Annotated in this window: 86 protein-coding genes, 3 tRNA genes, 3 rRNA genes, 1 other RNA gene and 1 riboswitch (2 of these 94 cut by a window edge); of the genes, 66 read left to right on the forward strand and 27 right to left on the reverse strand. The window is 44.2% G+C overall.

Annotation, left to right across the window (positions count from 1 at the left end; translation table 11 throughout):
• From LU276_RS00240 to LU276_RS00260, 5 genes are all read left to right on the forward strand, one after another.
• A protein-coding gene (locus LU276_RS00240; protein ID WP_284673719.1) for a LysR family transcriptional regulator crosses the window boundary here: on the forward strand, positions 1–673 show its 3' portion. Its footprint begins 239 nt before the window's first position; only the last 673 of its 912 coding nucleotides appear in the window; its start codon lies beyond the left edge, outside the window; its stop codon occupies positions 671–673.
• 178 nt (positions 674–851) lie between these two features.
• The gene (locus tag LU276_RS00245; RefSeq protein WP_284673720.1) at positions 852–2,048 is read left to right on the forward strand and encodes an amino acid aminotransferase; all 1,197 of its coding nucleotides are present in this window, start codon (positions 852–854) and stop codon (positions 2,046–2,048) included.
• A 251-nt stretch (positions 2,049–2,299) separates the two neighbouring features.
• The gene (locus LU276_RS00250) at positions 2,300–5,188 is read left to right on the forward strand and encodes a transferrin-binding protein-like solute binding protein (RefSeq protein ID WP_284673721.1); all 2,889 of its coding nucleotides are present in this window, start codon (positions 2,300–2,302) and stop codon (positions 5,186–5,188) included.
• Between the two features lie 38 nt (positions 5,189–5,226).
• The gene (locus LU276_RS00255; RefSeq protein WP_284673722.1) at positions 5,227–8,046 is read left to right on the forward strand and encodes a lactoferrin/transferrin family TonB-dependent receptor; all 2,820 of its coding nucleotides are present in this window, start codon (positions 5,227–5,229) and stop codon (positions 8,044–8,046) included.
• Between the two features lie 347 nt (positions 8,047–8,393).
• Positions 8,394–9,821 carry a surface lipoprotein assembly modifier gene (locus tag LU276_RS00260; RefSeq protein ID WP_284673723.1) on the forward strand — a complete coding sequence of 476 codons (1,428 nt, stop codon included), beginning with the start codon at positions 8,394–8,396 and terminating at the stop codon, positions 9,819–9,821.
• An 84-nt stretch (positions 9,822–9,905) separates the two neighbouring features.
• On the opposite strand, the gene LU276_RS00265 is transcribed toward LU276_RS00260, so the two are convergent.
• Complete coding sequence (locus LU276_RS00265) at positions 9,906–11,405, reverse strand: leucyl aminopeptidase (RefSeq protein WP_284674533.1); 1,500 nt, start codon at positions 11,403–11,405, stop codon at positions 9,906–9,908.
• A gap of 278 nt (positions 11,406–11,683) precedes the next feature.
• Here LU276_RS00265 and LU276_RS00270 point away from each other — a divergent pair, with 278 nt between their 5' ends.
• Entirely contained in the window at positions 11,684–12,898 is a 1,215-nt protein-coding gene (locus tag LU276_RS00270) for an LPS export ABC transporter permease LptF (RefSeq protein WP_284673724.1), read from the forward strand.
• Positions 12,895–13,983, forward strand: coding sequence for an LPS export ABC transporter permease LptG (lptG, locus tag LU276_RS00275; RefSeq protein ID WP_284673725.1), 1,089 nt, complete (start codon positions 12,895–12,897; stop codon positions 13,981–13,983). The genes LU276_RS00270 and lptG overlap by 4 nt, the downstream gene beginning before the upstream one ends.
• Positions 13,984–14,154: 171 nt before the next feature.
• On the opposite strand, the gene ompR is transcribed toward lptG, so the two are convergent.
• Positions 14,155–14,889, reverse strand: a complete 735-nt coding sequence (gene ompR, locus LU276_RS00280) for an osmolarity response regulator transcription factor OmpR (RefSeq protein WP_284673726.1) — start codon at positions 14,887–14,889, stop codon at positions 14,155–14,157.
• 294 nt (positions 14,890–15,183) lie between these two features.
• Between ompR and LU276_RS00285 the strand changes: the two genes are divergently transcribed.
• Positions 15,184–17,550, forward strand: a complete 2,367-nt coding sequence (locus tag LU276_RS00285) for a helix-hairpin-helix domain-containing protein (protein ID WP_284673727.1) — start codon at positions 15,184–15,186, stop codon at positions 17,548–17,550.
• A 121-nt stretch (positions 17,551–17,671) separates the two neighbouring features.
• Here LU276_RS00285 and gltA read toward each other — a convergent pair whose 3' ends face one another.
• Positions 17,672–18,949, reverse strand: a complete 1,278-nt coding sequence (gene gltA, locus LU276_RS00290; RefSeq protein ID WP_284673728.1) for a citrate synthase — start codon at positions 18,947–18,949, stop codon at positions 17,672–17,674.
• A 1,008-nt stretch (positions 18,950–19,957) separates the two neighbouring features.
• On the opposite strand from gltA, the gene sdhC reads away from it, so the two are divergent.
• The 7 genes from sdhC (at position 19,958) to lpdA (ending at position 29,445) form a co-directional block, all read left to right on the forward strand.
• On the forward strand, positions 19,958–20,347 hold the full coding sequence (sdhC, locus tag LU276_RS00295) for a succinate dehydrogenase, cytochrome b556 subunit (protein ID WP_284673729.1): 390 nt from the start codon (positions 19,958–19,960) through the stop codon (positions 20,345–20,347).
• Complete coding sequence (sdhD, locus tag LU276_RS00300) at positions 20,347–20,703, forward strand: succinate dehydrogenase, hydrophobic membrane anchor protein (RefSeq protein WP_284673730.1); 357 nt, start codon at positions 20,347–20,349, stop codon at positions 20,701–20,703. Before sdhC ends, sdhD begins: the two co-directional genes overlap by 1 nt.
• Positions 20,704–20,749: 46 nt before the next feature.
• Positions 20,750–22,600, forward strand: a complete 1,851-nt coding sequence (gene sdhA, locus LU276_RS00305) for a succinate dehydrogenase flavoprotein subunit (protein ID WP_284673731.1) — start codon at positions 20,750–20,752, stop codon at positions 22,598–22,600.
• Positions 22,601–22,702: 102 nt separating this feature from the next.
• Entirely contained in the window at positions 22,703–23,413 is a 711-nt protein-coding gene (locus LU276_RS00310; RefSeq protein WP_284673732.1) for a succinate dehydrogenase iron-sulfur subunit, read from the forward strand.
• 400 nt (positions 23,414–23,813) lie between these two features.
• Positions 23,814–26,648 (forward strand): 2-oxoglutarate dehydrogenase E1 component, encoded by a 2,835-nt coding sequence (locus LU276_RS00315; RefSeq protein ID WP_284673733.1) that lies wholly within the window; start codon positions 23,814–23,816, stop codon positions 26,646–26,648.
• 73 nt (positions 26,649–26,721) lie between these two features.
• Positions 26,722–27,939, forward strand: coding sequence for a 2-oxoglutarate dehydrogenase complex dihydrolipoyllysine-residue succinyltransferase (odhB, locus tag LU276_RS00320; protein WP_284673734.1), 1,218 nt, complete (start codon positions 26,722–26,724; stop codon positions 27,937–27,939).
• A gap of 60 nt (positions 27,940–27,999) precedes the next feature.
• Complete coding sequence (lpdA, locus tag LU276_RS00325) at positions 28,000–29,445, forward strand: dihydrolipoyl dehydrogenase (RefSeq protein WP_284673735.1); 1,446 nt, start codon at positions 28,000–28,002, stop codon at positions 29,443–29,445.
• Between the two features lie 279 nt (positions 29,446–29,724).
• Here lpdA and LU276_RS00330 read toward each other — a convergent pair whose 3' ends face one another.
• A complete protein-coding gene (locus LU276_RS00330) occupies positions 29,725–31,011 on the reverse strand; it encodes a YadA-like family protein (RefSeq protein ID WP_284673736.1) in 1,287 nt (428 codons plus the stop codon).
• 406 nt (positions 31,012–31,417) lie between these two features.
• Here LU276_RS00330 and LU276_RS00335 point away from each other — a divergent pair, with 406 nt between their 5' ends.
• From LU276_RS00335 to LU276_RS00345, 3 genes are all read left to right on the forward strand, one after another.
• Complete coding sequence (locus LU276_RS00335) at positions 31,418–32,284, forward strand: UTP--glucose-1-phosphate uridylyltransferase (protein WP_284673737.1); 867 nt, start codon at positions 31,418–31,420, stop codon at positions 32,282–32,284.
• Positions 32,285–32,559: 275 nt separating this feature from the next.
• Positions 32,560–34,188 (forward strand): glucose-6-phosphate isomerase, encoded by a 1,629-nt coding sequence (pgi, locus tag LU276_RS00340; protein WP_284673738.1) that lies wholly within the window; start codon positions 32,560–32,562, stop codon positions 34,186–34,188.
• Positions 34,185–35,405 carry a UDP-glucose 6-dehydrogenase gene (locus tag LU276_RS00345; RefSeq protein ID WP_284673739.1) on the forward strand — a complete coding sequence of 407 codons (1,221 nt, stop codon included), beginning with the start codon at positions 34,185–34,187 and terminating at the stop codon, positions 35,403–35,405. Before pgi ends, LU276_RS00345 begins: the two co-directional genes overlap by 4 nt.
• Before the next feature lie 129 nt (positions 35,406–35,534).
• Here LU276_RS00345 and LU276_RS00350 read toward each other — a convergent pair whose 3' ends face one another.
• Both LU276_RS00350 and LU276_RS00355 read right to left on the reverse strand, forming a co-directional pair.
• Positions 35,535–36,545 (reverse strand): M48 family metallopeptidase, encoded by a 1,011-nt coding sequence (locus tag LU276_RS00350; RefSeq protein WP_284673740.1) that lies wholly within the window; start codon positions 36,543–36,545, stop codon positions 35,535–35,537.
• 2 nt (positions 36,546–36,547) lie between these two features.
• Positions 36,548–37,636, reverse strand: coding sequence for a YjgN family protein (locus LU276_RS00355; RefSeq protein WP_284673741.1), 1,089 nt, complete (start codon positions 37,634–37,636; stop codon positions 36,548–36,550).
• A 318-nt stretch (positions 37,637–37,954) separates the two neighbouring features.
• Here LU276_RS00355 and rdgB point away from each other — a divergent pair, with 318 nt between their 5' ends.
• The 10 genes from rdgB (at position 37,955) to LU276_RS00405 (ending at position 49,227) form a co-directional block, all read left to right on the forward strand.
• Positions 37,955–38,566: an RdgB/HAM1 family non-canonical purine NTP pyrophosphatase gene (rdgB, locus tag LU276_RS00360; RefSeq protein WP_284673742.1), complete on the forward strand. Its 612-nt coding sequence runs from the start codon at positions 37,955–37,957 to the stop codon at positions 38,564–38,566.
• 279 nt (positions 38,567–38,845) lie between these two features.
• Complete coding sequence (tig, locus tag LU276_RS00365) at positions 38,846–40,180, forward strand: trigger factor (RefSeq protein WP_284673743.1); 1,335 nt, start codon at positions 38,846–38,848, stop codon at positions 40,178–40,180.
• A gap of 140 nt (positions 40,181–40,320) precedes the next feature.
• Entirely contained in the window at positions 40,321–40,968 is a 648-nt protein-coding gene (gene clpP / locus LU276_RS00370; RefSeq protein ID WP_432481842.1) for an ATP-dependent Clp endopeptidase proteolytic subunit ClpP, read from the forward strand.
• Between the two features lie 9 nt (positions 40,969–40,977).
• The gene (gene clpX, locus LU276_RS00375) at positions 40,978–42,234 is read left to right on the forward strand and encodes an ATP-dependent protease ATP-binding subunit ClpX (RefSeq protein ID WP_284673745.1); all 1,257 of its coding nucleotides are present in this window, start codon (positions 40,978–40,980) and stop codon (positions 42,232–42,234) included.
• A gap of 82 nt (positions 42,235–42,316) precedes the next feature.
• Positions 42,317–42,931 carry an IS607 family transposase gene (locus tag LU276_RS00380; RefSeq protein ID WP_284673746.1) on the forward strand — a complete coding sequence of 205 codons (615 nt, stop codon included), beginning with the start codon at positions 42,317–42,319 and terminating at the stop codon, positions 42,929–42,931.
• Positions 42,928–44,100 carry an RNA-guided endonuclease InsQ/TnpB family protein gene (locus LU276_RS00385; RefSeq protein WP_284673747.1) on the forward strand — a complete coding sequence of 391 codons (1,173 nt, stop codon included), beginning with the start codon at positions 42,928–42,930 and terminating at the stop codon, positions 44,098–44,100. Before LU276_RS00380 ends, LU276_RS00385 begins: the two co-directional genes overlap by 4 nt.
• Before the next feature lie 169 nt (positions 44,101–44,269).
• Complete coding sequence (locus LU276_RS00390) at positions 44,270–44,929, forward strand: hypothetical protein (RefSeq protein WP_284673748.1); 660 nt, start codon at positions 44,270–44,272, stop codon at positions 44,927–44,929.
• A gap of 160 nt (positions 44,930–45,089) precedes the next feature.
• Positions 45,090–47,246 carry a fatty acid oxidation complex subunit alpha FadB gene (gene fadB / locus LU276_RS00395; protein WP_284673749.1) on the forward strand — a complete coding sequence of 719 codons (2,157 nt, stop codon included), beginning with the start codon at positions 45,090–45,092 and terminating at the stop codon, positions 47,244–47,246.
• A gap of 31 nt (positions 47,247–47,277) precedes the next feature.
• A complete protein-coding gene (fadA, locus tag LU276_RS00400) occupies positions 47,278–48,450 on the forward strand; it encodes an acetyl-CoA C-acyltransferase FadA (protein WP_284673750.1) in 1,173 nt (390 codons plus the stop codon).
• Positions 48,451–48,714: 264 nt separating this feature from the next.
• On the forward strand, positions 48,715–49,227 hold the full coding sequence (locus LU276_RS00405; RefSeq protein WP_284673751.1) for a hypothetical protein: 513 nt from the start codon (positions 48,715–48,717) through the stop codon (positions 49,225–49,227).
• Between the two features lie 255 nt (positions 49,228–49,482).
• On the opposite strand, the gene panF is transcribed toward LU276_RS00405, so the two are convergent.
• Positions 49,483–50,907, reverse strand: coding sequence for a sodium/pantothenate symporter (panF, locus tag LU276_RS00410; protein ID WP_284673752.1), 1,425 nt, complete (start codon positions 50,905–50,907; stop codon positions 49,483–49,485).
• Complete coding sequence (locus LU276_RS00415; protein WP_284673753.1) at positions 50,904–51,188, reverse strand: YhdT family protein; 285 nt, start codon at positions 51,186–51,188, stop codon at positions 50,904–50,906. The genes panF and LU276_RS00415 overlap by 4 nt, the downstream gene beginning before the upstream one ends.
• A 158-nt stretch (positions 51,189–51,346) precedes the next feature.
• Between LU276_RS00415 and LU276_RS00420 the strand changes: the two genes are divergently transcribed.
• Positions 51,347–52,066 (forward strand): nitroreductase family protein, encoded by a 720-nt coding sequence (locus tag LU276_RS00420; protein WP_284673754.1) that lies wholly within the window; start codon positions 51,347–51,349, stop codon positions 52,064–52,066.
• Between the two features lie 129 nt (positions 52,067–52,195).
• Here LU276_RS00420 and ykgO read toward each other — a convergent pair whose 3' ends face one another.
• The 7 genes from ykgO to hisIE all read right to left on the reverse strand — a co-directional run bounded on the left by ykgO (position 52,196) and on the right by hisIE (position 57,482).
• Complete coding sequence (gene ykgO / locus LU276_RS00425) at positions 52,196–52,336, reverse strand: type B 50S ribosomal protein L36 (protein ID WP_284673755.1); 141 nt, start codon at positions 52,334–52,336, stop codon at positions 52,196–52,198.
• Positions 52,337–52,444: 108 nt separating this feature from the next.
• Positions 52,445–53,425 (reverse strand): tRNA dihydrouridine synthase, encoded by a 981-nt coding sequence (locus tag LU276_RS00430; protein WP_284673756.1) that lies wholly within the window; start codon positions 53,423–53,425, stop codon positions 52,445–52,447.
• 14 nt (positions 53,426–53,439) lie between these two features.
• Entirely contained in the window at positions 53,440–54,927 is a 1,488-nt protein-coding gene (locus LU276_RS00435) for a UvrD-helicase domain-containing protein (RefSeq protein WP_284673757.1), read from the reverse strand.
• Between the two features lie 89 nt (positions 54,928–55,016).
• Complete coding sequence (tatC, locus tag LU276_RS00440) at positions 55,017–55,760, reverse strand: twin-arginine translocase subunit TatC (protein WP_284674534.1); 744 nt, start codon at positions 55,758–55,760, stop codon at positions 55,017–55,019.
• A 59-nt stretch (positions 55,761–55,819) separates the two neighbouring features.
• Complete coding sequence (gene tatB, locus LU276_RS00445) at positions 55,820–56,338, reverse strand: Sec-independent protein translocase protein TatB (protein WP_284673758.1); 519 nt, start codon at positions 56,336–56,338, stop codon at positions 55,820–55,822.
• Between the two features lie 17 nt (positions 56,339–56,355).
• Complete coding sequence (tatA, locus tag LU276_RS00450) at positions 56,356–56,580, reverse strand: Sec-independent protein translocase subunit TatA (protein WP_284673759.1); 225 nt, start codon at positions 56,578–56,580, stop codon at positions 56,356–56,358.
• 89 nt (positions 56,581–56,669) lie between these two features.
• The gene (gene hisIE / locus LU276_RS00455) at positions 56,670–57,482 is read right to left on the reverse strand and encodes a bifunctional phosphoribosyl-AMP cyclohydrolase/phosphoribosyl-ATP diphosphatase HisIE (RefSeq protein ID WP_373628504.1); all 813 of its coding nucleotides are present in this window, start codon (positions 57,480–57,482) and stop codon (positions 56,670–56,672) included.
• A 220-nt stretch (positions 57,483–57,702) separates the two neighbouring features.
• Between hisIE and rpmI the strand changes: the two genes are divergently transcribed.
• Together rpmI and rplT are read left to right on the forward strand one after the other, a co-directional pair.
• Entirely contained in the window at positions 57,703–57,900 is a 198-nt protein-coding gene (gene rpmI, locus LU276_RS00460) for a 50S ribosomal protein L35 (protein ID WP_029102391.1), read from the forward strand.
• Between the two features lie 14 nt (positions 57,901–57,914).
• Positions 57,915–58,271 (forward strand): 50S ribosomal protein L20, encoded by a 357-nt coding sequence (gene rplT / locus LU276_RS00465; protein ID WP_029102390.1) that lies wholly within the window; start codon positions 57,915–57,917, stop codon positions 58,269–58,271.
• Positions 58,272–58,450: 179 nt separating this feature from the next.
• Here rplT and LU276_RS00470 read toward each other — a convergent pair whose 3' ends face one another.
• Entirely contained in the window at positions 58,451–59,470 is a 1,020-nt protein-coding gene (locus LU276_RS00470) for a porin (RefSeq protein WP_284673761.1), read from the reverse strand.
• A gap of 337 nt (positions 59,471–59,807) precedes the next feature.
• Here LU276_RS00470 and pheS point away from each other — a divergent pair, with 337 nt between their 5' ends.
• The 7 genes from pheS to LU276_RS00505 all read left to right on the forward strand — a co-directional run bounded on the left by pheS (position 59,808) and on the right by LU276_RS00505 (position 68,461).
• Positions 59,808–60,836, forward strand: a complete 1,029-nt coding sequence (gene pheS, locus LU276_RS00475; RefSeq protein ID WP_284673762.1) for a phenylalanine--tRNA ligase subunit alpha — start codon at positions 59,808–59,810, stop codon at positions 60,834–60,836.
• A 91-nt stretch (positions 60,837–60,927) separates the two neighbouring features.
• Entirely contained in the window at positions 60,928–63,327 is a 2,400-nt protein-coding gene (gene pheT / locus LU276_RS00480; protein ID WP_284673763.1) for a phenylalanine--tRNA ligase subunit beta, read from the forward strand.
• A gap of 44 nt (positions 63,328–63,371) precedes the next feature.
• On the forward strand, positions 63,372–63,671 hold the full coding sequence (locus LU276_RS00485) for an integration host factor subunit alpha (RefSeq protein WP_284673764.1): 300 nt from the start codon (positions 63,372–63,374) through the stop codon (positions 63,669–63,671).
• Positions 63,672–63,885: 214 nt separating this feature from the next.
• A complete protein-coding gene (locus tag LU276_RS00490) occupies positions 63,886–64,149 on the forward strand; it encodes a type B 50S ribosomal protein L31 (RefSeq protein ID WP_284673765.1) in 264 nt (87 codons plus the stop codon).
• A 237-nt stretch (positions 64,150–64,386) separates the two neighbouring features.
• Positions 64,387–65,274, forward strand: a complete 888-nt coding sequence (locus LU276_RS00495) for a cell division protein ZipA C-terminal FtsZ-binding domain-containing protein (RefSeq protein ID WP_284673766.1) — start codon at positions 64,387–64,389, stop codon at positions 65,272–65,274.
• 111 nt (positions 65,275–65,385) lie between these two features.
• Positions 65,386–67,461: an NAD-dependent DNA ligase LigA gene (gene ligA, locus LU276_RS00500; RefSeq protein ID WP_418001267.1), complete on the forward strand. Its 2,076-nt coding sequence runs from the start codon at positions 65,386–65,388 to the stop codon at positions 67,459–67,461.
• Positions 67,462–67,552: 91 nt separating this feature from the next.
• Positions 67,553–68,461: a DMT family transporter gene (locus LU276_RS00505; protein WP_284673767.1), complete on the forward strand. Its 909-nt coding sequence runs from the start codon at positions 67,553–67,555 to the stop codon at positions 68,459–68,461.
• Positions 68,462–68,516: 55 nt separating this feature from the next.
• Here the strand turns inward: LU276_RS00505 and LU276_RS00510 are convergent, their stop codons facing one another.
• Positions 68,517–69,050, reverse strand: coding sequence for a hypothetical protein (locus LU276_RS00510; RefSeq protein WP_284673768.1), 534 nt, complete (start codon positions 69,048–69,050; stop codon positions 68,517–68,519).
• A 35-nt stretch (positions 69,051–69,085) separates the two neighbouring features.
• Complete coding sequence (locus tag LU276_RS00515) at positions 69,086–69,553, reverse strand: Lrp/AsnC family transcriptional regulator (RefSeq protein WP_284673769.1); 468 nt, start codon at positions 69,551–69,553, stop codon at positions 69,086–69,088.
• 172 nt (positions 69,554–69,725) lie between these two features.
• Between LU276_RS00515 and rarD the strand changes: the two genes are divergently transcribed.
• Positions 69,726–70,670, forward strand: coding sequence for an EamA family transporter RarD (gene rarD, locus LU276_RS00520; protein WP_284673770.1), 945 nt, complete (start codon positions 69,726–69,728; stop codon positions 70,668–70,670).
• 89 nt (positions 70,671–70,759) lie between these two features.
• Here rarD and smpB read toward each other — a convergent pair whose 3' ends face one another.
• Positions 70,760–71,227, reverse strand: a complete 468-nt coding sequence (gene smpB, locus LU276_RS00525; RefSeq protein WP_284673771.1) for an SsrA-binding protein SmpB — start codon at positions 71,225–71,227, stop codon at positions 70,760–70,762.
• A 221-nt stretch (positions 71,228–71,448) separates the two neighbouring features.
• Between smpB and nfsA the strand changes: the two genes are divergently transcribed.
• The 21 genes from nfsA to typA all read left to right on the forward strand — a co-directional run bounded on the left by nfsA (position 71,449) and on the right by typA (position 92,360).
• Entirely contained in the window at positions 71,449–72,231 is a 783-nt protein-coding gene (nfsA, locus tag LU276_RS00530; protein WP_284673772.1) for an oxygen-insensitive NADPH nitroreductase, read from the forward strand.
• A gap of 93 nt (positions 72,232–72,324) precedes the next feature.
• A riboswitch (TPP riboswitch) is annotated at positions 72,325–72,417 on the forward strand.
• Between the two features lie 33 nt (positions 72,418–72,450).
• A complete protein-coding gene (locus LU276_RS00535) occupies positions 72,451–73,158 on the forward strand; it encodes an ABC transporter ATP-binding protein (protein WP_284673773.1) in 708 nt (235 codons plus the stop codon).
• A gap of 8 nt (positions 73,159–73,166) precedes the next feature.
• Positions 73,167–73,910: an ABC transporter permease gene (locus LU276_RS00540; protein ID WP_284673774.1), complete on the forward strand. Its 744-nt coding sequence runs from the start codon at positions 73,167–73,169 to the stop codon at positions 73,908–73,910.
• Between the two features lie 42 nt (positions 73,911–73,952).
• Positions 73,953–74,936, forward strand: coding sequence for an ABC transporter substrate-binding protein (locus LU276_RS00545; protein WP_284673775.1), 984 nt, complete (start codon positions 73,953–73,955; stop codon positions 74,934–74,936).
• A gap of 143 nt (positions 74,937–75,079) precedes the next feature.
• Positions 75,080–75,577: a pantetheine-phosphate adenylyltransferase gene (gene coaD, locus LU276_RS00550; RefSeq protein WP_284673776.1), complete on the forward strand. Its 498-nt coding sequence runs from the start codon at positions 75,080–75,082 to the stop codon at positions 75,575–75,577.
• A gap of 9 nt (positions 75,578–75,586) precedes the next feature.
• A complete protein-coding gene (locus LU276_RS00555) occupies positions 75,587–75,841 on the forward strand; it encodes a YfhL family 4Fe-4S dicluster ferredoxin (protein WP_284673777.1) in 255 nt (84 codons plus the stop codon).
• A gap of 19 nt (positions 75,842–75,860) precedes the next feature.
• Positions 75,861–76,204: RNase P RNA component class A (rnpB, locus tag LU276_RS00560), an RNA gene on the forward strand.
• A gap of 94 nt (positions 76,205–76,298) precedes the next feature.
• Positions 76,299–76,375: transfer RNA gene (locus LU276_RS00565), tRNA-Met, on the forward strand.
• 382 nt (positions 76,376–76,757) lie between these two features.
• Positions 76,758–78,289: ribosomal RNA gene (locus LU276_RS00570) — 16S ribosomal RNA — on the forward strand.
• A gap of 61 nt (positions 78,290–78,350) precedes the next feature.
• A tRNA-Ile gene (locus LU276_RS00575) sits at positions 78,351–78,427 on the forward strand.
• A 4-nt stretch (positions 78,428–78,431) separates the two neighbouring features.
• Positions 78,432–78,507: transfer RNA gene (locus LU276_RS00580), tRNA-Ala, on the forward strand.
• Positions 78,508–78,774: 267 nt separating this feature from the next.
• Positions 78,775–81,632: ribosomal RNA gene (locus LU276_RS00585) — 23S ribosomal RNA — on the forward strand.
• A 131-nt stretch (positions 81,633–81,763) separates the two neighbouring features.
• Positions 81,764–81,877 (forward strand): 5S ribosomal RNA (gene rrf / locus LU276_RS00590).
• Together the 16S, 23S and 5S rRNA genes with 3 tRNA genes alongside form the textbook arrangement of a ribosomal RNA operon.
• Before the next feature lie 159 nt (positions 81,878–82,036).
• Positions 82,037–83,836: a translation elongation factor 4 gene (lepA, locus tag LU276_RS00595; protein WP_284673778.1), complete on the forward strand. Its 1,800-nt coding sequence runs from the start codon at positions 82,037–82,039 to the stop codon at positions 83,834–83,836.
• Between the two features lie 45 nt (positions 83,837–83,881).
• Positions 83,882–84,982, forward strand: coding sequence for a signal peptidase I (gene lepB, locus LU276_RS00600; protein WP_284673779.1), 1,101 nt, complete (start codon positions 83,882–83,884; stop codon positions 84,980–84,982).
• A 24-nt stretch (positions 84,983–85,006) separates the two neighbouring features.
• Complete coding sequence (rnc, locus tag LU276_RS00605; protein WP_418001268.1) at positions 85,007–85,777, forward strand: ribonuclease III; 771 nt, start codon at positions 85,007–85,009, stop codon at positions 85,775–85,777.
• 136 nt (positions 85,778–85,913) lie between these two features.
• Entirely contained in the window at positions 85,914–86,909 is a 996-nt protein-coding gene (gene era / locus LU276_RS00610) for a GTPase Era (protein WP_284673780.1), read from the forward strand.
• Between the two features lie 205 nt (positions 86,910–87,114).
• Positions 87,115–87,876: a DNA repair protein RecO gene (gene recO, locus LU276_RS00615; protein WP_284673781.1), complete on the forward strand. Its 762-nt coding sequence runs from the start codon at positions 87,115–87,117 to the stop codon at positions 87,874–87,876.
• A gap of 61 nt (positions 87,877–87,937) precedes the next feature.
• Positions 87,938–88,693, forward strand: coding sequence for a pyridoxine 5'-phosphate synthase (locus tag LU276_RS00620; protein WP_284673782.1), 756 nt, complete (start codon positions 87,938–87,940; stop codon positions 88,691–88,693).
• Positions 88,694–88,985: 292 nt separating this feature from the next.
• Positions 88,986–90,299: an OmpA family protein gene (locus LU276_RS00625; RefSeq protein ID WP_284673783.1), complete on the forward strand. Its 1,314-nt coding sequence runs from the start codon at positions 88,986–88,988 to the stop codon at positions 90,297–90,299.
• Between the two features lie 216 nt (positions 90,300–90,515).
• Positions 90,516–92,360, forward strand: coding sequence for a translational GTPase TypA (gene typA / locus LU276_RS00630; RefSeq protein WP_284673784.1), 1,845 nt, complete (start codon positions 90,516–90,518; stop codon positions 92,358–92,360).
• A gap of 193 nt (positions 92,361–92,553) precedes the next feature.
• On the opposite strand, the gene mutM is transcribed toward typA, so the two are convergent.
• Positions 92,554–93,468: a bifunctional DNA-formamidopyrimidine glycosylase/DNA-(apurinic or apyrimidinic site) lyase gene (mutM, locus tag LU276_RS00635; protein WP_284673785.1), complete on the reverse strand. Its 915-nt coding sequence runs from the start codon at positions 93,466–93,468 to the stop codon at positions 92,554–92,556.
• 11 nt (positions 93,469–93,479) lie between these two features.
• Positions 93,480–95,849, reverse strand: a complete 2,370-nt coding sequence (locus tag LU276_RS00640; protein WP_284673786.1) for a RelA/SpoT family protein — start codon at positions 95,847–95,849, stop codon at positions 93,480–93,482.
• 511 nt (positions 95,850–96,360) lie between these two features.
• On the opposite strand from LU276_RS00640, the gene LU276_RS00645 reads away from it, so the two are divergent.
• Positions 96,361–98,163 (forward strand): DEAD/DEAH box helicase, encoded by a 1,803-nt coding sequence (locus LU276_RS00645; protein ID WP_284673787.1) that lies wholly within the window; start codon positions 96,361–96,363, stop codon positions 98,161–98,163.
• Positions 98,164–98,218: 55 nt separating this feature from the next.
• On the opposite strand, the gene rlmD is transcribed toward LU276_RS00645, so the two are convergent.
• The 4 genes from rlmD to LU276_RS00665 all read right to left on the reverse strand — a co-directional run bounded on the left by rlmD (position 98,219) and on the right by LU276_RS00665 (position 102,880).
• A complete protein-coding gene (rlmD, locus tag LU276_RS00650) occupies positions 98,219–99,652 on the reverse strand; it encodes a 23S rRNA (uracil(1939)-C(5))-methyltransferase RlmD (protein ID WP_284673788.1) in 1,434 nt (477 codons plus the stop codon).
• Between the two features lie 141 nt (positions 99,653–99,793).
• A complete protein-coding gene (locus LU276_RS00655) occupies positions 99,794–101,296 on the reverse strand; it encodes a tripartite tricarboxylate transporter permease (RefSeq protein ID WP_284674537.1) in 1,503 nt (500 codons plus the stop codon).
• 3 nt (positions 101,297–101,299) lie between these two features.
• A complete protein-coding gene (locus tag LU276_RS00660; protein WP_284673789.1) occupies positions 101,300–101,752 on the reverse strand; it encodes a tripartite tricarboxylate transporter TctB family protein in 453 nt (150 codons plus the stop codon).
• Between the two features lie 78 nt (positions 101,753–101,830).
• Positions 101,831–102,880: a Bug family tripartite tricarboxylate transporter substrate binding protein gene (locus tag LU276_RS00665; protein WP_284673790.1), complete on the reverse strand. Its 1,050-nt coding sequence runs from the start codon at positions 102,878–102,880 to the stop codon at positions 101,831–101,833.
• Between the two features lie 332 nt (positions 102,881–103,212).
• Here LU276_RS00665 and LU276_RS00670 point away from each other — a divergent pair, with 332 nt between their 5' ends.
• Positions 103,213–103,944 carry a sulfite exporter TauE/SafE family protein gene (locus tag LU276_RS00670; protein WP_284673791.1) on the forward strand — a complete coding sequence of 244 codons (732 nt, stop codon included), beginning with the start codon at positions 103,213–103,215 and terminating at the stop codon, positions 103,942–103,944.
• Between the two features lie 79 nt (positions 103,945–104,023).
• Here LU276_RS00670 and LU276_RS00675 read toward each other — a convergent pair whose 3' ends face one another.
• The gene (locus tag LU276_RS00675) at positions 104,024–104,803 is read right to left on the reverse strand and encodes a 3'-5' exonuclease (RefSeq protein WP_418001269.1); all 780 of its coding nucleotides are present in this window, start codon (positions 104,801–104,803) and stop codon (positions 104,024–104,026) included.
• A gap of 34 nt (positions 104,804–104,837) precedes the next feature.
• A complete protein-coding gene (gene cysM, locus LU276_RS00680; protein ID WP_284673792.1) occupies positions 104,838–105,746 on the reverse strand; it encodes a cysteine synthase CysM in 909 nt (302 codons plus the stop codon).
• A 149-nt stretch (positions 105,747–105,895) separates the two neighbouring features.
• Between cysM and LU276_RS00685 the strand changes: the two genes are divergently transcribed.
• The 4 genes from LU276_RS00685 to LU276_RS00700 all read left to right on the forward strand — a co-directional run.
• Complete coding sequence (locus LU276_RS00685) at positions 105,896–108,892, forward strand: ATP-binding protein (protein ID WP_284673793.1); 2,997 nt, start codon at positions 105,896–105,898, stop codon at positions 108,890–108,892.
• Between the two features lie 278 nt (positions 108,893–109,170).
• Positions 109,171–113,115 carry a phosphoribosylformylglycinamidine synthase gene (gene purL / locus LU276_RS00690; protein WP_284673794.1) on the forward strand — a complete coding sequence of 1,315 codons (3,945 nt, stop codon included), beginning with the start codon at positions 109,171–109,173 and terminating at the stop codon, positions 113,113–113,115.
• A gap of 213 nt (positions 113,116–113,328) precedes the next feature.
• Positions 113,329–114,585 carry a sodium/glutamate symporter gene (gene gltS / locus LU276_RS00695; protein ID WP_284673795.1) on the forward strand — a complete coding sequence of 419 codons (1,257 nt, stop codon included), beginning with the start codon at positions 113,329–113,331 and terminating at the stop codon, positions 114,583–114,585.
• A 139-nt stretch (positions 114,586–114,724) separates the two neighbouring features.
• Positions 114,725–115,343, forward strand: the 5' portion of a protein-coding gene (locus tag LU276_RS00700) for a hypothetical protein (RefSeq protein WP_284673796.1). 389 nt of this gene lie beyond the right edge of the window; only the first 619 of its 1,008 coding nucleotides appear in the window; the start codon lies at positions 114,725–114,727; the stop codon falls past the right edge of the window.

Raw genomic sequence — 115,343 nt, forward strand, 5'->3', positions numbered from 1 at the left:
AAATGAAAAAGTCTCCAATCTTAAATCCTTGCATCAAGGTCATGTGCGTTTGGCGGTCTCGCAGCAGCTTTCAGCATCTACGATGCCCAAGTTCATCGCTAAGTTTTGTGAGTTGCATCCACACATTCAAGTAACTTTGACGGATTGTTCGGTTGATGATGTGGTTGACCACATTGAGAATTTGGAAGCGGATTTGGGTGTTGCTCCTGAGCGAGCCTATTCTAACGACTTGCAGACGGATACATTATTTCGCTCACCATTTTATTTGGTACTGCCCAAGTCGCACCCTTTTGCCAATAAAGACAGCGTTCGTTGGACGGATTTGCTCAATGAACGACTAATTACCCTAAACGGACCTTTTATCAAGTCGCTACAAAATGAGCTACCTGCCCCGATTTCTAGCCGTATTTTTAATCCTGACTTTGAGGTGAATTTCTTGTCCACGGCACTAGGCATGACCAGAATGGGCTTAGGTGTTACCTTGTGTCTTTTATATGCTGCCGAATGGGTGGAACAAAACGGTCTGGTCATGCGACCCATTGCCGAACCTGTGGTAGAGAGAAATTTTTTGTTGTACACGCACAAAAACCGTTCGCTATCCCCTGCTGCGATGGCGTTTAAGGCATTTTTGATTGAAAATGCTCATGAGTTTTTGGTCAGCCACCCTAAGTAGCAAGGCTAGATGATTAAATGATGGCAGATGCGTATTGATTATACCAATTTAACTGCACAAAGTGCGTATTTTCAGTTATACTGTATCTGCTGTTATTGCTTGATGGTTTTAATGACAATTTTTTATTATTTTTTGTTTGATAACTTTGCCAATCGGCTTTTAACTCAAGGAAATTGATATGTTTAATCATGTTGAGCGTTATGCAGGCGACCCAATTTTGGGTTTGATGGATAAATTTGCACAAGACTCTCGTACCGACATTAAGGTAAATTTGGGTGTTGGCGTGTACTATACAGAAGATGGCAAGCTACCTGTGCTTGAGTGTGTCAAGACAGCCGAAGCACAAATCGCCAATCCACCACGCCCACGAGGTTATCTGCCGATGGATGGTCTGACAGGTTATAAAAAAGCCTGTCAAGAACTACTGTTTGGTAAAGACAGTCAGGCGGTAGCAGAAGGTCGAGTGGCGACGATTGCTACGCTGGGCGGTTCTGGTGCATTGAAAGTAGGTGCAGACTTTATACATCAATGGTTTCCGACTGCTAAGTGCTATGTGTCAAATCCAACTTGGGGCAATCACATCAGCATCTTTGAGGGGGCTGGCATTGAGGTGGATAAATATCCTTACTATGATGCTGCCACCATTGGTGTCAAATTTGATAAGATGTGTGAGTTCTTTAAGGGCTTAAATGAAAATGATGTGGTGCTACTGCATCCGTGTTGCCACAATCCAACAGGCGTGGATTTATCAAATGAGCAATGGGACATTGTGCTTGACATCGTCAAAGACAAGAAACTCATCGCCTTTATGGATATTGCTTATCAAGGCTTTGGCGATGACATGAATGGTGATGTGTACGCCATTCGCCGTGCTGTTGAGTTGGGCTTGCCGATTTTTGTGTCAAATTCATTCTCAAAAAACCTATCTCTTTATGGTGAGCGTGTCGGTGGCTTGTCGGTGGTTGCACCATCAGCCGAAGAAGCACAACGAGTGCTAGGTCAATTAAAATTCACCGTACGCCGTATCTACTCAAGCCCACCATCACACGGTAACGCAGTGGTTGATATCGTCATGAATGATGATACTTTGTTTGCCCAGTGGGTGAGTGAAGTTTATGAAATGCGTGATCGCATTCGTGAGATGCGTCAAAAATTACAAGATACTTTGACCGCCAAATTACCTGAGCGAGATTTTAGCTACTTTACCAAACAGCGTGGTATGTTTAGCTTTACAGGGCTGACGGCTGAACAGGTGGTGCGTCTGCGTGAAGAATTTGCCGTATATATGGTAGAAAACGGTCGTATGTGCATCGCAGGCTTGAACAATAAGAATGTTGAGTATGTCGCCAATGCAATGGCAGAAGTACTAAAATAAATAAGCGATAACTTAACCTAATCAAAAAAACCGCTCAAATTAGAGCGGTTTTTTTGATGGTTGTGCAGGAATGATGTTTGTTTTTAATTGTTATTGATAATTGTTATTGTTTTTTTATTTATTATCAAATATAATGATATTTGAGAAAGTTAATGTCAATCTTGTATTTTTTATTACATAGGATAACAAAATGATAAGGTTGTCGTAAGTATTGACTGAATTCTGGTTTATTTTATTGCTTGGAGCTTGATATGTCTGACCCAACTTATACGCTAAAATTTACCCCATTACCTTTGGTGCTTGCCATCAGTACAGCCTTATTAACTGCCTGTGGCGGTGGCAGTTTTGGTAATCCTAATCATATTGAATCGGGCGTTAACCCACTGGTCGCACCTAAGTCTGACAAAACCCCAGATGCGTCAGACAAGAAAGAAGTTGAGAAATTATCGCCTGAAAAGACACTGATTCAACCCACAGTGGGCAGTGTCGCAGCCATTCCAAAACGAAATGTGTACTCTGATGCCGAAAAGGGAGAAGAAGAGCGAAAAGCCATTGGTGTCGCTGACATCAGCGGTGCAGATGCTGACACCATCAAAGCACTCAAAGAGAAGCTGGCTAAGCAGTACCCTAATAAAAAAATCTATGAGAATACTAAGACTAATGAAAATTATAAGTTTGTCAAGGCTGGTTGGTTATTCTCTGAATTTTATGCCACAGATCTTAATGCAGAAACAACAGACAAGCCAAACACCAGATACCACATCGGTGATGGCTATGTCTATTATTATGGCGAACAGCCAACCATGGGCGTTGCCAAAGGCAAGGCGAAATATACAGGACATTGGGATTTTTCAACCGATGCCAAAAGAGTGCGACTTACAAAGACAGATAGTGGTGATGGCAAAAAGGCAGAATTTATTGGCGGTGGTTCTGCATATGGCATGGATGGAAAGTTTGGCGACCATCTTGGTGCCACCAGTTTTGCTGAGACCTATCCTTCAGAATATGCACCGAGAGAGGGTCATCATAAAGCAGAATTTGAGGCAGATTTTGATAACAAAAAACTTACAGGCAAGCTAAGCACTCAAAAGAAAGATGCCACCAATAAGGATGCAAAGCCGTACTATGTGGACAGATACACCATCGATGCCACCATCAAAGGCAACCGCTTTACTGGTAGTGCGACTGTACCACAAGGTCAAAAGGACGATAATCTTACCTTGTTTAATAAAGATGCGACCAATCGCTTAGAAGGTGGCTTCTATGGGGATAAGGCTCAAGAACTGGCAGGTAAATTCTTAACCGATGATAATTCGGTGTTTGGGGTATTTGCTGCCAAGCAAACAGGCGATGCTGAGGAGCTTGCCAAGCACTATGATTCACTGTATGTGGATATTACCAAAGACGAAAAATTCAACCCAAGAAAGGTAAGTAGTATCAATGACTTGCTTGTCTTGGGTGATATCAGTCAGCTTGTGGTTAATTCGCAGGTCATTGATTTATTACCACAACAAGGTGGTAAGAAAGTCTCACAAAAAACGGTTGCACTGCCCACAGGTCAAAAAGCGGTCATCACTAATTTTGGCACATTAGATGGCGTGCTAAATGTCGGGCATATCGCCAAGACAGGAATAAGTAACCAAAAAACACTGTCTCAGGTCATCGAAGAGAACAAAGCACAGACAGAAGAAAGAAAAAAAGCACTGGAAGAGAAAATCGCCGCTGCTAAACAAAAAGCCAAAGAGCAGTTTATGGATAAAGTAGAGAGCTTAAAAGATGAATTGCGTAATATTTTGAGTGAATATATTTTGGCGGAAGAAGAGGGGCAAGAGAAAGAAGCTTTGAGCAAAACCATCTTGAAGCAGGTGTTGTCAGGTTATGGCAAGCAAGATGGGTCGCAAGAAGAGCAACAAATTATGAAGTTGTTGGGCGAGCTGGTTGAAAATAGCGATTTTGATGAAGAAGATGGTTCAGGTGATGAAGCATTTGATAAAAGTCAAGCAGTGATTGATAAAATTATTTCCATATTCGAGAAGGGTGAAAAACACAATCCGAATGATGAGAAAAACTGGCAACACCTGATTAAAGCAGATAAAGAAGTCCTAGCTTTGGCAGAGACCGACAAAAAGAATGCAGATGATTATAGTCCTGGTGCGATTCGACTCGCACAAGACCAGTTGCGTGCTAAGATTCACCAAGATCAACAGGAGTTGAGCGACATATTGAGTGAGCATCATGCATTTGCTTTGTTAGAGGATGGTCTAGCTGATGCTTCGGAAGCACAAGACATACCTGCTCGCATCAAAGCTAAGATTCTAACTTATTATAGTAATACTCACCATACTAGCATTGAAGAGAAAATTAAGACTTTTATAGATGCTATTGATAAAAAAGTCAAAGTAGCAAAAGAAGAGTTGGCAAAGGTAAGTGGGGTTGAAACTCAGAAACAGCAAATCTTGAAAAAACTCGAGCATGATATTGAGGATCCACAAAAAGCACTGGTTGGGCTGATTGCGTCAGGTGATAAGGCTGATGTTGATAATAAGGATAATCTGATGGTTTATCTGCTCAAGATGCCACAGGTAAGAGACATGACCATTGATGATTCGCTAAATGGTTTTTATGTTCTAGGTGAGCAGACAGTAGCCAGTGAGATTCCGAAGACAGGGCAGGCTCAGTATCAAGGTGCATGGTATGGCAGAATCCATAATAATCGCAGTTGGAGCGTTACACCAGCTGAGAGTAAGGCGAAGTTTGATGTGAACTTTAATGACAAAACATTAACAGGAAGTCTGACGGAGAAGAGTTCTAGCGATCCAACCTTCACCATTAACGCTAAGATTGAGGGCAATACCTTCTCTGGTACAGCAATCGCCAATGAAAAAGGTATTTATGTAGATAAATATCTTGATATTGCAGGGGGCGTGATTAAACAAAATCCAGTGCTGAGTGATAATTTACAAGGCAGTTTTTATGGTAAAGATGCTAAGCATTTAGCAGGTGGTTTTTCTTTTGATGGCGTATTAACCAAATATGATGGTACGAACACTTCTGAAGATGCAACAGATACTTTAGAAACTGTGATTGGTGGCGGTGTGTTCTATGGCACCCAAGACGATAAAAAGAAAGTAACCCAATAACCCAATAGCAATCATCAAATAAAGATAAGAGGAAAAACATGAAAACTGTTAATTGTCGTTTGACTCATCTGAGTTTGGCGGTGTGTGCGGTGTTGTTCGGCGGCATCACACCGGCAATCGCTGATGATGATAAGAAAAATGAACACACCAATGTGAATGTGAACACGCCAAACATCGTGCTAGATGAGATTGCTGCGGTCATTAAAAAACGCCCAACCAAAAGAAGCGAAGAGGTAACAGGGCTTGGTAAGACGGTCAAGACCGCAGAAGAAATCAGCGAAAAACAAATCCTATCGATTCGTGATCTGGTACGAGACACCCCTGGCGTGGCTGTTGTTGAACAGGGTCGTGGAGCCAGTTCTGGATACACCGTGCGAGGCATGGATAAAAACCGTGTGGCGGTTACGGTAGATGGTCTAAACCAAGCACAGTCTTATTTGGTACAAAAACGGCAGGACGATGATGGTCGTGAAGGCAGTGGTGCGATTAACGAGATTGAGCTTGAGAATGTCAGTGCGGTGCAAATCAGCCAAGGGGCGAGCGGTACAGAATCTGGTAGTGGTGCACTAGGTGGTGCGGTGAGTTTTCGTACCAAAAGTGTCGATGATGTGCTAGATGGCGACCAAAAGTTCACTACTTTTTATAAAGGGGCGTATGCCAACCGTGATAAGCAAATCATGCACTCGGTAGGTGCTGCCTTTCGTAGCGACAAAGTAGATGCACTGGTGCAATACACCGACCGCACCAAAGATTCGGTGCAACCACACAAAGACATTCTTAAAACCCGGTATCGTGTCTGGCGTTGGGCAAGCACGCCTGAGGATTTTAAAAACGGTGGCATTGAATTTGATAAATACAAATTCGTCATTGCTGAGGAATGTGCAGACTATCAAAATAACATCGATGGCTGCCAAGCCAAACCAACCGTCTCTAGTAAGCCAGTCTCAGAGGACATGAGTGCCAAAGACTACACCGGTAAAAGCCGTGTGATGGGTGATCCGATGGACTATGAGTCGGGGTCTTATTTGGCAAAATTTGGCTATAACATCACCGATGGTCAAAGATTAGAAGCCATCTATGAAAACACCAAACAGCAGTACGATACCAGAGACATGACCAAAGAGGCGTATCATTTGGTGGACCACCCAAATCTCAAAGGCGGTCCGTTAAACGCCAGTGCGAACAGTAAAAAAGTCTATACAGGTCAAAACTATCATGAAGGCTTTGTCAAAGCAGACTTCATAGGGGCTCAATATGCTCAAGCCAGATTCATCAATGAGCGACACAACAAGACTCGTTGGGGTCTAGACTATCAGCTTAAAGGTGGTGATGTTCTGGGCGTGTTTGATGAGGCAAACATCAGCTTTGACCGTCAGTCGGTCAATATTGACAACTTTGCCATCACGAAAGCCTGCTCGGTTTATCCAAATGTGGACAAAGATTGCAAGCCAAGTCCTGATAAGCCAAATTCTAGTGAATCGACCAACCGTACGACTTACAATGAATTGCACAATTTGATTCGTGCTAATTTTGCCAAAAGCTGGCATGGCGAAAAAATCACGCACAATATCCAAGGCGGTGTCGGTTTTGATAAATTCAAATCGACTCGTGGCATTAGTGATTTGCATACCAGAAGATACCTGCAAAACTTCAAATTCCTAGCTGACAAAAAGAACAAAGACGGCGAATTTATCCAAGTGTGGTCAGCAGACAAACCCATACTAGACCACCTTGATATCTGCCGAGACATGCCAGAGAGACTGGGTGAGGCTCGCAAATGTGGCGACAGTGTCATCACAGGTTATAATGCCTATGCTAGCTTAAAAGACACGATTCACTTTGGTGAGCGCACTGACTTAAGTATTGGGCTACGCCATGATAAGCACAAGTTCAACACTGATGATGACTGGACTGGTACTGGCAAATATAGTAATACTTCTTGGAATGTTGGCTTGGCGTTTAGACCGACTGACCGTATCGAACTGCTGTATCGCATCTCATCAGGCTATCGTGTCCCAAGTTTCAAAGAGCTGTTCGGCTATCGCCTAGATGGGCAAACCAAAGAACAAACAAAAACGCCACCATTTGATAGAATTTTCCGTCATGAGGTAACCAATGTGCGTCCAGAGAAAGCCTTGAACCAAGAGATTGGGGTGGTATTTGGTGGTAATTTGGGTAATTTAGAGGTCAGCTACTTTGACAACCGTTATGAGGATTTGATTGACCTAACGCTCAAAAGTTTCCCTGGTGCGACACCACTGCTGCCGAGCAACAACATTTGGGCATATCGTAACTACCAAGATGTGCATTTAAATGGCTTTACGCTGGGCGGTAAGCTGTATTTTGATGCGTTGTCGGACAAACTGCCATCAGGATTGACAGGACGATTGGCTTATCTAAGAACCAATGTCAAATCTAACAAGCTAAAAGATGTGTTTGTTAATGCAGATGGATATTTCTTAGATACCATCACGCCCACCCGTTATGTCTTGGGTCTAGATTATGCTGCTGATAGTGATAAGTGGGGCGTGGGAGCAACTTGGACCTTTACAGGTGCTAAAAATGAGGACGAGCTAAAAACAAAAGCTTTCGTCCCAAGTGGAGAAAGTTATGAGCGACGGGCAACGAACGCTCGTAGTGGCAAATGGCAGACGCTAGATTTATCGGCGTTCTACCGCCCCAACCAGTATATTACTGTGCGTGGTAGCATTCAAAACGCATTGAACCATCGCTATAGCACTTGGGAATCGTTGCGTCAGACTTCTATCACTTCTGGCAATGCACACGAGCAAGGTTCGTTCAATCAGTATGCCGCCCCTGGTCGCAACTTTGTTGTATCGCTAGAGATGAAATACTAATCGCTGTAGAGCTTAGGCTTAATTCATCGTATCAGAGATTAAGCCTAAACAATAAGGCTCTTACGCTTATGATATGACCTATGTACGCCCACCATATCATCAATACGATACTAAAGTGGGCGTATTTTTTTTGTGGCATAAGACGATGGGTGTTAGATGTATTTTATTGTTCATGGTTACTGCTAATCAAGATTGAACCATCAATATAATTTTGCCAATGCGTAAGTTTACTGTTGGTTGTAGACTAAGTCTATTAGGTGGCTTTAGCGTTATTTGCTTTTAGGTAATATCAGATAAAAATGTGAGAAACTATCATGTGTATAAAATTTGTTGGAAAAAAAACATCTGTGAAGGTGTTATCAGGTTTGATGCTGTCATTGATGATGCAGGCTCATGCCAGTCAGATTGACGAGCAAAGCCAAGATGACAGAAGGCGACAATCTGCCGATCAGCCTTTTGTTCTGCCTGCCGTACCTGCCGATCCAGAGTTGCCTATCGCCAACCCAAAAACGCAGGCGATGATGGTTGATGAACAAGCATTGTTAGAGCAATCAGAGCTATTAGCAAGAGCGATGCTGTCAGCATTGGTATATCATCAGGCTGATGGCGTAGAGGTGCTATTGCCCATCTATGAAGCACAGCCGAAAACGCTGATAGAAGCACCAATGATTATCTGGGCGAGAGCGACCTTAGCAACCAAGAAGCAAGACCATCGGACGGCCACTGCCTTATATCAAGAGCTTGTTAAGGACTATCCTGATAACCAACTTTTTAAAGCACGACTGGTTCAAAGCCTAGTTGCCCATCGTCAGTATAAAGAAGCACACGACATCATCACGACCGACCCCATCTTAGCGGTGCAGATGGCACCTTATGTTAGGGCGATTGATGAGATGGGCAAAACAAACATTCGTATCGGAGGCAATCTGATTATTGATAAAAACATTAATAATGCACCTAGGAGTCGTGATTTGGGTGGTGGTTGGACAGCAAACGAACCCATCTCGGCACATGGCTTGGCGTCAAATGTTGGTATCTCCAAGCGATTCTTGCTAGAGCAGGGTGTATCAATCACGCCAGAGCTTGGTGTTCGCAGTAAGTTATACCGTGATGCCAAGCAGTATAATGAAGTTGCAGTACGCTCATCTTTTGGGATTGGTCTGCGTGATGATAAAGGTGGTCTTAGCATCTCACCTTTTCATGAAATCACTTATTATGCAGGGGGAGGTAAGGATAATCACAAGCTGACGCATTTTTCTGATAGTCTGGGTGTGCGTGTTAGGGCTGATAAGATGCTTGATAATGGTGGGCAATTCTCAACCCAAGCAGAAATTGCCAAAAATCGCTATCAGACTCGTAAGCATCTAGATGGGCATAGTGCGAGCATTTCTCCTAGTTTTAGCAAGCGATACGCCGCTTTGGGTAATGCTTGGCTTAGTGTGGGGGCGGATTTTAACTATGTCAAAACCAAAGATAAAGATGATTCGTACCGCAGGTTTGGGCTGACAGGTGGACTCACCAAGCAGTGGCAAGATGTCGGCATGAGTGCCAATGTCAGCTATGCCAAAAGACGCTATCTAGCACCCATGCCTATTTTTAAGCAAACGCAGGTCAATGATGAATATGGTGCTGGGGTCAGCTTTTGGCATGATAAGTTAAAATACAAGAACTTTATGCCACGCCTAACTTGGCAATACCAAAAAACTGACAGTAGTATCGCCTTGTATCGCCATGATAAGAACCGAGTGTTTGTTGAAATCACAGGCAGTTTTTAGATGGTTGATGACTGTTTTTGTCAAAAATAAAACGCCCACATGAGGCGTTTTATTTATTTAGCTTGTTTGTTCAACACTCATCAATCAGCTGACTTGTGATTTTAGGTATTGCATCAACATTGGCACAGGACGACCTGTCGCCCCTTTATTGCTACCGCTAATCCATGCAGTACCTGCGATGTCAAGGTGTGCCCACGCTTGACCTTCTTTGATGAAATGCTTCAAAAAACACGCTGCGGTGATAGAGCCACCTTCACGACTGCCGATGTTTTGTAAGTCGGCGAACTTTGATTTTAGTTGGGCGGCATAACCATCATCTAGTGGCATTTGCCAAATTAGGTCGCCTGCGTATTCGCCTGCTGACTCTAGGGCAAATAGTGTGTCTTCGTCATTACTAAATACGCCTGAACGCACGCCACCTAGTGCGATGACGCACGCACCTGTCAAGGTGGCAGCATCAATGATGGTGCGTGGCTCATAGTTGTCTTGGACATAGCACAGAGCATCGCACAGTACCAGACGACCTTCGGCATCGGTGTTTAGGATTTCAACACTGGTGCCGTTCATTGCAGTAACGATGTCGCCTGGGCGAGTGGCAGTGCCTGATGGCATATTCTCAGCACAAGCAAGTACGGTAACAATATCAAGTTTAAGACCTGCTTCACACACAGCTTTGGTTGTGCCTAACATGGCGGCTGCACCACCCATGTCAAACTTCATCTCATCCATGCCTGCACCTGGTTTTAGTGAGATACCACCTGTATCAAAGGTAATGCCTTTGCCCACTAGGGCGATAGGATTGGATAGTTTGGATTTTTTGTTCTTTTTGGTTTTGCCAAAGTATTCGATGATGACCAATTTGCCTTCTTCGGCAGAACCTTGTGAAACAGCCATGAAACAGCCCATACCCAGTTTGGCGATTTCTTTTTCACCTAAAACGGTAACTTCAACTTTATCGCTGTATTCTTTGGCAAGTTTTTTGGCTTCTTTGGCGATGGCACTTGGGGTTAGGAGATTGGGTGCTTCATTTGCCACATCACGAGCAAGGCTTTGACCGATAAAAGTCGCTTGAGCGTACTCAAGAGCGGCTTTGTAGTCGTTTTCGCTGTCTTTGTTGTTAATGAAGTTGATGGCGGTCAGTTGGTCGGCATCGGCTTTTTGGCTCAAGTGGCGGTCAAAGCGATAACCGGCATTTAGAATGCTCAGCACAAACTGTGTGAAGTGCTTTTGGCAGATTGTATCGCCCCAGATGATGGCGGCGGATTTTTGGTTTTTAATGGCTTTGTAGGTTGCGTCCCCTACCTTTTGAATGTTGGTTGCCAACTTGTCAAGTTTGCCCACGCCGATAATGGTAATGCCGGCACGGTCGCTGTCTAGGGCATAATCACTGACGCTATCGCCCAGTGTTGCTTTAAAGCCAGACTTTGCGATTAAGGCTTTGGCGTGTTCTGTATGTTCGCTGTTGTGATTACCCAGTATTACCCCTTCGCTGTCAGCGAAAAATACCAGTTGCGGTAGTGGGTTGGTTTTGGTGGGTTTTTTTAGGGTGAGTTTTGGATTGACTTGTAGTGTTATTGACATGATGTATCCTTGTTTGATGCCGTTTGTAGTTTAAAGGGGCTGTCAAGCTGATGGAGCAATTAGCATGACAAACGCCCTAGTTTAGCACATTTAACATACATTATGGAATGATATTCATAAAATAATATTCATCAAACAAGGTGTGCATGACATGATGGGTGGTATGAAATAAATCGTTGCGTTTTTATGGCTAAAAATAACAAAATCACGGTACAATCACGCCTTTTTGGTGTGGTTTTTTGCTATAATAACAGGTTATTTTATCTAGATTGGATAATGCTGTGATTCTACGCCGCTACATGATACGAGAAGTTGCTACGACCACCGCCTTAGTTTTGGGGTTTTTGGTGGTGATGCTTTTGGGTGGGCGATTGATTCGTTATTTTGGAATGGCAGCAGAAGGCGGTCTAGATGTTGGTGTATTGTTTGCCTTGATTGGCTATAACTTGCCATATTTTTTGGAGTTGATTTTTCCGCTGTCGTTTTTTATTGGACTTATGCTTGTTTTTGGGCGACTTTATGCTGACCATGAGATGGCGGTCTTCAATGCCAGTGGTATCAGTCGTGGACGAGTGGCAAGATTGCTGATGCCTTTGGTGGTGATTGTATTTTTTGCCCAAAGTGCCATCACCATTTGGGGTAAGCCGTGGGGTGTAGCAAAAGCGACCAACATTTGGCAAGAGCAATCCGCCCTAGAGGTGTTTGATCTCATCACACCAAAAAAATTCATCAGTAGCGGTGATTACCATCTGTATGTGGGCGATGTTGGCAAAAATAGAGAATATCTAAAAGATGTCATCGTCATTCAGATGGCAAGCAATCAAAAAATAGATGCCGCAGCATTTGGCGACATCAGTCGTCAAGATACCAAGACCGCCGCCAAAGCTGAAGCAGCCGTTCAGCAGATTCCAACCAAATTATTAAGCGAAAAAGACAGTATTATCTTTGCCAAATCTGCCACGCAGGTGGCAAGCGATGATGGTGTGGTGCGACTAGACTTACATCAAGGGCGACGCTATGAAGTTGACGCAACCAGCAAAAAATACAGCCAAGTTGGTTTTGAACGCTATCGCATCAGTCTATCAGCGAGCAAGACTGACGACCTAAAATCAATGAAAATTGAAGGTTGGAGTACGCCAGAACTGCTCGCCAATTTAAATAAAAACATCTCAAATCCAAGCGATAGCCAAATCCATGCTGAGCTTGGCTATCGTCTGAGTTTGCCTTGGCTTATCATCATCGCTGTCATGTTAGCACCATCTTTGGCACAGGTGCGACCACGACAGGGGCGGTGGTTGAAGTTGATTCCTGCCATTTTTATTTTTGTGGTCAATGTACTCATTATCATTTCCCTAAAAGAGAGTATTGCCAAAGGCAAGATGGGCGGTTGGGCATATCCTGCGGTGCTTGCGGTACTGTTTTTGATTGCCTTATATATCAATTATCATGAACGCACCATGACACGACTGCGTCTAGGGCGGAGAATTCGCACATGAAGTCTTATATCTTGGCACGCTATGTGATTTATGCCGCCTTATTTGCGATGTTAGGGGCGGTGATTGGGCTATGGCTGTTGCAGATGGTTTTTGCCTACTTGGGGGAGCTTGAGAATCTGAGTGATACTTATACGGTCAAAGACGCATTGACTTTTATTTTGTATCGCTCGCCATATTTTTTGGTGCAGTTCATTCCGACTGGTGCATTGCTGGGGGCGGTGATTGGGCTTGGGCTACTGGCGGGCAATAGTGAGCTGGTGAGTATGCAGGCAGCAGGTGTGAGTAAATATCGCATCATTGGTTGGGCGATGTTACCTGCGAGTATCTTTGTGGTGATTTCGTTGGCGGTGAATCAGTTTGTTCTGCCCATCACCAACCAAAAAGCCGACACCATTACGACACACAACACCCAAGATAGGCTTGTTTCTATCAATGGTTATTGGTCGGTCAGTGAGCATGATACAGGGCAAGATATCGTCTATATTAGTTATGCTGACAGCGAAGGTAAACTGGGCGAGATCAAGCGATACACATTGGATAATAATAGCAATCTGACCGTTGCCATGCGGGCAGTATCAGGCAGTTATGATGGGCAATCAGACACTCGTTATAATTGGACCATGAATGATGTTGATGTGGTGAATATCCAACAAAGTGGCGTCAAACAGCGTCATGACAGTAAAAGACAGCTAACGCTTCCTATCGCTCCGACTGATGTGCATCTGCTGACTCGTGAGCCTGAAGATATGTCATTGACGGACCTATATGCCCACAGACAGCTGATGAATCATCAAGGCATATCATCTGCTCGTCATGAGCTAAAATTTTGGCAAAAACTGTTCTCGCCATTTGCGGTGCTATCTTTGGTATTGGTGGCATCGTCATTTGTTTTTGGTTCACTACGCTCGCACGGTTTGGGGCTTCGTATCGTTGTGTCGTTATTGACAGGACTGTTATTTAGCTATTTGACCGACTTGACAGGTTTTATCGCCTTAGCCACCAAATTTTCACCTTTTATTATGGCACTATTACCCATCATCATTAGTACGGCAGTGGGGATATATCTTTTACAAAAACGCCAGTAGATGGCTTGGTTGGATTAGCATGGCGTGCCTAAAAAATCAGTGCCCTTATCTTTTGTTTAATCTGTCTTTTTGCTTAAACTGAGTGGTTTTTTAAGAAAGTTTTGACGGATGTATTGATTTGATAAATAAAAAAAGAGCAGGTAATCCTGCTCTTTTTTTATTTGCTGTGTCTTAACCTTCTGCTCCATCTGGAACGAATACATAACCTACGCCCCATACGGTCTGAATATAGCGAGCTTGCGATGGATTGTCTTCAATCAAGCGACGCAGGCGAGATACTTGCACATCAATAGAACGCTCCATAGCTCCCCATTCACGACCACGAGCCAAATTCATGAGTTTATCACGAGTCAAAGGCTCTCTTGGGTGCTGTACTAGGGCTTTTAGGACGCTAAATTCACCTGTGGTTAGGGTAACGACATTGCCATCACGCTTTAAGGTGCGAGTAGATAAATCTAATGCCCAAGGACCAAATTCTACGACTTCTACCTGTTGGCTAGGTGCACCAGGCAGTTCTCGGTTTTGTCGGCGTAGTACAGCCTTGATACGAGCCAGTAGCTCTTTTGGGTTAAATGGCTTGGGCAGATAATCATCTGCACCTGATTCTAGTCCTGCGATACGGTCAGTGTCAGAGCCTTTGGCGGTGAGCATGATGATGGGTATGTCTGAATTTTCGGCACGCAGACGCTTACAGATACTGATGCCATCTTTGTCAGGCAACATTAAATCAAGTACGATGAGCGAGAAAATCTCACGAGAGATGAGTTTGTCCATCTGCTTGCCATCGTGTGCCATACGCACCACAAAACCGTCATCTTCTAAGAAACGCTGAAGCAGTGTACGCAAGCGAACATCATCATCAATAACCAAGATGCGATGAGCGATATTTTCGTTCAATTCTGTCATGTCTTATCCTTAGGGTGTGTGAATTTACGATTGTTGTATTTAGTGTACAACATCACACAAAAAAATGTAACAAGTTTTTGGAGACTTTATTAAATTTTTGACAAAAAATTGACACCAACAACTCATCATGCCATACCCAAGCCATAAACAAAGCAATCTTGGCAAACAATCACAAGTTTCGCCAGATATGATGAGACGGTAAACGAAGTTGGATTTTGTGCTTTTTGGAGTGCTATGGCAATGATACTGTGATAAAATAGGGGTATTTTTAGGTTTATTTTAAAGAATTTGCTTATGACAGACTCGGTTTTAACTTCTATCAATCATCAAGCCATCTATGACCAGCTCGCCAAAGAACATGGTATCAAGGCGACTCAAGTGGCGGCATTTGCCCAGTTGTTCGATGATGGTGCAAGCGTACCTTTCATTGCTCGTTATCGTAAAGAGCAGACAGGTGGTTTAGATGATGCGGTACTGCGTTTGCTAGAAAAAGGCTTGGCGACCGAGCGAGATTTGGCGGAGCGACGCCTAAAAATCATTGCTCTGTTGACCGCACAGAACGCCCTAAGCGATGAGCTGACCGCACGCATTGAGACGGCAAGCACGAAACTTGAGCTTGAAGAGATTTATCAGCCGTATCGCCCCCGTCGTCGTTCGGTGGCATCTCGTGCCAGATTGGCTGGACTTGAGACGGTTGCACACGATATCCTAGCAGGCAAAAATCCTGCAGAAGCCCTGACTGGTTTTAGCTGTCCTGATACTTTGACTGATGAGACAGGTGAGACTTTTGAGGCAGATTTTAAGGATTTGGACAAGCAGTTGGCAGGTGTGCAGGCGATTATCCTAGATGCTTGGGCACAGGATTTAGATTTGCTCGATGCGGTGCGTTTAGGTTTTAATAAGACTGCCAGCATTCGCTCAGAGCTTATTGATGAAGATAAACGAGAGGTAGGCGAGAAGTTCAAAGACTACTTTGAGCATAGTGAGCCATTTGCTAAGCTGTCTAATCATCGTTTGCTTGCTATGTTGCGTGGTCGCCAAAAAAATGTACTGGTGTTGCATGTTGATGGCGAAGATGAGCCGTTTGTTGAGCAAATCAAAAAACAATTTAATATCAATGAGACAGCGGATAATGGTGTCTTTTTGGCACAGACGGCAGAGAAGTTGTGGCATGCCAAGTGGCGAGCTCAGATTGAGCATCGTTTGCTGACAGAACGCCGTGTGGCGGCTGAGACAGATGCCATTGATGTCTTTGCTGAGAATCTAAAGCATCTGCTCATGACCGCCCCTGCTGGTCGCAAGGTCATCTTGGGTGTGGATCCAGGCATTCGTCATGGAGTAAAAATGGCAGTCATCGATGCCACAGGCGATGTGCTAGCAACCGAAACGGTGTATCCGTTCGAACCTTATAATAAAGTTGATGAAGCAAAAGATAAGATTGCCAAACTCATCAAAGAGCATGGCGTGGCATTGGTTGCCATCGGTAACGGCACTGCCAGTCGTGAAAGTGAAATGCTGATTAAAGAAGTGATTGGACAACAGCAACTAAACGCCACTGCATTGGTCATCTCAGAGGCAGGGGCGTCGGTGTATTCAGCGAGCGAACTGGCGTCTGCTGAATTGCCAAATCTAGATGTGTCGGTGCGTGGGGCAGTATCGATTGCCCGCCGTCTACAAGACCCCTTGTCCGAGCTGGTCAAGGTAGAACCAAAAGCCATCGGTGTGGGGCAGTATCAGCACGATGTCAACCAAGCCGAGCTTGAGTCCAGTCTTGATAAAGTTACTGAGGACTGTGTGAACGCAGTGGGTGTAGATGTCAATACGGCAAGCCCTGCCATCTTGGCACACATTGCAGGCTTAAACAAAAATGTCGCTCAGCAGATTGTTGATTATCGCCGTGCTAATGGTGCATTTAAAAACCGTGATGAACTAAAAGCCGTGCCACGCTTAGGGGCAAAAACCTTTGAACAAGCGGCAGGTTTCTTACGCATTAAAGATGGTAATGAGCCGTTAGATGCCACAGGTGTGCATCCTGAGAGCTATGGACTGGTGTATGAAATTTTGCGTAAGGCGGACAAATCACTCTCAGAAGTACTGGGTAATGAGACGCTTGCTAAGTCGCTCAACGACAGCAGTGATAATTTTAGTCAGCTTGCCACTGTGTTAAATGAGCTTGCCAAACCTGCACACGACCCACGAGGCGAGTTTAAGACTGCCAAGTTTCGTGATGATGTCAATTCCATCAAAGATTTATCTGTTGGTATGATATTAGAGGGTGTGGTAACCAATGTTACCGCTTTTGGTTGCTTTGTGGATGTGGGTGTGCATCAAGATGGGTTGGTGCATATCTCAGAGTTATCCGATGAGTTCGTAGAAAACCCTGCTTCTGTCGTCAAGCCTCAAGACATCGTGAGTGTGCGTGTGATCTTGGTAGATGAAGCTCGTGGGCGTATCGGCTTTAGCATGAAATCAAAGAGCGAACAAGCCAATGATGATAAGAGCGACAAAGAGAACAAAAACAAGGATAAACCCAATAAAGAGCGTGCAGATAAGCCAAAATCTGGTCGCAAATCCACCAAGTCAGATAAATCTGCTAAAACTCAAGAGAGAGCCGATAAAATGGGTAGTTTTGGGGCATTACTAAAACAAGCAGGACTATAAACTAAATGTTTTAAAATAAACCATCTTAGGGTGGTTTATTTTTTTATCCCACCAATGTTAATCCAAAACTTTATGATTGACCAAAAAAATCCCCCAAGTGGGGGATTTTTTGTACGCAAAATTATTTGCGGTCTTCAATCTTAACAAAAGAACGGTGGGTCTCACCAGTATAACGCTGGCGTGGACGACCGATTTTGAAGGCTTCTGAGTGCATCTCTGTCCAGTGTGCAATCCAACCTGCGGTACGAGCCAGAGCAAAGATTACAGTGAACATTGAGGTTGGGATACCAATCGCTTTTAGAATGATACCAGAATAGAAGTCCACATTCGGATATAGCTTACGCTCGATGAAGTATGGGTCAGATAGAGCGATTTTTTCTAGTTCCATCGCTAACTGTAGTTTTGGATCATTAACACCAAGTGCACCCAATACCGCATCACAAGTTTCTTTCATGACTTTGGCACGAGGGTCAAAGTTCTTATAAACACGGTGACCAAAGCCCATGAGCTTGGCTTCTTTGGTTTTAACTTTTTCCATGAATGGAGCGACATTCTCGATGCTACCAATCTCATCTAGCATGGTAAGAACGGCTTCGTTTGCACCGCCGTGTGATGGTCCCCACAAGGCTGCGATACCAGAAGCGATACACGCATAAGGGTTGGCACCTGTTGAGCCTGCCAGACGCACAGTAGAAGTTGATGCGTTTTGTTCGTGGTCGGCATGCAAGGTGAAAATTTTGTCCATTGCATCAACCAATACAGGATTTGGACGATAATTCACATCACCTGGAGTGGCGAACATCATGTATAGGAAGTTTTCGGCATAGCTGAAGTCTTTTCTTGGATACAAAAATGGCTCGCCAATAGAATATTTGTAGCTCATTGCTGCTAAGGTTGGTACTTTTGCAATCAAATCTACCGCAGTCTCATCACGATGCTTGACATCAGAGATATCTAGGTGATTGTGATAGAATGCAGACAATGCACCAACCACGCCAATCATAATCGCCATTGGGTGAGCATCACGGCGGAAACCTTCAAAAAACTTACGCAGTTGGTCATGTACCGCCATCTTGCTAGAGACGCGTGCATAAAACTCGTCTTTTTGCTCGGCGTTTGGTAGGTCGCCGTATAGTAGGGCGTAGCATACTTCTAGATAATCAGCGTTGTCTGCTAGTTCATCAATGGCATAGCCACGGTGTAGCAACTCACCTTTATCGCCATCAATGTAGGTCAGCTTAGATTCAACTGGGGCAGTCGCCATGAAGCCTGGGTCATAAGTCCAAAAACCTGCTTTATTGACCGCACTGATGTCTAAGACAGGGCGACCTAATGTTGTCTCCAATACTGGCATCTCATATTCTGTGCCATCTACAATTAATTTTACTTGCTTTGACATAATAAACCTCTTTGGTTGTTAGCGTCCATTCTGCATCATACTAGATGAGAGATGACGAGTTGAATCGCATCTTCGTTAATTCGTTTAATCGCAAGATGCGACATCCTTGTTGAGCTTTTTTGTGCATATCTTCTCAAAATACACACCAAACTGGTGTGATGATACAAAAACTTTGCACAACTTACAAGCCCCCATCAGAAAATTTTGCTTGTTTGGCTTGTGCATGAAGCACAATTTCGTTGTGATATTTGGTGCTTGATGGGTATTTGATGATTAAAACTGGATAAACTTTAAGAATAACAAAATAACCATGCTAGTTAAATCAAAGCTAATGACATCTACAGTTTATCTCCATGATTTTAGGGGTAATTCATCGCTTTGACAAGCGTTTTTATCCTTTGGACATTATTTGTAACAATATTGTATGGACGAATTGCATGGGCGAATGATACGACCCGCCACACAATTTGTGATCAAAATAGACATCTCTACTAAGACCACCTAAATTTCATGGCAAAAGCTCAGATAGCAACAATCTTAAGCAGATTTGGCTGTGATATTGCGATTGTTTTTTATTAGTTACAAAAAATTGCTACATTTTTGATAAAAAGATCTAAATTTATTTGTAAAATTTTATCAAGCGTTTTATAATTCCGATATTTACCAACCTACTTTTATAAATGATAACCACTTGCATTGCAAGACTTTTTTGGTATCGGGCTTAATCGCCAATCAGATTGCCAACTCTTGGATAAGCTCATCTTATAAAAGTGTATTTTTTATGGTGTTCGCTGTGTGGCGTTTCAATTTTTAGCTGCATCGTTTTTTATTTAGTTTGGTTAAAATTTGTTTGGCTTGTCTGGTTTATAACAAAAATAAGAGTGATTGATTTTGTTGGACTAATTGCGTTAACTAATTTTACTGAACCAAGAAATAAGAATTTGTATCTAAAATGATGCACCCCGTCAGCCAGCTCTCCTTGCCCTTTGCGGCGTAAATTAGATGAGGATGCCCGCTGTGAAAAGCAACCGACCGATAAATTTACCTCTTAGTCAAGTGATTGCGGTGAACTCAAAATCACCAATCGCCATGGCTTCTATCTTGCACCGTGTTTCTGGCATTGTGCTATTTTTACTTGTTCCTGTGATGCTGTATCTCTTGCAAGTCTCATTGTCCTCTCCTGAGGGTTTCGCCTCAGTGTTTGATAATGTCTTGGTTCGTTTTGTGGCATGGGTTTTTGTGGCGGCGACCGCTTATCATTTTGTGATGGGTGTTAAGCACTTGCTTGCAGACCTTGGCATGAATGAAGAATTTAAGTCTGGGAAGACCGCTGCCATCATCAGCTTTGTGATTGCGGCAATCTTGATTGTAGCTTCGTTTGTATGGGTGATGTTCTAATGTCTAGAAATAATTCAGGTATTAAAAGTGCGACAGGTCTAACTGGTTCAGGCTCTCGTGATTGGATCTTGCAACGCATCAGTGCGGTTGTGCTGGCAGTTTATGCTGTGGTAGTTGTGGGATTTTTCCTATTCAATCAAGTTGATTACACCGCTTGGCACGGCTTTATGACAAGCCTACCAATGAAGCTATTTAGCTTGGTGACGATTTTATCGCTTGTATTCCACGCATGGGTAGGTATGTGGACGGTATTTACTGACTATGTTAAGTCATCAGGTCTGCGTTTGGTGCTACAAGCAGCTGTCATCGTGGCTGTTTTGGTTTACCTGTTTTGGGGTGTGATGATTTTTTGGTAATCTGCCAGTCATCAACTGATACATTGATAACATTTTAGGAATTAACATGGCATCAGCACAAGATAATACAATTAATAACATTCCAACGCTCAACTTTGACGCAGTCATCGTTGGTGGTGGTGGTTCTGGTATGCGTGCATCATTGCAGCTGGTTGAAGGCGGCATGAAAGTGGCGGTACTGACCAAAGTTTTCCCAACTCGTAGCCATACCGTAGCAGCACAAGGCGGTATCGGTGCATCATTGGGTAACATGAGCAATGACAACTGGCATTTCCACTTCTATGACACCGTCAAAGGTTCTGACTGGCTAGGCGACCAAGACGCTATTGAATATATGTGCCGTGAGGCTCCAAAAGTCGTCTATGAGCTAGAGCATATGGGTATGCCGTTTGACCGTAATGCAGACGGCACGATCTATCAGCGTCCATTTGGTGGGCATTCTGCCAACTATGGCGAAAAAGCTGTACCTCGTGCCTGTGCCGCTGCTGACCGTACAGGACACGCTCTACTGCACACCTTATATCAAAAAAACCTTGAAAAAGGCACTCAATTTTTCGTTGAGTGGATTGCTCTTGACCTCATCAAAGATGGCGAAGGTAACATCAACGGTGTGGTGGCTTTAGACCAAGAAACAGGCAATATCTCTGTATTCCAAGCCCAAACAACTGTTCTGGCTACTGGTGGTGCAGGTCGTATCTTTAAAGCCTCTACGAACGCCTATATCAACACAGGCGATGGTTTGGGTATGGCGGTGCGTGCAGGCATTCCACTACAAGACATGGAATTTTGGCAATTCCACCCAACAGGTGTGGCAGGAGCTGGCGTGCTATTGACCGAAGGCTGTCGTGGCGAGGGTGCTATCCTTCGTAACAAGCACGGCGAGGCATTCATGGAGCGTTATGCACCGACCCTAAAAGACCTAGCACCTCGTGATTTCGTTTCTCGTTCTATGGACCAAGAAATCAAAGAAGGTCGTGGCTGTGGTCCTAATGGCGACTATATCGTGATGGACATGACGCATCTGGGTCATGCCGAAATCATGAAGCGTTTGCCATCGGTGTTTGAGATTAGCCATAACTTCGCTAATGTGGACATCACCAAAGAGCCAGTACCAGTTGTACCAACCATTCACTATATGATGGGTGGTATTCCAACCAACATTCACGGTCAAGTAACCGTACCTGTACTAGACGGTCAGGTAGATGAACAAGGTCTATATACTGAAGGTCGCATCATCAAAGGTCTGTATGCCATCGGTGAATGTGCGTGTGTGTCAGTACATGGTGCGAACCGATTGGGTACGAACTCTTTGCTTGACCTTGTGGTGTTTGGTCGTGCAGCAGGTCAACATATCCTAGATGAGTTTGCAAAATCTGACCATGGCTACAAGCCATTAGACCCACGAGTGCTAGACTTCACTCAAGCTCGCCTTGATAAGCTACAAAACTCTACTGAGGGCTATAATGCCCAAGAAGTTGCTGATGAAATCCGCAGTATCATGCAGTCTCACGCAGGCGTATTCCGTACCCAAGCGTTGATGGACGAGGGTGTTGAGAAGATTTTGGCACTTGCACCAAAAGTTGAGCAAATCTATCTAAAAGACAAATCAGCTGTCTTTAACACCGCACGCATTGAAGCACTAGAAGTGGCGAACCTGTATGAAGTTGCTAAGGCGACCATGCTGTCAGCTGCCCTGCGTCATGAGTGCCGTGGTGCCCATTCTGTGCTAGATTACGAGCGTCCTGCTGATGATGAGTATGCGCCACTAGGTCGTAACGACCATGAGTGGATGAAGCATACGCTTTGGTATTCAGAAGGCAACCGTGTGATTTATAAGCCTGTTCGTAAAAAGCCACTGACTGTGGACTATTGTGAACCACGAGTTCGTACTTTCTAATTTCGTTTCATATTCTTAGATGTGTTGAAATAATGACCCATAAAACATAGCATTGTGTCATTATTTCAGCCATCATCAAAAAAAATTTTGTGGAGAAGTACCATGAGTCGAGGCACTCGCATTGTAGAGATTTATCGCTACGATCCAGATAAAGACAATGCCCCTTATATGCAAACTTATGAGATTGAGCTACTAGAATCTGATCGTATGTTGCTAGATGTGTTGTTGCGTCTTAAAAAGATGGACGAAACACTTACTTTCCGTCGCAGCTGCCGTGAGGGTATCTGTGGTTCTGATGGCATGAATATTAACGGCAAAAATGGTTTGGCGTGTTTGATTAACATGAACACCTTGCCAAATAAGATTGTGGTGCGTCCATTACCTGGCTTGCCTGTGATTAAAGATTTGGTTGTGGACATGAACCAATTCTATGCCCAGTACGAAAAAGTACACCCATACCTAATCAACAGCCAACCTGCACCACCAAAAGAGCGTTTGCAGTCGCCCGAAGACCGTGAGAAGCTAAATGGTCTATACGAATGTATTTTGTGTGCATGCTGTTCTACTTCTTGCCCATCGTTCTGGTGGAACCCTGATAAGTTCCTTGGACCATCAGCACTATTGAACGGCTACCGTTTCATCATTGATAGCCGTGATAGCGATACCCAAGCTCGTTTGGCTCGTCTTGATGACCCATTTAGCTTGTTCCGTTGCCGTGGTATCATGAACTGTGTGTCGGTATGTCCAAAAGGTCTAAACCCAACCAAAGCCATCGGTCATATCCGTAATATGTTGCTTGATGTAGCAGGCTAACTGCTCGTTGGGCGGTATCAAAGGTCTTATCTAAAGATAAGACCTTTTGCTTTGCAATAGCTGATGATGAACAGCCAACAGGGTGGTTGTCATGAGTTTAACCAATGACACACAAAATGGCTTAAAGTAGGATATTTTATAAATAAGTGCTGATTATCATCACAAAATGAATAATGATGATGGTTGTTTTGCTGATTTTTACGAAAATTTACGACCATGCACATTTTTAAAAACATTCCAACTTGTTATCTTGCATTAAATGGCGTACACTATACGGTTAATATGCGTCTCATTTGAAAGCATGGACGCATAGGTAGATATTTAGGTCAATATTTAGACGATTGGTTCACTTATTGATGAGATTTTATCCTAAAAATTCACCAAGAAAATGGCGAACATTATGACAAACAGTAAAGACACGGTGGCATATCAAAACACCGAATTAGCAGCAGATGGTGCAGCGTATATTGAGGCGTTGTACGAAGATTATTTGGCAGATAAAAATAATGTTAGCGAAGAATGGCAAGCCTATTTCGCCAATTATCGCACCGATACAGATGCACCGCATAATGCCATCAAAGAGCAGTACCTGCTACTGGCTCGCAACCAAACCAATGCCCGTCCTGTTGCACAAGGTGCAGATAGATGCGACCCTAAACAGATGGCGGTACAACAGCTCATCTCTGCGTATCGTCGCCGTGGTCATCGCAAGGCCAATCTTGATCCATTAAATCTACAAAACCGTCCTGCCATTGAAGAGCTGACTTTGGCATATCACGGCTTATCTGAGGCTGATCTGGATACGGTATTCCCAACCAACTTGATGAGCATTGGCAAAAATGAAGCCACTTTGCGTGAGATCATCGAGATTTGCGAACGCATCTATTGCGGTAGTATCGGCTATGAATATATGCATGTCTTTACTGCTACCGAGAAAAAGTGGTTTGAGGACTATATTGAATCTAATCAAGGTCATATCCGCTTTGATAAAGACAAAAAACTTGAAATCTTTGATCGCTTGACCGCCGCCGAAGGTCTAGAAAAATACCTAGCTCGTAAATACACAGGCGTAAAACGCTTCGGTATAGAAGGTGGCGAAAGTTTTATCCCTGCGGTACACGAGATGATTCAGCGTGTGGGTACTTATGGTGCCAAAGAAGTGGTCATTGGCATGGCTCACCGTGGTCGCTTGAACCTATTGGTTAATATCATGGGTAAAAACCCATCAACATTATTTGATGAATTTGATGGCAAAATTCAGCCAACCGTAGGCTCAGGCGATGTGAAATACCACAACGGCTTTAGCTCAAATGTCATCACCAAAGGTGGTGAGCTACACCTTGCTTTGGCTTATAACCCATCGCATCTAGAAATCGTCTCTCCTGTCATGCTAGGTTCGGTGCGTGCTCGTCAAGCCAGACGCTCGGAAAAATACGGCTATGAGATTGATAACAAGACCGTACTGCCTATCGTGGTGCATGGCGATGCTGCCTTTGCAGGTCAGGGTGTCAACCAAGAGACTTTCCAGATGTCGCAGACTCGTGCCTATAAGACAGGCGGTACTTTGCATATCGTGATTAACAACCAAGTGGGCTTTACCACCAGTCGTCCAGAGGACGCTCGTTCAACCGAGTATTGCACCGATGTGGCGAAGATGGTTCATGCACCGATTTTGCATGTCAATGGCGATGACCCAGAGGCAGTGGTGTTCGCTTCTCAGCTACTGGTGGATTATCGCAACGAGTTCGGTCGTGATATCGTGTTGGATATCGTCTGCTATCGCCGTAACGGACACAATGAGTCAGATGAGCCATCAGCAACCCAGCCACTCATGTACAAAATCATCAAAAAACTGCCAACCGCACGCACGCAGTACGCAGATAAATTGGTGAAAGAGGGTATCATCACCAAAGATGAAAGCACCCAAATTGAAGACAACTACCGTGTGGCACTAGACAACGGTCAAGATGTCGCACAGGGTTTGGCTAAGGAGCCAGATACTAGCTTGTTCGTGGACTGGTCGCCGTATATTGGGCATAAGCTAGAAGATGACTGGGATACAGGCGTTGATATTGAAAAATTAAAGTCCTATGGTCGTGCGATGGCAAAAGTGCCAGAGGGCTTTGAGCTACAACGCCAAGTCGCCAAAGTACTAGAACAACGCCTTGCCATGCAGACAGGCGAAGAGCCACTCAACTGGGGTGCGGCAGAGACTTTGGCATATGCGTCATTGGTTGATGAAGGATTGTTGGTGCGTATCACAGGTGAAGATGTGGGTCGTGGTACTTTCTCTCATCGTCATAGCGAACTGTACAACCAAAAAGATGGCAGTATGTACATTCCGCTACAGCATATCCGTGAAGGTCAAGCTCGTTTTGCTACTTATAACTCACTATTGTCAGAAGAAGCGGTGCTTGCCTTTGAATATGGCTATGCCACCACCATGCCAAATGCTTTGGTGGTATGGGAAGCACAGTTTGGCGACTTTGCTAACGGTGCACAGGTCGTGATTGACCAGTTCATCTGTTCTGGCGAGACCAAGTGGCAGCGTCTGGCAGGTCTTACCATGCTATTGCCACACGGTTTTGAGGGTCAAGGTCCAGAGCATTCTTCAGCTCGCTTGGAGCGTTATTTGCAGTTGTGTGCTGAGGATAATATGCAAGTCATCACCCCAACGACACCTGCACAGATTTTCCATGCGTTGCGTCGTCAAGTGGTGCGTCCTGCTCGTAAGCCACTGATTGTCATGTCGCCAAAATCATTGCTTCGCCACCCACTTGCCACATCCACTCTAGAAGAGCTAGCGAATGGCAAATTTGAAACCGTGCTACCAGAGATTGACGCACTAGATAATCATGCAGTAACTTGTGTGGTGCTGTGTGGTGGTAAGGTGTACTATGAGCTACTTGACCAGCGTCGTAAACTGGGTCTCAATCACATCGCCATTGTGCGTGTGGAGCAGTTGTATCCGTTCCCTGCTGAGCGTGTGAAGGCTGAACTTGCCAAATATCCGAACGCCACATCTGTTGTGTGGACGCAAGAAGAGCCGAAAAATCAAGGAGCGTGCTACTTCATCATGCCAGAGCTGTACGACTTGGATACCAACCTATCCATTGAAATGGCAACTCGCCCTGCGGCGGCTGCCCCTGCGACAGGCTCACCAAAGATTCATAATGCACAGCAAAAAGCCCTGATTGCCGAAGCATTGGGTGTTGATGTTGAAGTGTTACAATGATTGATACACCAAACCGATGCTAAGTCAGTTTGGTCTTTTGCCATATTTTATTGATTATAATTAGGAGTTCATCATGTCTCAAATTAAAGCCCCAGTATTCCCAGAGTCGGTACAAGACGGCACTATCGTTGAATGGCATATCGCCGAAGGCGAGCAGGTCAGCCGTGACCAACTGCTTGCTGAAGTTGAAACTGATAAGGTTGTGCTAGAAGTCGTTGCCCCTGATGATGGCGTGATTACTAGCATCATCAAAGGTGTGGACAGCACGGTGCTATCTGATGAGGTGATTGCCGAGTTTGAAGCAGGTGCAACCGCTGCAGCACCATCAGCACAGACGCCAAGCGAGTCAGAAGCTGCTAAAGGCACGACCATTGACCCTACTTCTGTGGCAGCCCCTGTACAACCAAAAGCGACCAATGAAGGCGATTTTAAAGACCAATCGCCTGCTGTCCGTAAAGCCGCCAAAGAAACAGGTGTTAATCCTGCCGATGTTCAAGGTTCGGGTCGTGGCGGTCGTGTTACCAAATCTGACATGATCAACCCAACGCTAAAAACCACCTCTGGTAGCGTGATTGCCACTGCGGTGGGTGAGCGTGCTGAGACTCGTGTGCCAATGACTCGTCTGCGTAAGCGTATCGCTGAGCGTCTGTTGTCAGCAACCCAAGAAACAGCGATGTTGACCACTTTCAACGAAGTGAACATGAAGCCTTTGATGGACTTGCGTGCTAAGTACAAAGACCAATTTGAGAAGCGTCATGGCGTAAAATTGGGCTTCATGTCGCTATTTGTTAAAGCGGCGACCGAAGCGTTGAAGCGTTTCCCTGCGGTTAATGCTTCTATTGATGGTGATGATATCGTGTATCACGGCTATTATGATGTGGGCGTAGCGGTGTCTTCTGACCGTGGTTTGGTTGTGCCTGTGCTTCGTGATACCGACAACATGGGTCTGGCTGATATTGAAGGCGGTATTCGTGATTATGCCACCAAAGCCCGTGAAGGCAAGCTGTCTATTGATGAGATGACAGGTGGCACATTCACCATCACCAACGGCGGTGTGTTTGGTTCACTACTATCAACCCCAATCATCAACCCACCACAAACTGCTATTTTGGGTATGCACGCCATCAATGAGCGTCCGATGGCGGTTAATGGTCAAGTGGTTATCCTACCGATGATGTATCTGGCTTTATCTTATGACCACCGCTTGATTGATGGTAAAGATGCGGTACAATTCTTGGTAACCATCAAAGAGTTGATCGAAGATCCTGCACGCCTAATTCTTGATATCTAATCTGTTATTTAGATGCCTATCGCAAGGTGGGCATCATTCATTACAAAAGAGAGAATAATAATGAAAACTTCATATGATTTGGTTGTAATCGGTGGTGGTCCTGGTGGTTATGAAGCTGCCATTCGTGCCGCTCAGCTTGGATTTAGCACCGCCTGTATCGAAAAACGCATTCATAAAGGCGAGCCTGCTTTGGGCGGTACTTGCCTAAATGTGGGCTGTATCCCATCAAAGGCTCTGCTAGACAGCTCACACCGCTATGAAGCAACTCGCCACGAGCTAGACGAGCATGGTATCACCACAGGCGATGTCGCCATTGATGTCGCCAAAATGCTAGCACGCAAAGACGGTATCGTCAAAGGCTTGACCGCAGGCGTGGCAGGTCTATTAAAAGGCAATGGTGTGGACTGGCTACAAGGCGTGGGTACTTTGCTTGATGGCAAATCTGCCGAAAAACAAGTCAAATTCACCGCTCATGATGGCACCGAGACCACCATCACTGCTAAGTATGTGATTTTGGCGGCAGGTTCTGTGCCGATTGAGATTCCTGTTGCTAAGACTGATGGCGAGTATATCGTAGATAGCACAGGTGCTTTAGAGTTTAGCGAAGCACCAAAACGCCTAGGCGTGATTGGTGCTGGCGTGATTGGCTTGGAGCTTGGCTCGGTATGGCGTCGCTTGGGTTCAGAAGTGGTTGTGTATGAAGCCATGCCAGAGTTTTTGGCAGTGGCTGATAAAGACATCTCAAAAGAAGCTGCCAAACTCCTTAAAAAACAAGGTCTTGACATTCGTGTGGACACCAAAGTTACGAACGCTGAGGTGGTGAATGGTGAGGTGGTGGTTACGACCGATGTGAAAGGCGAGGTTAAGACCGAGACCTTTGATAAGCTTATCGTCTGCGTGGGTCGCCGTGCGTATAGCGAAGGTCTATTGGCTGATGGCTGTGGCATCGAGCTGACCGAGCGTGGCTTGGTAGCGGTAGATGACCAATGCAAAACCAACCTAGATGGCGTATATGCCATTGGCGATTTGGTGCGTGGTCCGATGCTTGCTCACAAGGCGATGGAAGAAGGCATGATGGCGGTAGAACGCATTCATGGCGAAAAGGCCCAAGTGAACTACGATACCATCATCAGCGTGATTTATACTCACCCTGAGATTGCGTGGGTGGGTCTGACCGAACAAGCCGCCAAAGACAAAGGTCATGAAGTTAAAACAGGCTCATTTAGCCTAGCTGCTAACGGTCGTGCCTTAGCTCAAGGCGAAGGTCAAGGCTTGATTAAAGTTGTGGCAGATGCCAAGACTGACCGTCTGTTGGGCTTGCACATGGTGGGCGTGGGTGCAGGCGATATCGTACATCAAGGCATGATTGCTCTTGAGTTTGTGTCTAGCGTTGAAGATTTGCAGCTGATGACATTTGCTCACCCAACAGTATCAGAAGCCGTGCATGAAGCGGCACTGTCGGCAGATGGTCGAGCGATTCACGCCATTCAGCGTAAAAAACGCTAATCTGAGTCAAAATAGCAAATCCAAAAAACACCCACACAATGGGTGTTTTTTTGTGCTTGACTTTTGTCTGACCTTGTCTTGAATGATACACGGCTTGGTGGCTTTATAGCTTGGTATATGGCTTTATACATGGGCTTGTGTGTGGCTTTTAGGATTGGGTTGGTTGTGATGGTAAGAAGTCATGCTGTCCATCTCAACTACGCAAATCCACAACAAAAAAACCGCTCAAAATCATTTGAGCGGTTTTTATTGCCAGTATTGTTAGACAATACAGTTGCATTATTTCCAGCGATAGCCTGCACCTGCACCGAAAATACCAGAGCCAGATGAGGTCAACGAACCACCCAGCTTGTAGGTGAACTTACCAGTTTCGCTAGCACCAGTAAAACCAAGTGCGATGGCACTTTCGCCATTATAGAAGCCTGTGCCACCAGTGATGTACTGGCTGCCTGCTGCTGGTGCTGGCATCATGGCAAGAGCAACAGAACCTGCAATACCGGCACTTAGGTCTTTGTCCAGTCTGTTGATTTTACCATTAAGGTTTTGATGTCCTGACTGTAGCGTGTTGATTTTGGTGTCAAATGCATCTACTTTATTGCCAAGTGTGTTCACTTGCTCTTGGTCCGCCTTTTTCTTCAAATCGGCTCCAATGGTGCCAACTTCTGTTTGCAATTTAGCGATATTGCCTTGGTTTGTACCTGCGATAGAAGCTAGGTGAGTATCCGCTTGTTTTAGAGCATCAACAGCAGATTGATTTGCTTTGGTTGCGATGGCAGCGGTGTTTTGAGCGATGGCAATGCTGTTGGTGTCTGCAGTTTCAGCAACTGCATTGACATATTTTACTGTATCAACGATGTCATTGGCGTTCTGAGCGATGGCAGTGGTGTTTTCTGCGATTTTACCTTGTTGCTCGTTGTTTACTGAGACAGCATTATCTGCAACCGCTTTGGCTACTCGCGCTTCTTCTTTCAAGGTATTAAAATCAGCTTGGCTTGCTTTGGTTGAGATTTGATTTAATACATCAGCAAAAGTTTCTTGAGTATTCTTCTCTTGGTTGCCTAGTAGCGTCAATACAGTTTCAGTATCTGCTTTGGTTGCGATGGCAGCGGTGTTGGCATCAACATCAACTTTATTTGCTTTGATCGCTAGAGCAGCATCAACATTTTCAGCCATACTTAAGATGTCATGTTGGGTTCTATAAGCCCACTCTGAAAAGTTTTCTAAATCAACATCCACGGCTCCAACAATCTCAGACAAAGCTTCAATACCTTCTTCATGGTCGACAGCGACCTTATAGAGCAGTTTTAAATACTCTTTATGCTCAGCATCGGTGATATTAGGATTAGAAGATTTGAACTGCTCATCTATTAGTGCGTGTAGATCTTCTGGCTCTAACGAAGAATTAGTATCATTTTGAGCAAACGCTTGGGTGGCGGTTGCACTTGCCAATACGGTCAACGCCAATGCTGAGGCAACCACTCGACCTTTAGAACGAGAAGTAGCGATTTCTGAGCAAACCACAGATTGACCAAGCGAGTTGCGTTTGACTTTAAAGATTTTATTCACAAGATAACTCCTATCTGATATCTGATTTGTGATGAAAGGTAAATAAGAACCCAGTGTGTAGCTTTTGGGCACCCATCGCCATATGTTTTAATATTGTTTTGCTTTATGGTAACAAAACATCGCTTTTGTGTCAAATATATTTTAGCATCATTTGAAGCCTTGCTATAAAAAATTTTTTTTGGATTTTTTGGGTGCATAAGATGAGCGGATGTATTATTGGTGAGATGGGTCATTTGCCTGCATTGTCATTATGCGATGTGTGTTATAATCAAACATTGATTGAATGTCATGAGGTTGAATGGTCATGATGGATCATTTGGCTGGTCTGATGCTCAAGGTGTCATGACTTTTTTGAATTGCTGTTATTTAATCATAGTAGCCATTGTAGATGTGATAGGTAGTTTAGATGAAATCAGTAACTTATGCCATCATTCCTTGTGCAGGCTTTGGCACACGGATGCTCCCGCTTTCAAAAGCCATCCCAAAAGAGCTGTTACCACTTGGTAACAAGCCCGCCATTCACTATGTCGTCATGGAGGCGGTGCGTGCTGGCATCAAAAATATCGTGCTTGTCAATCACGCCCAAAAGGGTGCGATAGAAAATTATTTTGACACCAACAGCGAACTAGATACCCAACTTCGCTCAAAAGGCAAAGATGACATGGCAGATGGGCTGACTGTGTTGCCAGATGGTGTGCAAATCATCAGCGTCCGCCAAGGCAAGCCTTTGGGGCTAGGGCACGCTGTGCTTTCGGGGCGTGCGGTGGTGGGCGACCGTCCTTTTGCGGTGCTACTGCCTGATGTGGTCATCGATCCTTATCACACTGACTATGCAATGCACAATCTGGCTTATATGCTTGATCAATTTGCCAGTACAGGTCGCAGCCAGATTTTGGTTGAACCTGTGGCAAAAGAAGACATTCACAAATACGGCATTGCCAAACTCAATAACGCCCAGACCCTACAAAAAGACGAACAAAACCAGTCCTTTGCTGTCATGGGCTTTGTAGAAAAACCAACCGCCGATGTTGCTCCATCAAACTTGGCGGTCGTGGGCAGATATGTGTTTGACCCTAAGATTTTTGAGTATCTTGATGGGGCTGTCCCAAGCGTTGGCGGAGAGATTCAGCTGACCGATGCCATCGATGCGTTGATTGGCAGTCGTGGTGTGGATGTGGCGACCATGGTGGGCGATAGTTTTGATGCCGGCGACATGACCAGTTATATGCGTGCGTTCATGTACTTCGCCAACAAGCAACTCGCCGAGAAGTAAATCACCAAAAAGCAACTGACTAAAAACGGCTTACAAAAAACGGCTTACAAAAAACGGCTTACAAAAAACGGCTTACAAAAAACGGCTTACAAAAAACGGCTTACAAAAAACAGTTTGCAAAAACAGCTCTCTGGGCGGTCATCAAGTCAAGATGGCATTATCTTTTGTGTTGTTTTTTTGTTGGTTTTTGGTGGTAAGTCTTTGGTGGTCTGTTTGAGACACGCTTGTCTTTTGGTTCATGACCTAAAGTTTATGTGGAATTGCAGGATAATATCATGCTCAATACAACACACTCAACAACTTGGCAATCTCTTTGGTCTTATGCCACCACGCCCCTAGATTTGGGCGATTTGTTTTGGTCTGACCCTAAGCGAAGCGAGAGATTTAGTGCCAGTGCTTGCGATATTTTTATGGATTTTAGTAAGCAGGCGATTGATGATGAGATTTTGGCGGATTTATTGACGCTAGCAGATGAGTTTGAATTATCCAGTAGGATTAATGATTTATTGACTGGCAAAAAAATCAACGACACCGAAAACCGCTCAGCCCTGCACACCGCCCTTAGACTGCCTAAAGGCGAGACGCTGATGGTGGACGGCATTGATGTGGGCGGTCAAGTCCACGCCAGTTTAGAAAAATGTGCAACGATGGTGGAGCGTATCCGCACCAAAGTATGGCGTGGCTATTCTGGCAGGGCGATGAGCGATGTGGTCAATATCGGAGTGGGTGGGTCTGATCTTGGACCATTGATGGCAAGTGTCGCTTTAGATGAGTGGGCGGATACCGATACTCGTGTGCATTTTGTCTCTAATATGGACGGCACTCAGCTTGATACTTTGCTAAAAACTCTAAATCCCCAGACCACTTTGTTCATCATCTCTTCAAAATCTTTTGGCACTGCCGATACGCTCGCTAATGCACAGACGGCTTTGTCGTGGCTGTTGTCTTTTTGTGATCATAGACCGACGGTTTTACGCCATCATTTTATTGGCATTTCTACTCGCCCTGACAAGATGAGCGAGTGGGGAATCCATGACGATAACCAACTACTGCTTTGGGACTGGGTGGGTGGACGCTTTTCTATGTGGTCGGCGATTGGGCTTGCCATTGCGATTAAGGTGGGCATGGACAACTTTTATGAGCTGTTGGCAGGGGCAAGCGACATGGACAGACACTTTGCCCAAAGCTCGTTTGAACAAAACCTGCCAGTGTTGTTGGGTCTGCTTGGCGTGTGGAATGCGACATTTTTGGGAATCAATGCCCATGCTGTCTTACCCTACGATGGACGGCTGAAATTTTTTCCCAATTATCTCACTCAGCTTGAAATGGAATCTAATGGCAAATCAGTGGCGCGCAACGGTCAAAAAGTGGCTTATCAGACCTGCCCAATTTTATGGGGAGATATTGGGTCAAATGCTCAGCACGCTTTTTATCAGCTGTTACATCAAGGTACTCAAAGGGTATCGTGCGACTTTATCACGCCCATCAACCGCTACGACAACCACCAAGCACATGACAGACAATTAGACAATCAGCATAAATTATCACTAGCAAACTGCCTTGCCCAGTCGCAGGTGTTGGCGTTCGGCAATCGTGCCTTGCCTGATGAATTAAGAAATCATGATGATCAATTTAGCCAATTTAAACAATATCGAGGCAATCAGCCGTCCACCACCTTGCTACTGAGTGCTTTATCGCCCAAGACGCTAGGTTCGCTCATCGCACTGTATGAGCACAAAGTCTTTGTGATGAGTGTGATTTGGCAAATCAACCCTTTTGACCAATGGGGCGTGGAAGTCGGCAAGGTGATGGCACAAAGCGTGTTTGGCGTGCTAAATGGCAATATGGGTAGCTTTGATGGCTCTACCAATCATTTACTAAAAGTCATTTTGGATAACAAATGAAACAGATTCAAATCATTGGCATCAATCATGAGAGTATCAATACCGCCATATTTTTGGCAAGTCATGCTTGGCAGGTGTCTATTTTGGCAAGCCAACAACAGATAGATGAAGTCTTGATGCCTTATCAGTTTGACCGTCAATTGTCGTTATTGTGGCAGTTTTATGTAACTGATAACAAAATCATCATTCAAGCCGACCTAAAGCCGACCCCTTATTATTGGCTGTTTTTTGATGAGCATCATGATAATGACTGTCTCAATCTTGACCTAAATCCAAGCTCACAGGTCATCTTAAGCGGTGCAAAGCCATTGGGGTTTTTTGATGATTTTGCAGAGCGGTTAGCGACCAACTGGGTGTATTATGTGCCTTTTAATTTTTTAAAAGACGGTAACAATTTTAATGCGTTTTTTCATATTGAATTATTGCTGATTGGCGAGAAATTACAGGGCAGCGTTGATCATTCTGATGTGTTGGCGTCTTTGATAAAAAATAGCGACAAGCACTATTTTGCTGATATTAAGACCGTTGAATTGGCAAGAGCAAGCATCATAGGAATGCTTGCCACACGGCTGTCCTTCATCAATGAGATGGCACGACTGGCTGATGGTGTTGGCGTGAATATCAAGCAGATTGAGACGATGATGGGGCTAGATAAGCGTATCGGCTCGCATTATCTAAAAGCAGGTTGGGGATTTGGTGGTAAAACTTTGCCCAATGAATTGGCACACTTAACCCAAAGTTTCCATGATAATGGCGTGGACACTTCGTTATTAAAAGCAGTGGCAGATGTCAATGGCGACCAAAAAGAGCTGATATTTAGAAAGTTTTGGCAGTATTTTAATGGTGGGATTGAGAATAAGCAGGTAGTGATTTGGGGGGCGGGTTATCGCACCAATACCCCAAAGACCACTGGCAGTGCCATTCATGCCTTACTAAAACTGTGCTGGGCGTATGATATTAAAACTTGCGTTTATGCGGTCAATACTGCCGATGAACTAAAAAGTCTATATGGCGATCAGCCGTTATTCCAACTGCTAAGCGACCCATACACGCTCACAACCGCCCACGCCTTATTCATCATCAACTGGTCGGAGAATGAGCTGATTGATATGGGCAGATTAAATAACTTTACCTTGCCGATATTTGATGCCAAAAATGTCTTTGATGATGAGCAGGTGTTGAGTTATAAAGGGTTTTATACAGGCGTGGGCAAGTAAGTCTGACAAGATGACAAGTGATTGGATGGTGGCACACGCTTAAATGAAGTGGTGGCTGTCTTATGGAGATGACCCAAAAAAACCGCCCAATTATCACAAGGGAATAATTGGGCGGTTTTTTTGATGGGTTTATTTGCTGTGTTGATTGACCTGCTCGATACGCTTGTTGGTGTCAGGGTGGGTGGAGATGATGGACCAATGCCCTTGTTCGCCGTGTTCTTTTTGCATTTTTTCAAAAAAACTGGCGAGATGTTTGGGAGAAATGCCCAAGCGTGTCAGCTCATTGATGGCGAACCTGTCTGCTTCTAGTTCTGCTTTTTGGGAGTAATGACTGCTCGTCAGTAGCGTAGGCAAGGCGAGCAAGATATCAGAGGTGTCGCCTGTGATGATGACGATGAGTACACCCAAACCCAAGCTACTGATGGTTTGTTCTAGACTGTGGCGGTGTACCAGATGCCCTTGTTCGTGGGCAAGCACGGCGAGAATCTCATTATTATCATCACTTAGCTTGATGAGTTCATCGGTGATGACGATGGTGTTGTTGGGAATGGCAAAGGCATTTGCACCAAGAGAGTCGCCATGGCGCACCAGTATTTTGGCTTTTGGGTTGCTATCTAGCTTGTCATATAGGCTGATGATTTCGTCTTGGCGTGCTTGGGGCAGGGTGCTTGGCAAGGTGAGCTCCATGACATAGTCTTCTGCCTGATCACCAAGCCTAACTAGCGTATCTGCAGGTAGGCTCTGGGCGAGATGGTGAGAGGCGGTAGGAATGCCGTAGCGAAATAGCCCAAAGACGAACAGGCACACCGCGATGAGACTTGTTCCTATCCAACTCCAGCGAGTCTCCATCTTTTTGATGTTGCCAAACAGCTTTTTGTTGTCAAGTGTTAGCCAATCAGGAATGACCGCCAACTCAGCCCTTGCCCCATCATGAAACATCAGTACATGGGGCGAGTTGTCAATGGCGGGTAGGTATTCACAGTCTTTGATGAAGTAGCGTTGTTCATGTGAGCCATGCTTATTTTGCCATGTGATGACAAAGCCGTCCGCCTGCCCTTGATAAAAGATGGGGCTTAAGCGTGCTAAATGAGGCTTGCTGATTTTGCCATCAAAATAACGAATGTTAATCGCTTCTGCCATGATTACCACGAGACATCAAAATCAAATACATCACTAATCTCTTCGCCAATCGGTGAGACATGGTCTGCACTTGGCGTGGTGAGCATTTCAAAGTCATCATAAGCGACCAGTGAGAGCGTCTCTGTCTTATAGCGGTGCAAACGCACGCTCGCCCATGGATAAAGCAGACCCAGACTTATGATGATGGCGATGTAATTGGTTAGGTTGATTAGGGCAAATTTCATCACACTAAAATTCACCAACTCAAAGCGATTATCCCCCAAAGTCAGCTTGCCCCAGATGGCTTTATGTAGATAGCCTTGCACGAGCGGTATGATGAGTAGTATGCCCACATAGAACAGCCCAATCATTATCGCAAATATAGATGCCATCGTATCGTTATCCATATCAGAGATGATATCCATATAGCCACCAAAACCAATAATAGCAGAGATGACCATCATCAAGATGAATAGTACTATTGGCAATAGCATGGCTTTATAATAATCCAGTACGCTGGTGTTAAAGTTGAATTTGAGCTGTCCAAAATAGGTGTTATCAAATTGATAGTGTTTAAACAACCAAAGACTAAATGGCATGAGCAGACCAAAACTGACAAGGTTTAATAATACAATGGCGATACACATCATATATAAAGTGCCAAGCGTACCCCCAAAGCCAAAGCGAATGTTGTTGTACTGACTGTTTCTTGCCATAAAACGCATGGTAGAACGAATGAGCCATGGAAATAAAACAAACAAAACAAGAAAGCCGGCGATGGCAAGCTCTGGCGAAAAATTACTAAAAATATTGATTACTAAATAAACCACAATGGCAATCATTCGTCCAATTAAAATCCGTTTTGGGCTGGCGGTAAAGTCAAAAATCTCTCCGCCGATTTCAGTATTGCCATAAAAATACCGCAGACGACGCACTTTCGCCCACGGCGAATAGATACCTAAGGTAATGATGGTCAAAAACAAATTGACAATCCAAATCTTAAAATAAGCCGACCCACTGCCATAAAAGGTAAAGCGATGTGTGCTGGGTGTCGCTGATGATCTGGGTGTGATAGAGGTCTGTGCCGTCAGTAAGGTATTGTCGTCATGCATAATCTGTCCTATTGATGTGAAGTCTATTATTGCAAATGCTAAACTAACAACTGTTGGGCGGTATGTATTGTTGATTAACATATAAAAGATATTGTAGCAATGTTATTCCAAAAGATAAATGCTTATTTTGGGGTATGCGTGTGTAACTTTGACCTATTCAGCGGTCATTGGGTGAGCTTTTGTGCCAGTGTTATCAAGGTTTTTGTGCTACAATGGTGCATGATGTCAGTTATCATAAGTCATCGCAGGTCATCATCAGGTGAGACAGCCCAAAAATGAACAAGTTAACTATTTTTTTAGGTTTTGTGGAGTGAAGTCATGTTGGATAGTCAAAAAATCGTCTTAGCCAGTAATAATCAAGGCAAACTTGCTGAGTTTCAGGGGTTGTTTGATGAGACAAATTTGGGGCTGACCATCGTCCCACAAGGCGAGCTTGGCATTGATGACGCCATTGAAGATGGTCTGTCGTTCGTGGAGAATGCGTTGATTAAAGCACGCCATGCAAGCAGTAAGAGCGGACTGCCTGCCATCGCTGATGACAGTGGGCTGTGTGTGCCTATTTTGGGGAATTTTCCAGGGATTTATTCGGCACGATTTGCAGGCGAGCATGGCAATGACTTGGCGAATAATAACAAGCTACTTTGTGAGCTAGCACCTTTTTTTGAAAAGGGCGAGACGGTGGAGGCTTTTTTTGTTTGTGTGCTTGCCCTTGTTCGCCATCAAGATGACCCATTGCCAATCATCGCACAAGGTCTGTGGCGTGGGCAGATTTTGCCACAGCCACAAGGCGAGCATGGTTTTGGCTATGACCCGCTTTTTTGGCTACCAGAATTACAAAAAACTTCAGCACAGTTAGACAAAGCCAAGAAAAATAAAATCAGTCATCGAGGTCAAGCATTGCAATCACTGATATCAATGCTAAAAAGTTAAGCTAAAGCCAAACTGCTCGACCGATTGGTTATCAAGGGTTTGATGGGTTGTGGTTTGATGTCCACAAGCCACCTGCTACCACAGATACAGCATGATGTTTATCGCTCTTGGTGCGATGCAATCTTGATAAACTGGGGGCCTGTCTTTTGCTTGTTATTTTTATGGAAAAAAGCTATAATGGCTATCTTTTAAGAATTTTATGGCATCTGTTGCCTGTTTGGATTTGTATTTTTTTGTTTTAAGCTATTGATTTTTAATAATTTTTTTAAGGTAATTACCATGAGCAATTTAGACATCACAGTCAATGTACTGTCGGACAAAGAGACTCAACTGACTGTAAAAGTCCCTGTCGCTACCATTCAAAGCCGTGTTGAAAGCCGTATCCGTTCTGTGGCAAAGACTGCCAAGATTGACGGTTTCCGCAAGGGCAAAGTGCCAGTTAGCCACATTCGTGCCCAGTATGGTGCAGGCATTCAACAAGAAGTCATCAACGATGTGATTCGTGATACGGTATTTGAAGCCATGAGTGAGCAAAAAGTGCGTGCTGTTGGCGTACCAAATATTGATGATGTGAAACTTGAAGATGACTTTTTGGTTTATCAAGCCACTGTTGAGACTTTCCCAGCGGTAGAAGTTCAAGGCATTAGCGAGATTGAAGTAGAACGCCAAACTGCCACCGTATCTGATGAAGATGTAGATACGATGATTGAAAACCTACAAAAGCAACGCCAAACTTACGAGACCAAAGACGGTGTGCTAGAAGATGGCGATGAAGCGACTTTTGATTTTGAAGGTACGATTGACGGCGAGAAGTTTGAAGGTGGTGCAGCTGAAGATTATCGCTTGGTCATCGGTTCAGGTCGCATGATTCCTGGTTTTGAAGATGGCATGAAAGGCATGAAAGCTGGCGAAGAAAAAACCATCAAGGTAACTTTCCCTGCAGACTACCAAGCTGAAAACCTACAAGGCAAAGAAGCAGATTTTAAAATCAGCGTTAAAGAAGTTAAAACACCAAAACTACCAGAGCTAAACGAAGAGTTCTTTGAGCTGTTTGGTGTTAAAGAAGGTGGTCTTGATAAGCTAAAAGCCGATGTTCGCAAGAACATGGAGCGTGAAATCAAGAATGCAGCTCGTAACCAAGTCAAGCAAGCTGCTTTTGACGCATTGCTTGAAAAGAATGAATTTGATGTGCCAAAAGCAATGCTAGAGCAAGAGATTAACCGTCAGCGTGAACAAATGCTACAACGCTTCGCTCAGCAGTTCGGTACTAATCCAAACAGCTTTGGTGCAGATATGCTACCAAATGAGTTGTTTGAAGACCAAGCAATTCGTGCGGTGCGTTTGGGCGTATTGGCTAGCCAAATCATTGAAAAACAAGGTCTTGAAGTTGACCAAGAGCGAGTTACTGCATTCATTGCAGAAGCAGCAGAGAACTATGAAGATCCGTCTGAAGTCATCGAATACTACACCAACGACAAGCAGCAGCGTGCCGGTATCGAGGCTGTGGTACTAGAAGATCAAGTGGTTGACTATCTGCTTTCACAAGCAAAAGTAACCGATAAAGAAGTGAAATACCAAGATTTATTGGCAGCTGCACAGCAAGCACAGCTATAATCTCTTTGGGTTTACAATAAATCCATAAAAATACCCCAAACAGTGTTTGGGGTATTTTTTAATTAGTGGTAGAATAGCAGAAATTTTTCGTTTTTAATTTAGTGAATGATTAGTCAATAATGGGAAAATCAATGAACCACATGAAACATAATCCGTATTATGATCAACTGATGGATACTTACCACGCACCACGCTCCGCCCTTGTACCCATGGTGATTGAGCAGTCAGGGCGTGGCGAGCGTTCGTTTGACATTTTCTCTCGCCTACTGCGTGAGCGAGTGATTTTCTTGACAGGTCAAGTAGAAGACCACATGGCGAATTTGATTGTCGCTCAGCTTTTGTTCCTAGAAGCAGAGAATCCTGAAAAAGACATTCATCTATATATCAACTCCCCTGGTGGTGTCGTAACAGCAGGCATGGCGATGTTTGATACCATGAATTTTATCAAGCCTGATGTATCGACCATCTGCATGGGGCAGGCGTGTAGCATGGGGTCGTTTTTATTGGCGGCAGGGGCGAAGGGTAAACGCTATGCCTTAGCGAACAGCCGTGTCATGATTCATCAGCCATCAGGTGGAGCACAAGGTCAAGCAACCGACATTGAGATTAGTGCGCGTGAAATCCTAAAAATCCGTGAACGCCTAAATCGCATACTTGCCGAGCGTACAGGTCAGCCACTTGAAAAGGTTGAGCGAGATGTAGAGCGAGATTATTGGCTAGATGCGTACGAAGCACAAGAATACGGCTTGGTTGATAGCGTCCTTGATAGACGCCCAGCACAGCTGTAAGGGGGCGTCATGACTGATACACTAAATACTTGCTCATTTTGTGGTAAGAAAAAAACCGAAGTCAAAAAACTAATTGCAGGCGATGGTGCTAGCATTTGTAATGAATGCGTAGCACAATGTGGGGATATGCTTGCAGGTGCCGGCATTGACGCTGAGCCGTTGAATGACTCATCAGCCAAAGATGCCGATGCGTGGGAAAATGCCAAGCTACCAACCCCAAAAGAGCTACGAGCTCATCTGGATGAATATGTCATCGGTCAAGACACGGCAAAAAAAGCCTTATCGGTAGCGGTCTATAACCACTACAAGCGACTAAAATCCGCCAAAAAAGATGAAGCGACAAGCAAAGAGAAAGTTGAGCTTGCCAAAAGTAACATTCTGCTAATCGGACCGACAGGGTCAGGCAAGACGCTACTGGCTCAGACTTTAGCACGCCTACTAGATGTGCCATTTGCCATGGCAGATGCCACAACCTTGACCGAGGCAGGCTATGTGGGCGAAGATGTGGAAAACATCGTCCAAAAGCTACTACAAGCCGCCGATTATGATATCGAGCGTACCCAAAAAGGCATTATTTATATTGATGAGATTGATAAAATCACCAAAAAAAGTGAAAATGTCTCCATCACTCGAGATGTTTCAGGTGAGGGTGTGCAACAAGCACTCTTAAAAATCATCGAAGGCACAGTAGCGAATATTCCGCCACAAGGTGGACGCAAGCACCCACGCCAAGAGATGATTCAGGTGGATACAAGCAATATTCTCATCATCGTTGGTGGGGCGTTTGCAGGGCTTGACCGTATCATTCAACAGCGTACTGAGACGACAGGCATGGGCTTTAATGCCACCGTCAAGGCAAAAAAAGAGGCGAAAATCAGCGAGCTGTTCCGTGAGGTTGAGCCTGAGGATTTGGTGAGATTTGGTATTATTCCAGAGTTCATCGGTCGTCTGCCTGTCATCGCTACGCTAGATGAGCTTGATGAAGAGGCGTTGGTTCAGATTTTGACCGAACCAAAAAATGCCCTAACCAAACAATATCAGTACCTGTTTGAGATGGAAGGGGCGAAGCTGAACTTTGATGAAGAAGCCCTAACCGCCATCGCCAAAAAAGCCATGAAGCGAAAAACAGGGGCGAGGGGTCTTCGTTCTATCATTGAAAATGCCCTGCTTGATACCATGTACGAATTACCAAGCATGGAGGGTGTCAATGAAGTATCGGTTACTCGTGAGGTCATTGACGAGGGTAAAGAGCCTGTGATTTCTTAAGCATAAGCCCTAGTTGGTGATTTTCAACTGGGACTTTGAACTATTCCTTGAAATCTAACTAAATCTATCTTATAATATCCAAATGAATAGATTAATTAGCATCAACGAAGCTTCCAAACAACTTGGCGTGTCCATCTCAACATTACGCAGATGGGACGAAAGTGGTGTGCTTGTTGCCGAAAGAACACCTAAAGGACACAGACGGTACGATATTAGTACAATCAACCCAAACCTACTGCATGGCATAGGCAACAAAGACCGAAAAACCATTGCCTATGCACGAGTATCAAGCCACGACCAAAAGGACGATTTAGAGCGTCAAATCCAAGTTTTAGAACTCTACTGTGCCAAACAAGGCTGGACTTATGAGGTCATCAATGATTTAGGTTCTGGCATGAGCTACCATAAAAAAGGACTTAAACAACTGCTTGACGGTATATTAAACAATGAAATCGGCAGATTGGTTTTAACCCATCAAGACCGCCTATTACGCTTTGGTGCAGAACTTGTCTTTGCTATCTGTGAAGCAAGAAATGTTGAAGTTATCATCATCAATCAAGGCGAAAACCTATCCTTTGAAGAAGAGCTTGCTCAAGATGTGCTAGAAATCATTACGGTATTTTCAGCAAGACTATATGGCTCACGAAGTAAAAAGAATAAAAAACTGCTTGAAGCCGTTAAGGTAGCATTGGAATGACGATTATTCGTGGACACATCATCCGACTTGACCCAACCAATAAACAAGCCACACATTTTAGCAAGGCGTGCGGTATCGCACGTCTAGCCTATAATTGGGCGTTGGCAGAATGGAAAAAGCAATATGAACAAGACAAAAACTACCGTGATGACTGTCAAGCAAACGGCATAACCATTGACGAAAACCGACTTAACAAACCATCACAAGGTAAACTAAGAAAACAACTTAACGCCATAAAACATGAAAAATACCCATTCATGCTAGAAGTAACCAAGTGCAGTCCACAACTTGCTATTATGCAACTAGGCGATGCCTTTAAACGCTTTTTTAAAGGCGAAAGCAAATATCCCCAATTTCGCAAAAAAGGTGTAAATGACCGTTTTAGCCTATCCAACGACCAATTTAAACTCAAAACCATCAATAACAAACCATACATTCAAATCCCAAATTTAGGTTTGGTAAGAATGCGTGAAAACTTACGCCATCAAGGGAAAATTTTATCCGCCAAAGTCTTTAAACAAGGCGAAAAATGGTTTGTCTCAGTTGCCGTTGAACTTGGTGAAATGAACAAACCATTAAACAAAACAGGCGAACAAGTTGGCATAGACTTAGGCATAAGTGATTTAGCCGTATTATCAGACGGCACAAAAGCACAAGCTCCCAAGCCATTAAAAACCAAACTCAAACAATTAAAACGACTAAGCAAACAGCTCAGCCGAAAACAAAAAGGCTCTAAAAATCGTGAAAAAGCGAAAACCAAGCTATCACGATTGCATGACAAAATCAGTTGTATCAGAAAAGACTTTACTCATAAGCTCACAACACAACTTGTCAAAAGTTATGGCGTGATTTGCATTGAAAACCTTAACGTTAAAGGTATGGTTAAAAACCGTCACTTAAGCCGAGCCATTAGCGATTTAGGGTTTTATGAGTTTAAGCGACAGCTGATTTATAAAGCCAACCAATGGGGTAAGACCATCAAAGAATTGGACAGGTTTTATCCAAGCTCTAAAACTTGTTCAAATTGCGGTTTTATGATGACAAAAGAAAACTTGACACTTGCGGTTAGACATTGGATTTGTCCTAGTTGCCATACCAATCATGACCGTGATATTAATGCAAGTATCAATATTTTAAATCAGGCAGATAAGGTTTTAACTTTATCTTAATATTAATCGTTGGTGGGTAAGTTCTATCCCCAACTAAAAACGCCTATGGAGTTGATGTCAGTCCAAGTTCAAACGAATAAGGCAAACAACATTGAAGTAGGAATTAAACGCTAAATTTGCCTTTGGGTAGGTTTAGGTAGGTTTTAAGGAACGGTTTATTGTGGCACTCATGGGTTGGATGCCAGCTCCTATTGAGATTTCTGCCATTACTTCCTTATGGACCATACAAAAACGCCGTGAGAATCCTAAGCTGACCCATGAGCAAGGATTGCTTGATTTTAATGTGGGTTTTTTGGCATCGGCGATACTTGCCATCGTGTTTTTGGCACTTGGGGCGTTGGTGCAGTATGGTTCAGGTCAAGAGATTCAGTTGGTGGGTGGTAAATATGTTGGGCAACTGATTGGTATGTACACCCAAACCATCGGCGAGTGGTCTGGGCTACTTGTGGCGTCCATTGCGTTTTTGTGTATGTTTGGCTCGACCATCACGGTGATTGATGGCTACGCTCGTCTTAATGCTGAGTCGGTACGATTGATTCGCAAGAAGCATCATTTTGGTAAACACACCTTGCGTGCATGGCTGAGCTTTTTTAGTGTGGCAGGCTTGGTGCTGATTTTATATTTTGGGTCGGCATTGACCAGTATGCTAAAATTTGCCATGATTATGGCGTTCGTTTCTGCTCCTGTATTTGCATGGCTAAACTTTGCATTGGCTCGTGAACAAGAGCATCTCCCTAGATGGCTAAGGGTGCTGTCTTGGGCAGGGTTGGTGTTTTTGACGGGCTTTGCATTGTTGTTTTTATCACACTTTTTTGGCATATTAAGCTAAATCGCTTAAAAGCCCTGACGCTTAGATGGTGGCAGGGCTTTTTTCATGACTTGTCAGTCAATTTTTTAAAAAATCCTACCGCAAATGACAAAAAGTTTGTTATATTAAATAACTTTCTAGTAAAACCCATCAGTAAATTCATCAACAAAGGACCATGATAATGACTGAAATTTTTAAAGGCAATAGCCTAACATTGACTTTAGTGAATGGTATCGCCAACTTGTGTTTTGATAATCAATCACAAAGCGTCAATAAATTTGACGCCAAGACCAATGCTGAATTTACCCAAGTGGTTGAACTGCTTGAGGGGCGAGATGACATACAAGGTCTTGTTGTAACATCTGGCAAAAAAGTATTCATTGCAGGGGCGGACATCACCGAGTTCGTTGGTCATTTTCAGCGTTCAGCAGGCGAGATTGAATCATGGCTACTTGATATCAACCGCACCTTTAACCGCTTTGAGGATTTGCCGTTTCCAAAAGTCTGTGCTATCAATGGTGCGGCGTTAGGCGGTGGTTGTGAGATGACTTTGGTGTGCGAGTATCGTGTCATTGGTGCATCAGGTCAGGTGGGTTTTCCTGAGACCAAGTTGGGTATTTTTCCAGGATTTGGCGGTTCGGTACGAGCCCCCCGTATCATTGGGGTGGATAATGCCCTAGAGCTGATTGCCAAAGGCAATGCCCTAAAGCCTGCCGATGCCATCAAAGCGGGCTTGGTTGATGCGGTGGTGTCAGATGAGCATCTTGAACAATCGGCACAAGATTTGGTCAAAAAGTGTATTCAAGGTGAGCTTGATTGGCAGGCAAAACGAGCGGAGAAACTGGAGCCTGTTAAGCTAAATGCGACCGAACAAATCATGGCGTTTAATTCTGCCAAAGGGGCGATTTTTGCCAAAGCCAACCCTAAGCATTATCCTGCCATTGCTCTTGCCTTAGAAGCGGTAGAAAAGCACGCCAATCTTAACCGTGATGAGGCGATTAAGGTGGAGGCGGCCAATTTTGTCAAAGCTGCCAAGACACCACAAGCACAGGCACTTGTGGGGGTGTTCTTAAATGATCAGCTTGTCAAAAAGCGTGCCAAAGAGCAATCTAAAGATGCCCATGATATCAATGAGATGGCAGTGCTTGGTGCAGGCATTATGGGTGGTGGTATTGCTTATCAAGCGGCGGTTAAAGGGCTACCCATCATCATGAAAGACATCAAGAGTGAACAGCTTGATTTGGGCATGAATGAGGCGAGCAAACTGCTTTCTAAAGAAGTTGAGCGAGGTAAAATCAATGCCACCAAGATGGGTGCGACACTATCAAAAATCCGCCCAACGCTCAATTATGGCGACTTTGCTACCCCTGATATCATCATTGAGGCGGTGGTTGAAAATGAGAAAGTAAAAAAATCAGTGCTTGCCGAGACCGAAAGCCTGATTAAAGATGAGGCGATTTTGGCATCTAATACTTCCACCATCAGCATTACTGAGCTTGCCACTGCACTAAAACGCCCAGAGAATTTTGTGGGTATGCACTTTTTTAATCCTGTGCATCGTATGCCACTTGTTGAGGTGATTCGTGGCGAAAAGACAAGCGATGAAGCGATTGCCACTACTGTTGCTCTTGCCCAAAAAATGGGCAAAACGCCGATTGTGGTTAATGACTGCCCAGGATTTTTGGTGAATCGTGTGTTATTCCCTTATTTTGGGGCGTTTGATTTGCTCATCAAGCACGGTGCAGACTTTGTGAAGATTGATAAAGTCATGGAAAAATTTGGCTGGCCTATGGGTCCTGCCTACCTGCTTGATGTGGTGGGAATTGATACAGGGGTACACGCCAGTGAAGTGATGGCGAACGGTTTTCCTGACCGCATGAAACCAGAGTATCAAACTGCTACGAGCGTGATGTTTGCCAACAATCGTTTGGGTCAAAAAAATGGCTTTGGTTTTTATCGGTATGAGCTTGATAAAAAAGGCAAGCAAAAAAAATCAGTTGATGCGACCGTTTATGAGTTGCTACAACCTATGCAAGATACAAATGGCGTGTCATTTGATGACCAAGAGATTATTGACCGCTTGATGGTGGCGTTTTGTAATGAGACGGTGCGTTGCCTAGAGGAGGGCATTGTCGCCAGTGCTGGTGAGGCAGACATGGCGATGTTGATGGGGTTGGGATTTCCACCGTTTCGTGGTGGACCGTGCCGTTATATCGACCAAGTTGGTGTAAGCGAGTTTGTCGCTCTTTGTGATAAATATGCACATCTTGGTCGTGCGTATGAAGCCCCAGAGTTGCTTAAGCAAATGGCAAAAGACAAAAAAACATTTTACGCTTAATGATGAATCAAGAAGAATTTAAGGAAAAATTATGACAACTCTATCTCCAAAAGATGTGGTGATTGTTGATGGTGTACGCACCGCCATGGGCAAATCCAAAAATGGTATGTTTCGTCATGTACGAGCTGAAACCTTGTCAGCTGAGTTGATGAAGGCATTGATTAAAAGAAATAATCTGGACCCTAATGAGCTTGAAGATGTCATCTGGGGTTGTGTGAACCAAACCTTAGAACAAGGTTGGAATATCGCCCGCCATGCAAGTCTATTGGCAGGCATTCCTAAGCATGTATCAGCCCAGACTGTGAACCGTCTGTGTGGCTCGTCCATGCAAGCATTGCATACTGCCGCCGCTCAAATCATGACCAATCAAGGCGAGGTGTTCATCATCGGTGGGGTTGAGCATATGGGTCATGTGGCGATGATGCATGGTGTGGACTTAAACCCAAGCAGTTCAAAGCAAATCGCCAAAGCGTCAAACATGATGGGTCTGACCGCAGAGCTGTTGGGTCGCATGAATGGTATTAGCCGAGAAGAGCAAGACAAATTTGCTCTAAATTCGCACCTAAAAGCCGCCAAAGCCACCGCTGAAGGACGATTTGACCGTGAGATTGTGGGCGTGGAAGGGCATGATGAAGCAGGTAATTTGCAGTTATGTACAAAAGATGAGGTCATTCGTTTTGATGCCAGTTTAGAAAGTTTACAAAAACTACGACCTGTCTTTGACCCTGCCAATGGCACAGTAACGGCAGGTTCGGCATCGGCACTCTCAGATGGTGCGTCTGCCATGTTGGTGATGTCCGCCCAAAAGGCCAAAGCATTGGGATTAACCCCAAGAGCTCGCCTTCGTGGCATGGCAGTGGCAGGCTGTGATGCTGCCATCATGGGCTATGGTCCTGTACCTGCCACCCAAAAAGCATTAAAGCGTGCAGGCGTGAATATCTCTGACATTCAGACGATTGAGCTGAATGAAGCCTTTGCCGCTCAGGGCCTATCGGTATTAAAAGGTTTGGATCTTTACGACCGCCAAGACATTGTCAATCATCATGGCGGTGCAATCGCTCTAGGGCATCCGCTTGGTTGTTCAGGTGCACGAATCACCACCACTTTATTAAATGTGATGGAACAGCAAGATACCGAGTTGGGGCTTGCAACGATGTGTATCGGTCTGGGTCAAGGTATCGCCACCATCATTGAGCGAGTATGATGATTTTGGCTTTCTTAAAATCCAAGCAGTCGCTTGGATTTTTTTATGAGCTTAAGTTTGGTGTTACTGTCTATAAAGAGATGGTTTGTAAAAAATTATCAATCTATCATCTTAGGCTTAATGATTGGTGTATGCAAAAAAAGGAGCAATGGTGAAAAAAATCATACATGATTGTTTTATTTAGGATACAATTTGACGGACTTTCAAGTGCAATTCATGGTATGATAATACCAATTTTTTATGATACTTTTTTTGAGGGGAGAAATGATGAAATTACGCAATGCCATGTTTAACACCATGTTCGCTGTTGCCTTGACAACAATGGGTATCTCTGCCCATGCCATGTTGCCTACGCCAAAAAACGCACAGCAGGCATCTGATGTCTTACAGATTGACCAAAGAGTGAATGCGTTCTTGGTTCGTCAAGATGCAACAGGAAAAGAAGTCTTGCAACCATTGACCGCAAGTGACAATGTGGCTCGTGGCGAGATTGTGGAATATCAAGGGCTATTCACCAATCAAGACACCAACCGTGTGCGTAGCATGATAGCGACACTAAACATTCCTGAGGGGGTGGAGCTTGTTGGTGCGGTTGAGCCTGCCATTGTGAAGGCAAGCACTGATGGTCAGCGTTTTGTTCATATGCCGATTCGTGCTAACATCAACGGACAGGTTCGAGAGTTACCGCTGAGCTACTACAAGGCATTACGCTGGACGGTTGAGGATTTGGGTATTGGTGCGACAGCGGTCGTCAAATATCGTGTGCGTGTCAAATAACGCACGATTTGAACTAGCAATCTAAAATCTTGCCAATAGAGTCTTAAAGTTGGCGTTGTGATTAACCAAATCAAGATTGCAACGCCACTTGTATTTTTAGGTTAACAATTAACAGTAGTTTTAAGTTGAGCCAATCGTTTTTTGTCATCACTCAATAGTGGCTGATACTTTTTGATGAGTTGATGGACGATGAACCGACCGCCATGTTAGGCTATTGCCTTGATGATCAATCAATAGCCACCCAATTTTTTATCATTATTCTCCTAGTTTATTGCCCACCAAAAATGCCACAAGCCCAATGATGAGTGCAGGCACTACAGCGTGCAAATCCCAAAAGCTGATTTTAAAATAAGCAAAGATAATGTAGCAGGTCAGCCCTGATAGCATGGAGGCAATAGCTCCTATGGCATTGGCTTTTTTGTAATACAACCCAAAAACCAACACCCACAAGAAAGTTGCTTCAAGCCCACCAAAGGATAAAAGATTTAGCCAAATGAGCATATCGGGCGGATTGAACATGGCGACAGCTGCCAAAATCACGGTAAAGATGAGCGTCAGAAAAGTGGAATAGCGTTTGATTTTCGCTTCATGTTGCACCGCTTTAGGTCTGATAGATAAGTATAAATCCTTGATGAGTGTGCTTGATGACTGAATCAGCATGGAGTCAATTGATGACATGATTGCTGCCATGGGGGCTGCTAAAAACACCCCTGCCACAAAGGGTGGTAATACCGTCATCATGAGAGTTGGAATGACCTTGTCAGGTACATCAAGCTCTGGTATGACAGCCCGAGCCAACACCCCTGCTAGGTGCATACCTAAGACCAGTACACCCATGACCATCGTGCCAACCAATATCCCACGATGGAGCGAGCGACTGTCCTTATATGCCATTGCACGAATGGCGGTGTGAGGTAGCCCAATCAAACCAAAACACACAAGCACCCAAAACGAGAGCATAAAGGTCGCTGATAGTTTATCATCAACGCCTGTGGGCATAAGCAGGCGTGGGTCAATGCTATGTAAGGTTGTCATGGCACTATCAATACCGCCTGTTGCCATCACTGTACCACCCAGCAGCAGCACCGTACCAATCATCATCACCAGACCTTGCACGGTGTCAGTTAAGACCACCGCTCTAAATCCACCAATAAAGGTATAAAGCCCAATCACGAAGGCGAACACACCAATGGATAGTTCATAAGGTAGTCCTAGTGTGGCTTCCAAGAGACGACCTGCACCAATAAACTGTACCACCATCATGCCAAAGAATGCAAGCAATAAGGATAGGCAAGCCAGCCATACCACAACTTTGTTTTGGTAGCGAGCATAGAGCAGGTCGTTAATCGTGATACTGCCTGTCTTGCGAGCCAAGATGGCAAATTTTTTGCCTAGCGTGCCAAGAGTTAGCCATATCGCTGGGACTTGTATCATAGATAGTAGCACCCAGCCTAGACCATATTTATATGCTGCACCAGGTCCTCCAATGAATGAGCTTGCCGAGATGTAAGTCGCCACTGTCGTCATCGCCAGTACGAAACCACCCATAGAGCGAGAGCCAACATAGTACTCACTCAAAAATTCGCCTGATAAGCGTTTTTGATAAGCGTGCCACGCCACCGCAAAGACAAAAAACAAATACAGACCAAAAGGTATCAGAATATGAATGTTGATGTTCATACATGACCCCCTAAATCATTATCATCATTGAGTTTGTCATGACCTTCCAAATCCATCTCTTTATATACTGTCTTTAAGACAGCAAGGCTAATCAAGACAAATAAGATGGGTAGGACAATACAGCTTAGCTCAAACCATAATGGAAAACCTAAAAATCCTATGCCATCAGGCATGAAATAGCCAAAAACAACCCACCCAATAAGATATAAAAGGGTGAGATAAACTGACCATTTGGCTTCACGGTTTAGCTGGTGGGTTGGGGAGGGTGTGTGCTGTGGCATGGCAATGATTTGTCTGATAAATCAAGATGTTGGGGTTCATTTGAAAAAAGGTCGTTAGTGTACCATAAAATGTGATGGCAAATTGTAAAAAATTTGACTAGAATAGATGCAGTCTTAGAGCATCGTATTGATGTAAGCCTTATGATATTGGAGATAAGATGAGTCTGCATGATATTTTGACATATCGCCGTTCTGTTCGTGATTATTTGCCTGTGGATATTGACGATGCGATGGTTAAGCATTGCCTTGAGCTTGCCACCTTAGCACCCACCAGTTCAAATATGCAGTTGTATGAGTTTTATCACATTACAGATAAAGCCATGCTCGGTCAAATTGCCAAAGCCTGCTTATCACAAGGAGCAGCAACCACCGCCAATCAATTGGTGGTTTTTGTTATTCGTCCTGATTTGCACCGAGTACGAGCTAAGACGGTGTTTGATTTTGAAAAACAAAATATTCAAAACTACAGCCCTGTCGATAAAGTCGCCTCTAGGATTAAGCGGTTTGATACTTATTATAATCGCTTGATGCCACTGTTGTACAACCAAAGCCGATTTATCCCAAAAGCTCGTGAGGCGCTGGCTCGTACGGTTGGTAAGTTTCGCCCCATTCAGTCGGAAATCTCGTTTGATGATATGCGTATCGTCATGCACAAAAGCTGTGGTCTTGTTGCTCAGACTTTCATGCTGGCGATGAGCGAGAAGGGCTTGGATACTTGTCCGATGGAAGGCTTTGATGGTCGTGTGATTAAGGAGCTACTAAACCTACCAAAAAGTAGCGAGATTAACATGGTGGTTTCTTGTGGTGTGCGGAGCGATAAGGGCGTTTGGGGAGATAGGTTTCGTGTGCCATTTGCTGAAGTTTATCACAAGATTTAGCTGAAGCGTAATCAATACTGCCGTCAAGGCGGTATTTTTTTGTTAATGTTGTAAATATTGGTGTGGTTTTAAGGTTTATAAATACCGCTTGATATAAGCGGTATTTTAACTTACCTACCTAAGGAGCTGTTATTTTTTCTTTTTGCCACCTTGCACGGCTTTAAAGCGAGGATTTGATTTGCAAATCACAAAGGTGCGTCCACGACGACGGACGACTTGGCAGTCTTCGTGGCGATTTTTGGCGGATTTTAGTGAAGATAGCACTTGCATGATGTTTCCTTATAAATGTTATAACATAACCTTCAAAAAGCATTATACGCCCATTTTCCTGTTTTGACAAGAGCATATGGGCGGATTTTAATTTTGGGGGACGAGTAGTCAGTCAGATGTATTGCGACTTGTTGTTAGAGCGTCAATGATGGTGTCTTTATTTTTTAGGCGTTTGATGGTGTGCCACAGCGTTTCTGCTTCAAGATAGCCTTTGGTGAGCATGCCAAGCCATTGCTTATAGCGACCAATTAAGCCTGATTGATTGTCTGTGTCGTCATCTAAAAATTCAATTTGAGCGTCAACGAGTGCCTGCCAGCTTAGTTCAATGTTTTGATTATGAATCTGGGCAATCAAATCAGGACGAGTAACCGCACCACGACCAAGCATAAGATGGGGTGTATTAGAGCGAATCATACAGCGGTGAGCATCATCTGCTGTCCAAATCTCACCGTTGGCGATGATGGGTAAGTCTAAAGTGGTAAAAGGTTCAATAAGCTCCCAATAGGCAGGTGGTTTATATCCTTGTGTTTTGGTGCGGGCATGAATGGTTAGCCAGCTGGCACCAGCACTGCGGACGGCGTCGCCAATTTCTTTCATCTTGGAGGTGTCGGTATAGCCTAGCCGAATCTTGGCAGAAACAGGCGTAAAGGAAGGCGTGCTGTGGCGTACAGCATGGATGATGCGATGAATACTCTCTGGCTCATCTAGTAGCACCGCACCGCCTTTGTGGTTATTGACTGTCTTGGCAGGACAGCCAAAATTCAGGTCAATGGCGTGTGCCCCAAGTGAGATGGCGGTGGCAGCACTTTGGCTCATGGTGTCAGGGTTGTTGCCCAGTAGCTGTACATGAATGGGTGTGCCACTTGCTGTTTTTCCATCGGTGTGTAACTCTGGCACATATTTGTAGAACACATGAGCAGGCAAAGGATAATGCGTTACCCGAATGAACTCACTGACAGACCAGTCATAGGGTGTGCCAAGTCGTGTGGCGATGTCAGTTAATATCCGCCGCATGAGTGGGTCGGTCAGCCCTTCCATTGGTGCAAGTAGGCGAACAGGGTGGGTGAATAGGTGTGAAAATGTGTTCATGGGGTCGGCTAAAATTATTTATAAATCAATTTTTTATCATCAAGTGCTAAACTTGCCATCAAATCACCAATATGGTGTATGTCTAGGACTTCTTTGGCACGAGTGCAGGCGACATACAGTAAGCGTAATTCTTCAGGAGAGATTTTGATGGTGTGGCGATTGATGTCGTACAAAAAATCATCGCTAATTTGTACACGAGACCATTCAAGCCCCTTTGCTTTGTGGGCGGTGGAAACCACATAATCTGCGTGGCTTTGGGTGGTTAGACTTTTAATGGCACTGGAGATTGTCTGTGTGCCATGCTCTTCGATGAGCTTTACCCAAGTTTTTAAATCAGACCCTTCGCCTGTCTCGCTAAATTCTTGCACTTCTCCCCAATGCTTAAAAAAAGCAAGCTCAGGCACGCCATAGGCAGATTTACCTGTTTTTAGGCTCTCGGCGGCATGACAAAACCGTAAAATTCGCTCACTATCAGCTTGTAGGGCGACTTTATGCCCTGCTTTTAGCCCTGTTAGTAAATGGCTGATAGCAGTGGCGTTGGTACGACACAAAATCGCATCTTTTTTCCCCTGAGCAAGCAGTTTGGCAATACGGCTTGAGATGGCAGGGTTGCCTTTTAGGGGGGTTTCTTCTTGTAGGGCGGTCAAAAATATATTTGCAACTTTGGCAATCTCATCACCAAAGCGAAACGATTGCGTTAGTAGGGTCTGTGGATAGGGTAGGCGTTTCATGGCATTTAATGCCCCACGCCATTCATAAATTTGTTGATGGGCATCGCCTACATAAATGGTTTGTTTGTCTTGGCGAATGAGTGCACCCATCATCAAGGGATCTGCGTCTTGTGCTTCATCAAATAAAATAAAGTCAGCAGGAATGATGGGGTTAGATAGTGTCCATAGTTTTAGGTAAATGTCGTGTCCGATGCCTGACTGATGGCGTGGGTCAATAGATTGCAACCATCGCATTTCTAGGGCAGGGTATAGTAGCTCTTGTAAGTGTTCACCATCAGCTTGGCTTAGCCATGATGGTGGAGTGATGTGGCGTGGGGCAGGATAGGCACTCGATGTTTTACAAAAATTGGTCAAGCCTTCATTGACGATATTGGCAAGTTTGGCGGGGGTGAGCGTAACTGATTTGTTAACACCGTCTATCTTTCTTTCCACTTGAATGGCGGATAAATTTAGCTCGCTAGCCAGTCGGCTGGGCGTTAGGCGTGGTAGACTAACCTTGGCGGTTACATCACGATTAACATGGCGATAAGCAAGAGAGTGGAAGGTCTGGCAGCGTACATTTCTTGGGAATTTGCTCTGAGCTTCGTTGGCGATGGACTTGTTGAATGCTAGGTACAGCCCCCGACCATTCATGTGGTCGCTGATGAGTTTTAAGGTGGTGGTTTTACCTGCACCTGCATAGGCAACGATTTTGAATGATTGTCCTGTCATTGCCATCTGTAAGGCAGCAAGCTGCTCATCGGTGGGTGCGTAGGTGGTGGCTGAACTCATGGGCAGATTAACTGATGACAAAACCGCATCATTATAGCATAGTTTTGTAAGGTTGTCGGCTTGACTTATGGTGTCAAGATTGACAAAGATTATGGCTTAGCGTTTGCTTGAGAAATAGCGTCTTTAGGGGAGGGTTCTTTGACCAAAATCTTTGCCATCAATAGACCAAACTCAAACAGTAGGCACATTGGAATGGCAAGCATGAGCATACTTGCTCCATCAGGTGGTGTAACGATGGCAGCAATAAAAAAACAACCAACGATGATATAGCGTCGTTTATCCGCCAACGCTTTTGGGCTGATGATACGCATTAGCACCAATAGTAAGGTTGCCACAGGTATCTCAAACATCACTCCAAATACAGCAAAAAGCTTAATCACAAAATCAAGATAGCTTTGAATGTCTGTCATTGGTAGGACATTATCAGGTGCAAACATCACAAAAAATTTGAGTGCAGGAACAAGCACCACAAAATAAGCAAACGCCACACCCACATAAAATAGTATGATGGCAGATAATAGTAATGGTAAGGCGGCTCGTTTTTCGTGCTTATAAAGAGCAGGTGAAACAAAGCCCCAAATCTGTGCAAGAATAAACGGCACAGTCAAAAATAGCGACACAAAAAAGGTTAGTTTAATTGGTGCTAAAAACCCAGATGCGACATCAGTGGCGATGAGACTGGCTTCTTTGGGCAATAGAGCAACCAGTGGGTTTGAGATAAAATCATATAATTCTCGGCTAAATCCAATCAATGCCAAGAACACCACGATGACCACCAAAAACATACGAATAAAGCGAGTCCGTAGCTCAGCAAAGTGTGCCATGAATGGCATATCGCCTTCATGACTGGGTGTGTGTTGCTTGGAGATGTTGATATCAGGGGTTAAATCGCTCACGCACCCCCCTGATGTAGCAGTTTATCTGCTTGATGATTGGGTAAAAAAGGCGGTGGTGGCAGACGGCGTTTTTTGTCATACTCGCCCAATAAGAACCAGCGGTTCACCATTGGCATATTAAATGCGGTTTCAAGTACTGCTGTTTTTTGGGCGTTGTGATGGTGGATTGGTGATTCATCATCATTTGTGCTTGTCTGCCAGCTTTCTAGAATGTGGTATTTGTTGGTGTGAGCGGTTTGTTCGGTCTGATCTATGGTGCGTTGGAGCTTGACTACTTGCTGTTTCATTGCCGCTTCTGACTCTTTGATTTTGGCAAGCTCGGCTTTGAGTTCTTCTTGAACTTCTAAAAGCTGCATTTCGCTGACAAACTCACTTTGCAGGCGTGCTGACATACGGCGAAATTTGCCGTACCATTTGCCCAGTGTGCGTGCTGCCAATGGCAGTTTTTCAGGACCAAGCACGATGAGTGCAATGATGCCAAATAAAGTCAGCTCAAAAAAACCAAGATTTGCCACAAATAAATCCTAAGTGATCAGCTGTCGCTTGGCTTGTCGTTTTTGATTTCTTTGATTTCAGCGATGATGGGTTTATTGTCGCTGTCAGAAAGTTTAGGTTTGTCTTCATCTTTAACAGCATCCTTAAAACCTTTAACAGCAGAACCTAAATCTTTGCCTGCATTTTTAAGTTTGCTTGTGCCAAAGATTACCACCACTACCAATAATAAAATGATCCAATGCGTGATTGAAAAACTACCCATAACCCATCCTTAAAAGATTACTTTGTTGTTTTAAAAATAGTCTAACACAAAATTTTAATAAAATGATGAAAATTTAGCTCATTTGGCTGTTATGACTGTACTGTACGGCTATTTTTTTCATCAATGCCCGACAACCCAAAGCGTCTGCCTAGCTCATCTAGTACTGCCTGCCCTGATAAGCCCAAGTGGTGCAAGGCGACCAAACCATGAAACCAAGTGTCCGCCACTTCATAGACAAGCTCGGATGCTGCCTTGTCATCATCAACGCCTTGGGTGCGAACAAGTTGCAGTTCTTTGGCAGAGATGATGGATTCAGTTGCTTCTTCGCCTACTTTTTCTAGGATTTTGTTTAATCCTTTGTGGTATAAACTTGCCACATAAGAGCTGTCTTTGTCAGCAAGTTTTCTTTCTGCTAGGATATCATCTAGTTTTGCGATGATGTTATCTATGCAAAGAGTGGCCGTGGTGTTTTTGTTGTGAACATGGTCGGCTTGGTTGCTTGTTGAGCTGTGAGACCTACCATAAATCTCATCAGGATTTTTGATGACCTGATCCACGGTTATCCATCTGCCTTCAGTGGTATCTAGCTTGTCATAAAAGCATGAGCGACGCCCTGTATGGCATGCGATATCACCAATCTGCGTAATGATTAGCACGATGACATCTTTATCACAATCGGTGCGTATTTCATGAACAATTTGAGCATGACCTGAGCTTTCGCCTTTATGCCATAGCTGATTGCGAGAGCGAGAGTAGTACACTGCTTGCCCTGTTTGTGCGGTAAGTGTCAGTGCTTCACGGTTTTGCCATGCCAACATTAGAATTTGCCCTGTATCACGGTCTTGGGCAATGGCAGGAATCAGCCCATCGGCATTAAATCGTAGAGCGTTAAGATAGTTCATCATTATCTCCTATTTTGCGATATTTTAGCACACTATCTAATGATCTGACTAATCTAAATGAGATAAAACATCTGCTGGTTTGTATTATTTGTCATAGTCAAGTCTTGCAATTTATTTTGTTATCTTTTATAATGTTGCTCCCACCTTCCGTTATTTGTTTTGAACAAATTGACAAAAAGGTTCATCGGTTGGGCAACCAACCTTTAACAAAGAGGTTACCATGAAAGTAAAATTAAAAACCAAGCGTGGTGCAGCTAAGCGTTTTAAAAAAACCGCTAATGGTTTTAAGCGTAAGCAAGCCTTCAAACGCCACATCTTGACCAAAAAGTCTCCTAAGCGTATCCGCCAACTTCGTGGTTGCGTGATGGTTCATGTCGCTGATGTTCCATCAATCCGCCGTATGTGCCCATACATTTAATTTAGGAGAATATAATGGCTCGTGTAAAACGTGGTGTACAGGCTAACCGCCGTCATAAAAAAGTTCTGGCTCGTGCAAAAGGTTACTACGGTGCTCGCTCTCGTGTGTATCGTGTTGCTGTACAAGCTGTGATGAAAGCAGGTCAATACGCATACCGTGACCGCCGTAACAAAAAACGCTCTTTCCGCCGTCTGTGGATTGCTCGTATTAATGCAGGTGCTCGTCTAAATGGTTTGTCATACAGCCGTCTTATCAATGGTCTTAAAAAGGCAAGCATTGAGATTGACCGCCGTATTCTAGCAGACATCGCCATGCATGATGCAGCAGCATTCACTGCAATCTGCGAAAAAGCAAAATCTGCTTTGGCATAAGTCTAAGCATATATTTAGTTTCGACTAAATTTAAAAACCGCAATACTCCGTGTTGCGGTTTTTTATTTACCTGCGTTTTGAAAGTGGGTAGTTGCTTATTTGAATGATTGGTCTATAAACAAGCCCACTCAATGAGTGGGCTATTTTCTAACTTTACCTATGGAGATGATGGTAGGGTGTTAGAAGCGATATACTGCACCTAACTCAACACCTTTTTTATCAACTTTGGTTTTATTATATTCTTCTTTAGAAAAACCGACATTAGCAAAACCAAGTAGATTTTTGCTGACATCATAAGAGGCACCCACATTCAGACCAACTACCTCTCCATCACCATAACCTTTATAGTTATCGGTATAAGAGATCTCAGCCCAAGTGGTTACAGAGTCTTTGGGTTTGTAAGCTACACCAGTAAACAATGCAAGCTCGTTATCATTGCTATTGTAGTCGGTGTATTGAGCTGTGCCATGCACCGACCATTGGTCGTTAATTGTATATTCACCAGAACCAAGTAGTGAATTTAGGTCATTGCCTGCACGAGTATAAGCGACATTTAGTGAGGTTTTATCTTTAGTGTATTGAGCACCGACAATGACAAAATCACGATCAACTGATTTTTCCTCTCCATTTTTAAAAGTAATAAAAGAGCGCGAACCTTTTTTACCTTCATCCATGCCATAGTGTATGAATGCGGTAGTAGTGTCGCTGTTGAATTTCGGTGTAGTATATAAAAAGCTATTATTTACCCAGTTACCTGCATGGCCAGAAAATGGACCAATGCCTGTCCCCCATAGCCATGCATTGCCTGTAACAAGATCATCGTCTTTTGAGATGGTGCGACCTGCTTGTAGACGGCCATAATCTGCATGGTTTAAGGCAATCCAACCTTGACGAGCAGAAAAGTTGGCACTAGTACTTTCAGCGACATCAACTCGATACTCTAAGCGATATTCTAGGTCAAGTTTATCTTTGAGCTTTTCTGAACCTTTAAAGCCGATACGAGAGTTACCTGTTGTAAACTTGGGTCGAGCCGAGTCTTTGGTGGTAATACCATTTTTGGTGGTTTCGGCACTTTCACTTGCAAAAGACATACGAATTTGACCATAGATGTCGGGGGCAGCAATGGCGACAGTAGAAAGTGTTGCAATGCTGGCTAGGGTGGCGACTTTGAGAGAAGTAGCTAAAACAGAATGTTTCATAGAAGTGTTTCCTTGTGGCTGATAATCCATGCACCATCAGTGACTTTAGTCCAAAAAGTGTAATAGTGCGACAGCAAAAATTTGCAATTCTACAATAAAGTATCAAAAATGCAATCTAAATATACAAATTTAAGACAATTATGTCAACAGGGTTTTGAAAAATTGTAAAATTTTTTTACATAAAATGATTTTTAAGAGTGGTTGTGCCCATTGGTATTTGTTGATTGGCAGAATAATTATTGTAACCAAAGCAAATCGCTTATTGATATTTGAAAATGAATTATTTACAATAAGTCGTTTATTTTTCTATAAAAAATCTGATAAAAGTTGTACATTTATGACCACAATACCCACCTTGAATCAGCCTTTAGCGAATCTTACAGAGCAGGATTTTGCTACATTTGGCGAATCGGCTTGCTCATTAATCCAGCACGCTCAAAGTGAAACAGAGCTGCAAGAACTTAAAGTTGCCTTGCAAGGCAAAAAAAGCGACATCACCACCTTGTCCAAGCAGATGGGTTCTTTAGATGCTGATGGCAAAAAAACCTACGGTGCATATTTGCATGAGTTACGCACCAAGATAACCGTAGCATTTGATGAGCGTGGACAGCTTTTGGCACAAAACGCCCTAAATGCTAAACTTGCCAGTGAGACAGTTGATGTCAGTTTGCCAGCACGAGGTGTGGCGATTGGTGGACTGCATCCCATTACGCAGGTAACCGAGCGTATGAAGCAGTTCTTTACTCAGGCAGGATTTAGCGTGGCGACAGGTCCTGAGGTGGAGAGTGATTATTATAACTTTGGGGCACTTAATATCCCAGATCATCACCCTGCTCGATCGATGCACGATACTTTTTATTTTGATGCCAATTATCTGTTGCGTACACATACTTCAGGTGTGCAGATTCGCACGATGGAGAAATCGGAGCCACCACTTCGCATCATCTGCCCTGGGCGTGTGTATCGCTCCGATAGCGACCAGACGCATTCACCAATGTTTCATCAGATGGAGGGCTTGATGATTTCTAAATCATCTAACTTTGCTGAGTTAAAAGGTGTGATTCATGAGTTTTTAAATGCTTTTTTTGGCAAACAGATGACCGTTCGTTTTCGCCCATCTTTCTTCCCATTTACCGAACCATCTGCTGAAGTGGATATCTTATCAGACAATGGCAAATGGCTAGAGGTTCTGGGCTGTGGTATGGTTCATCCACAGGTGCTGCGTAACTGTGGCATTGACCCTGACGAGTATACAGGATTTGCTTTTGGTCTTGGGATTGAACGCTTTGCCATGCTGTATTATGGTGTGAATGACTTGCGTTTATTTTTCCAAAATGACATCAGATTTTTAAAGCAATTCGCCTAAGAATTGGGCGACTGATGAATGGAAGCGGTCAAAATGAGTGGCAGGCCCAATCTTGATGAATATTGACACAAAATAGAGTTTTGAGAAATTTATGAAAATCAGCGAAAATTGGCTAAGACAATGGGTAAACCCCACCAACACTTCAGCAGAGCTTGGCGAACAACTGACGATGGCAGGGCTTGAACTTGATGATGCCCAGATGGTTGCACCGCCATTTAGTAGTGTGGTGGTTGGGGAGGTTATTACCTGTGAACAGCATCCAGATGCTGATCGTTTGCGTGTTACGACCGTCAATATCGGTCAACCAGAACTGCTACAAATTGTGTGCGGTGCACCGAATGTGCGAGCAGGGTTAAAAGTAGCGGTAGCGACAGTGGGTGCGGTATTGCCACCGATTGACGGCAAAGAGTTTAAAATTAAAAAAGGCAAACTGCGTGGTGTAGAATCTCAAGGCATGCTATGCGGTGCTTCAGAGATTGGCTTGGTTGATGAAATTGATGGCTTGCTTGAGTTGTCGCCTGATGCACCCATCGGTGTCTGTGTGCGAGAATATTTAAATTTAGATGCCATGATTTTTGACATTGCCATCACACCAAATCGTGGCGACTGTTTTAGTGCATTAGGTATTGCTCGTGAGATTTCGGTGATTAACCGTTTGCCATTAAATCACCCAGTCATCACTCAGGTTGCCCCAAGCATTAGCCAGACTCCCAGCGTTAAGGTGCTCAGCGATGATGCTTGCCCACGCTATTTAGCCCAGTATATTGGTAATATCGACCGCACGGTTAAAAGTCCTGCTTGGTTGATGGAGCATTTGACAGCGTCAGGGGTGCGTACACACAACTTTTTGGTTGATGTTACCAACTATGTGCTATTAGAGCTTGGTCAGCCACTTCACGCCTTTGATGCTGATAAAATCGTAGGCGATATTGTCGTGCGATTGGCACAAAAACAAGAACAGGTGGTGCTACTCAATGAGCAAAGCATTACTTTGACAGGTGATGAGCTGGTCATTGCCGATGATGAAGGTGTGCTTGCCTTGGCAGGTATCATGGGAGGGCTGCGTTCTGCTGTTAGCGATGAGACGACCAATATCGTGCTTGAGTCGGCACATTTTCATCAGCTTGCCATCGCAGCACGAGCCAGACGCTTTGGGCTACATACCGATGCCAGCCAGCGATTTGAACGAGGCGTGGATTTTGAGCTGCCATTGACGGCAATAAACCGTGCCACAGCATTGATTTGTGATATTGCAGGCGGTGAGGCAGGTCAGATTACCACCGTTGAAAACACACAAAAACTGCCTAAGCGTGAGGCAATTCATCTACCGTTAGCTAAGATTGAACAGCTATTGGGCATTAAGCCATCTGCTGATGAAGTGCTAGATATCTTAAATCGCTTGGGAATTGATAGTACAATCAACGGTGATGGTCTTATCTGTCAGCCACCAAGTCATCGTTTTGACATAAGCATTGCCGAAGATGTGGTTGAAGAGGTGGCTCGTATCTATGGTTATGATAAGATTGAGGCGACTTTACCAAGTTTTGCGGTGGACATGAGTCATGACGATACGGCAGATTTGACTTATGCCATCAAGGCAGTATTGGCGACTTCAGGTTATTTTGAGGCAGTGAGTTTTAGCTTTAGCGATGCCAAGATTGAGGCACTATTCAATGATGATCAGTTGGGATCGGTTCTGCCACTTGCCAACCCGATTTCATCAGAGCTTGCGGTGATGCGTCGTACTTTGCTATCTAGTATGTTGCCTGTGGTGTCGTATAATCTAAAACGCCAACAATCTCGTGTGCGTCTGTTTGAAACAGGGTTATCGTTTATTGGTCAAGACATCAAAGATTTGGTACAGACCCCAAGTCTTGCTATCGTTGCTACAGGTCTTGTGGCAGATGAGGGCATTTATGACAAGCGAGAAATGGACTTTTTTGATTTAAAGCGTGATATTGAAAGTCTATTGCCAAAGCGTCTAGATAAGAGTGCAGTTGAATACCAACGAGCGGATTTGGTGTTTTTGCATCCTGGTCAAAGTGCTTATCTGGTAGTGAATGGAGAAAAACTAGGTTGGTTTGGTCAGTTGCACCCAAGTATTGCCAAAGCACTTGATTTGCCTAGTGTATGGGTAGCACAATTTGCTTTAGAGGGTTTGATTGACCTGCATCGTGCAAAAAATACCATTCATTCACCAAGTAAATTCCCAAGCGTTCGCCGTGATTTGGCATTTTTGGCGGATACTTCGGTGGTCTGGCAAGATTTGATTGCGGATATTCGTGGGGCGGCAGGGCAATATTTGAGCGATTTGTGGCTGTTTGATGTCTATCAAGGCGAGCATTTACCAGAGGGTAAAAAATCATTGGCGTTTGCGATGTTATTTCAAAATGCCGATGCCACACTTGAAGACGAAACCATCAAGACCGCAATGGATGATGTCGTCAAGGTTTTAACTGACAGACACGGCGTGCAGCTTCGTGACGGCTGATTAACACATCAACTGAAGGTACAATGGGATAACAAGGAAAAATCATGAGTGCATTAACCAAGGCTGATATGATTGACCGCTTGACCATTCGCCTACGCATCACTCGCCAAGATGCTAGGCAAATTGTCGATAAGTTTTTTGAAGAAATTAGTCAAAATTTGGCAGATGGCAGAGAGGTTAAAATCTCAGGCTTTGGCAATTTTGTACTAAAAGACAAAAAACCAAGACCGGGTAGAAATCCAAAAACTGGCGAAAGCATTCCTGTCAAAGCAAGGCGAGTAGTTACTTTTAAGGCAGGTCAAAAATTTCGTACTCGAGTTGAGATGGAAAGCGACCACCAATAATAATCTGGGCAAAAGCTAGCTTATTTTTAGTTGAAAAGTGGGTATGCCTTTGTTATAATATCGGTTCATTTTTCCCACTTAAGTTGGCTAATAGATGATAAGGCATGGTGCGACATACCAAAGTTGGTTGGTGATGGCGTGGCTATGTTTGATTGCCTAAGAATTGGTTTTGCGGGCAGTTTTTATTAGTGCTTAGGTTTATTGGACAATTATCATGCGTAAAGACATTCACCCAGATTACAAAGAAGTTCTATTTCACGACACCAATGCTGATGTGTACTTCCTAACTCGCTCAACCGTTGCCACTAAAGCAACTCGTGAATACGAAGGTAAAGAGTACCCATATTTCCCGCTTGATATCTCAAGTGCTTCTCACCCATTCTACACTGGTGAGCAACGCAAGGCATCTAACGAAGGTCGTGTTGCCAGCTTCAACAAGCGTTTTGGCGCGTTTGCAAGCCGTGGCAAAAAAGCCTAATCATATTTGTGCTTTACAATGTGCTCAAAAACCGTCCTTATGGGGGCGGTTTTTGGTGTTTGGGAAATGATTATATGAGTTGTGCTAAAATACAATAAAATTGGTTGATTTTCTGAACAAATAGATGACGAATCAAGCACATCGTGATAGACTATGCGTATTTATTGACTGACTTTTTGAGTCTCATCTGAAGACGAATAAACTGGGGTAATTATGGAACAAAGTGTGCAATTGCTCATGACCATACTGGCTATGGTTGCTGGGCTGATTTTGATTGTGCTAGCGGTAGTGCGTCTTATTAAGGCGAAGCAGGTGGGTGATGTTGAAACAGATGTTCAGCACAAGGACGGTTTGCCCATCACACCAAGAGATGAGCGTATGTCGCAAACAGCCACTAAAGCGACGCCACAAGATGATGAAGATACAGATGCACTAAGTAATATGGCGGCGGTCGCTGCATCATCGCCTGTAGTAAATGCCGATAGGACGCCAGAGTCGCCCACTAAGGCGTCAGCAATTTATGAAGCACCAATTGACCAAAACTCCACTCAGGTGAGCGGTCTGGACGAGCAAGTTCATGATTTGGATATGCCAGACTTCCAAGAAGCAACTGAATTGACTCAGCCTGCTAGCGAACAAAAAGCACCGCTAATAGACAGACACCTATCTCAGGAAGTCAGCTCTGATCAAAACAATGGACCATTATTAAACGCTAAAGATACTGTAACCATTGTCATCACGCCACGCAATTTTTTTACGGGCTTGCCAGGTAAGAGTATCTTGGGGCTGGTGCGTGAATATGGGCTAAAATACGGTGTAATGGAGATGTTCCATCGTTACGAACATGAGAATGGCACAGGTGATTTGTGGTTTAGTATGCTTGGGGCGAATGATGCAGGCGTGCAATCTTTTGACCTAAACACTTTATCAGAAAGTCGTTTTAATACCATTTTGTTGTTCTTGTCATTGCCACATCCTTACGCTTTGCGTGGTTTTGATAGCATGGTATCGACCGCACAGATGATTGCTAGCGATATTGACGCAGATTTGTACGATGAGCAAGGCGAGCTGTTAAACGATGAAAGACTTGCTAAATTGCGTGCTGATATCGCCAATTATCAATAATCAATGAATTGATGCAAAACCGTCTTTTAAGGCGGTTTTTGTGTTATTTGCCAAGACAACCCTTGCCACAAACCACCGTCAAAACCTATCAACCCAATATTTGAGTGAGCCATGACAGATTTATTCAGCTTTAATGACCAATCTAACAACCAAGACGCATCTGATGAGATGGGCGTTATTGGGCGGATGCGTCTTTTGATTGACGCCCTAAAAAAACACAATCACGCCTATTATGTACTAGATAATCCAACCATCTTGGATGATGAATATGATAGCCTAAGACAACAGCTGATTAAGCTAGAGACTGATTTTTCTGCCCTAAAACAGCCTGACAGCCCTACAGATAAAGTGGGTGATGCCCCTTTGCCTGCGTTTGTTCAGGTACCACATGACCTTGCCATGTTGTCTTTGGGCAATGTTTTTAGCCTAGATGAGTTATCCGCCTTCATGAATCGTATTAACGATCGCCTAGATGCTAAAAATCAGAATCCTGAATACGAAATGGAGTTGAAATTAGATGGTCTGGCAGTATCCTTAAAATATGTGAATGGTGTGTTTACCCAAGCCATTACTCGTGGCGATGGGCGTATTGGTGAAGACATTACGCACAATGTCCGCACTATTTGTAACTTACCACAGGTATTGCCCGCCTGCCAAGATATTGCTTTGCTTGAGGTGCGTGGTGAGGTGCTAATGCCAAAGGCAGGTTTTGAGAAATTAAACCGCCAAAGCCAAGAGCGTGGAGAAAAAGTCTTTGCCAACCCCAGAAATGCTGCCGCAGGTTCGCTTCGCCAGCTTAATCCTGCCATTGCTGCCGCTCGTCCTTTGGCGTTCTATGCTTACTCGGTAAATCAAGGATTACCCCAGAATATCGCCACTCAAAGCGGGGCTTTGCAATATCTACAGACGCTCGGCTTTGAGACTGCACCTTTTGATACGGCTGCCACGCCCATAGGTGTGCAAGATTTCTATGAACACATTATCAAGACTCGTGCTAGTTTGCCGTTTGAGATTGATGGCGTGGTAGTGAAAGTTAATTCATTGCAGCTACAAAGTGATTTGGGTTTTTTAAGCCGTGAGCCACGCTGGGCAACTGCTTATAAGTTTACGGCTGAAAGTGCCGTAACCAAACTTTTGGCGGTAGAATGGCAAGTGGGGCGTACAGGTCAGCTTACCCCTGTGGGTAAGCTAGAGCCTGTCAATGTGGGTGGTGTTACGGTAAGCAATGTTACTTTACATAACTTTGGCGAGATTGGACGGCTTGGACTGATGGTTGGTGATATGGTTAGCATTCACCGAGCAGGCGATGTCATTCCAAAGGTATCGAGTGTATTGGCTGAGCTTAGGGGTGCTGATGTTAGCCCTGTGTATCTGCCGAAGAGTTGCCCTGTTTGTGAGTCTGAGGTGGTGTTGCCAGAAGGAGAGGCTTTGGCACGCTGTACAGGTGGTTTGTATTGCCCCGCTCAATCAAAAGAGGCTTTGGTGCATTTTGTCTCACGCCGTGCGATGGATATTGATGGTCTAGGGGAGCAGTGGCTGATTAAATTCTTTGAAATGGGATTGATTAAGACGGTGGCGGATATCTACACGCTAAGCAATCACCAAGAGCATCTTGTAACGCTAGAAGGTTTGGGTGAAAAATCCGTTGCTAATATGCTAAATGCCATTGAAAAATCAAAAAATACCACACTGTCTCGCTTTATTTTTGCGTTAGGCATTCGTGGGGTGGGTGAGTCAACAGCACTGAATTTGGCACACTATTTTTGTGATTTTGAGGCACTAAGACAGGCGGATGTTGCTACGCTTGTTGGTGTGCCTGATGTGGGCGACATCACCGCCCATAGTATCAATGATTTTTTTGATAGTGCACACAACAATGAGGTCATTGATGCACTACTAAATTCAGGTGTGGCATGGGAGGCGATGACCAAGAGTGCTTTAAATACACCGCTTGAGGGTCAGACTTGGGTGGTAACAGGTACGCTGTCTGCGATGGGGCGAGATGAGGCAAAAGCTCATTTGCAGGCGTTAGGGGCAAAAGTATCAGGCTCGGTATCTGCTAGGACCGGTGTGCTACTGGCGGGTGAAAAGGCGGGCTCTAAGCTAGCTAAGGCTAACGAGCTTGGCATAAAAATCGTTGATGAAGAGGCGTTCTTGGCTCTGCTTGGTGAACATGGGCGTGTGTGATGCTACTAAGAGCAAATATGGTGTTGTGCTTGACTTTACTAATGGTTATGATGGATTATCAAATATAAATATTAAGTTATGAATAAGGCAAATGATGGGCAATCAGCATACGCAACCTAGAAGCAAAAGTGATGTACTGTCAATGGCTGGACTGTTGATTGGTTGTGTTTTGTTTGGACTTGGGAGTTTGATTGTTGCTCATGTTGATGGTCTAGGTGGCTTTGCGATGGCGTTCTGGCGACTGTTCATCTCAGCCTGTATTTTCTGGGTGCTTTCCATGATTTGTCGTCAAGCCTTTCCCACTAGCAAAAAATCCATTGCTTTGGCTTTGGCATCAGGAGTGGCATTGGGGCTTGACTTGGCATTGTGGCATGAGAGCATCTATGCAGTAGGACCAGGTATCTCTACCTTGTTAAATAGCTTACAAATATTCTTTTTGGCATTTATTGCTTTTTTGTGGTTTGGTGAAAAACAAAACAAAATACAGCTGATGAGCCTTGCCATGGCATCGATTGGTGTGATATTCATTGCTAGCCCTGAGTTTGCAACCAATGATGCGGCATTATGGGGCTTTGTTGCTGGTATTGCTTCAGGCGGTTTTTTGGCGTTATCAATGGCGTATATTCGCCGTGTACATGAAGTAGCCAAAGTTGCCATATTGCCTATGATGACCATCATTGGTACAGGTGGAGCAATGGCACTTTTGCCCATGATGTTTTTGTGGAATGATGGGCAAATTTTGCCAATGACCATGAGTGAGTGGGGCTGGGTTTTGGTTTATGGTGCTGTCATGCAGTGCTTGGCTTGGGGCTTGATTGGTTATTCTATTCCAAAGTTAGCATTATCTTTGACAGGGCTTTTGTTGTTGTCTGAGCCTGTAGCAGCACTACTCATTGATTATTTTTGGTTGGATAAAGCGATCAACGCATGGCAATGGGGTGGGGCATTTTTGGTGATGCTTGCCATTTATTTAGGTTCATTTGGGGCAAAAAACCATTAATGTTGCCATCAGCCAAAAAAGAGATACTCCTTTTTTGGCTGAATTGTTCATTGGATTATTGTTTTGGTGTGATTTTGATGGGTAGCACCAGACCTTCGCCAAATTTATCGGCAAAGATATAGTCTCGTTCATCAGCGATGACATTGTCTGTGGTATGGATAATGAGAGCCATATTTGCTCCATCTACAAGCTCATGACCTAGATAACTGTTCTCAAGTTGGTCAAGTAGTTTGCCTAAGGCTTCAGGGGATGCCATGCTTACGACAATGCTATGCTGTGCTTCGCCATCGCTGATTTTATGGGCAGTGGCGTAGTTTTTGACTGCTTGGCTATCAATGGCGATGGGGTATGGATAGTTTGCTAGGTCGGCTCGGGGTGTTTTTGTATCAATGAGCGACCAGTCGATTTGAATTTTACCATCCGGTGTGGTTATGGGCTGTGACTCGATGGCGTCATCAGCATCAGATAAGATATCAGTTGGTGCTTGGCTACTATGTGCGTTGGTGGTGCTTTTTGTGGTCTGTAATGGTTCAGGTTGTGTGCAGGCAGTCAGATAGCACAATAGACCAAGACTTAGAATTTTTTTCATGATAAACCTTGAGTGATAAGAATGTGAAAATGCGTTTATTTTAGCGTAATTTTTGTACCAGATTTAATAAAATTCATGACGAATTGACTATTAAAATGATTAACATTGTTTTCGCTGGTCAATAACCTGCGTGTAAAGGCGTGGTAGTCCCGCATGTTTTGACTGTTCACTACCAGCATGAAGTCATAATTTCCAGAAATCTCATAGCACATCATCACCTGCGGTTCAGCAGACATGATCCGCTCAAACCGTTGTTGCATGGAAACATTAGAAGTGGCCATTTTAATCATGACTAACACTGTCAATCCATAGCCGACTTTCAGTGGGTTGATGATGGCAACCTGACGGTCAATGACTTGTTGTTCGATGAGTGTGTTGATTCTGCGTTGGGCGGTAGCGATAGAGATGCGTGCATGCTCAGCAATGATTTTTAGGGGTGTGGTGGCATCATCTTGTAGTAGGTTTAAGATGACTTTATCGGTATCGTCTAGAGTGTGATTCATGGCGGAGTATTCATAAAATAATTTTACGCAATTCTGTTAGTCTGTGAGAAATTTTATCAAAAATATAAAAAATTTGCAAAATAAAAGCATATTTTATAAAGAATCCAAAATTTTTATCAACAACTTCCCTTAAAATAAGTGCGATGATTTAATGCAAAAAAAGCAGGCATTCATGAGTAATAACACATCTACCGCCATCAATCAATCCACAAACACGAGTCGTCAGAAATTCATCCTAGGGGTGGTCCTGGCAGTTTTTGCCAATGTTTTGTTTGGCGTGCTTTATTCTTATGGTCAATGGTTATCGCCGTTGTCGGGTACGAGCGTGTTTTTGTGGCGAATGGTAATGATTTTGGGGTGCCTGCTCATCTTTTTGGTGTTTAGTGGTCAAATCAAGAGCGTTATCGGCGACCTAAAAGCGGTGCATGGCGTTAAGGCGTGGGCGTGGTTGCTACTGCCGACCCCAATTTTTGGTAGTCAACTATGGCTATTTATGTGGGCACCGTTAAATCAGCAGGGCGTACAGACGGCGATGGGGTATTTTTTATTTCCTTTGGTGATGGTGCTGTTTGGTTGTATATTTTTTAAAGAAAAACTGACCAAGGTTCAGTGGCTTGCTGTATTGTTGGCGGTGGCAGGTGTGGCATTGGAGATTATGCGGACAGGTGAGCTAAGTTGGGCGACTTTTTGGGTCTGTATGACTTACCCCATCTATTATGTCATGCGTCGTGTGCAAAAGGTGCGTGCCATCACAGGCATGTTTGTGGATGCGGTGCTAATCGCCCCATTTTGCTTGATATACCTATTGATGTATGATCAGAATGTGAGTATGGTGTTGCAAAATGGTTGGTTATTTCTAAAAGTCGTAGGGTTGGGTGTGATTAGCATATTGGCACTACAATCGCATCTAGAAGCAAATCGACTCCTGCCTGTTAGTCTGTTTGGTTTGGTGGGCTATCTTGAACCTGCGTTGCTGTTCTTGTTGGCAGTAACGGTGCTTGGCGGTACATTTACACTAGATATGCTAGCTAGCTATGGGTTGATTTGGGCAGGTATTTTATGCTTGATAGTACAAGGCATGAGTACCATCAGTGGTAATAAAAACAAGCCTGCCTAACTTTTTTGATGGCATCATTAGCATATCAAAGAGATTAAACACACAGCCTCTTTGATATGGCTTGTTGTCAATGTTGTAAATAGGCTAATTTAGCGTAAGTCCGCCTTAAAGCCACGCTTTTTATCCATTTGCCAATCACGCTCTTTGAGGGTCGCTCTTTTGTCGTGTAGTTTTTTGCCTTTGGCAAGAGCGATTTCACATTTGACTCGTGATGCTTTCCAATAGCATGACAGTGGCACGACCGCATAGCCTTTTTGATTGACCATGCCAAATAATTTGTCAATCTCACGGCGGTTTAATAGCAACTTTCTGGTACGAATGTTGTCAGGGTTTATGTGAGTTGAACTGGTTAATAGCGGTTGAATGTGTGCTCCGAACAAGAATGCTTCGCCATTTTTAAAGATAACATAGGCATCGGTGATGGTCATTTTGCCTGCTCGAATGGATTTAACTTCCCAGCCTTCTAAGGCCAATCCTGCCTCAAAAGTTTCTTCAATAAAATATTCATGCCTTGCTTTTTTGTTGGCACAGATTTGGTTACTTGGTTTTTTTGCCATGATAATTGTCCAGTTTTTGTATTTTTTGTTTAATCTTGATTGGTATTATAACAAATTATCTTAGCAGATAAAGTAGCCCATCTGTTAATTGTGAAAATCTGTCCAAAAACACAAAAAATTGTCAAATCAATTTGCCTTTGTGGTTGATAATTGATACCATGCTAGCTTATATTGATTTTTATAATTTTTTGATAATTAACAAACTAAAAAGGAATGCGTTCATGCTAAACAGTGCATCTACCATTGAAACCCTGCTCAATCACCGCTCAATACGCAAATACACAGGCGAGTCGATTTCTGATGAGGCGTTAACTACCATCTTGGAAGCAGGGCGTGCGGTATCAACTTCTAGTTTTTTGCAGGCAACCAGTATCATTCGTGTGATTGATACCAATAAGCGTACCGCTTTGCGTCAGATTTCGTGCGACATGAGTGAAGATGAATACACTCAGGCATTGGCAGAGGGTAAGCGATTGGGTCATGGCTATGTGGAGTCATGTGCAGAATATTTGGTTTTTTGTATGGATGCTCATCGTCACAATCAGCTTGCCGATGTGCAGACAGACTGGATGGAAGTGACGCTTATTGGTGCTATTGACGCAGCACTTATGGCACAAAATATCCTTGCCGCCGCCGAGAGCTTGGGTCTAGGTGGTGTATATATTGGCTCGCTTCGCAACGATATTGAGCGTGCAGGTGAAATTTTGGGCTTGCCAAAGCATGTTGTGCCATTGTTTGGATTATGTTTGGGGCATCCTGATTGGGAATCTAAGATTAACCAATCACAAAGACCGCGTTTGCCACTACAAACGCTGGTTTCTACTGATACTTATCAAATCGCTAGCGATGATGTGCTTGCCACTTATAATGAGCAGGTGCGTGAATACTATCAGGGGCGTGGTCTTGATTTGGATTGGAAGGCTCAAATTGCTGCAACATTTGGTGGCGAAGTGCGTCCTTTCATGTTAGACTACCTACAAAAGCAAGGTTTTGCCAAGCGCTGATTAGCCTAACAAAACCTTTATTATTATGGTCATGATTTACCGTGAGTGGTTTTATGAATTATCTTGGCTTATAATTGCTCAAATTATAGTTATTTTGTTTAGTCGGGGTGCTGTCATAGATGGCTGAGATGATACCCGTGAACCTGTTCAGTTAATGCTGTCGTAGGAAACTAACCATGTTGATCATTCCTTGTGCCGCTTTGCTTGGCGAGGTAATCCATGATGTGTGTTGAGATTGTGGGTTTATCGTTCAAGTTTGGCGAGCAGTCTATTTTTCATGATTTTGATTTCACCTTGCCAAAAGGGCGGTTTACTAGCCTATTGGGTGCATCAGGTGTGGGCAAATCAACCCTTCTTCGCATCATCGCAGGACTTGAGCAGAATTTTACTGGTCGGATAGGTTTTGCTGATGGCATTCAATTATCCTATTTGGCTCAGCACGACTCTTTGTATCCGTGGCTGTCTGTCTTGGACAATGTGCAGTTATCCGCCCATTTGTCAGGACAAAAAACACCGCACACCAAAGAGGAGGCGTTGCTTTTATTAAAAAAAGTCAAGATGGATGCCTATTTACACAAAAAAACCTATGAATTATCAGGTGGACAGCGTCAGCGGGTAGCATTGGCTCGCACTTTGATGATGAAGGCGGATTTGGTGTTGATGGACGAGCCGTTTTCAGCTCTTGATGCGGTAACTCGTCATGAGTTACAGGCTTTATCTTATGACTTACTACAACAAAAAACTGTCTTGCTTATCACCCATGATCCCCAAGAAGCGATTCGTCTAAGCGATGATATTTATGTGCTAAAACAGTCCCCTGCTGTAATTTCTACTAAAATTAGCCCAAGTGGTCGCCCTGTCAGACAACTTGACGATGGTGAGTTTGGTGTATTGCACGCACGACTTTTGAGTGAACTTTCGGTTTAGGGGTGGTGATGAAACTGATTAAAATACCCTTGATTGCACTCATACTCATCTTGTTGTGGCAGTTTGTGGTAAGTATCTTTGAGTTGCCCCGTTATATCCTGCCAAGCCCAATGATGGTGTTGGATACTTTTTTGGTCAATACACCGCTGATTTGGCATCACACCAAGGTTACTTTGCTTGAGATTTTATTGGGTTTGGGGGTTGGTGCTGTCATGGGAGTATGTTCAGCATTGCTTCTTAGTAGTTCAAGGCGAATTTCATCGATTTTGTTGCCATTGCTTGTCATTTCGCAAGCGATTCCCGTATTTGCCATTGCACCGCTTTTGGTGTTGTGGCTTGGTTATGGCATTGCATCTAAGATTGTCATGACTGTGCTTATTATTTATTTTCCAGTAACGACAGCCTGTTTTGATGGGCTTTGCCAAACCCCAAAGGCTTGGCTAGATTTAGCAAAGACTTACCGTATCAGTGCATGGCAGACGCTCTTAAAAGTAAAATTGCCTGCTGCTTTGCCTGCATTGGCGTCAGGACTTAGAATCGCCATCTCTATTGCTCCGATTGGTGCAGTGGTAGGCGAGTGGGTTGGTTCATCTGAAGGGCTAGGATATCTTATGTTACACGCCAACGCCAGAATGCAGGTGGATTTGATGTTTGTGGCATTATTTGTACTATTGATCATTGCGTTGGTGTTGTATTTTGCGGGCGATTGTTTATTAAAACGCCTAATTCCATGGGCGACTCATATGCATTAATCATGTTTGTTTACAACAACCAAAAAGTAAAGGAGTTTTATTGTGATCTCTAAATTTTTATCAGGTGTGGTGGTACTTGCGATGGTGGGCGTGCTGACAGCTTGCACTCCCAATAAGGATAAACAAGCAGATACCGCCATGCCAAGCACCCAAAAAGTATCACTGCTACTTGATTGGTTTGCCAATCCCAATCATGCCGCCATTATCGTTGCTAGGCAAAAAGGCTATTTTGATGATCAGGGTTTGGAGGTAGAAATTATTGAGCCTGCCGACCCATCTATGCCGCCGAAGCTTGTGGCAGCCCAAAAAGCAGACATCGCCATTGATTATCAGCCACAGCTTCAACAGCAAGTTGCAGAAGGTCTGCCTTTGGTAAGAATTGGTACGGTCATCGACTCGCCATTAAACAGTCTGGTGGTATTAAAAGAGAGTGGTATTTCTAATCTTGCCGATCTAAAGGGTAAAAAGATTGGTTATTCAGTCAGTGGTTTTGAAGAGCTTTTGTTAAAAACCATGTTGGCTTCTGCCAGTCTTGATGCAAAAGATGTTGAATTGGTTAATGTTAATTGGTCTTTATCGCCATCATTACTTAGTGGTCAGACAGATGCGGTGATTGGTTCGCTTCGCAACTTTGAACTCAATCAACTAAAACTTGAAAAGCATGAAGGTTTGGCATTCTATCCTGAACAACACGGTGTGCCTGCTTATGATGAGCTGATTTTTGTCGCTCATAAGCAACGCATTCAAGAAGAGAAACTGGCTCGTTTTATGACGGCCATTCAGCAGGCGACAGACTTCATCAAGACCAATCCAGATGAAGCATGGAAATTGTTCGTTTCTTATAAGCCAAACGAGTTGGGTAATGAATTAAATCGTCTGGCGTGGACAGATACTTTGCCACATTTAGCGGATAATCCAAAGGTGTTAGACAAAGCGCGCTACGAGACGATGGCGAATTTTATGCAACAACAAGGTCTAACTAAGTCTCTACCTGATGTTAGTGAATATACGGTCGAGCTGCCATGATGAATGGGATAATTGAGTAATGGTTTGATAAAATGCGACTTGCTAGGAAGTTGGTGCATCCTTATAAATTTCTATCAAAATTGGTTTAAAGTTCATAAAAATTTTGGTAGCATAAGCACCTAATTTTTAAAAAGCGATGTGTCATGACTAATCATGCCCAAAAAAAAGCTCTCTATCCTGGTACTTTTGACCCCATAACTAATGGTCATGTGGATCTTGTCAAGCGAGCATTAAGATTGTTTGATGAGGTGGTCATTGCCGTAGCATTCGCTCACCATAAAAAACCTTTGTTTAGTTTTGATGAGCGAGTGGCATTGGTGGAGTCAGTTTTTGATGGCGATCCAAGGATTTCTGTAGTGGGTTTTGAGGGACTCTTGGTGGATTTTGCTAAAGAGCAAGGAGTTCAAGCAGTCATTCGTGGACTTAGGGCAGTGTCAGATTTTGAATATGAATTTGGTTTGGCGAACATGAATCGCAGTTTAGATGAGAATTTTGAAGCGGTATTTTTAACGCCATCTCAAGAGTATTCATTCGTTTCATCAACTTTGGTGCGTGAGGTAGCAAAGTTGGGTGGTGATGTTTCAAAATTTGTGCCACCTTGTGTCTTGGCAGGTTTTGAACAGAAGTTTTTAACAAGATAAGCTGAATTTATGGCATTAAAAATTACACAAGAGTGCATCAATTGTGATGTATGTGAACCTGTATGTCCAAACGAGGCAATATCAGCAGGCGATGACATTTATGTCATTGACCCTAATTTGTGTACTGAATGTGTTGGGCATTTTGATACACCCCAGTGCGTGGATATCTGTCCTGTAGACTGTATCCCAAAAGACCTTGATCACTTTGAAGACCAGATGGCATTGTTGCAAAAATTTCATAGAATAACAGGACAATCAGCCTAAACTGTGCTATAATAGCCACTTGGCAAACCAGACAATCGCCACTTCTATATAGAAGGGGAGGAAAGTCCGGGCTACATAGGGCAGAGTGCTAGCTAACGGCTAGGGGGCGAAAGCCTACGACCAGTGCAACAGAGAGCAGACCGCCTATATTTATATGGGTAAGGGTGAAAGGGTGTGGTAAGAGCACACCGCATGACTGGCAACAGTTCATGGCATGGTAAACTCCACTCGTAGCAAGACCAAATAGGTGTCCAACGAGTTGCCCGCTTGGGACACGGGTAGGTTGCTTGAGCGTATTAGCGATGATACGCCTAGATGAATGATTGTCCACGACAGAACCCGGCTTATCGGTTTGCCCGCTTTTTTAATTTCTGAAATATTTTAAAAATATTTAAGAAATTGCAAAAATCAGCATTGACAGCAGTTAAAATTATCTGTATAATTTACACCCTGTAATGGCGATGTAGCTCAGCTGGTTAGAGCGCACGACTCATAATCGTGAGGTCAAGAGTTCAAGTCTCTTCATCGCCACCAATTACAAATGATAATAATTAAAATTTTTTCAAAAAATACTTGACTTAATTTTAATATATTATATAATGTTATCTCAGCTAACGAACAAGCCTTTTTAATCTGAAAATTGTCATTAAAAAAAACTTTAAAATTTTTAAAAAAAGCTTGACACCAAATAAAAACAGCGTATAATACGCACTCATTCGCTGGACGACAACGAATGACACTATTTAAAATCCAAACTAAAGAACAACTTGTGTGGATTTTTGCTAATACAAGATAATACAAAAATTATCATTTATCAAGCAAAAATACTCAAAGTTAATTCATTTACACGATGAGCAAATTTGCTAGTAATAAATGAGCCAAGATTGACCCACTTAATGGGTTACTTAGAAAGATTAAACTGAAGAGTTTGATCATGGCTCAGATTGAACGCTGGCGGCAGGCTTAACACATGCAAGTCGAACGATGACGCTCTAGCTTGCTAGAGAAGATTAGTGGCGAACGGGTGAGTAATGCTTAGGAATCTGCCTAGTAGTGGGGGATAACGTAGGGAAACTTACGCTAATACCGCATACGTCTTACGAGAGAAAGGGGGCTTTTAGCTCTCGCTATTAGATGAGCCTAAGTCGGATTAGCTAGTTGGTGGGGTAAAGGCCTACCAAGGCGACGATCTGTAGCTGGTCTGAGAGGATGATCAGCCACACTGGGACTGAGACACGGCCCAGACTCCTACGGGAGGCAGCAGTGGGGAATATTGGACAATGGGCGAAAGCCTGATCCAGCCATGCCGCGTGTGTGAAGAAGGCCTTTTGGTTGTAAAGCACTTTAAGTGGGGAGGAAAAGCTAGTTGCTAATACCAGCTAGCCCTGACGTTACCCACAGAATAAGCACCGGCTAACTCTGTGCCAGCAGCCGCGGTAATACAGAGGGTGCAAGCGTTAATCGGAATTACTGGGCGTAAAGCGAGCGTAGGTGGCTGCTTAAGTCAGATGTGAAATCCCCGGGCTTAACTTGGGAACTGCATCTGATACTGGGTGGCTAGAGTAGGTGAGAGGGAAGTAGAATTCCAGGTGTAGCGGTGAAATGCGTAGAGATCTGGAGGAATACCGATGGCGAAGGCAGCTTCCTGGCATCATACTGACACTGAGGTTCGAAAGCGTGGGTAGCAAACAGGATTAGATACCCTGGTAGTCCACGCCGTAAACGATGTCTACCAGTCGTTGGGTCTCTTGAAGACTTAGTGACGCAGTTAACGCAATAAGTAGACCGCCTGGGGAGTACGGCCGCAAGGTTAAAACTCAAATGAATTGACGGGGGCCCGCACAAGCGGTGGAGCATGTGGTTTAATTCGATGCAACGCGAAGAACCTTACCTGGTCTTGACATACAGAGAATTCGCTAGAGATAGCTTAGTGCCTTCGGGAACTCTGATACAGGTGCTGCATGGCTGTCGTCAGCTCGTGTCGTGAGATGTTGGGTTAAGTCCCGCAACGAGCGCAACCCTTTTCCTTAGTTACCAGCGATTTAAGTCGGGAACTCTAAGGATACTGCCAGTGACAAACTGGAGGAAGGCGGGGACGACGTCAAGTCATCATGGCCCTTACGACCAGGGCTACACACGTGCTACAATGGTTGGTACAAAGGGTTGCTACACAGCGATGTGATGCTAATCTCAAAAAGCCAATCGTAGTCCGGATTGGAGTCTGCAACTCGACTCCATGAAGTCGGAATCGCTAGTAATCGCAGATCAGAATGCTGCGGTGAATACGTTCCCGGGCCTTGTACACACCGCCCGTCACACCATGGGAGTTGATCTCACCAGAAGTGGTTAGCCTAACGCAAGAGGGCGATCACCACGGTGGGGTCGATGACTGGGGTGAAGTCGTAACAAGGTAGCCGTAGGGGAACCTGCGGCTGGATCACCTCCTTAACGATATTATCTGATTAGCAAGAATTCACAACAAGTTGTTCTTTAGTAAGATGTTTAAAACGGGTCTATAGCTCAGTTGGTTAGAGCACCGTGTTGATAACGCGGGGGTCATAAGTTCAAGTCTTATTAGACCCACCATATTGGGGTTATAGCTCAGTTGGTAGAGCGCCTGCCTTGCACGCAGGAGGTCAGGAGTTCGACTCTCCTTAACTCCACCATATTTAAACATCAAAAGCATACATAAGCAATTTGATAAGAGATTTCTTATTTATGCTTTAACTTTATGAACTGACGAAGTTCATATCATTATTTAACAACGAAAATATGAGTCTGGGTTAATTATTTAATTCCAACAAATAATTAACCATTCCAATCACACTCCACTTCTTTTATAGAAGGTGATTGGATAAAGTAAAGAGAACTGAATCAAGCGTAAACATAGGTAAATCGTTACACATTACCCATAAGACCCCTTGGGGTTGTATGGTCAAGTAATGAAGTGCACATGGTGGATGCCTTGGCAGTCAGAGGCGATGAAAGACGTGATAGCCTGCGATAAGCGTCGGTGAGGTGGCAATATCCTGTGACCCGGCGATTTCTGAATGGGGAAACCCACTTATCATAAGATAGGTATTCTATTCTTTGGATAGAAGGCAAACCGGGAGAAGTGAAACATCTCAGTACCCCGAGGAAAAGACATCAATTGAGATTCCCCAAGTAGCGGCGAGCGAACGGGGAGGAGCCGATCAAATTTACAGTAGCAAAATGGCGTGGGAAAGCCAACCATAGTAGGTGATAGTCCTGTATGCGAAACTGTTTATGAGACATATTAAGTAGGGCGAGACACGTGAAATCTTGTCTGAAGATGGGGGGACCATCCTCCAAGGCTAAATACTCCTGACTGACCGATAGTGAACCAGTACCGTGAGGGAAAGGCGAAAAGAACCCCTGTTAGGGGAGTGAAATAGAACCTGAAACCGTGTGCATACAAGCAGTCGGAGCGGACTTGTTCCGTGACGGCGTACCTTTTGTATAATGGGTCAGCGACTTATATTCTGTAGCAAGGTTAACCGTTTAGGGGAGCCGTAGGGAAACCGAGTCTTAATAGGGCGTCTTAGTTGCAGGGTATAGACCCGAAACCGAGTGATCTATCCATGAGCAGGTTGAAAGTGCCGTAACAGGCACCGGAGGACCGAACCCACTGTCGTTGAAAAGCCAGGGGATGACTTGTGGATAGGGGTGAAAGGCTAATCAAACTCGGTGATAGCTGGTTCTCCCCGAAAGCTATTTAGGTAGCGCCTCGGACGAATACCATTGGGGGTAGAGCACTGTTTCGGCTAGGGGGTCACACCGACTTACCAAACCGATGCAAACTCCGAATACCGATGAGTACTATCCGGGAGACAGACGGCGGGTGCTAACGTCCGTCGTCAAGAGGGAAACAACCCAGACCGCCAGCTAAGGCCCCAAATTCCTAGTTAAGTGGGAAACGATGTGGGAAGGCACAGACAGCTAGGATGTTGGCTTAGAAGCAGCCATCATTTAAAGAAAGCGTAATAGCTCACTAGTCGAGTCGGCCTGCGCGGAAGATGTAACGGGGCTCAAACTAGGAGCCGAAGCTGCGGATTTAATTGTTTCAATTAAGTGGTAGGGGAGCGTTGTGTAAGCCTGTGAAGGTGTATCGTAAGGTATGCTGGAGGTATCACAAGAGCGAATGCTGACGTGAGTAACGACAATGCGAGTGAAAAGCTCGCACGCCGGAAGACCAAGGGTTCCAGTCCAACGTTAATCGGGGCTGGGTGAGTCGACCCCTAAGGCGAGGCCGAAAGGCGTAGTCGATGGGAAATTGGTTAATATTCCAATACTTGTTTATGATGCGATGGAGGGACGGAGAAGGTTATGTCAGCCTGGCGTTGGTTGTCCAGGTGGAAGGATGTAGGTAGGTTTAGTAGGCAAATCCGCTAGACTATTACTGAGATCTGATAGCAAGCCAGTTTACTGGCAAAGTGGCAAATACCATGCTTCCAGGAAAAGCTTCTAAGCGATAGTCATAAACAAATCGTACCCGAAACCGACACAGGTGGTCAGGTAGAGAATACCAAGGCGCTTGAGAGAACTCTGCTGAAGGAACTAGGCAAAATGGTACCGTAACTTCGGGAGAAGGTACGCTGCCGATGGTGATAAGACTTGCTCTTTGAGCTGTTGGCAGTCGCAGATACCAGGCTGCTGCAACTGTTTATTAAAAACACAGCACTCTGCAAACACGAAAGTGGACGTATAGGGTGTGATGCCTGCCCGGTGCTGGAAGGTTAATTGATGGGGTTAGCGTAAGCGAAGCTCTTGATCGAAGCCCCAGTAAACGGCGGCCGTAACTATAACGGTCCTAAGGTAGCGAAATTCCTTGTCGGGTAAGTTCCGACCTGCACGAATGGCATAATGATGGCAGCGCTGTCTCCAGCAGAGACTCAGTGAAATCGAAATCGCAGTGAAGATGCTGTGTACCCGCGGCTAGACGGAAAGACCCCGTGAACCTTTACTACAGCTTTACATTGAACTTTGACCTAACTTGTGTAGGATAGGTGGGAGGCTTTGAAGTGGTGACGCCAGTTGCCATGGAGCCAACCTTGAAATACCACCCTGGTTATGTTGGGGTTCTAACTTAGATATAACAGTATCGAGGACAATGTATGGTGGGTAGTTTGACTGGGGCGGTCTCCTCCTAAAGAGTAACGGAGGAGTACGAAGGTGCGCTCAGAACGGTCGGAAATCGTTCAAAGAGTATAAAGGCAAAAGCGCGCTTAACTGCGAGACCCACAAGTCGAGCAGGTACGAAAGTAGGTCTTAGTGATCCGGTGGTTCTGTATGGAAGGGCCATCGCTCAACGGATAAAAGGTACTCTGGGGATAACAGGCTGATACCGCCCAAGAGTTCATATCGACGGCGGTGTTTGGCACCTCGATGTCGGCTCATCTCATCCTGGGGCTGAAGCAGGTCCCAAGGGTATGGCTGTTCGCCATTTAAAGAGGTACGCGAGCTGGGTTTAGAACGTCGTGAGACAGTTCGGTCCCTATCTACCGTGGGCGTTGGAAATTTGAGAGGATCTGCTCCTAGTACGAGAGGACCAGAGTGGACGAACCTCTGGTGTTCCGGTTGTTTCGCCAGAAGCATTGCCGGGTAGCTACGTTCGGATGGGATAACCGCTGAAAGCATCTAAGCGGGAAGCCCACCTCAAGATAAGATTTCCCTAAAGAGCCGTTGTAGACTACGACGTTGATAGGTTGGGTGTGGAAGCATGGTGACATGTGTAGCTAACCAATACTAATTGCTCGTTTGGCTTGACCATACAACACCCAAGTGGTTTAAAACCATTTCATGTGTTGTATAAGTAAGTGTAAAGATTTTACCTAACAAGCTTGAATCAATCTTGAATAAAAATAAAAAAACAGACTCATACAGCGTTGTTAATCCTTTTACGCTGACGACAATAGCAAGATGGAACCACCTGATCCCTTCCCGAACTCAGAAGTGAAATGTCTTAGCGCCGATGGTAGTGTGGTTCGCCCATGTGAGAGTAGGTCATCGTCAGCACCTTATTTCAAACCCCTCACATTGGAAAATGTGGGGGGTTTATGTTTGGGGGGTTGACTGAATAATTTCATCTCTTATCTTTGAATTGTCTGTGCTTTTTTGAATAAAAACTGCTACAATACCCTGTTATTATTTTTTGTTTTGTGACCCATCTTACTCATGACAGATCTTACTCATATCCGTAATTTTTCAATCATTGCTCACATTGACCATGGTAAAAGTACACTTGCCGACCGCTTCATTCAGGTGTGTGGCGGACTTTCTGAAAGGGAAATGCAAGCTCAAGTCTTAGATAGTATGGACATTGAGCGAGAGCGAGGCATTACCATTAAGGCCCAGTCGGTTACTTTGTATTATAATCACCCAAATGGTGAGCAGTACCAATTAAATTTTATTGATACGCCAGGCCATGTGGATTTTAGTTATGAGGTTTCTCGTTCGTTAGCGGCCTGTGAAGGTGCATTATTGGTGGTAGATGCTGCTCAAGGTGTTGAAGCACAGAGTGTAGCGAACTGTTATACAGCAGTTGAGCAAGGGCTTGAGGTGCTGCCTGTGCTGAATAAAATTGATTTACCTCAGGTTGAGCCTGAACGAGTGATTGAAGAGATTGAGGATATCATTGGTATTGAGGCGGTAGAAGCACCTCGAGTATCAGCGAAAACAGGTCTTGGTATTGATGAGTTGCTACAAACTTTAGTGGAAACCATTCCTGCACCAACAGGCGATAGAGATGCTCCTTTGCAGGCTTTGATTATTGATTCTTGGTTTGATAATTATTTGGGTGTGGTATCGCTAGTGCGTGTGCGTGAAGGTGAGGTGCGTACAGGCGACCGTATTTTTGTTAAATCAACAGGTGAAAACCACTTGGTAACTTCTATTGGTGTATTTACGCCAAAACGCTTGGAGACGGGTGTGTTAAAGGCGGGCGAAGTTGGTTTTATTATCGCAGGCATTAAAGACATTCAAGGTGCACCTGTGGGCGATACCATCACTTTGGCTAAGACCCCTGAGGTGGAGAATATTCCTGGCTTCCAGAAGGTAACACCGCAAGTTTATGCGGGTATGTTTCCGATTGATTCAAGTGATTTTGAAAAATTTCGTGAGGCTTTACAAAAGCTACAAATCAATGATGCAGCCTTATTCTTTGAACCTGATACTTCAGATGCTTTGGGTTTTGGATTTCGTTGTGGCTTTTTGGGTATGCTACACATGGAGATTATCCAAGAGCGATTGGAGCGAGAGTATGACCTTGATTTGATTACCACTGCACCATCGGTCATCTATGAGGTGGTTAAGAAAAATGGCGATGTTGTCTATGTTGACAACCCATCTCGTCTACCTGATGTGGGCGTGATAGCTGAATTTCGTGAACCGATTGCCAGATGTCATATCCTTGTTCCACAAGAGTATCTGGGCAATGTCATTACTCTTGCTATCGAACGCCGAGGCGTGCAGGTGGACATGAAATTTATGGCTCGCCAAGTACAAGTAATCTTTGATATCCCAATGGGCGAGGTTGTGATGGATTTTTTTGATAAATTAAAATCTGCTTCTCGTGGTTTTGCGTCGCTAGATTATGGTTTTGAGCGTTATCAAGCAGATAAATTGTCTCGTGTTGATGTGCTGATTAATGGTGAGAAGGTTGATGCTCTTGCCATGATCTGCCATCAAGAACATGCACGCCGTCGTGGCGGTCAGCTGGTTGAGAAGATGAAGGAGTTGATTCCACGCCAGATGTTTGATGTGGCGATTCAGGCCGCCATTGGTAGTCAGATTATTGCTCGCTCCACTGTTAAGGCAATGCGTAAAGATGTTCTTGCTAAGTGTTACGGTGGCGATGTCAGTCGTAAGAAAAAACTGCTTGAAAAACAAAAAGCAGGCAAAAAACGCATGAAGCAAGTAGGCTCTGTAGAAATTCCGCAAGAAGCATTTTTGGCAGTGCTAAAAGTTGATAGTTAATATGATTTGTGAATTTTGGTTGATTAATAAAGTTGGGGTGTTGTTGTGAATTTTGACATCAATTTAATACTGGTACCAGTAACCATCGTCTTTTTATTGGTGTGGTTGGTGGATAAATTTGTCCTAAAACAACATCAAGTCATTAAGTTGTCGGACAAAAAATTAAGGCAGGCACAAAAACAGCTTAATGAAGCTAAGCAAGTCTTGCACGGCCGTTTAAAAGAGCATGGGCTGTCAGATGATATTGATGTATTGGTGCCAACACAAACCACGCCCCATGAAGTGATGCAGGCACACAATTCTTATCAGCGTGCTAAGCAAGAGCTTTTGTTGGCTCAAGTGGATAAAGAGGGGCAGTCTGAGAACTTCTTGGTGCGTTGGGCGTACGAATTCTTACCAATCTTATTGTTGATTGTAATTGTGCGTTCTTTTGTTATTGAGCCATTTACCATTCCATCAAGCTCAATGGTACCAACCTTGCATACAGGTGATTTTGTGGTGGTTGATAAGTCATCCTATGGGCTTCGCCTGCCTATTACCCACACCAAAATCTTAAATACAGGCAGTCCAGAGCGTGGCGATGTGGCGGTATTCCGCTATCCTTTAGAACCAAATATGTACTACATCAAACGAGTGATTGGTCTACCAGGCGATACAGTGTCTTATAAAGATGGAAATTTGTCTGTTAATGGCGAACAGGTTGCTACTAAGAAAGTTGAGCATGGGATTGATGATGAACTTTTAAATATCTTGATGCCTAAGCAGATTCAAAATTATGTGCTAAGCGATGATGAGCGTGCTAGACTGGGGCGTGAAGAAGAAAAATTTGCTCATTATTATCAAGAGTCGTTGGGCGAGCATCGCTATTTGGTGCGTTATCTGGGTGATTTAAACTCATCATCACAAGGTGATTTTCTAAAAGAAGTAGCACCTGAGGTCATCGCTTCAGAGGGTAAAGAATGGTCAATTCAAGTGCCAGCAAATCAATACTTTGTATTGGGAGATAACCGAGACAGCAGCAAAGATTCTCGTTATTGGGGTTTTGTGCCAGAGGAGAATTTATCAGGTAAGGCGACTTATATTTGGATGCATAAAAAGCCTGGATTGAATTTACCAAGTTTTTCTCGAGTGGGTGCGATCGATTGATAATATGGATTGTTAGGACGATAAATGAACCAATCAGATAAAATCATGACCCATGGACGCAAGGCAACTTCGTTAGATAAATTGACGCATTTTGCCAATTTTGAACAGGGGCTACCTGTTTTATGCGAAAAATTGGGTTATGAGTTTGATGACCCAAGTTTATTAAGGCGGGCATTGACGCACCGTTCGTATAACCCCAAAGAAAGTTATGAACGATTGGAGTTTTTGGGAGATGCGTTACTTGGTATGATGATTGCGGAGGCATTGTTTTTGCATTTTCCACGCCATGATGAAGGTAAACTCACTCGTATGCGTGCAACTTTGGTACGCCAAGAGACTTTGGTGCAGATTGCCGAACGGCTTGAATTATCTAGACATTTGATTTTGGGTGTGGGCGAGCGAAAGGGTGGAGGTCGTCATCGTGCGTCTATCTTGGCGGATGCGGTGGAAGCAATCGTTGCGGCGGTATATCTTGACAGTGGTGATATCAAGCTTGTCAAAAATTTAGTGAAAACTTGGTATGAATCGCTCATCTTGGAGGTGGGTGAGGAAAAAGTACTAAAAGATGCCAAATCTCGCCTACAAGAGTGGCTGCAGGGCAATCGCATGACCTTGCCAACTTATGAGCTTGATGAGATTATTGGCAATGCCCCCAATCAGGTATTTGTTGTAACTTGCTGTGTAAATATTGAGGACATCAAGCCTATTACACAAATGGGTGAGTCTCGCCGTATTGCTGAGCAAAAGTGTGCCGAGTTGATGATAAATCAACTTAACAAAACCCAAACTGCTTAAATTGGCACATTTCATCATACAAACCTTGATGAGTTTTTTAAACCCGCCTTTTAAATTGGGCGGTTTTGTGCTTTAATAGCATGGACTTTATCTGATTGATTTTAACGCTAAACAAATTTGAATAACAAGGAAAAATATGACTGACAACCGTTCGACTGCCGATAATGATGATGTGATTTTGGCATTTTTTGATGATAAACCAACATTAAATCTAGATGGCTTTAAGTCTGGCTTTGTGGCGATTGTGGGTCGTCCAAATGTTGGAAAGTCCACACTCATGAATCATCTGCTTGGAAAAAAACTCTCCATCACCAGCCGAAAACCACAGACGACTCGCCACCGCATACACGGGATTTTGACTGATGAACAGATGCAAATTGTGTTTGTTGACACTCCTGGTATTCATGCCAAAGAGGTTAAAGCGATTAATGAACGCATGAATAAGGCGGCGGTGTCAGCGTTGTCTGATGTGGATTTGGTATTATTTGTTGTTGATGGATTGCAGTGGCGTGAAGATGATTTATTGACCTTGGAAAAACTTTCAGCGACCAATCTGCCCGTTGTACTGATTATCAATAAAGCAGATACCATTAAGGATAAGTCGCTGATGTTGCCTGTGATTGAAAGTTTTAATGAGAGCTTTGATTTTGCGGATATTGTACCAGTCTCAGCACTTCGTGGATATAATTTGCCACGCCTAAAAGAGGTAATTGGCAAGTTTTTGCCCATTCGTCCGCCTATTTTTGATGCCGAACAAATCACTGATCGTTCTGAGCGGTTCTTGGCAAGTGAGATTATCCGAGAAAAAATCATGCGTCAATCAGGCGATGAAGTGCCGTATGATTTGACCGTGCAAATTGATATTTTTAAAGATGAGTCTGCTCATAAAGACCCAGAGACAGGTCAATGGCGTAAGGCGATGACTTTTATTGATGCGACCATATTTGTTGAACGAGCAGGGCAAAAGACCATCATTATCGGTGATAAAGGCAGTCGCATTAAGCAAGTCGGCATCGATGCTCGTAAGGACATGGAGGCACTGTTTGATCGAAAAATCATGCTCACCCTATGGGTGAAGGTGAAAAAGGGTTGGTCAGATGATGAGCGTGCCTTGACAAGTTTGGGTTATTAAGGCAGTGATGAATGTGCTGATGATGCTAGGTGTGCTTGCCCCATTATTTGTGCAAATATTGGTAAGAGAATCAAGTATTGCCTAGACATCATCACATGGCTACTGTGCAATGCCAAATGAATGATGAGTTTTTAAGTAGGTGGTAAAAAGATTTCTTATAGTTTCTTATTCAAGAAATTCCTAAACCATAGGTTCTTAGACAACCATGAAAAATCAGCGACTGACAGGCTACCTTTTACATACACGACCCTATCAGGAAAAGCGAGCTATTTATCAGCTATTTAGTCATGAATTTGGGTTGGTACACGGAGTAGGTGCAAGAGGTATGCCTACTTTTGTGTTACTTGAGCTGTTTGCTGGCGGAAAAAATGAGCTTAAGACATTCAGTCAGATTCAGTTGTCAGCACGGTCAGTATTAAAGCCTGTCATGGGGCAGGTGCAATACGCACTACTGTATATGAATGAGGTGCTAAGTCGCCTGTTGCCTTTGGAGAGTCCTTGTCCAACGCTTTGGCAGGTTTATCATGAAGAAGTGATCGCACTGCAAGCATTGGGCAATCTTGAGGCATCAGACAACACTCGTCATCTTAAGGTGTCTTTACGGCGGTTTGAGAGGGCGTTATTTGATGAGCTTGGAGCAAGCATTGATTTTATCTATGATGCTGTGGGTAAGAAGATTGATGCAGAGGCTTATTATCGTTTTGTGCCAGAGATGGGGTTTATCTTGACTACATCATCCATCATTCATCAAGCACAAAGTGAGGGAAAGAAAGTAAGCCGAGTGTCTTATCTGGGTTGTGATTTGCTACTCATGGGGCGGGCAGATGGTGATGAGAAAATCTATTATCAAAAGATAGAAGAATTTGGTCAACTGCAACGAGATGTCATGAATTATCTGCTGGATTATAAACCATTGCACAGCCGAAAATTGTGGCAACAAAGTTTATTTTATCAGCAGTCATCATAGTTGGCAAACTTTGTTGTGTTGGTGTATGTTAATGTAAAAATGGTTAGGAAAAAGGTGTCTTATGTCAAATTTACCACTGCTTGGGGTTAATATTGACCATGTGGCGACACTTCGTAATGCACGAGGGGTTGATTACCCCTGTCCGATACAGGTGGCACTATTGTGCGAGCAGGCGGGTGCAGATGGTATTACGCTACATTTGCGTGAAGATCGCAGGCATATCAAGGACGCTGATGTCTATGCCATGAAAGATAGGCTAGCTACTCGCATGAATCTTGAGATGGCGGTAACCGAAGAAATGCTAGCCATCGCCCTTGATGTCCAGCCAACTTGGGTGTGCTTGGTGCCTGAAAAACGCCAAGAAGTTACCACAGAAGGTGGTCTTGATGTGGCAAATCTAAGAAGATTGCCGGAATTCATTCAAGCCTTGCAAGAAAAAAACATCTTGGTGTCGTTATTCATTGATCCAGAGTTTCATCAGATAGATACTGCCATCGCCTGTGGTGCTGATGCCATCGAGCTACACACAGGAGCGTATGCTGAGGCAGGGCTGTCGGGTAATATGCAACTTGTCAGTGATGAATTGAGTCGTATCAAACAGGCGGTGCGATACGCAAAAGAGCAGAGCGATACGCTACTTGTGAATGCAGGGCATGGCTTGACACGAGAGAATGTGTCCAGTATTGCTTGTATCGAAGGTATCCATGAGCTTAATATTGGGCATTCGCTCATTGCAGATGCGATATTCATGGGGATTGACCAGGCAGTCAAAGAAATGAAAACGGCCTTTGCTTCAAAGCCTATTGATATACGCTAAAGTATGCTAAAATAAGTGCTGTTTAGTATTTGCTTATTTTTTGATGAATGGCTGTTTAAAATTTAAGAGCCATTGTAAATAATTAGCATTTTAATGTAATGTTATGTAACGATCATCCAAAAAAAGGTTGTAAAATTCACCCATTGCCGTTAAGCTAGATATATCTATCTTTAAATTAAGGGTTGTCTGCGAAAGTAACTGTTGGCAGATGACCAACTTAATGGTAGAATAAGACATTGGTAATGTTATATTACATAATTTTTTAAAACCAACCATTCCTTCGGAGGAAGTTATGAAATTCAATAAAATCGCTCTAGCGGTACTTGCTACTGCAACGACCGCAGCTTCTGCTGGCGTAACTGTGAGCCCACTACTACTAGGCTATCATTATAATGATGAGGCTCATGACAAACAGCGTGAAGTGTTGCGTACTGGTAAAACACTTGAGACCAACCAAAAGCATACTGATGGTGTTGCTCTTGAGAGTGATCTATGGGTAGGTGCTGCACTTGGCGTAGAACTAACCCCATCTACCCAACTACAAGTTGAGTATGGTTTGTCTAGTGCGGATGCACAAGCTTCTAAGAAATCAGCAGAAATGGCCGCAAACCGTTTTGATTCAGAGCAACAAACTATTAGCGGTAACTTCCTAATCGGTTTGGGTAATTCTAATGCCAAGTTAAAGCCATATGTTTTAATTGGTGCTGGTCAACAAAAAACTAAAGTTGAGAACCAAGTAGCTTATACTGCTGACGCAGCAAACGCACCTTATGGCGACATCGCTCAAAATCAACAAGTTGCTGCAGGCACTAAAGTTACTAGCTCAAAAGATACGATTGGTAACATCGGTCTAGGTGCTCGCTACCTAGTAAATGACGCATTGGCTCTTCGTGGTGAGGCTCGTGCGATCCACAACTTTGACAACAAATGGTGGGAAGGTCTAGCTTTGGCAGGCTTGGAAGTAACTCTAGGCGGTCGCTTGGCACCAGCTGCTGTGATTGTAGAGCCTGTAGTTCCTGTGGTACCTGTAGAGCCTGTAGTTCCTGTGGTTGAAGAGCCAGTGGAAGAAATCACTGTTGTAGAACCTGTTGAGACTATCATTGATAGCGATTTTGATGGTGTGCCAGATCACCTAGATGCTTGCCCAGATACGCCACGCAATGTAGTGGTTGATGCACGTGGCTGCCCACAAACTGTCGTACTAGAGGAACAACTACGCCGTGAACTACGCGTATTCTTCGACCGTGACCAGTCTGCAATCAAACCACAATTCCGTGAAGAAGTTGCAAAAGTTGCACAGTCTATGAATGAGTTCCCGAATGCTACTGCTGTTATTGAAGGACATGCATCTAAAGACAGCAACCGTTCAAGTGCTAAGTACAACCAACGCCTATCAGAAGCGCGTGCAAACGCTGTTAAGCTAATGTTAGCTAACGAGTTTGGTATCGCACCTAACCGTCTAAGTGCTATTGGCTACGGCTTCGACCGTCCAATCGCTCCAAACACTACTGACGAAGGTCGTGCGTTGAACCGCCGTGTAATCGCTGTGATTACTGGCAACAAATCAACTACTGTAGAACAAACTAAAGATATGGTTATTCGATAATCAATCCCTTGATTATCAAGTGATTAAAAGAACCGTCATGATTGACGGTTCTTTTTTATTTTGGGTGGCTTCTTTTACTATGGCTAAAATCATGATATAATAGTTAACTTTTCTTATTGTACTTAAGTTCTAAGAAGACTGTCCCTATTGGGCAATTTATGCCCATTCAAGTTATTTTTTTGCTGAATTAGCAATCCTTATTTTATACGAGTATTTATGGCAGACGACATTAAGCATTTGCGTAACATCGCAATCATTGCCCATGTTGACCACGGTAAAACGACTTTGGTTGATAAACTATTGCAACAATCTGGTGCGTTAGGCGAGCGTTCAGGTGAGATTGAGCGTGTGATGGATTCCAACGCTTTGGAAAGTGAGCGAGGCATTACCATCTTGGCAAAAAACACCGCCATTCGTTGGACTGATGGTCGCACAGGTACTGAATACCGCATCAATATTGTGGACACCCCAGGCCATGCTGACTTCGGTGGAGAGGTAGAGCGTGTGATGTCGATGGTGGATTGTGTGCTGTTGCTGGTTGATAGTCAAGAAGGTCCAATGCCACAGACTCGCTTTGTTACTCAAAAAGCGTTTGCTCGTGGACTTAAGCCGATTGTTATCATTAACAAGATTGATAAGCCTGCCGCACGAGCTGATTGGGTGATTGACCAAGTATTTGATCTGTTCGACAGCTTAGGTGCGACTGATGAACAGCTTGATTTTCCTATCGTCTACGCATCTGGAATCAACGGCATTGCAGGTCTTGAGCCAGATAATTTAGCGGCTGACATGACCCCACTGTTTGAGACCATTGTGGATATCGTAGAATCGCCTAAGGTTGATGCCGATGGTCCATTCCAAATGCAAATCTCAAGCCTAGACTATAACAGTTTTGTTGGTGTTATTGGGGTGGGTCGTATTCAGCGTGGCTCGGTGAAAACCAACACACCTGTTACCGTGATTGATAAAGATGGTAATAAGCGTAATGGACGCATCTTAAAAATCATGGGGTATCATGGACTTGAGCGTGTTGATGTTGATTCTGCTCAAGCAGGCGATATCGTCTGTGTAACAGGTTTGGATAGTTTAAATATTTCAGACACCATTTGTGACCCATCTAATGTTGAGGCGTTGCCTGCATTGTCGGTTGATGAGCCGACCGTATCGATGACTTTTCAAGTCAATGACTCGCCTTTTGCAGGAAAAGAGGGTAAGTTTGTTACTTCTCGTAATATTCGTGAGCGTCTTGACCGTGAGTTGATTCATAATGTCGCCTTGCGTGTTGAGGATACTGACAGTCCAGAGAAGTTCAAAGTTTCAGGTCGTGGTGAGCTACATCTATCTGTGCTTATTGAGAACATGCGTCGAGAGGGCTTTGAGCTGGGTGTATCTCGTCCACAGGTTATCATGAAAGAGATTGATGGCGTGATGTGCGAGCCTTATGAGAATGTTACTTTTGATGTTGAAGAACAGCATCAAGGTGCAGTTATGCAAGAGATGGGAGAACGCAAAGGCGAGCTAACCAATATGGAGGTTGATGGCAAAGGTCGTATTCGTATCGAGGCGACAGTGCCGTCACGAGGACTGATTGGTTTTCGCTCAGCATTTTTGACCATGACATCAGGCACGGGCATCATGACTTCAAGCTTTAGCCATTATGGACCTGCCAAAGAGGGTTCGGTGGCAAAACGCCAAAATGGTGTATTGGTATCTATGGTAACAGGTACTTGCTTGGGTTATGCCCTATTTAGCTTACAAGAGCGTGGTCGTCTTTTTGCTAAGCCACAGCTTGAGGTCTATGAAGGCATGATTGTGGGTATTAACTCTCGTTCTGATGATATGGTGGTAAACCCAACAAAAGCAAAACAATTAACCAACATTCGTGCGTCTGGTTCGGATGATGCAATCATCTTAACACCTGCATTGGATTACACTTTGGAGCAAGCTTTGGAATTCATCGAAGATGATGAGTTGGTTGAAGTTACACCAAAATCAATTCGTATTCGTAAGCGTTATCTAACAGAAAATGAACGCAAGCGTCTTGGTCGTAAGAAAGACTGATTTGATTATCCTTAAAAAACTGCCCATGAATAAGCTGTTTCATGGGCAGTTTTTTATTTATTATGTATCATTGATAAGCATAGTTGAGATGGGTGAGCGGTGATGTGGTAAGTTTAAGCATGATATCATGCTTTTAAATAGATGACTATTGAGTGATAAAAATCTATGGTTCTTAAGTTTTGGTGGTTTATGGCTATTCTTTGGTTGTGGATAATGGCTGACAAGTGGGGCAATAGACGCTTGCTCGCCCACAGATTTTTTGATTTTCCAGAAGACTACCGCATTGGGTGCAGGGCTTGCCGTGATTGCCATAAGCAAGCAAAGTCTGTTGAAAATACCCCGTTTTGCCACCACCTACCGTAAAATCACGCAAAGTTGAACCGCCTTTTTTGATGGCTTCTGCCAAAATCTGCTTGATGTGCTTGACCAGCTCGGCAATTTGCTCTTTGCTGATTTGATGGGCGGGTTTGGCAGGGTGAATGCCTGACAAAAAAAGACTCTCGGCAGCATAGATATTACCCACTCCTACCACGACCGTTTGGTCCATGATGAGAGTTTTAATGGGTTTGGTTATGGCTTTAGTGGGCTTAGCACAAGGACTATTGGTATCATTGAGTCTATGGATATGCCGATATAGATAATCAGTATTAAAAGCATCATCTAAAGGCTCAACACCCAGATGAGCTAAGAATCTATCTTTTGCATTGTCCTTATTATCAAGATGTGCGTCATTATCCGCCCAAAGTATGATGCCAAAACGGCGTGGGTCGTGGTAATGCAGGGCGACATCGCCAAAGCTGATGATGAGATGATCATGTTTTCTGGCGATGGGAGCATTGCTGTTGATGGGGTGTTGTTGCAAGCTACCTGACATTCCTAAATGAACAAGTAGTACCTTATTAGCATTATCTGCATCATGACGAAAATGCAAAAGTAGATATTTGGCTCGGCGTTCTACCAAGGATAATTGAAAACCAATTAAGCCATCTAAATCATGTGGCATCATGTAGCGTAGCTTGGGCTGATGTACATGAACAGCGGCAACGGTTTGATTAAGTAGTGGGTCTAAGCTTTTTTTGGTGGTCTCAACTTCGGGTAATTCTGGCATATCAATCACTATTAGTTGGTACTGCGTCTGGCGTGCAGAACATCAGGTTGTTGTTCAATCTTGGCAAGCAGGCGTGACAAGTGTGCCAAACCTGCCACTTCAACATAAAATTTCATATGACTGATGGTCTCGTCAGATGAGATGGTTTCGGCACGGTGAATATTAACTTTTTCTTTATCAATGATATTGACCAAATCACGAAGTAGCCCTTTGCGATTATAAGCTTCGACATGAACGGTTACAGGCTGATAACGCCCAAAAGCTGTCTGCCAATTTGCACTGATATGGCGTTCAGGTTCTTTATCAATCAATCTTAGGTATTCAAGGCAACTGGCGTGGTGAATGCTTACGCCATGCGACACGGTAACAAAACCAGCAATCGGTTCGCCATGCACGGGTGTACAGCACCCAGCCAGATGGATTTCAACATTATCAAGCCCTTGTAAGTCAATTTGATATTTGTTGGGGCGAGATGGCGTTTTGATTTCAATGCTGCCTTCATCAACAGGTGGTGTGTTGAGATTTAGGCGATGACTGATTCTACCAACCAACTGCACCACGCCCACATCGCCCATCACTAAGGAGACGAACAAATCTTCTTCATTTTTGGCATTAAATTCTTCTAGATAGTCGCTAAGCTCTACCTGACTTGGGTTGATGGAAAATCTATCAAGCTCACGCAAGAACATGGCACGACCGAATTCAATGTTCTTGTCTCTATCTTGTTTGTTAAACCATTGGCGAAGTTTGGATTTGGCACGGTTGGTATGAATGTACCCAAGCGAAGCAACGAGCCAATCACGATTAGGCTCTCGGTTGGACTTGGTGATGATTTCTACTTGGTCACCTGTCTTGGGCTGATGTGTGAGTGGCACATAGCGTCCATTAACCTTTGCTCCTTGAGCTCGGTTGCCAACTTCAGTGTGCACATGATACGCAAAATCTAGGACGGTTGCTCCTTTGGGTAGCTCGGTAATGTCGCCATCACGGCTAAAGACATAGATGCGTTCGTTGTCTTCTAAATCGAGTTCGTCATCTAACTCAACATTTTCTAGTTTATCATTGCCAAGTAATTGGCGTAGTGAGCTGATTTTTTGAGTTAAATAGTCGTCTTTTTTGGCTTTTAGACCTTCTTTATAATTCACATGAGCCGCTTTGCCAAGCTCTGCTTCAAAGTGCATGTCAAAGGTGCGTATTTGTACTTCTAGTGTGCGATGATTGGCAATGACGGCAGTATGTAGCGACTTGTAGCCGTTCGGCTTAGGGTTGGTGATGTAGTCATCAAACTGCTCTGGAATATGTCGCCATAGTCCATGCACAATCCCTAAGGTGTGATAGCATTCGGTATTGGTATCAACCAACACTCGCAAGGCACGAATGTCGTAGAGCTGGTCAAATGATAGGTTCTTCTTTTTCATCTTACGCCAGATGGAGTAGATGTGCTTGACACGCCCCGATACTTCTGCCTTGATGCCTGCTGTGATGAGTGCGTTACTTAAATCAGCTTGAACAGTTTCAATGTAGAATTCTCGTTCGCTGCGTTTTTCGGCAAGTAGGTTGGCGATTTTTTTGTATTCGTCAGGGGCAAGGTAGCGAAACGCCAAGTCTTCTAATTCCCATTTAAGCTGAGCGATAGATAGGCGGTGTGCCAGTGGTGCGTAGATGGTCATCACTTCACGAGCAACTCGCTTTTGGCGATCGGGGGGTGCAAAAGACAGTTCACGCATGGCAAAGGTGCGTTCAGCCAGCTTGATGAGTACGGCACGAACATCGTTGGTGGTGCTGATGAGCATACTATAAATAGTGGACAGCTGATCTCGTTGTTCGCTTTTAAAATAGTCTTCTAGGCGTTTGTTCTCTTCGATACTTTCAGACAGTCGCCCCATTGCCAGTGTGTCTGCGACCAGATGGGCGATGTCTTCGCCAAAATTATGTCTGATGGTGTCAAGGCTGACCAACTCTCGGCGTGCTGTGCGATAAAGCATGGAGGCAACCAAGGCGTTCTCATCTTGAAATAGATATGCCAAAATATCTGCCATGCCGATGCCTGTGGCATAAGCACCTGAGCGACTAGCGTGAGGCTTGCTTGCTTGCACCCTAACAAAGTCGCAAGCACGGCGAAGCATCGGCAAATCGTCTTTGCCAATGCGTTCAGCAACGGTGGATAACCAAGTTTCCACATCAATGTCGGACTCACTGATGGTGGCAGGGGTCTGCGTCTGCTCGGAATGATCTAGAGTGGTTTTTAGTTTTGGGTGAGCCAGCTGTGCCTTAAAATCTGGGTGTAGCTCTTTGGCAACCAAACTTGCCGCCAATGTCGCACTGTCGGTGTCGCTATTTTCGCCGCTTAGTAGTGGTAAGCCTTCACGAATTTGTACCACGATATGTCCTTTTGGTTGTTTTAGGGCGAATACCAATCCTAGCTTACTTAAAAGTTGATTTTGGGTTCGCCTAGAGTGTCAGTGGGGATATTATGGCATTTTCTGAATATTTTTGAAAGTAAAATCCCATAAATTAGCGTGCATTTATTGAGTAATTATCCATCAAATATATTTTAATATTTCTTCTAAATTGGTATCTTTTGTGATATAATTAACAAACTGTCAACTTGTTAGCCAATGGCTCAATGATGACAATATATAATTGATGACATCGCATTTTTTGAGTTTGTATGTTCGGTGCTTGGATGGGAAAACCCTTAAAAAAGTACACTTACTCTGCCGTGTGGCAAAAATACCTTTCTGATTCGCGATGATTTTGATGAGCTGTTGCTCAATTCCCACCCCGACAAAATGCCAAAATATTTCGCCTTAAACTCGCCATTGATTTGGTGGCTTGATGTTTTTTCTCATCTCGTGGTTTGATATATACAAGAATACATAAAGGTTATTTATGCCCCAATTTGATGATGCAGGTGCAATCGGCACGCTGCCTAATGATTCTGCTGTCCTTGAAAATAGCAAAGAAAAAAGTGAGTCAGATGGTCTGACTTTTGAAGATTTATCACTCAATAAGCCTATCTTAAAAGCTCTGGTTAAAAGCGGTTACACCAATCCAACACCCATTCAAGCAGGGGCGATTCCCCATGCACTATCAGGTCGTGATTTGCTACTGTCAGCACAGACAGGTTCAGGCAAGACTGCGGCATTTGTATTACCTATCTTAGATAAACTGAGTCGCCAAAGCTGTCTTGATAAGCACATCTATGCACTGATTTTGACACCGACTCGTGAGTTGGCTCAACAGGTACATGATAATGTACGCCGTTATGGGGCGAATTTGCGTGGAATGTATAGCATTCCTTTGGTGGGTGGTTCGCCTTATGGTGGTCAGATTCGTGCCTTAAGAAAGGGTGTTCAGGTTGTCATTGCCACACCTGGTCGTCTGATTGACCACATGAACGAAGGTCGTGTGGATTTGTCCAAACTTGAGGTGTTGGTGCTAGATGAAGCCGACCGCATGCTTGACATGGGCTTTGCTGATGATATTCAGACCATCTTGCAAAATGCTCCGGCATCTCGCCAAACCGTCATGTCATCAGCAACTTGGGATGGTGCAGTGGGCAAGATTGCCGAAAGTTTCACTAACAATCCTGAGAAAGTCTCTATTAAGGTTGAGAGTGGACATATTGAAGAGTCGGTGTATTTTTGTGATGATTTTCATCACAAAAATAAGATTCTGTTGGAGCTGTTGGGCAATCAAGATATTAATCAAGCCGTGATTTTTGCTGCCACCAAACGCAGTACAGAACAGCTAACTCAGACACTGACTGACGCAGGGCTAAAAGCACGCTATTTACATGGTGATTTGCCACAAGGTAAAAGAAACCGCATCATCAGTGATGTCAAAAGCGGTAAATGCGACTTTTTGGTGGCGACCGATGTGGCGGCACGAGGCATTGATATCTCTGCCATCAGTCATGTGGTGAACTATGATTTGCCTCGTCAGGTTGAAGACTATGTACATCGTATCGGACGCTGTGGGCGTGCAGGGCGTACAGGTGTGGCAATGAACTTGTGTAGTTTTGATGATCGTGGGCAATTAAGAAATATTAACCGCTATCTAAAACGCACCATGAGCGAAGAGACCATTGAAGGTTTTGAGCCTAAGCGTCCCCCATTTGAACAAGAAGAATGCCGTAAGAATAACCCACGAAAAAAAGACGGTCGCCGTTTTGAGGGCAGACGAGCTGAGCAAGGTCATCGTCAGGACCGCACAAACAAAAAAGCGAGATCTTCTTATGACCGACAAGAACGCCAAGATTGGCATGACCGTCCAAAGCGTCAAGATCGTCGGCAGGAAAATTATACATCAGATGCTCCTCGTGAGCGTACCTTTGAAAGTAGGGGGCGTGGGTTTGATGGTAATCGTAGCTACCATCGCCAAAGTCACCACCAAGATGGTCGCCAATCTCGCCCACAACATGACAGACGCACAGATGGCTTGTATGCCAATACGCATGAGCATGGTAATACACGCCCTAAGCGTCATTCTGATAAAGAATCAGGGTATGGCAGTCATGGCGAATTTCGCAATCGCTCTCGCCAAGAGCATCGCAATGAGCGTCAAGATAGACCAACAAACAAGTTGTACAAGACGCCAAATCAGGGCATGAAAAAGCCAAGAGTGGTAGAAGAGGTATTTTCTTCTAAGCGTCAAGATAGGGCACCAAAACGCCGCTTCCAAGTAAACTAACAAAACCCAAATAAAAAAGCACGCCCATTGGTGTGCTTTTTTATTTGAGCTGACTTTATGATTGGTTGTTTTGAGTTGGGCTGATGGGGTGGATTTTTTCAAAGCGAGCAATGCTCTCAACATGACCTGTATGGCAGAACATATCCATAACGCCAGCATGCGTGAGACGGTAGCCTTGGGCGATGATGGTAGCGGTGTCTCTGGCAAGCGTGATGGGGTCGCAAGAGACATAGACGATGCGTTTGGCTTGAAAGTTGCCTAAATACGCCATGACGGTAGCAGCCCCTGAGCGAGGTGGGTCAATGAGCAAGGCATCAACACGCTTTGCCCAAGGCTTGTCTGAGAAATCTTGGCTTAAATCCTGAGTGTAGAACTCGGCATGACAAATGCCGTTTTGTGCTGCATTCATGGTAGCACGCTTGACCATCTCAGCACTGCCTTCAACACCTATGACACGCCCTGTTTCGCCCACACAGCGAGCCAAAGGTAAGCTAAAATTACCCAGACCGCAGAACAAATCAAGCACGGTCTCGCCTTTTTGTAAGTCTAATAGATCGCAGGCGAGCAGAACCATTGGTGAGTTTACCGAAAGATTAACCTGCGTAAAATCAAGCGGTGAGCATTCTAAGCGTATGTCAAAATTTGGCAGTTGATAAAACAGCCCACCTGATGGCGGTGTACTTTGAGTGTTTGGCAATTCATTGCTATCAATACGATGCACACTGTTTTCACCATGCGGTTGTAAATACAATTGCCAGTTTAGATGTTGACAGAGCTTGATGAGTGATTGTCTGTCTTGTTTGTTGAGCTTTTGGGTATGTCTGATCACCATTGCTACTTGTGATGACTCATCACCTGTGGCAAATTCAAGGTGCGTAATACCACCAACTCCTTTAAGCTGGGCGAGCGTGGCTTTTAGCGTCTTAAGATGATGGTTGATTCGATTATCCAAGATGGGGCAGTCATCAATATCGGTGAGAAAGTTGCTGTTTTTTTTACGAAATCCAACAATGAGTTGCCCACTTTTTGGTAAATAGCGAACACCAAGTCTGGCTTTAGTGCGATAGCCGGTACGCTTGCCGACCACAGGAGTGAGCCAATGGTTTGGGGTAACTTTGGCGTGATGAGTAAGATGATTGGCAAGCACGGACTGCTTATGTTTTAGTTGCTCATCAGCGTGCAGATGTTGCAAACTACAACCACCACACACACCAAAATGCCGGCAAAAAGGCATCTGTCTTTTGGTGCTGGGGCTGAGCACTTCTATAGCTCGTCCTTCATCAAAGGATTTTTTATTGCCTGTGATGGCGACTTTGACTGTTTCATTGGGCAAGGCAAAATCAACAAAGACTTTTTTGCCACTGTTGTTGCCATGTGTGTCGTCATAGCTTGCGATGCCACGCCCATCGTGTGTTAAAGCATGGATGTTTAGGATAACAGGCTGTGTTTGGGTTTTTGCGTGCTGATGAATGGGGCGATGCTTGGTCATGCTAAAAGAGCTACTGATGAATTGCGGTTATTATAGCATGAAATGATGATGCAAAATCATCATAAAAATCATGATGACAGGGTTGTGTTATTTAGATGGTGCAACCAAAAAAGCCCACCATGACGGCGGGCTTTTTATGAGTTAGGCAATTTTTTTGACTTTTTTGCCTTTAATGGCACGGTAAATTGGTAAAATAACCATCACCACTGCCAATGCCCAAAGCACCATTGAAATTGGGCTTTGCCATAGTATGCCTAGGTCGCCTTGAGAGATGGATAATGCACGGCGAAGGTTGGATTCCATCAGATGACCAAGTACATAGCCTAAAATGAGTGCTGATAATGGGAAATGTAGTTTACGCAGGAAGTAACCAAACACACCCAATGCAATCATTAATACCAAATCAAAAATGGTACTGTGAATTGAATACACACCCACGAAGCTCACTGCAGCGATGGCAGGTATTAAGATGTAGTTTGGAATGTCTAGTAGCTTGGCAAAAAACTTAACAAGTGGTAAGTTTAAGGCAAGCAAAATCACATTACCGATGAATAATGACGCAATCAAACCCCACACGATGTCAGGTTGCTCAGCAAATAGTTGAGGACCTGGCGTGATGTTGTAAAGCGTCAACGCACCCATCATGACCGCTGTTGTGCCAGAGCCAGGCACCCCAAGAGTGAGCATGGGAATGAACGAACCGCAGGCAGACGCATTATTAGAGGCTTCTGGGGCGGCGATACCACGCAAATCGCCATCACCAAATTTGCCGTTTTCGCCTGCAATCTTGCGTTCATTAGAATAAGTCATGGCAGAGGCGATGGTAGCACCTGCACCAGGCAAAATACCGACCACAAAGCCAGTCAGACCACTACGAATGATTGCACCCAAAGAGAATAGAAACTCTTTAAGGTTTACCATGCCACGCTTGCCCTGTTCTAGAGCCTTTTGACCAGCACTGGTGTTTTCTAGCATGATTAAAATTTCGCTCACACTAAAAAAACCAATCACAATCGTAGTAAAAGCAATGCCGTCTGATAGATTGACTGAACCGAAAGTGAAGCGATATACACCTGTAACAGCATCAACCCCTACGGTTGCAAGTAATAATCCGATAAGAGCGGCGATGCCTGTTTTTAATGGTGCATCACCCACCAGACCACTTAGGCAAGTAATGGCAAAAACCATTAAAGCAAAATACTCGGCAGGACCAAATGAAATCGCCCATTTTGCCAAGAGTGGAGCAAACAATACCACACCTGTGATGGCAATCATTGAGCCAATGAAGGAGCTTAAGGCGGATAAAGATAAAGCAATGCCGGCTTTGCCTTGCTTGGCAAGCGGATAGCCATCTAGTGTGGACATGATTGCCGCTGCATCACCTGGAACATTGATTAAAATTGCCGAGATGCGACCGCCATATTCACAGCCTAAATACACAGCAGCCAATAGGATTAGGGCACTTTCAGGTGGTAGACCTAAGGCATATGCAATCGGTAATAAAATCGCCACGCCATTGATTGGTCCTAGACCTGGCAACATACCCACAATCGTCCCAATGAATGCCCCGATGAGAGCAATCAGTAGGTTTTGAGGTGTGGTAGCAATGGCAAAGCCATGCATTAAAAAATCAAAAGTTTCCATCATTTACCCCAAAATTGACCCAAGTACACCTGCAGGTAAGCTGACCTCAAGCGGACCATTAAATAAAAAATAAGTAGCAACTGCCATAATGGTTGATGCAATTAGGGCTTTTAGCCAATGCCCGCCAAACAGTACGCCAACAACCCATGCCATCAAGGCGGTGGCGATGATGTAGCCCAACATCTCAAAAAGAACAGCATACAAAATCATGGCAATAGTACATAGTACTAAATTTTTGATGATGGGAATATTTAGTCCAAGCTGAATTTTTTCGCTAAATTTAGCAGGGCGAAAAGCGATGATGGCGGTCAATATTGCCAATAAAACCAATAGCATGACAGGGTAAGGTCGTGGACCTATTGGGTCATATGAAATTGGTGCGGTATAGCCCCATGCAATAACAAGCAAAATGAGAGATACCAAAAGCATGAGCCCTGAAAATATACGGTCAACCATACAGTTTCCTTTTTTCCTTTAGAAAAACCAAATCCTAACAGATAGGATTTGGTTTGTGATGAAATAGTAACAGGAGTATTACTTGGCTTGCTCAGCGGTCTTTACCAAATTAAATTCATTAGATAGAGCGTGTAGCTTTTGTGTTTCATCATAAATGTATTGCGTCAGTTCATCACCTGTCATAGCAAATGGGAATAGCTCACGATTGGTGCGAAGTTCAGCAAACTTCGGATCGGCAAGCATTTTGTCAAACTGACCTTTCCACCAGTTATAAGACGCATCAGATGCTTCTGGTGCCATGTAATAACCACGAATTACAGGCCATTGAATATCAAAGCCTTGTTCTTTGGCAGTAGGAATATCTTTAAAGCCTTCCCCCTCTAGACGCTCTGGAGCGAACACAGCAAGTACACGCAACTTGCCTGCCTTAACATGTGGCATCACCTCAGCTAGACCTGCTGACACAACTTGGATGTGATTGCCAAGTACGGCTGTAACCGCCTCGCCACCACCTTCCATCGCCACATAACCCATGGCATCTGGGTTGATTCCTGCTGCTTTAGCAAGTAGGGCTGTTTGCATCCAATCTTGACCACCGACGCTACCACCTGCACCGAAAGTTACAGATTTAGAGTCTTTTTTTAAGGCGTCTACTAGGTCAGCTAGGTTCTTGTATGGTGAGTCAGCATTAACCGCTACCATGCCATAATCTGTACCTACTGCTGCAAGCCAACGCACATCTTTTTCGGTGAATTGACCGAATTTGCCTTGTGATAGATTTAGGATAGAGCCTGTTGAGAAAGCAACGATTGCATCGCCATTTTTACGGTCATTGGCAACAATTTTGTTATAAGCTACTGCACCTACGCCACCAGGCATATAAGTAACACGCATTGGTTTATCAATCAGTTCTAAATCCTGAAGACCTGATTGGGCAAGCTTACAAGTTAAATCAAAACCACCACCTGGCTTGGCAGGAGCGATACACTCTGGGCGTTTAGGTGCTTGTGTCACTACTTCTGTGCCAGCTGCAGCATCCGTGGCTTGTGCTGTTTCTTTTTTGTCGCCACCGCAAGCAGCTAGGGCAAGAATAGATAGGGTGATGGCACCGTGCTTAAATAGTTTCATAATATCAACTCCGGATATAAGATATAAGAATTCTCAATGGGTCTGCTGTTCAGATCTATTGGGAAGTATGCAGTAAGACTGTAAAAAGCCGTTTTAGTCTTTTTGAAACTATATGTATTATAGCGGAAAGAAAAGTAGCTTGGCAATTACAAAATAGAAAATATTTTTATAAATATGCCATGATTGAGATAAAATAAGACAGACTTGTGTTGTGTTGTTTTTGTTGTATTTGCTTTTAGAGTTGATGTCGGTGTTGTTTGTTGTTGAGCTTCTTGGCTTGTGTTTTTTAAGAATGTTGCTACATTATTCTCCCTATCATCGGTGCGTTTGTTATGTTAGATCATCTTATTTTGGTCATCATTAATTTTTTTACTTCGGCTTTGGCGGGCATCACAGGGCTAGCAGGCGGTACGATTTTACTTGGGTTAATGCCCATGTTTTTGTCCGCCAGTGCAATCATTCCTATTCATGCCACCACTCAGCTAGCAAGCAATGTAAGTCGTGTTTGGCTTGGCAGGCGTGATGTGGTGCTGACTTATTTTCGCCCATTCATTGTGGGAGCATTGATAGGGGTGTTGTTTTTTGGCATGGCGGTAAAATTTGTTAAACTTGACTTAATTCCGTTATTTATTGCCTTTTATATCCTTTTGACTCAGTGGTCCGGCACTGTCAATCGCTTATTAAAAAGTTTAGAGAATTTTTATCTGATCGGTTTTGTGCAGGTGGGTATTGGGCTGTTTGTTGGTGCTCCTGGACCTTTGCATATACCCATGTTGATGAAAAAATATGATAATAACGATGTCATTGTTAGTACAGGTTCGCTGATGATGACTGTTGTGCATGTTTTTAAATTGATTGTTTATATCATTTTAGGTTTTAGTTTCATTGAGCATTGGCGATTGATTGTACTGATGGCGTTATCGGCATCATTTGGCTCATGGGTTGGCGTAAAACTGCGTAACCGCCTGCCGATGGCATGGTTAAAAGCTACCATGCCATGGCTACTTAGTGCCATTGCCATTAAGATTATTTATGATAATGTGGATAAATTGGGTGTGTTTTGATGGGTGGAATGGGGGCTCTTAGGGTTGGTAGGGCAGACAAAATAAAAAGCAGGTAAATGACCTGCTTTTTGGTTGATGTCTAGTTGGTTTGCCATGCTTGCAAAAAGCGTTCGTGGCGAAGTGTGCCATCGTCATTGGTGATACTGGCAACAAACTCATGTGTCTGCTCGCTGATACGCTGGCAAAGCTGTGTATCCGCCTTGCCTGTTAAGATAAGCCAGCGTAGATAAACCAACCAAGTGTTTAATACATCAGATTCACAGTAGGTGGTTAGCTTTTGCCATTCGTTATTTTGCACCATTGGCATGACCTGAGAGCCATCTATATCGCCCTTACCTGCAAAGCCACACAGTGAAGCGATGGTGTCTAGCTTTTGTTTGTTGTAGCCGTTATAAAGCGATAGCTTGTCCATTAGGTCAATGTGCATCTCGCCATAGCGATACAGATAGTCGGGTTTTTTGTCGGCATTAAACAATGCAGGAGCACTGATGCCATGATGTAAAGCACGATACAGCAACACAGGAATGTCAAAGCCTGATCCATTCCAACTTACCAAAGTGGGTTTTTTGTCAAAAGCACGAAAAAAACTCGCCAAAATCTCATGCTCGTCTTTGTTGTCCAATGATAAAGATTTTAGGGTAAACTGTCCATGTTCCACCCAAAGAAATGACAAACAAGCAATTTTATGCAAGGGCAGACGCATAAAGTCATTTCCTGCTTCGGCATGGCGTAGGGCTGTGAGTGCAATCAAGGCATCATCATCATTTAACCCCTGTAGTTCAGGATAAAGTCGTCTGCCTGTCTTAATATCAGGAATGGTTTCGATGTCAAAGACCAAAACAGGATTATTCATGTTCATAATGTGCCTTGTGAATGCTTGTTTGGTAGATTGGTCAGTTGTCCACTACACCGAATAGACCTGTGGATAGATATCGGTCACCACGGTCGCAGACGATAAAGACGATAACTGCATCAGGGTTGTCTTTAGCGATTTGGTGGGCTGCCCAAGCTGCACCCCCTGATGACACCCCACAAAATACCCCTTCTTCTTTAGCAAGTCTACGCATGTAGGTTTCGGCATCTTGTTGATTGACATCCATCACCTTATCCACCAAAGACGCATCAAAAATACCAGGTAGATATTCTGTTGGCCATCTGCGAATGCCTGCGATACTAGAATGTTCGTCAGGCTGTAGACCAATGATTTGTATGGCGGGGTTTTGCTCTTTTAAAAATTTGCCAACCCCCATAATTGTGCCTGTTGTGCCCATTGAACTGACGAAATGGGTGATTTTACCGTTTGTTTGTGCCCAGATTTCAGGGCCTGTGGTCAGATAGTGTGCTTCTTTGTTATCGTTATTATTAAACTGGTCAAGCACGATGCCAAGCCCATCTGCTTGCATTTGTAGTGCCAAATCTCGAGCTTCTTCCATGCCTTGCTCTACTTCAATCAAGGTCGCCCCATAAGCAGTTACGGCATCTTTACGCTCTTGGGTGGAGTTTTTTGGCATAATTAGGGTCATCTTATAGCCTTTCATGGCGGCTACCATGGCAAGAGCGATGCCTGTATTGCCACTGGTTGCCTCAATGAGTGTATCGCCTGCTTTAATATCGCCACGCTTTTCGGCTTGGTCAATCATGTTAAAAGCAGGGCGGTCTTTGACAGAGCCTGCTGGGTTATTGCCCTCTAGTTTGGCAAGTAAAGTCGCCTTAGTATCCTTGTTCAGTCGATTTAGTTGTACTAAAGGGGTATGCCCCACACAATCTGCCAAAATGGTGGTCTGGGTGATGAAATTACTCATAAACAATCCTGTTGTTATTATAAACGACAAAGAAGAATTATCGGACTAAAAATTAGTCTATTATAACACACTCTTTTTTCAAAAATACGCCAAAAGCGTGCTAAACTACCCCAAGAGACAATCTGTGGTTGGTAGATGATGGCTTGTGTATGAATAAAGTGCGTTTTGGTCTAAAAAGTGCCTACGGGCAGTTGATTTTACTGGTGTTTTTGCCCATTGCGGTACTGGCGATGGTTGGTGGTTATTTGGTGTTTAGTGAGGTGCGTCGTGCGGTCTTATCTGAGCAAGACATACTGGCACAAGCGGCATTGCTTCGTTATGAGACAGCGGCACGACCACGATTAGAGCGATATGGACTGACACAGGCAGAGGCTTTTTTTGATGAAGCGTTTGTTAATGCGGTACTACCTTATAATGCCCATAACCATCAAAAAACCACGACATTAAGCGATACATTAGAAAGCCTAAATCAAATGCGGCAGCAGCGAGTACAGCGTCTTGCCATCATGAATGATAAAGGAGAGCCTTTGCATTCATTTGGTATGAATGCTGATGCCAGTTGGACAAGTTTTGATGTATCAGCACCTCATGTTCTAAGGCTTAAGACCTCACAGGGTGTGGCGTATGGCAATCCTGTGAGTGTCAATGGTAAGCAGTTTTGGTTGTTTGTTGAAATGGACAACAAGCCTTTGACCTTGACCTATTATCATGTGTGGCTTGCTTTGTCCATCACAGGATTGATGACGATTTTGTTGCTCTTATTGATTTTAAACAGCTACTCAAAACGCTGGATTACTCCAATTTATGAAATGCGACTGTATCTACAGCGACTTGATGTAACAAATCTATCAAACCCCACCTCAGTTAATGTAGATGGTGAGTTTTCTTTATTGCAGAAGGATTTTTTAAAGGCATTAAAACGGTTGGATGGCAGCTTTAATGAACTAAAAAACCATGCCGAAGAGACGGAAAGGGATTTGCAACAAGCCTTTGACGAGATGGAGATGCAAAATATCTCCATTCGTAATGCTCGTGATGCAGCCGTATCCACCAGTCAAGCCAAATCGGCATTTTTGGCGAACATCAGCCACGAACTAAGAACACCACTGAACAGTATTGACGGTTTTATCAACCTACTGGCTCGCAAACAAGGACTAACAAGCGAACAAAATCTATATGTGCAAACCATCAAAAAATCATCAGCACACCTATTGGCTTTGGTGAATGATGTGCTTGATTTTTCTAAGATTGAAGCAGGAAAACTTGTACTTGAACATCATGAGTTTGACCTGTATGCCACGATTTATGATGTGGTGGATATGTTATCTCCAGCAGGACTTGAAAAGCACCTGCGACTGGCGGTGTTATTTTATCATGATGTGCCAACCAAAGTGGTGGGCGATAGTCTGCGAGTGAAGCAGATTTTAACCAATTTGGTGGGCAATGCGATTAAGTTTACTGACGCAGGCGGTGTGGTGGTGCGTGTCGGCTTATCTGATGTTCACGATGGCTATCTAAATATTGCTGTTGAAGACACAGGCAAAGGTATTAGCGAAACGGACAAAGCACAGCTGTTTAAGAGCTTTAGCCAAGGGGATTTGTCGGTAACTCGCCGTTATGGTGGCACAGGTCTTGGGTTGGTGATTTCTAAACAACTTACCATGATGATGGGTGGCGATATTGGCTTTTTTGACAATAACAGCGAAAATATCGCACCAACAGGGGCGACTTTTTGGTTTGAGATGCCTACCAACATAGATATTCCTGACGAGATGAATGGCGAAATGATGGCTAGTAAACCAAATATGAACGCCAATGTGTTGGTTTGGATTAACCATGCTCCTGCGGTGCAAGTATTAAAAGCAAGTCTTGCAGGGACAGGTGTGGTCATCACAGAGGCGATTGGTTTGGCTGATTTGCTTGAACAGCTAGATGATACGCACGAATTTGATTGGGTGATTGTTGATAACTTTGGACAGGATGCCGCCCAAGATGATATTGGGGCGATTTTAAGGCAGATTCGCCTTCGCTATGATGGCAGACTGATGGCGTATGGTTATCAGGTGGGTATGGATGCTGCACTGCTTGAACGCTATCATGCTAATGCTCTGTATGAACCGATGGATAAAAGACAGCTGTACGAACTGTTGTCAAATCAGCCCAACCAGTTGGTCGCCAAACCCATCAGACAGCAGAGATTTACAGGCACTCGTGTGTTGGCGGTTGATGACCATTTGCCAAATCTGCTTGTGCTTGAGGCATTGCTTGGAGAGCTTGGGGTGGAGGTTGTCATGGCGGGCAGTGGCTTTGATGCCATTGAAATTATGACCAAGACTGCAACATCGCAGGGGTTGCCGATTGATTTGATTTTTATGGATGTGCAAATGCCTAGAATGTCAGGGCTTGAAGCAAGTATTGAAATTCGCAAAATTGAACAAGCCCACCTGTCTAAGCCTGTGCCGATTATCGCCTTGACTGCACATGGGCTATCTGATGAAAAAGACAGGTTGGTCGCTGCAGGATTGAATGATTATGTGGGTAAGCCTATCGGTCATCAACAGCTACTGCAAACTTTACAGCGTTGGCTTGGGCATGATGATGCGGATAAGGCGGTGTTGCTTAATCAGCAATCTGATGACATGCCATATCAAGAGATGCAGTTGTTTGATGATAAATTTGTCAATAAGATTGATGGCATGACTCATACGACAACACCAATCAACACCACGCCTAGTGCCACGATGGAGCTTTTGGACATTGACTGGCAAGATGCCTTAAGTCGTGCAGCAAATAAAGCTGAGCTTGCTGAGAAACTACTGACCATGATGATTGATAATGCCGAGCAAGAAAAACAGTTGCTTGAGCGTGCATGGGCAGACAGAGACAGAAAGACGCTTGCCGACCTTACGCATCGTATGGTTGGGGCATCACGATATACAGGTGTACCCAGACTGCGTCAGGCAGCACAGGACTTTGAGAGTCGGTGCCGAGCTGATATTACAGAGGTGGGTGCTAGCCATTTTGTGAGTATGCGTCCTAGCTATCGTGCATTGATAGATGCACTTGATGATTTGGGGACGGTGGACCTAAAGGGACAGCTTGCCAAGCAGGTACTTGATGAGAATAAAATGAATTGGAAAATGTAGTCTAAGATGGGGCTTTTGTGTTGACTGGATTTGTTGTTTGTCCAAAAGCCAGTAAGCTATAAGGTAATATTTATTCACCGAATGATGAACACATGGCTCAATTTAAATTACTGGTTTAATGTGATTATGGATTTTTAGAATGCGTTGAAATTTTGTGCGATTTTTATGGGCAATTTGCCTTGATTGCCTAATAAAAAATCAGTGATCATCTGTTATATCTTGGATTATCTGTTATAATGGCAGTATTTATTTTTCATCATTTGACAAGGGCATTGTTCATGATTAGTACCATCGCAGGACATCGTTTTTTAACGGATTTTCAAGCCAAGAAATTGGCGACACAGCTTAAGGAGAAAGCAGGACTAAAGATTAGTGCGGTAGACAGTCAGCAGGTTTATGTTTTTGATGATATCGTTGATGGCGATGACCATAAAAAGGTCATCAATTTGCTTAATCAGGGCGATGAAGTTGCTCTAAAGACTGCCCAAAAGGGTCAGATGCAAGTGGTGGTATCGCCACGCTTTGGGACGATTAGCCCATGGGCATCAAAGGCAACTGATATTTTCAATAATTGTGGCATTAAGGTTAATCGTCTTGAGCGAGTGGTGGTTTTTACTTTATCAGGTGACAATCTACCTGCTAAATTGCCCGCCACTGCCGAAAATATCCTACATGACCGCATGACCCAAAGTTTGGTGTATGAGCTAGATGATGTTAAGGCTTTGTTTGTTGATGGTGAGCCTGCCCGCCTAGAGTATGTAAACATCATGCAAGATGGTCGCGATGCTTTGGTGCGTGCAAATATTGAATTTGGTTTTGCCTTGTCTGAAGAAGACATTGATTATTTGGTGGATAATTTTACGCAGTTGGGACGCAACCCGACCGATGTAGAACTCATGATGTTTGCTCAGGCGAACTCGGAGCATTGCCGTCATAAGATTTTTAATGCCGAATGGACGATTGATGGTGAGGTGCAACCAAAATCATTATTCAAGATGATTAAAAATACGCACGAGAAAAACGCTGATGGCATTTTGTCTGCCTATAAGGACAATGCAGCGGTGATGTCAGGCTTTGCGACATCTCGTTTTTACCCCAAAAAAAATGCGTCAGGCGAGTCGCAGTATGGCTTTCATGACGAACAAATTGACATCTTAATGAAGGTTGAAACACACAACCACCCAACCGCCATCGCACCATTTTCAGGAGCATCAACAGGGGCGGGCGGTGAGATTCGTGATGAGGGTGCAACAGGTCGTGGCGGTAAGCCCAAGGCAGGGCTGGCGGGTTTTAGTGTATCGCATCTGCACCTGCCGAATATGCCTGAAAAATGGGAGGTCTTAGGTCAAGTTTCTACCAAAGACTACGGTAAACCTGAACGCATGGCAAGTGCTCTTGACATCATGATTGATGGTCCGTTGGGCAGTGCCGCCTTCGCCAATGAGTTTGGTCGTCCGAATTTAAACGGCTATTTTCGTAGCTTTCAATTAGATACTTCTGCCAAGCAGGACGGCAGCCAGATGCGTGGCTATCATAAGCCCATTATGATAGCAGGGGGCTATGGTAATATTAAACGCAACTTAGTGCAAAAAAACGCCATTACTGAGGGCGATTTGCTTATTGTACTTGGCGGACCTGCCATGCAGATCGGTCTGGGTGGTGGTGCAGCCAGTTCTGTAGATAGTGGCAAGCTTGATGAAGGGCTAGATTTTGCATCGGTGCAACGAGATAATGCCGAGATGGAGCGTCGTTGTCAAGAAGTGATTGATGCGTGTTGGGCGATGGCAAAAGATGGCGAGGATAACAACCCTATCATTTCTATCCATGATGTGGGTGCCGGCGGATTATCCAATGCCATGCCAGAATTGGTCGATGATCATGAACTGGGTGCTCACTTAAACTTAAGAAAAGTACCATCGCTTGAACAAGGCATGTCGCCGATGGCAATTTGGTCAAATGAAGCTCAAGAACGCTATGTGCTTGCCATCTCGCCAAAGAGTGAGAAACTTTTTGATGAAATTTGTGCTAGAGAACGCTGTCCTTATGCCATCTTGGGTACAGCAACAGCCGTGCGTGAACTAAAAGTTGATGACAGTCTGTTGCCAGAGCAACCTGTGGATATGCCAATGCAGGTGTTATTGGGTGGTACGCCACGCATGAAACGCAGTTTTAACCGCACGCATAGCGAGCTTTGCCCACTAGATGTATCAGGTGTTGATGTTCGTGAAAGCATCAAAGATGTACTACGCCATCCAACGGTCGCTAGCAAGTCGTTTCTTATTAGTATTGGCGATCGTTCCATCACAGGTATGGTAACCCAAGATCAGTATGTCGGTCGCTATCAGGTGCCTGTGGCAGACTGTGCGGTAACAATGTCAGGACTGCTGGCTGATACAGGCGAAGCGATGGCGATGGGCGAACGCACGCCTGTGGCACTCATTAGCCCAAAAGCATCAGCTCGTCTGGCGGTGGGCGAAGCATTGACCAACATTGCATCAGCACGCATCAATAAAGTGTCAGAGGTTGCGCTATCTGCCAACTGGATGGCAGCGTGTGGCGATGACAAAGAAGATGCAGCCTTGTTTGATGCTGTACACGCCATCGGCGAAGAGCTTTGCCCTGCCTTAGGTATTACCATCCCTGTCGGTAAAGACAGCCTATCCATGAAAGCAGGCTGGAGTGATGATGGCATAGAAAAGAGTGTCAGCTCACCCATGAGTCTTATTATCACAGCTTTCGCCCCTGTTCAAGATGTCGCCAAGACCATGACGCCTGAGCTTGCGAATGCGGACGCTAGCTTGTATCGTTTGGATTTATCAGGCGGAAAACTGCGTTTGGGTGCATCCATCTTTGCCCAGACATTAAGTCAGCTTGGCGATGATTGTCCTGATGTAGAAAATCCGTCCACTCTGGCCAATTTCTTTGCGTTTATCCAAGCGGCGAATGAAGCAGGCGTGATTTGTGCGTATCATGACATCAGTGATGGTGGTATGATTGCAACGGTTGCTGAGATGCAGTTCGCAAGCCGTCTAAAAATTTTATTAGAGCTTGAGGATAATCATCTATTAGGGCAGCTGTTCGCTGAAGAGTTGGGCGTGGTCATTCAAGTGCTACCACAAGATGAAGGGCGACTGATTGAGCTGGCAAAGACGCATCAGGTGGCAGATTTACTCAGTGTGATTGGTCATACTTTTGCAACACCAATCGGTGGGGCAAACCAAGATACGCTTGATATCATCACCTCAACGCTGTCATTGACTTTCACTCGTAGCGAGTTGCAACAAGAATGGAGTAAGGTAAGTCATGCCATCGCTTCCATGCGTGATAATCCTGCTTGTGCTGACCAAGAATTTGCCTTGATTGCTGATGCCAACCATCATGGTTTGATCGCTGATGCGAATTTTGAGTTGGATTTGGCGGTGGAAGCTCCTTATGTGAATAGTCGCACCAGTCAGCCTAAGGTTGCTATTTTGCGTGAGCAAGGTGTGAATGGTCATCTAGAGATGGCAGCAGGCTTTGTGCGTGCAGGCTTTGATGCGGTGGATGTGCACATGAGCGACTTGATGAGCGGACGCATTAACCTAAGGGATTTTGAGGGTTTGGTGGCGTGCGGTGGTTTTAGTTATGGTGATGTGTTGGGTGCAGGCTCTGGTTGGGCGAATTCTGTCTTATTCCATGATGAGCTTCGTATGCAGTTTGCTAGATTTTTCCATCGCCCAGAGACTTTCGCTCTAGGTGTGTGCAATGGCTGTCAGATGATGAGTCAATTAAAAGAGTTGATGGTTGGTGCAGAGCATTTTCCACGCTTTACCCTTAACCAATCAGCACGCTTTGAAGCACGCACGGTCAATGTAAGAGTAGAACGCACCAAGTCTGTCCTACTAAAAGGCATGCAAGGCAGTATCTTGCCGGTAGCAGTGGCACATGGTGAGGGCTATGCACAGATGAACGATAGGTCGATGAATGAGCTTATCCGTCATGGTCAGATTGCACTACGCTATGTGGATTCACAAGGCTGTCCGACTGAGCATTATCCACTTAATCCAAACGGCTCGCCGCAGGGCATTACAGGTGTATGTAGTACTGATGGGCGTGTTACTTTAATGATGCCACACCCAGAGCGTACACTGCGTGCGGTGAATCACTCTTGGAAGCCTGATGAATGGAAGAATGATGGTGCGTGGATGCGTCTGTTCCGTAATGCTCGTGCATTCCTTCGTTAGTCTTTGAGCTATCTTAAAAACGAACATCTTGATATGTTCGTTTTTTTGTTTTATGGTGCTACATGGGGTTGGGTAAGATTTTGCAATCGCAGAGTAAACTTGTTACAATACACGCCGTTTAAAAAGGCAATTGTATTGGAAAGTAGCAACCATATCTTTGAAGATGGATATGTTATGCGTGCCTTTTTTGAGATTTTTGTTTTTGGAGTTGTTATGGAAATTGTATTAAATGGCTATTATACCTTGATTTTAGCCACGCTGGTCTTGCTACTTGGCAAGGTGCTGGTTAAGAATATTAAATTCTTGGAGCATTTTAATATCCCTGAACCTGTGGCAGGTGGCTTGGTGGCGGCAGCTGTTATCTATACGCTACACGCAGTTTTTGGTTATTCTTTTATATTTCAAAAAGAGCTACAGACTGCCTTTATGTTGATGTTTTTTGCATCTATCGGACTGTCAGCTGACTTTAGCCGTTTAAAGGCAGGTGGTGTACCATTGCTTGTGTTGTCTGCTTTGGTATCAGTATTCATTATTGTTCAAAACGCCGTTGGTGTAGGCTCAGCGATGCTACTTGGCATTGATCCAATGTTGGGTCTGGTGGCAGGCTCTATCTCATTGACGGGCGGTCATGGCACGGCAGGTGCATGGGGTGCGACACTTGAGCAAACCTATGGCGTGGCGGCAGCGACCACATTGGGTATTGCGTGTGCGACTTATGGTCTGGTGTCAGGCGGTATTATTGGTGGACCTGTGGCACAACGCCTCATCAATCGATTAGGAATCAAACCTCAGGCTGTGACGGCGAACACCGCTCATGGCAAATCGCTAGATGGCGAGCCAAACATCAATGAGAAGGACTATGCTTCTGAAGAGATGTTTGAAAAAGCAGATAGCACTCGCTTGATTACCGCCATCTCTGCGGTTGAAACTTTGGCATTGTTTGCGGCGTGTTTGGCATTTGCCGATATCATGACAGGCATAGCAAAAGGTACTTGGTTTGAGTTACCGACCTTTGTTTGGGCGTTATTTGGCGGTGTGGTGATTCGCAATGTCTTGACCACTATATTTAATTTTGATATGTTTGACCGTGCCATTGATGTATTTGGTAATGCTGCCTTGTCGCTATTTTTGGCGATGGCACTGTTGTCATTAAAACTTTGGGAGCTTGCTGGTCTGGGCTTGCCAATTTTTATCATTTTGGCGATTCAAACAGTGGTTATGGTACTGTATGCGATTTTTGTTACCTTTAATGTCATGGGTCGTGATTATGATGCAGCGGTACTTGCAGCGGGTCATTGTGGTTTTGGACTTGGGGCAACACCGACGGCCATTGCTAATATGCAAGCAATCACTGACCGCTATTTGCCATCACACAAGGCATTTTTGATTGTGCCGATGGTGGGAGCGTTTTTTGTGGATATTGTAAACGCCATCGTATTGCAGATATTTACTAAACTGCCATTTATGTAATTGATGTATGTGTATCATGTGTCATATTCATATGACATGATTAACCAAAAAACCCTGCATGATGCGGGGTTTTTTGTGCTTGTTTTTTCAATCAAATGTGCTACAATCCTTGCAAAATGACCAATACGCATCCATCAAAATGAAGAATCTATTAAAATACACGCTGTGTGTAACGACTGGGCTAGCAGGAGTTGTTTATGCCCAAAATCCAGAAACGGTGTCCGATGAGATGGGTGCGTTATCTGTGCCAAGAGATGAGATGCGGACGACTTGGCTGGATAAAAAACGCTACGATACCAAAGACTATCTAAACAAGACCGCTGATAAGTTGGACCGATGGTTTGGGCAGACCGACCCAAGTAATCCTGCCTATGCATCATTAAGAGTGATGGCTGATATACATTGGGATGAGTATGATGGCACAGCCATCAAACCCCGTGTTCGTGGCAAATTAAAACTGCCTACCCTAGAGAATCGGCTGAGTGTCGTCTTTGGTGATGATAATTTGGATACCGATACCAAAGGTGGTATGCATAATGATGGGCGTGCAATCACTCGCACCAATCGGCGGTTTGACAGACGCCAAAGCCGACAAGAGAACTCATCGCTTGGGATTAGATGGTCAAAATTCCAAGAAAACAAAAATATTGAGACTGACATTGATTTGGGTGTGCGTTCTGATGATGTTTATCTAAAAATGCGTGCAGGTAAGCGATGGGAGCTATCACAAGGAGTCAATGCCTATTTTGAGCAGATGT

The organism is Moraxella haemolytica, assembly GCF_030177935.1.
GTDB classification, from domain to species: Bacteria; Pseudomonadota; Gammaproteobacteria; order Pseudomonadales; family Moraxellaceae; genus Moraxella; species Moraxella haemolytica.

Coding starts and splice junctions, on each gene's coding strand:
- rpmI (WP_029102391.1), top strand. CDS start 57,703: ATGAAAGTAAAATTAAAAACCAAGCGTGGTGCAGCTAAGCGTTTTAAA.
- ompR (WP_284673726.1), bottom strand. CDS start 14,889: ATGACAGAATTGAACGAAAATATCGCTCATCGCATCTTGGTTATTGAT.
- sdhD (WP_284673730.1), top strand. CDS start 20,347: ATGTCTAGAAATAATTCAGGTATTAAAAGTGCGACAGGTCTAACTGGT.
- LU276_RS00535 (WP_284673773.1), top strand. CDS start 72,451: ATGATGTGTGTTGAGATTGTGGGTTTATCGTTCAAGTTTGGCGAGCAG.
- fadB (WP_284673749.1), top strand. CDS start 45,090: ATGACTGAAATTTTTAAAGGCAATAGCCTAACATTGACTTTAGTGAAT.
- LU276_RS00510 (WP_284673768.1), bottom strand. CDS start 69,050: ATGAAAAAAATTCTAAGTCTTGGTCTATTGTGCTATCTGACTGCCTGC.
- LU276_RS00435 (WP_284673757.1), bottom strand. CDS start 54,927: ATGAGTTCAGCCACCACCTACGCACCCACCGATGAGCAGCTTGCTGCC.
- LU276_RS00310 (WP_284673732.1), top strand. CDS start 22,703: ATGAGTCGAGGCACTCGCATTGTAGAGATTTATCGCTACGATCCAGAT.
- clpP (WP_432481842.1), top strand. CDS start 40,321: ATGAAACATAATCCGTATTATGATCAACTGATGGATACTTACCACGCA.
- tatC (WP_284674534.1), bottom strand. CDS start 55,760: ATGCCATTCATGGCACACTTTGCTGAGCTACGGACTCGCTTTATTCGT.
- typA (WP_284673784.1), top strand. CDS start 90,516: ATGGCAGACGACATTAAGCATTTGCGTAACATCGCAATCATTGCCCAT.
- pheT (WP_284673763.1), top strand. CDS start 60,928: ATGAAAATCAGCGAAAATTGGCTAAGACAATGGGTAAACCCCACCAAC.
- mutM (WP_284673785.1), bottom strand. CDS start 93,468: ATGCCAGAATTACCCGAAGTTGAGACCACCAAAAAAAGCTTAGACCCA.
- LU276_RS00505 (WP_284673767.1), top strand. CDS start 67,553: ATGATGGGCAATCAGCATACGCAACCTAGAAGCAAAAGTGATGTACTG.
- rplT (WP_029102390.1), top strand. CDS start 57,915: ATGGCTCGTGTAAAACGTGGTGTACAGGCTAACCGCCGTCATAAAAAA.
- LU276_RS00675 (WP_418001269.1), bottom strand. CDS start 104,803: ATGAACATGAATAATCCTGTTTTGGTCTTTGACATCGAAACCATTCCT.
- rnc (WP_418001268.1), top strand. CDS start 85,007: ATGAACCAATCAGATAAAATCATGACCCATGGACGCAAGGCAACTTCG.
- LU276_RS00405 (WP_284673751.1), top strand. CDS start 48,715: ATGATGAAATTACGCAATGCCATGTTTAACACCATGTTCGCTGTTGCC.
- LU276_RS00285 (WP_284673727.1), top strand. CDS start 15,184: ATGACAGACTCGGTTTTAACTTCTATCAATCATCAAGCCATCTATGAC.
- LU276_RS00665 (WP_284673790.1), bottom strand. CDS start 102,880: ATGAAACTATTTAAGCACGGTGCCATCACCCTATCTATTCTTGCCCTA.
- rdgB (WP_284673742.1), top strand. CDS start 37,955: ATGTTGGATAGTCAAAAAATCGTCTTAGCCAGTAATAATCAAGGCAAA.
- smpB (WP_284673771.1), bottom strand. CDS start 71,227: ATGGCAAAAAAACCAAGTAACCAAATCTGTGCCAACAAAAAAGCAAGG.
- LU276_RS00390 (WP_284673748.1), top strand. CDS start 44,270: ATGGGTTGGATGCCAGCTCCTATTGAGATTTCTGCCATTACTTCCTTA.
- LU276_RS00420 (WP_284673754.1), top strand. CDS start 51,347: ATGAGTCTGCATGATATTTTGACATATCGCCGTTCTGTTCGTGATTAT.
- LU276_RS00415 (WP_284673753.1), bottom strand. CDS start 51,188: ATGCCACAGCACACACCCTCCCCAACCCACCAGCTAAACCGTGAAGCC.
- LU276_RS00345 (WP_284673739.1), top strand. CDS start 34,185: ATGAAACAGATTCAAATCATTGGCATCAATCATGAGAGTATCAATACC.
- LU276_RS00670 (WP_284673791.1), top strand. CDS start 103,213: ATGTTAGATCATCTTATTTTGGTCATCATTAATTTTTTTACTTCGGCT.
- LU276_RS00685 (WP_284673793.1), top strand. CDS start 105,896: ATGAATAAAGTGCGTTTTGGTCTAAAAAGTGCCTACGGGCAGTTGATT.
- sdhC (WP_284673729.1), top strand. CDS start 19,958: ATGCCCGCTGTGAAAAGCAACCGACCGATAAATTTACCTCTTAGTCAA.
- LU276_RS00485 (WP_284673764.1), top strand. CDS start 63,372: ATGAGTGCATTAACCAAGGCTGATATGATTGACCGCTTGACCATTCGC.
- lepA (WP_284673778.1), top strand. CDS start 82,037: ATGACAGATCTTACTCATATCCGTAATTTTTCAATCATTGCTCACATT.
- ykgO (WP_284673755.1), bottom strand. CDS start 52,336: ATGCAAGTGCTATCTTCACTAAAATCCGCCAAAAATCGCCACGAAGAC.
- LU276_RS00250 (WP_284673721.1), top strand. CDS start 2,300: ATGTCTGACCCAACTTATACGCTAAAATTTACCCCATTACCTTTGGTG.
- sdhA (WP_284673731.1), top strand. CDS start 20,750: ATGGCATCAGCACAAGATAATACAATTAATAACATTCCAACGCTCAAC.
- tatA (WP_284673759.1), bottom strand. CDS start 56,580: ATGGGTAGTTTTTCAATCACGCATTGGATCATTTTATTATTGGTAGTG.
- lpdA (WP_284673735.1), top strand. CDS start 28,000: ATGAAAACTTCATATGATTTGGTTGTAATCGGTGGTGGTCCTGGTGGT.
- LU276_RS00255 (WP_284673722.1), top strand. CDS start 5,227: ATGAAAACTGTTAATTGTCGTTTGACTCATCTGAGTTTGGCGGTGTGT.
- fadA (WP_284673750.1), top strand. CDS start 47,278: ATGACAACTCTATCTCCAAAAGATGTGGTGATTGTTGATGGTGTACGC.
- ligA (WP_418001267.1), top strand. CDS start 65,386: ATGACAGATTTATTCAGCTTTAATGACCAATCTAACAACCAAGACGCA.
- LU276_RS00335 (WP_284673737.1), top strand. CDS start 31,418: ATGAAATCAGTAACTTATGCCATCATTCCTTGTGCAGGCTTTGGCACA.
- odhB (WP_284673734.1), top strand. CDS start 26,722: ATGTCTCAAATTAAAGCCCCAGTATTCCCAGAGTCGGTACAAGACGGC.
- purL (WP_284673794.1), top strand. CDS start 109,171: ATGATTAGTACCATCGCAGGACATCGTTTTTTAACGGATTTTCAAGCC.
- panF (WP_284673752.1), bottom strand. CDS start 50,907: ATGAACATCAACATTCATATTCTGATACCTTTTGGTCTGTATTTGTTT.
- tig (WP_284673743.1), top strand. CDS start 38,846: ATGAGCAATTTAGACATCACAGTCAATGTACTGTCGGACAAAGAGACT.
- LU276_RS00620 (WP_284673782.1), top strand. CDS start 87,938: ATGTCAAATTTACCACTGCTTGGGGTTAATATTGACCATGTGGCGACA.
- clpX (WP_284673745.1), top strand. CDS start 40,978: ATGACTGATACACTAAATACTTGCTCATTTTGTGGTAAGAAAAAAACC.
- LU276_RS00495 (WP_284673766.1), top strand. CDS start 64,387: ATGACCATACTGGCTATGGTTGCTGGGCTGATTTTGATTGTGCTAGCG.
- LU276_RS00430 (WP_284673756.1), bottom strand. CDS start 53,425: ATGAACACATTTTCACACCTATTCACCCACCCTGTTCGCCTACTTGCA.
- LU276_RS00490 (WP_284673765.1), top strand. CDS start 63,886: ATGCGTAAAGACATTCACCCAGATTACAAAGAAGTTCTATTTCACGAC.
- LU276_RS00380 (WP_284673746.1), top strand. CDS start 42,317: ATGAATAGATTAATTAGCATCAACGAAGCTTCCAAACAACTTGGCGTG.
- LU276_RS00315 (WP_284673733.1), top strand. CDS start 23,814: ATGACAAACAGTAAAGACACGGTGGCATATCAAAACACCGAATTAGCA.
- nfsA (WP_284673772.1), top strand. CDS start 71,449: ATGCTAAACAGTGCATCTACCATTGAAACCCTGCTCAATCACCGCTCA.
- LU276_RS00350 (WP_284673740.1), bottom strand. CDS start 36,545: ATGGCAGAAGCGATTAACATTCGTTATTTTGATGGCAAAATCAGCAAG.
- LU276_RS00385 (WP_284673747.1), top strand. CDS start 42,928: ATGACGATTATTCGTGGACACATCATCCGACTTGACCCAACCAATAAA.
- gltA (WP_284673728.1), bottom strand. CDS start 18,949: ATGTCAAAGCAAGTAAAATTAATTGTAGATGGCACAGAATATGAGATG.
- gltS (WP_284673795.1), top strand. CDS start 113,329: ATGGAAATTGTATTAAATGGCTATTATACCTTGATTTTAGCCACGCTG.
- LU276_RS00625 (WP_284673783.1), top strand. CDS start 88,986: ATGAAATTCAATAAAATCGCTCTAGCGGTACTTGCTACTGCAACGACC.
- LU276_RS00555 (WP_284673777.1), top strand. CDS start 75,587: ATGGCATTAAAAATTACACAAGAGTGCATCAATTGTGATGTATGTGAA.
- LU276_RS00655 (WP_284674537.1), bottom strand. CDS start 101,296: ATGGAAACTTTTGATTTTTTAATGCATGGCTTTGCCATTGCTACCACA.
- pgi (WP_284673738.1), top strand. CDS start 32,560: ATGCTCAATACAACACACTCAACAACTTGGCAATCTCTTTGGTCTTAT.
- rlmD (WP_284673788.1), bottom strand. CDS start 99,652: ATGACCAAGCATCGCCCCATTCATCAGCACGCAAAAACCCAAACACAG.
- lptG (WP_284673725.1), top strand. CDS start 12,895: ATGAAGTCTTATATCTTGGCACGCTATGTGATTTATGCCGCCTTATTT.
- LU276_RS00515 (WP_284673769.1), bottom strand. CDS start 69,553: ATGAATCACACTCTAGACGATACCGATAAAGTCATCTTAAACCTACTA.
- pheS (WP_284673762.1), top strand. CDS start 59,808: ATGACCACAATACCCACCTTGAATCAGCCTTTAGCGAATCTTACAGAG.
- LU276_RS00245 (WP_284673720.1), top strand. CDS start 852: ATGTTTAATCATGTTGAGCGTTATGCAGGCGACCCAATTTTGGGTTTG.
- LU276_RS00660 (WP_284673789.1), bottom strand. CDS start 101,752: ATGGTTGACCGTATATTTTCAGGGCTCATGCTTTTGGTATCTCTCATT.
- recO (WP_284673781.1), top strand. CDS start 87,115: ATGAAAAATCAGCGACTGACAGGCTACCTTTTACATACACGACCCTAT.
- LU276_RS00355 (WP_284673741.1), bottom strand. CDS start 37,636: ATGCATGACGACAATACCTTACTGACGGCACAGACCTCTATCACACCC.
- LU276_RS00645 (WP_284673787.1), top strand. CDS start 96,361: ATGCCCCAATTTGATGATGCAGGTGCAATCGGCACGCTGCCTAATGAT.
- rarD (WP_284673770.1), top strand. CDS start 69,726: ATGAGTAATAACACATCTACCGCCATCAATCAATCCACAAACACGAGT.
- LU276_RS00540 (WP_284673774.1), top strand. CDS start 73,167: ATGAAACTGATTAAAATACCCTTGATTGCACTCATACTCATCTTGTTG.
- coaD (WP_284673776.1), top strand. CDS start 75,080: ATGACTAATCATGCCCAAAAAAAAGCTCTCTATCCTGGTACTTTTGAC.
- cysM (WP_284673792.1), bottom strand. CDS start 105,746: ATGAGTAATTTCATCACCCAGACCACCATTTTGGCAGATTGTGTGGGG.
- hisIE (WP_373628504.1), bottom strand. CDS start 57,482: ATGAACTATCTTAACGCTCTACGATTTAATGCCGATGGGCTGATTCCT.
- era (WP_284673780.1), top strand. CDS start 85,914: ATGACTGACAACCGTTCGACTGCCGATAATGATGATGTGATTTTGGCA.
- LU276_RS00470 (WP_284673761.1), bottom strand. CDS start 59,470: ATGAAACATTCTGTTTTAGCTACTTCTCTCAAAGTCGCCACCCTAGCC.